Here is a 115,343-nt window from a genome sequence, read left to right on the forward strand (position 1 = left end):
AGCATTTCTGTCACATATGTCCCATGATATGAGAACACCGATGAATGCAATCATGGGATTTACCGGTATTGCAATGAAAAAAAATCCTTCAGACGAAGTGAAAAATTGTCTGGAAAAGATTGATGAAAGTTCAGAGTATTTACTGTCGCTGATCAATGATGTATTAGATCTGACTCGCGTGGAAAGTGGAAAAGTGAAATACAATCCGGTACCGGCAGATTTGAAAAGTATCACAGATTCTGCACTGGATATTACAAAAGGTTTTCTTACGAACAGGGATATCAGCTTTAAGATCCAGCGTGAAGAAGCAAAGATCCCAAATGTACTTGTGGATCCTGTACGTCTGCGAGATGTGCTGGTTAATATTCTGAGCAATGCCGTGAAGTTCACTCCGGATGGAGGGACGATTACATTTGAAACCCGGTGTCAGGAAAAGGGCGGGGATGGATATATAAATATGCATTACCGCATTTCGGATACTGGTATTGGCATGAGTGAGGAATTTACAAAAGAAGTTTTTGAGGAATTTGCACAGGAAGATTCCGATGTGAGAACGCAGTACCATGGAGCTGGACTGGGGATGGCTATCGTAAAGAAGTATGTAGATATGATGGGTGGAACCATTTCCGTGCGGAGTAAAAAGCATGAGGGAACTACTTTTACTGTGGATATTCCTCTGGAAATTACAGATAAGGAATGTAATAAGTCAGACACAGGTTTTTCTGAAAAGGTAAATCTTACAGGTGTGAATGTTCTTATTGCAGAGGATAATGAACTGAATGCAGAGATTGCTGCCGTGCAGTTGGAAGAGTTCGGGATGAATGTAGAAAGAGCTGTGGATGGAAAGAATGCTGTTGAGATTTTCAGAAATCATCCGAAAGGCACATTTGATGTAATCCTGATGGATATCATGATGCCTGAAATGAATGGTTATGAAGCGGCAAAAGCAATCAGGGCGATGAATGACAGACCGGATGGAAAAAACATTCCTATTATAGCAATGACAGCCAATTCATTTGCAGAAGATGTTCAGGCATCACTGGATGCAGGAATGAACGCACATTTGTCAAAGCCGATTGTGATTGAGGAAGTTATAAAAACGATTTTAAGGTATGTTCATAATGATTAGCAGAGGTTCATGAATTAGTGGAATACAATTGACAGGAGGGCTAAAAGATGACAATGCAGGAGTGCTATAAAGCTATCGGAGGAAATTATGAGGCTGTTTTGGGACGCCTTCACAGCGAAGCACTGATTCAGAGATTTACATTAAAGTTCCTTGAAGACCAGAGTTATCTACAGTTAAAACAGGCATTGGAAAATAAAAATTATGAAGATGCTTTCCGCAGTGCGCACACATTGAAAGGGGTGTGTCAGAATCTTTCCTTTGACCGTCTGTTAGTAAATTGACACAAGTTGGCTGTAGAGTATAATTATAGTAAAAGTACAGCAGAAGCTGTCGCAAAGATATTTATAAAAATGTTGTGGGGGTATTGAACATTAATGAATGTAAAATTAAAATCTGGAAGCAAGCAAGCAAGCAAGCAAGCAAGCAAGCAAGCAAGCAAGCAAGCAACTGTAGCCCGGAGGGTGGGAGAAAGATGAAGAAGTGCAAATTAGTACAGAATATAAGAAATTTCAAATCTTGTTATTTTATATTTTGCACAATGATATGTTTAGTTGTTTTTCCTGTTTCCACATCTGCCCAAGAAAGATCCAGAGCGGATCTTTATCACAGGAAATACAGGAATTGATGCTTTGCACTATACGGTGCGAAGTGATTTTTATCATCCGGAAACAGAATGGGCAAAAGGCAGCAGACTGATTGCTGTAACAGCACACAGAAGGGAGAATCTGGGAGAGCCCATGCGTGATATGTTCCGGGCTATACGCAGGATCGTGGAAGAATTTACAGATGTGAAGGTTATTTATCCTGTACATTTGAATCCGCAGGTCAGGAAGATCGCAGATGAGGAATTTGGTGGATGCGAGAGAATACACCTGATCGAACCACTGGATGTGGTGGAATTCCATAACCTGATGAAAGCCAGTTATCTGATCATGACAGACAGCGGCGGAATTCAGGAAGAAGCTCCTGCACTGGGAAAACCGGTACTGGTCATGCGGGATACAACAGAGCGTCCGGAAGGTGTGGAAGCAGGAACCTTAAAGCTTGTAGGCACGAAGATGGAGGATATTTACAGAGAATGCAGGCGGCTTCTTACAGAGCCGGAGACATACAGAAAAATGAGTGAGGCTAGAAACCCTTATGGTGATGGGACTGCAAGTATCAAAATCAGAAAAATCCTGGAGGATATAGATGCATAAGCATAAACAGAGCCAATGCAAAAGAAAAGTGAAACATCGAAAGAACGTGATGGGACTTATTATATTTTGCATAACTGTGTGCATTGTGTTTATGTTTGCTTATTATCAGAACCTGAGAAAAGAAATATCTGTCCGGCAGGAATGGCTGGAAACCGTCCTGACCAGAGAAAAAAAGTGGATCCTTGAGAATCAGGGCCCTGAAGGCGAAATCTATATGAATGGAAGTAAAGCCGGAGATGTTAATCCATACTTTGCATGTATGGCTGCACTGGGGCTTCTGGCAGAAACAAAGAATTGCCCCATGACTGAAACAGAGCAAAAAGCTGTTGGCAGGTATCTGGACTGGCATACTGGGGTTTTGCTGGAAACAGATGGAAAAATGGGAATCTACAGGAAAGAGGGTGGGGAACTTATTTATAAAGAAAAGGCTGATTCCGAAGACGGATATCTTGGTATGTACCTTTTTCTTATGGGAAAATATCTGGAAAAGACAGAAAGTACAGACCTGCCGGAATCCTGGAAAAATGGAATCAGCCTTGCATTAAAAAAGATTCAAAGCCTGATGCAGGATGGAATTACACAGGTTTCAGAAGAAAACACAACAGTTTATCTGATGGATAATCTGGAAGTGTGGAAAGGCCTGTATGAATTGGAACTTGCAGGACTGGAAGATACGCAGGCGATCAGTGAAATTCGTAAAAAGATACAGAAACAGATAGAAAAGATATTCTGGGATGATGCGAATCAAAGATGGAGAATTATCGGAAACAGTGATCGGTATCATCAGACAGAATTTTATCCGGATGGTGTTGCTCAGATTTATCCGCTGATTTATGAATTTCCGGTAAAAGAGAAGAAAAAGCAAAAGGTATTATATGATCAGTTTACGGAAAGATTTCAGTGGCAGAAACTGAATAAAAAAAGAACTGGCTTTTTGTGGGCAATGACAGGAATGGCTGCTGCGCAGATGAGGGATATCAATAACCTTGTGGAATTAGTAGGAAATTATGAAACAGAATATTGTAAGAAACGAAAATATCCGCTATATACAGGCGAAGCAGGATGGATATGCATGGAATGCGAGAAATTGTATGGATTATATGAAAGAAAAATAAAAACAGCATTTATACCATGTATATGATCTTGTGCAGAGTGAATAAACGAATACTATCGCAATTTTCAAAAATAGTGCCTGTCAAAACAGCATATTTGCAATATGCAGTTTGCGGATGTTGATGAAGCCCAAAGAACCCGAATCTGATTGTAATCAAGTAAAACGCCGGTTGTGTGAATTTCTGAAAAAACGTGAGGAAGAATTAAGCTCCACGCATGAAAACCTCCAGTTTATTGCCGTGAACCAGGAAGGATACTATTATTCCGATGAGGGTCTGCAGGGCGTGTGGTACAGATCTAAAGATCTGCAGGATGCGGATATCAAAAGCTTTCTGACATCGGACTGGATCACCAATGAAAACCAGATGGTATTTGCCAGAAAACTGCAGAGCCAGCTGGTGGTCGACGGCAGTATCATCACACACTTTATTCTGATCCGTTCGATGGAGGAGATGGCACCGTATTTCAGAAGCAGTGCATTCAGCAACCAGAGCACGACGTATGTGGTGGACAGCAACGGAACGAAGATGTTCGAGGATACCGCTGTCGAGGAGCTGAGGATTCTGGCAGTAATTCTGCTTCTGATCCTGGCATCGGTTCTCTTTGTGACGAAATTCCGGAACAGCAGCCACCCGCTGGCAAAGAAAATCCCGATTCTTGCGATGACAGCCAACGCATTTTCAGAAGATGTGCAGAATGCCTTCAATGCGGGCATGAACGCACACATAGTAAAACCGGTGGATATGAAGGTACTGATAAAAACAGTGCGGAATCTTCAGACGGGCGCCGGAGCGGCAGGAACTTTAAATTGAAAAAATCCGGCAGAGTGTTTATAATGGATGGGAAAAACAAAACAGAAAGGCAATGCCGTTATGCGTAAAATTACAGAATTAAAAGAAAAACAGGAGATTGCGCTTGGAATATTACTGTATCTGGATGAAGTCTGCCGGAAACATCACCTGATCTATTTTGCAGCAGATGGAACGCTGCTCGGGCTGATCCGGCATCAGGGGTTCATTCCGTGGGATGATGATGTGGATGTCTGGATGCCGAGAGCGGATTATGAAAAACTGGAACAGATTGTAAACAGCGAAACGGATACACCGTACCGCGTCATGAATTTTCATAATACAAAGGGTTTCACACTGGCATACGGAAAGCTGGTACACACCGGAACGAGTCTTGTGGAGCACGTGGCAGGAGCTGTGGATACCGGTCTTTTCGTCGACATTTTCCCGTTTGACGGACTGCCGGAAAAAGATACACCGGAGTACGACCGTCACTGGAAAAAGCTGCTGTTTCTGGAAAGCCAGCGGATGAATGCATTCCGCACCTACCGCCAAACCTTAAAAGGAAACAAAGGAAGCTTCGCAAAATGGTGCAAATGGGCGATCCGGAAATGCTATGGAAAAGAGCGGATTCTGCGCGAGATGGAAAAAGAGTGCAGAAAGTACCGCGCGGAGGACTCAAAGTGGGTGGCCTGCCAGTGCGGCGGTTACCGCAAGTCGGACGCGATTCCAAAAACAGCGATCGAAGAGATCGTGCGCCTTCCGTTTGAAGGCCATCTGATCAATGCCCCGGCGGGATATGAGACGTATCTTCACACCCTGTACGGCGATTACCATCAGCTTCCGCCGGAGGATCAGCGTCATCCTGCGCATGTGGGAGATGCCTACTGGCGTTAGAACAGAGAAAAAAGCAGATGAGAGGTAAGCAATGAGTAAAATACTGGTGCTGGGACGTACCATGGACATGGGCGGAACGGAAGTTGCCATGGCAGCGCTGCTGCAGAAACTGGTGGAGAAAAAAGAAGATGTAACGCTTCTTCTGGTCGAAAAAAGAGGCGTTCTGCTGGAGCGGATTCCGAAGGAAGTGGAAGTGCGCCAGATGATCTGGAACAAAAAACCGCATCCGGCTTTGGAACGGATTGTGGGAAAACGGGAGACACCGGCAGAACGGTCTTTCTATGCCAGAGGAATGGGCGTATTTCTGATGCGCGTCGTGTATGGAAAGAAACGGTATGGAAAACTGTATGAACGGATTCTGGAGTGTGTGGAGCCGGAAACAAAACAATACGATCTTGTTTTCGACTTTTTCGGATTCGGTGCGTTCACAACCGCATTCGGAGCCAGAAAGACGAATGCGCGGAAAAAAGCGGTCTGGTTCCACGGAGAAAATCTCTGGTGGCTGTTCCGGACCAGGGACTTTATTCCGGAGTATGATAAAATTTACTGTGTTTCCGAGCCTGTCCGAAAACAGGTCATTGCCCGTTTTCCGGAACTCGCGGACCGGACAGAGGTTCTGCTGAATTTCATTGACATCAAACAGGTGCAGAGACGGAGTGAGGAGCCGCTTAGCGATCCGCAGTACACAGGAGAGCTGAAATTTCTGACGGTGGGAAGAGCTTCGGAAGAAAAAGGATATGATATTGCGGTGCAGATTACGGCGGAGCTGAAAAAACGGGGACTTCGCTTCAAATGGTTCATCATCGGTGATGGAAGAGATCTGAACAAGCTGCGGACCATGGCAAAGGAATATCAGGTGGAGCAGGAAATTATTTTTCTCGGAATGCGCGAAAATCCTGCGCCGTACGTAAAATCCTGCGACCTGTATCTCCAGCCGTCCCGTCACGAAGGCTATCCGATTACGATTGTAGAGGCGAGAAGCCTGCAGAAGGTCATCATCGCTTCCGATATTCCGTCCATGCGCGAGCAGATCCGGGATGGGGAAAACGGATATCTCTGTCCGCTGGATGTGATGCAGTTTGCCGATAAAATCCAGAAAGTGCTGGCAGATCAGGAAGGACGCGATGCGGTCAGAAAGAAGCTGCGGGAGGAACCCATTGATTTTTCAGCGGGATATGCGCAGATAGAAGCGTTTGCAAAAAAATAAAAGAGAAACAGCAAGAAAAAACGCCAGAACCGGCGATAAGATATTTCCGGTTCCGGCGTTTCTTTAGTCTTGGCGTCCCTGCTTGCTCTGCTGCTTGTTTTCATACATATATTTATCTGCTTTGTCAAACAGCGTGCGGAGCGTACATTCGTTGTAATCGGTGGAAAGTGCCCAGCCGTGGGAATAGCTGATGCGGAACTGGGTTCCGTAGCTGTTGAACTGTTCGACTTCGTTCTGAAGCTCTGTGAGGATTTCTGTGATGCTTTCGCGGGTTGCATCATAGATGACCGCCATAATTCATTGCCGCCGTATCTTCCTACAAAATGCTTCGCGGGAATCGAGTTTCGCAGCAGCCGGGCAAAGTTCAGAATCAGCTGGTCGCCGATGGAGTGACCGAGGCTGTCGTTGACGCGTTTCAGGTTGTTCATGTCAAAGACGATACAGGCGGTAGGAGTTTTGATGAATTCCACATTGTGGAACAGCTCTTCGCACTTGCTCTTGTTCGGCAGTCCCGTGTGAAGGTCGATGTAGGCTTTCTGTTCCAGCTGGCGGTTGGCACGGGAAACTTTGACTGCGGCAACCGTTTCATCTGCCATCTGGAAATACGTCTCGCTCATGTCTACCAGATCCGCCGTTCCGTTTTCTCCGGATCTGACCTTCTGAATTTCATTTTTCAGTTTATCCCAGCAGGCAATCTGGACATCCAGTTTTTTCTGATAATCCTTGTCGGAAAGACTCACGAGATCGTAGTGGCCGTCCTCGTATTTCAGTCCGCTTAAGATATCGTCCAGGTAAGGTCTATCTCAAATCCGGAAAGATCCCAGACTTCAATACTCTTTTTTCCCTTCCTGAAGCTCCTTTTTCTCCCCTCGTCCCGCTGAAACATGCTTTCCGCATCCTGAAACAGAAGCCTTCTTTCATCTTTCAGACGGATTACCGTTTCTAAACCGCATTCTTTCAAAGTATTGATAAACGGGGCATTCAGGTACAGTGCATCCGCCACAATCACATCTGCGAAATGACCATGCCTTTTCTTTAAACGCCGGATGAGCCTTTTCGCTCCTGTCAGTCCCCCTTCATCTTTTTCTGAACCATCTCTGGGTTTCAGCATTTCCTGCCCAAAGATCACATGCGGCGATTTTCCTACCGTCATACATACCACACTTCGATGAAAGTATTTTGTCTTCCCCGTCCCGTTCTTCCGGCTCAGGCAGTCTGGACAGGACTTTTTTGTACTGCTGAATAATTCCATCCCATCAATACCTGCCGCAACATATCCGCCTATGGTTCCCTCCCGAAATACGCGGTTGCGTTTCAGAACATCAATCGTCTGCGCGTGAATTTCCTCGATTTCTTTTGGATCAATCCGGGAAAGAAGATCCCTGACTGCATCAACTTTTGGGATTTTTCCACGGATACAGTTTTTCAGTCGTTTCTCCATGCTTTCCGGCGCTGAAAAAATGGTGTGAAAACTTTCATACTGAAGCATCAGGAAAATCAGCACTGGCATAACGATATTAAACAACGGGATGGATTTTCTTTTTCTTTCATCGGATAAACCCTTGATTTTTTGTGGAATTTTGTATACACTTTTCATATAAGTTAGCAGTTTCTTCAATGCTAATTTTTCATTAAGGACACCTTCTTTCGTATGTTTGTGGGGTAACATAATTATACAATAAAAGGTGTCCTTTTTGAGTGTTTATCCGGACTGCGGCACAGATGGCCCGGGCATTTGGTGCTAATTTTACAGCACTGTATGTGCAGACCGCGGAACCGGCAGAGAAAACGCCGGAGGATTAGGCAAGGCTGCAGAAGCATATCCACCTGGCAGAACAGAGCGGGGCGGAGATTGTAACGACGCACAGCGAGGACATTGCCCTGCAGATTGCAGAATATGCGAGAATTTCCGAAGTAACGCGGATTGTCATTGGAAAAAGCATGATGGATCAGGGATTTTTTCGAAAGAGAAGGGGATGGACCGAACGGCTGACCGATCTGGTGCCGGATTTGGAAATCCATATCATTCCGGATTCCAATATCATTACCATATATCTGGTCGGCGTTATGATGACGTCAATTCTGACCAGCGGTTATACCTGCAGCGTAATCAGTTCTGTGATCAGTGTAGTGCTGTTTAACTACTTCCTGACAGAACCTTCTTTTCAATACCAGCCAGCTTCTGCAGAAGGCAGAGGATGCGTCGGAGATTTTTGATATTACAGCGACAAAGCTTGTAAAACTGCTGGGAAGGGATCTGACGGCCGCACCGGCAGGGGCACAGGAGAGCAGAATTGTCCGCGGAACACTTTACAGCGCGCAGACAGGAGGAAAGACGGAAAAAATCTTTGACCCAAGGGAACAGGAAATCATTCAGTGGGTTCTCGACAGCCAGAAAAGAGGAGAAAAATGTCTGGATCGCGGTGGAGGACAACGGCCCCGGGATTCCAAAAGAGTCCAGAGAGCATGTGTTTGAGATGTTCTATTCCGGGAAAAATAAAGTAAGCGACAGCCGCAGAAGCCTTGGCCTTGGACTGGCACTCTGCCGTTCGATTGTAAATGCGCACGGCGGGGAGATAGCACTTTATGACTGCGATCCACAGGGCTGCTGCTTTCGGTTTACCCTGCCGCTCAGTGAGGTGAATTTGAATGAATAAGACATTAATTCTGGTTGTGGAAGATGATACGCCGGTTCACAACCTGATTACTACGACGTTAAAAACACACGATTATAAGTATATTTCTGCAAAGAACGGTGCGGGTGCCATTATGGAGGCATCCACACATAATCCCGACATTGTTCTGCTCGACCTTGGCCTGCCGGATATTGATGGCGTAGAGGTGATTGAAAAGATTCGAAGCTGGTCGAATATGCCGATTATCGTAATCAGTGCAAGAAGTGAGGACAGCGATAAAATCGAGGCATTGGACGCAGGAGCGGATGATTATCTGACGAAACCGTTTTCTGTGGAGGAACTGCTGGCCCGCCTTCGAGTCACACAGCGCCGTCTGTCCCAGATGCAGGCAGAAAATGGAGTCCAGTCGGCTGTCTTTGAAAACGGCGCACTGCGGATCGAGTACGCAGCGGGGTGCGCATATCTTGACGGAGAGGAACTTCATCTGACACCAATCGAATACAAGCTGCTCTGCCTGCTGTCGCAGAATGCAGGGAAGGTGCTGACGCATACGTTTATTACACAGAAAATCTGGGGAAGCAGCTGGGAGAACGATATCGCTTCCCTCCGTGTTTTCATGGCGACGCTTCGGAAAAAGCTGGAAAAGAACGGAGAGCAGACGCAGTATATCCAGACGCATATCGGGGTTGGCTACCGGATGCTGAAGGTAGAGTAAAAGAAGAAAAAATTTGACTTTACAGGCCTAAAATGATAGCATAAAGGACAGAGAACGCAGTTTTGGGAGGACGAAAAAACGGATGATGAAAAACCTCGAAGTACTGGAGGAAATTAGAAAACAGGGAAAAAATCTGATCGAGACAAAACGGGATGAGTTTGTAAAGCAGAATCTTTTATCGGACGAGTTTATTCAGATGATGCAGAAGAACAAAAAGCCGTTCGAGCTTCTGATGTCGTATTATCAGTGCGCCATTATGGAAATCGAGACAAAGTTCCGGGTGCTGAATCAGGAATACTCGCTTTCCTATGACCAGAACCCGATTGAAGGAATCAAAACAAGGGTCAAATCGTATGAGAGCATTATGCGGAAAATCCGCGTGAAAGACATCCCGGTCACACTGGAGTCTATCGAGGAAAATATCCGCGATATCGCCGGTGTGCGTGTGATCTGTTCTTTTCCAAGCGATATTTATAAGCTGGCAGACAGTTTTCTGAAACAGGATGACATTACGCTGATTGAGCGGAAGGACTATATTCAGCATCCGAAGGAGAGCGGCTACCGCAGTCTTCATCTGATCGTTCAGGTGCCGATCTTTTTACAGGATACAAAGAAACTGGTTTACGTGGAAGTACAGTTCCGTACGATCGCGATGGATTTCTGGGCGAGTCTGGAGCACAAGATGCGCTACAAGAAAAATATTCCCGAAAATCATGTCAAATATCTGCAGGATGAACTCTACGACTGCGCAAGACAGAGCGCGGAGCTGGATAACCGTATGCAGAATATCCGGAATCTGATTGCAGAGGAAGCAGAAGAGGAAGAGTGCGATACGCTTGCAATGCTGCCGATGAAATAGAGAACGGATTTGGGAGTTGGAGAAAAAGAGCATAAAAATACGCCGCAGGTCTAGTGATCAGATCTGCGGCGTATTTTTGCTCATGCTTCTTTCGAATAATGAATATGCTGCAATTTCCATTTCTCGTCCTCTTTGACGGCGACCTGTGTCTCGAGTCCGCGGATGCCGTACGAAGTGCCATCCTCACGGCGGATGCATTCGGTGTGGTAAGAGAAAAGGATGAGAGCTGTGTTTTCGTTGATCAGACGCGGTTCAATTTTATCTGTGCGGAACAGGATGGAAAAATCAAGCGAAGGTTCATAAGCGGCTTGCGCGGCTCGATTCGGTTAAAAAATCAGCTCCTGTTCCCGAAAGAGCGAATCAACGGCCTCTTCATACTCGGCAAGGCGATTTGCTTTTTTGATCTTTTTCAGATACTTCTGGGGATTCGTAAACGATGTTCCGAGGTAAATCCACAGTGCCTTTAATTTAAACAGCACATTTTTATCCCCGGAAATAACGCGCGCATAGCCGGCACAGAGATCTTCGCAGAATGCGCGCAGCAGCTCCTTATCTGCCGGAGCTAAATTTTCACTGCTGGCAGGATCTGTACTGCGCAGCATCCCGATCAACCAGGGGTTCTGCAGCACCCCGCGGCCGAGCATGACCTTTTCCGTCAAGGGAAAATCATGGCAGAGCTTCTGAAAATCAGCGGTTGAGAAAAGATCCCCATTGTAGCACAGCGAGTGGCGGCTCGTCTCATATGCTGTCCGATAACACTCCATGCGCGGCGTATATTTGTAGAAATCTTTCTGAATCCGCGGATGAATAATCAGCTCTTCCAGCGGATATTTGTCATAAATCGCAAGCAGCGTCTCCCACTCATCGGTGTCGGTTGTGCCAAGTCTTGTCTTGATGGAGATCCGGCAGTCGCAGGACGAAAAGATTTCATCGAGAAATGCATCGAGTGTATGCGGCCACGCAAGCAGTCCGGAGCCGCGCCGCTTGGCGACAACCGTGCCGGACGGACAGCCAAGGTTCAGATTGACGGTATCGTAGCCGTACTCCTTCAGTTCTTTTGTCAGAGAAAGAAAGTCCTCCGCCTGGTTTGTGAGAATCTGCGGGAGCACCGTCATCCCTTCGTTATGCTCCGGGAGAATGTCATTGCGCTCGCGGGAGCTCATCTTTTTATTTGTAATAAATGGCGTGAAATAACGGTCAGCCGCCGGAAAATATTTGTGGTAGGCGCTCCGGTACACATATCCGGTCAGCCCTTCCATCGGGGCGAGATAAAATTGCATGATGATAAAATCCTTTCAAAAAAATCGGTTTTCCAATACGAAAAGTGTATCATAAAACTGCCGGAAGGGACAGAAAAAAATGAAAGTAAAATAATATCTACTAAACAAGTAAGAGGTTAAAAGAAGAAGCCGGTGCGACGTCTGTTTTACAATGTGTGATGAGATGTAGAAAAAATCCGATACAGAATCTTTTTTGAGGGGTCCTCAAAGATTTCTGTACCGGATTTTTCTAATTCTGCATATGAATCTGCTCGCCCGTCACCGGCGCAAAGCAGCGAAGCGTTTCGCCATCAAGATTCTCGCGGTGCATATCAACCGCAGAAATCTGATGATTGTCATACGTCGTATAATAGTAAATTCCCTGCGTCGCATTGCAGCAGGAAGTATAGAGCGTGATCTCATACTTTCCGTCCGCCACCTCGCAGCATCCTCTCTGCTGGTCAACAGAATTTAAAATATGGAAAAACTGGCTGACACTCTCCGTTTCGCTGTTTCCCGAGATCGAGTTCTGCTTTACAAACGCCACGCGTGCAAAGCGGGAAGCAGACGAGAGGTCGCCCGGCAGTCCAAGACCGCCCATGCCACGGCTGTACGTAGAAAGATCGAGCTGGTTGGAAAACGTGTTGGCCGGCTGTTTCGGTGACAGATGCAGGTAATTGTTCAGTGAGAACATCTGCATTGGAAACGGCGGATTGTTTGTCAGAACGCCGACCGGATTGTCGTAGACATGCAGACCGTCCGCCGTGGATTCCACGGTGATGGCACCCGATGCATCTGCGATGATCCAGTGAAGCTGTGCGAGCGGAAGATTCTTTTTAAAAGGTGTGCTGATGAGATTGATACGGGAGAGGGATTCTTTTGCTTCCGCAAGCGAAGCACATGTACCGAGAATCCACGGGATCAGCTCGAACTGCGCGATATTGTCTTTCTCCGGTTTCGGATCGAAATAAACGGCATTTCCTACAAAATTAAGGCCGGCGATACCAAGCCCCTTTTCATTGAACGCCTCATAATAGAGCGGGTAATCATCCATCACACACGCCATGCCGATCATTGCATAGTGATGGGAAAGGGACGGCATATGAAGAAAGGAAAACGGATAATTGCGAGGTGTAACGGTGATCTGGTCGCCATAGGAAAATTCATAATCGAGTGTGCGACCCATATAAAAGTCGCGTGTTTGATAGGTTGCTGCTGTACACATAGAAAAACTCCTTTCGATGGACGGGTTGTCATTGCTGTAAGGTATCATAGCACAGAAGCGGAGGAACGAACAGGAGAAAAATATGAAAAAAGTATAAAAAAGTATAAAAAAGGATCCTGTCAGGCAGGATCCTTCAGAGTGGAGACAAAACCCTGCTTTTGCAGGGTTTGCTATGGGTGTTTTTTGAGGGATGATTGCTCAGATACGCTCCGGGTCGCTGACCGGTATCTGTTTCGAAGCAGCAGATCAGACATAGATGCTGTGATTTGAAAGGACGCTGCAGGAAGAGGTGGAATTACGCAAGATGCTTCCGGAAGCGTTCTATGACAGCAACGGATTCTGCACTGACAGGTTTCGGAACAGCGGACGGTTTTGCAAGAAAATAGCCCTGCAGGAGATCAACATCCAGTTCCAGTACCTTCAAAAGTTCAGCTGGAGTTTCCAGACCCTCGGCAATGATTTTCATGCCTCTTTGATGTGCATAGGAAACAATATTTTCTACGATCTGCTGCTTGTCCGGATCGGAGTCGATATCGCGGATGATGGAAAGATCTAGCTTGATATACGCCGGTGCAAGCTCCAGAAGCGTTTTTTCATTGCTGTAGCCGCTGCCGTAGTCATCCAGGGCAAATACACCGGAAAATCCCGGCATCTCACGTTTTTTCAGCAGAGCTGTAAGATCCGGTGAATCCTCCTCTGTGATCTCAATGACAATCCGATCCTGAAGAAAGCTGTATTGTTCGACGTAAGCCACTGCCTCGTCGTGATTCATGTATTGGCTTGCAATCGAATTGACAAAGAGAAGCTCATCACCGCGTATCTGATGGGTGGAGAGGAATGTGGCATAGGATTTTGCAGAGAGAAACATAGTCAGACGTTCTATTTCATGCAGGCACTCTTCCTCGTGAGCCAGCTGCAGGATCTGATCCGGACGAGTAAGTGCCGGGAGATTTCCGCGCATCAGCGCCTCGTAGGCGTAGATACTGCCGTCCGTGGCGGAAACAATTGGCTGGAAGTAATACGTAAACAGCTCTTCATTCAACATTTTATGGAACAGGCGGCGCATCTCGGTTTCCTTTGCATTTTTTGTAAAAAGCTCCAGATCGAATTCGGTAATGTACCCTTTTTCTGCTTTCTTTACCTGGTACATTGCGAAATCCGCATATTTTTTCAGCGTAGACAGATCTGTACTGTTTTCCGGATACCAGGAAACTCCGCCGGAAAGGCGAAGGGGCAGTTTACGACCACTTGGCAGCTCCAGGGCTGTATTTGAAACCGCAAGGGAAAGATTCTGCAGAAGTGCTCGAATTTCTTCCTGCGATTGGTAGCCGTAGAACAGAAGATTAAATTCATCGCCGGAAATACGGGCACAGAGCGTTTTAGCCGGCACAGAGGAGATAAAACACTGTCCTGCCTGCCGGATATAGGCATCGCCCCAGTCGTGGCCGAAGGTGTCGTTGGTGCGTTTTAGATTGTCAAGGTCGATCATCAGAAGGGCAGCGTGACCGAGAACTTCCGAATGCTCAAAAAGAGCTTCACTTTCCCGCTGAAACGCGCGTCGATTGTAGAGACCGGTCAATGCATCGTAATCACGCTCGTGCTCCATGCGCTGCCGTTCCAGCATAACGGAGGTAAAATCTTCGACAAGTCCGATCTGCGCATAGCCCTCGCGGGAGGTCTCCATACGGATGTAGCGGATTGTTCCGTCAGAAAATGAAATTTCATACACCTTAGAATGTCCGACCCATACGGTATGAGAATGTGTCTGGTCAAATTCACGCAGCATCTGCTGGAAATACCGGGTGGAAAGCCCGGAGACATCTTCAGATGGAAGGTTGAGCATGGGAAAAAGTTCTTTGTGACATAGACCGTGTTGAGATCAAAACGCATCTCATAGCCACCCAGTTCAATACTTGCCATTTCCATGATACGCAGGAATTTTGTGGAGGTTGTCAGAATAATATGGATACTGCCGTCATCGGAAAAGTCACCTTCTTCCAGGTAATTGGGAAGATAGGCAGCCTTTTCTTTCTCTGTAAGATAAGGGGAAAGATCAACGACCTGTCCCATCTGCTCAAGCGTATAGGCGGTATCGGCGTAGGCGGAAAAAATATTTGGCATGGCAAGGGCACCAACCCTTCCTTTGGCGGCATCGAGAACATTTTTTTCCAGGTCATTGATGCTGCCCTGACTGGAGGCTTCGACCGTAATATGCTCTTTTTTTCCGATCGTTGTATTGAATTCCTCAACAAGACGTTCAAAGGAAGCTAACTGATCTCCGTTGTAATACGTCCATACGGTCAGCGTAACGGGTTTGTCGGAGGCGCGGCATCCGCCAAGAAGCGATACAGCGAGAACAGAACTCAAAAGAACGGTTGTGGCTTGATTTAAAAAAATTATAACATAAAGGAACAGGAGCCGCAATCGAAATTAAGCCGTGGAACAGAAAAGTTGTTACAGTTCACTGGTTCCCAGCGAACTGTAACATTCGCAGCCCTCATTTAAAGTTTTGCTTCGCAAAAGGAGGGCTGCTCACGCCTGAATCACTTTCTTACGCAGCGAAACAGCAAGTGTTTCACTGCTGAGTGAACTGTAACGAAAAGTTACCTGTTGTTTGCCGGGTACCGGTAAAGTGTAATGCAGCAGGAAAGAATCCGGTAAAGGAAAAAAGCTCCGCCGGAAAAAAAAGGTGGTATTTCCGGTGGAGCTCTGTGAAAAAAGTGATCAGAATTTTACTGATGATAATAAGAGAGGAAGTCGGTGATCTTTCCAACTGCATCCTTTAAAACTTCAATTCTCGGCAGGTAAACAACGCGGAAGTGATCCGGCTGTCCCCAGTTGAAGCCGCCGCCGTGGACGATCAGAAGTTTTTTGTCGCGCAGCAGATCGAGAGCAAATTTTTCGTCGTTTGTGATATTGAACTTTTTCGTGTCAATTTTCGGGAACATGTAGAACGCAGCTTTTGGTTTGACTGCGGTGATACCCGGAATATCGCAGAATGCTTTGTAAACGTATTCACGCTGCTCGTAAATTCGTCCGCCCGGAATGATGTAGTCGTTGACACTCTGGTGGCCGCCAAGAGCGGTCTGGACAACGGACTGTGCCGGAACATTGGAGCAGAGACGCATGTTGGAGAGCATTTTGAGCCCTTCAATATAGTCCTTTGCGATAGCTTTATTTCCACTTAAGATCATCCAGCCGATACGGAAGCCTGCGATCATGTGTGATTTGGAAAGACCACTGAAGGTGACACAGAACAGATCCGGTGCGAGGGATGCAATGGAAACATGCTCAAGACCGTCCATGACGAGCCGGTCATAAATTTCATCGGAAAAGATGATCAGCTGATGTTCTCTGGCAAGCTCGACAATCTGCTGCAGTACCTCTTTCGGATAGAGTGCACCGGTCGGGTTATTCGGATTGATGATAACAATCGCTTTTGTGCGGTCGGTGATCTTCTTTCGCATATCATCAATGTCCGGATACCATTCGGACTGTTCGTCGCAGATGTAGTGGACGGCTTTTCCGCCGGCCAGCGTTGCGCAGGCAGTCCAGAGAGGGTAATCCGGGGATGGGATGAGGATTTCATCCCCGTCATCCAGAAGAGCGGACATACAGAGGTTGATCAGCTCACTGACGCCGTTTCCGGTGTAGATATCATCGATAGAAACATTTGGCAGTTTCTTTAACTGCGCATACTGCATGATCGCTTTTCGTGCAGAGAAGAGACCCTGGGAAGGAGAGTAACCCTCGCAGTCGGTAAGCTGATGGCTCATGTCGTAGATGACCTCATCAGGAGTACGGAAGCCAAATGGAGCCGGATTTCCAATGTTCAGTTTCAGAACCTGTGTGCCGCACGCTTCCATACGGTTTGCTTCTTCTACGACAGGTCCGCGGACATCATATAAGACATTGTCGAGTTTTGATGATTTTTTAAATTCTCGCATAGGGGAACCTCCTGTTTTTGTCTGGGAAAGAGAAGCAGCAGATGGATCAGAACAAGATTCTGTCGAATCAGAAACCGTATCTGCCGTATAGTTTACTGTGGAATCTTTTGCAAGCAGCCAGTCGGGATCGACCTGGAGCACATCGGCCAGAAAGTGAAGAATGTCGGAGCGCGGAACCGTTTTTCCGCTGACATACTGGCTGACATGGCTTTTCCCAAGCTTCACACCGCGCCGCTGGGCCGCTCGGATCAAATCGACCTGCTTGAACTGTTTCGCCTGCATGGCTAGTTTCAGACGGTCGGAAAAGGTTTCGTTTGTCATAGAAAATCTCCTTAAGATAGAATACAAAATAAAAAAAAGTTCAAAACTGTGCTTATTGTAGCATGGACAAGAAAAAAGTTCAATAGAAAAACTGAAAATTGTAAAAATGTTGAAAAGTTCAAAATTAAAGCGAAACAAGTTCAATTATAATATTGTCTATTCTGTACAGGTAAAGCGTTAAACCTTGCGCATTTTGCAAATTGACAAACGATGAGATTTCGGTAGAATAAAAAAATAGGATGCTATGCGTTTCTGTTGGGATCCGCCAATAGAAACGGGAGAGAAAGGAAGGAAAATGTATGGGGGAAGGTCATAAAAAACTGAATTTTTCCGATTGTATGGGACTTGCGATCGGACAGATCATCGGTTCGGGCATCATGGTACTGACGGGAATCGTCATCGGTCTGACAGGACACGGCATTGCCGCAGCGTTTATTTTAGGTGCCGTGCTTGCCATTATCACCTGTGTACCGTTCATCATCCTGACGTCCGCAATCCCGTCATCAGGCGCCGGCTTTACTTACATCCGACGATTGATGGGTGAAAAAGCCGGCTTTATGTACATTGCGATGTTTGTCTTAAGCCAGGTTCTGATCGCAACGTACGCGAAAGGCTTTGCGAGCTATTTCTGCTCGATTTTTCCACAGTTTGGCGAGTCGGCTGTCGCAATGGCAGCACTTGTAATCTGTACCGCCGTCAATCTCATCGGACTGAAATCGAGCGCACTGGTGCAAAAGGGCATGGTTGTGCTGTTGCTTTTGAGCCTGTTCTTATTTATTGTATTCGGTCTGCCCAAGGTGAGCTGGGATGCCCTGACACCGACGGTATCCAACCTGATGCCGAACGGTCCGAAGAACTTTTTCACAGGCGTAGCGCTTTTAAGTTTTGCGTGCGGAGGCGCAAAATTCGTTGCGGAGAACGGAGATGATATCGTGGAGCCGTCCCGCACGATTCCAAAGGTTATCGTGCTTTCCACGAGTATCGTTGCTGTATTCTACGTGCTGATCGGTATCGTGGCAGGCGGCGTGCTTCCGGTCGAAACGGTCGCATTTCAGAATCTGACGCTTGTCGCACAGGAGATTTTTCCAACCTGGCTGTACCTGTTTTTCGTGTTCGGTGGTGCCGTATTTGCGCTGCTTACCACCCTGAACGGAACCTTGAGCTGGGTGACAAGAGGACTGCAGGCTGCCGCAAAACAGGGCTGGCTGCCGGAAAAAACCGCGGAGGAGAATAGAAACGGTGTTCCGGCGATCCTTCTGATGGTCTTTTTCCTGATGGGCGCCATTCCGATCCTTACGGGAATGGATCTGACATTGATTTCCAACATGGGTGTCGGAACCGATATGGTGACGGAATTTATGGTACTCCTGGCCTGCTGGCGTCTGCCGGATATCTTCCCGGAAGAGTATCAGAAATCTGCGTTTTGTATGAAAAAGCGGACACTTCACATTCTGCTGTTTTTCATCGGCATTCTGATGGTCGGAACCTCGTATGTCAATCTGTCGGATCTTACGGTTCCCGCGGCGATCGCATGCGGCATCTATATTCTGGTGATGTTTGTTTACACGCAGGTCCGATACCCGTATGTGAAGGCAAAACAGGAAAAGAAAGAAGACAAATAAAGAAGAGAAATGGAGAAGAAACATGAGGGCAACAACAAAAGAGCAGGGCTTTTACAGCCAGATTTTTAAGCTGGTTCTGCCGATTGTGATTCAGAATCTTTTAAGCGCGGCAGTCAACTCTGCCGATGTCGTGATGCTGAACTACGTGGGACAGTCCGCTATTTCCGCGGTATCCCTGGCATCCAACTATGCAAATGTATTATTTATGGTTTATTACGGACTGGGAACAGGAGCAACACTTCTGTGTGCCCAGTACTTTGGAAAAGGCAATATGCGAGCAATTCAGACTGTCGAGGGAATCGCACTTCGATTCTCCGTCATCATCTCCGTCGTTGTGGCAGGAATTGCTTTTACCATGCCACAGATGATGATGCGTCTGTTTACAGATAATGCGGAACTGATCCGGATCGGTGCTTCGTATCTGCGCGTCATGGGTGTGACCTACCTGTGCTGGGGCATTACGGAGATCTATCTTGCGGTGCTTCGAAGCCTCGGCCGTGTGACGATCAGCATGGCGATGAATATGATGGCATTCGCACTGAACGTATTTTTCAACGCATGCTTCATTTTTGGCCTCTTCGGATTTCCGAAGCTTGGAGCAACCGGTGTTGCAATCGCAACGGCGATGTCGCGTGTCATTGAACTGATCGGCTGCGTGATTGTGTCGATTATGAGTAAGGATATCAAGCTCGATCTGCGGTACATGTTCATCCGCAACAAGCTGCTGTTTTCCGATTTTGTGAAGCTTTCACTTCCGGCACTTGGAAATGATCTTTCCTGGGGCGTTGCATTTTCGATGTATTCTGTGATCCTGGGCCATCTGGGAAGCGATGCGGTAGCGGCAAACTCGCTCGTTGTCGTTGTAAGAAATATCGGAACCGTGCTGTGCTTTGGTGTGGCAAGTGCAGGCGGTATTCTGCTTGGAAATGTTATGGGAGAAGGAAATCTGGAAAAGGCGAAGGAATATGCATCGAAACTGCTGAAGCTGACGGTTGTTGCCGGAGCTGTGGGTGGACTGGTTGTGCTGGGTATCACGCCGTTTGTATTGAAATTTGCTTCTTTAAATGAGACCGCGATGCATTATCTGAAATATATGCTGCTGATCAATACCTATTATATTATGGGGGCGGCCGTCAATACGACGCTGATTGCCGGAGTATTCCGTGCCGGAGGTGACACAAAGTTCGGACTGGTCTGTGATACGATTGATATGTGGTGCTACGCGGTGCCGCTTGGATTTATTGCAGCGTTTGTCTTCAAGCTTCCTGTCCTTGTGGTTTATTTCCTGCTGTGTACAGACGAGTTTGTAAAATGGCCGTGGGTTCTGAAACGGTATAAGAGCGGACTGTGGGCAAAAAACATTACGCGGGATCACCTGTTTGAGGATGAAGAAAAAGAATAGATGATATAGAAAAAAGACATCTGCAGGGGTGAAAAATCACTTCGCCAGATGTCTTTTTTCGTGTTTTTCAAACATGCTCTAGAGAACGGTATATCCCTTGCTCTTTAAGCTTGCTTCTGTCTCGTATACATCCGGTACATGAAACACCATGATCGGGCAGCCGGACTCGCGGTTGAAAGAGAGATAGATATAGTCGATGTCGATATTTGTCTCAAGCAGTGTTTTCAGAAGGGAATTTAAGTTACCCGGCTGATCAACTACCTCGACACCGAGTACATCCGTCTGGCGTGTCATGTAACCGGCAGCCTGAAGCGCCTGCTCTGCTTTATCCGGATCGGAAACGACCATGCGGACAATGCCGTACTCTGCGCTGTCGTTGTTGACGGAACCTAAAATATTGACGTCGTTTTCAAACAGAATCTGTGTGATCTGCTGCATCGTGCCTTTTTTATTTTCTGCGAAAATAGAAAGTTGTTTTAACATAATGGGGGCCTCCTAAAATTGATCTCTGATTCCATTATACTGCCAAAATCAAACGCGTCAACGAATTTTGTAAAAGAAGACGAAAAAAAAGGTAAAAAAGCGTATCGTTTACAGAAAATTAATAGAATAAAAGCATCAATATAAAAAATAAAAAAAGAAATCAATGAGCGAAAAAAAGACAGAAAAGTCGGATAATAAGAGAAAATGCACAAAATACAAATAAAATATGAGAAAACAGGTGAAAAAACTTTTGCATAATGACGAAAAATGCGTTACAATATAAGCGCTATATGTGAATTTATTATTGGGAGGTATTAGAATTATGGCAACATTTTATGCATCAAAAACAGGAGAAGTATCTGCAAGAGAAAAAGAACATTCCGCGCTGGTACGTGAACTGGCCGGTGAGTGCATGACACTTCTTGAAAACGACGGAACCCTGCCGCTTGCCGGTGCAGGAAAAGTCGCAGTTTATGGTAACGGCGTCCGCCACACGGTAAAAGGGGGTACCGGTTCCGGAGACGTTAACACAAGAACGGTTGTTACGATCGAACAGGGCTTAAAAGAGGCCGGCTTTGAAATTCTGACTGGTAAATGGCTCGATGAATATGACAAAGTGCTTGCAGATGCGCAGGCTGCATATCAGGCAGAGCTGGCAAAAAAAGCAGAGGAGCTTCACGTTCCGATTTTTGCTGTTATGTTCTCGGAAGTATTTGCACAGCCTGACGTGCCGGTAATTACCGAAAAAGAGGACACCGATACCGCTATCTATGTTCTGTCAAGAAACTCCGGTGAAGGTGCAGACCGCTATAACAGAGCATGCGATTATCTGCTCGGCGAAAACGAGCTCGCTGACATTGCCTATCTGGCAGAGCATTATGAGAAAACAGTTTTAATTTTGAATATTGCGAACCTTGTAGACACCACAGAGTTAAAGAAAATCAAAGGACTGAATGCAATTCTTCTTGCAGGACAGGCCGGAAATGCAACCGGAAACATCGTTGCAGACGTTGTTCTCGGAAAGAGCATCCCATCCGGAAAGCTGACTGATACATGGGCTGCTTCCTATGAAGACTATCCGTCCTCAAAAAATTTCAGCCACAACAACGGTGACACCAACGATGAGTATTACAGCGACGGCATTTATGTCGGCTACCGTTATTTTGACACCTTCAACGTAACCCCGAACTACTGCTTCGGCTATGGCAAAGGTTATACTGATTTTGAGACGGAAGTAAGGGACGTGGAGGCAGATGCCAAGAACGTTACCGTTACCGCATCCGTAAAGAATATTGGTGATACATTCGCCGGAAAAGAAGTCGTACAGGTTTACTATTCCGCACCGGATGGCACGATTGAGAAACCGTATCAGGAGCTTGGCGGCTTCGGAAAATCCGATCTGCTCTCGCCGGGTGAGTCCCAGACGATTACCATTTCCTTCCCGACGAGATCTATGGCTTCCTACGATGAGAAAAAAGCAGCATGGGTACTCGAGGCAGGAACGTATTACATCCGTGTCGGCAACAGCTCCAGAACAACGAAAGTAGCAGCAGCCCTGAATCTCAAAGAGACCGTTGTTACGGTTCAGGGAAAGAATCTCTTCCCGGCAGATGACGCTCCACAGGAACTCTCCAAAGCAGGCGTAACACCGTACAGCTATGAAGGTGAGGCAGAAGAAAAAGCAGCTGCAAAACAGATCGATATCTGCAGCAAATGCATCAAGACGGAGACTGTTGTCTACAGTGAGACACCGGAAGCATTCCCGGCTTATGAGGGAGAGAAGCTGACAGCGGCAGATGTAAAGAGCGGAAAAGCGACGTTAAAAGATCTCGTATCGCAGCTGACCGTAGAGGAGATGGCTGCCGTCTGCAATGGTACTGCAGACGGACTTGGCCAGGAAGGATTTATCGGATCTTCTTCCGATATGGCGCCTGGAGCAGCGGGAGATACAACTTCCATTCTTCTTGAGGACAGAGGTATTTACAATACGATTCTTGCAGACGGTCCGGCCGGTCTTCGTCTGATTCCGCACTTTGTCGTTGATGCAGACGGAAAGATGGTATCCTCCGGAAATCCTCTGGAAGATGCGTTTAACAAAAATGAAATCGAAGTTCCGGAAGGCGGCACGGAGTATTTCCAGTACTGCACCGCAATCCCGGTAGCAGCGCTTCTTGCGCAATCGTGGAACATGGATCTGATCCGGAAATGCGGTGATATCGTCGGAAAAGAGATGGAAGAATTCCACATTTCCGTATGGCTGGCGCCTGGCATGAATATTCACAGAAATCCGCTTTGCGGAAGAAATTTCGAGTACTACTCGGAAGATCCGCTGGTGGCAGGTATGTGTGCCGCAGCCGATACCAGAGGAATCCAGTCCCATGCCGGAATCGGAACCAGTATCAAGCACTTTGCAGCCAACAACCAGGAAGATAACCGTATGTACGTCAATGAGCACATCAGCGAGCGCGCAATGCGTGAAATCTATCTGAAGGGCTTTGAAATCGCAGTCAAGACAGCACAGCCGATGACGATCATGTCTTCCTACAACCTGGTAAACGGTGTGCATACTGCCAACAGCCACGACCTTCTGACCGCAGCAGCAAGAGATGAGTGGGGCTTCGCAGGCTATGTCATGACCGACTGGGGAACCTCAGAGGACATGAGCGGATTGTTCGCTTACAAATATAACCTGAAATATGGACATTCCACTTCAAGAGAGTGTGTTCTTGCAGGAAACGATCTGCAGATGCCTGGCCAGCAAGGAAACCGTCAGGAAATTGTAGCATCTGTTGCAGACGGAACTCTGCCGATTGGACAGCTTCAGACCTGTGCATACCGCATTCTGAATGTTGTTCTGCAGTCCCTCGCATATGATGACTGCAAACCATACGGTGATCAGTTCGAACTCGAAGAGGCAGTTACCGTTACAAAAGCATAAAAAATCAAAAAAACATAGAAGCAGCCCCGCAGACCTTTACCATAAGGCTTTGCGGGGCTGCTTTTTGTACGGTCAAAGGAGCAAGGCTGTGACTGCAAGAGATAAGCGATTTCCGCAATCTGCAAGCCCAGCTTGGTGGCATAAAATGTAAAAAGCTCACGAAAGAACTGTAAAACTGGAGAAAAATACAGAATAAAATCGGTAAAAAAATAAAAAATAGTGAAAAATGCACAAAAAGATTGTCCATAGAGCAAATAGTGTGTTATAATGAATGCATCTATTAAAACAGGGGGATAGATTATGGCAAAAGAAATGATAGCAATGCTTCTTGCCGGAGGTCAGGGATCTCGCCTTTATGCGCTGACCGAGAAGCTTGCAAAACCGGCAGTTCCATTTGGCGGAAAATATAGAATCATCGATTTCCCACTTTCTAACTGCGTAAATTCCGGAATTGATACCGTAGGTATTCTGACACAGTATCAGCCAATGGTGTTAAATGAGTACATAGGAAACGGCCAGCCGTGGGATCTGGACCGCCTCCATGGAGGTGTTCACGTGCTGCCTCCTTATCAGAAAGCCTCAGGTTCTGACTGGTATAAAGGAACTGCAAATGCCATCTACCAGAACATTCCATTCATCGAGAGCTACGATCCGGAGTACGTCATCATCCTTTCCGGAGACCAGATCTGCAAACAGGACTACAGCGATTTCCTCCGCTTCCATAAGGAAAAGGGCGCAGAATTCAGCGTTGCGGTTATGGAAGTGCCGTGGGAGGAGGCATCCCGTTTCGGACTTATGGTAGCAGATGAAAATGACAAAATCACCGAGTTCCAGGAAAAACCAAAACAGCCGAAATCCAATCTGGCATCCATGGGTATCTACATTTTCAACTGGGATATCCTGAAAAAATATCTGATTGAGGACGAGGCAGACCCGAATTCTTCGAACGATTTCGGAAACAACATCATCCCGAATCTTTTAAAAGACGGACGCAATATGTACGCTTATCATTTCAGCGGATACTGGAAAGATGTAGGAACCATCTCCTCTTTGTGGGAGGCAAATATGGAAATCCTCGATCCGGAACACAGCGGAATCAACCTGTTTGACAATGATTGGAAGATTTACAGCCGAAACAGCGGAAAAACAGGCCATAAGATCACCGAAACCGCTGTTGTGGAAAACTGTATGATCACCGATGGCTGCCGTATTGCAGGTCATGTCAAACGTTCGATTCTGTTCTCTGGTGTAAAGGTTGCAGAGGGCGCAGAAGTAGAAGATGCCGTTATCATGGGAGGAACCGTGATCGAATCCGGAGCAGTCGTGAAACACTGTATCGTTGCGGAAAACGTTGTGATTGGCCAGAATGCCGTGGTAGGAGAAATGCCGCATGACGGTGAAAAAGGTGTTGCCACCATCGGATCCGGAATCCATATCGGTGAGCGTGCCAAAGTAGGACCAAATGCAATGGTAAATGCAAATGTAAAGGATGGTGAAGAAGAATGGTAAACGCAAATGCAGATGCACTGGGCATCATTTTCCCAAACAGCTATGATGAGCAGGTACCGGATCTGGTAAACGAGCGTCTGATGGCCTCCATTCCTTTTGCCAGCCGTTACCGCATGGTGGACTTTATTTTATCCAGCATGGTAAACTGCGGAATCGGAAATGTATCCATTATCGTCCGCAAAAATTACCATTCGCTGATGGATCATCTCGGCTCCGGACGTGAGTGGGATCTTGCCAGAAAAAAAGGCGGCTTAAACATTGTTCCGCCTTATTCCGAGAAGAAAATTCAGGTGTACTCCGGAAGAGTGGAAGCACTGGCAAATGTTCTCGATTTCCTGAAATGGCAGAAAGAAAAATACGTTGTTATGGCAGATACCAACATTGCCTGCAATTTTGATTTCAAAGAGATGCTGAATCAGCATATCGAAAGCGGCGCAGATGTTACTGCAGCTTATACCAAGCAGCCGATTCCGGAAGGCGTCAGAAGCTCTTACGAGAAAACCAATTATCTGCACTACACCTTCTCCATGGCAGGACAGAAGATCAGCAAGATTTTTGTAAACTCAGAGGAACACGGAGTACAAAATGTATCGATGAATATCTACGTGATGGAGCGTAAGCTTCTGATCGACGAAATCAAAAAAGGCTTTGTCCTTGGAAATAAATTCTTTGAGCGTGATGTCCTGGCACCGCAAACGGAGAAACTGAACATTCAGGGATATGAGTTTACCGGTTATCAGGCAAGAATCGACGATATGAAGAGCTATTTCGATGAGAACATGAAGCTCTTAAAAGATGAGAATCTCGATAGTCTCTTCTCCGGCAACCCGATCTATACCAAAGTCCGCGACGACAATCCGACCCGTTATATCAACGGATCAAAAGCGAAAAACGTGATGGTAGCAGACGGCTGTGTGATCGAAGGCGAAATCGAAAACAGCATTTTGTTCCGTGGTGTCAAGGTAGCCAAGGGAGCAAAAGTAAAGAACTGCATTCTGATGCAGGATACTGTGATTGAAGCAGGCGCTGAGATTGAGTACGTTGTTTCTGATAAATACGTTACGGTATCTGAAGGAAAACAGCTCAAAGGAACCGATTCCTTCCCGGTATTTATTGCGAAGGATCAGGTTGTATAAAGAAAAGAATAGAATGAAATAGAAATACCGACTGCCAATGTAGAATATATCAATATTGATGGGCAGTCGGTATTTTTGGGAAAAATTCAGAGAAAAATAGTAGATTGAGTAATGCATCTGTGATATGGTAATAAAACAAAACAGTGATAGCCTAAGGAAGGGAAGATTCTTACCATAAAAATTCCCGGTTGTACAGCTTATGGTTACAGTACAGTCTGTTTTTAGGCTTTCAGCGTTGGCAGCTGATACTGTTTTTTCAGCTCTTTATATTCTGTCTCAAATTCTTCTTCTTTCTTTAATGCATGCAGATACTCATGTGTATCAAAGGATCCGCTGTGGATCTGGCTGACGCAGACGGCAATGTTGGAGCAGTGGTCGGAAATCCGTTCGAAGTCGGTCATCACATCGGAAAGGATAAAACCAAGCTCGATCGTGCATTTTCCACTCTGGAGCCGTTCGATGTGGTGGTTCTTCAGGCTGGAATTCAGGCTGTCAATCACCTGCTCGAGTGGTTCCACTTCATTTGCTTTTTTTACATCCTCATTGTTGAAAACGGAGAAGGTCAGGCTGACAATATCTTTGACTGCTTTTCCATAAACAGCAAGCTCTGCGGCTCCGTCAGAAGAGAACTGCAGGTTCTTGTCATGCATCTCTCTTGCAGCTTTCATGATGTTGACGGTGTGATCGGAAATTCGTTCGAAATCGCCGATGCAGTGCAGAATCATGGAAAGTGTCTGGCTGTCCTTCGGGGAAAGCTTTTCGCTGGAAAGCTTCACCAGATATGTGCCGAGGGCATCTTCAAAATGATCCACCTTTTTCTCAAGAATATCTACATTTTCCGCATCCGCCTCGTTGTAGGAGGCCATCAGGTCAACAGAAGTAACAAGGCCGGTTTCGGTCAGTTCTGCCATTTTTGCGGCTGCAACTTTACACTGCTGCAGAGCAAAAGCCGGGCTGTCGAGGAAACGGGTATCGAGCATCTGAACAGCTTCGTCTGCTTTTTCTTCCGGTCCGTCCGGAATGGTCAGTTTCGCAAGTTTGACCAGTCCGTCTGCAAACGGGAACAGGATTAGTGTTGCAAAAATATTGAAGCCGGAGTGAACGATTGCGATGCCGGCTGCATTTGCGGAGGTTTCCAGGAATGGAAAATGCACAAAGGCATTGATTCCATAGAAGAGAACCAGGAAAAGAACAGTACCGATGATGTTAAAATAAAGGTGAACCATTGCGGTACGGCGTGCATTGCGGCTTGTACCGATGGAGGAGAGCAGTGCGGTAATACATGTACCGATATTCTGTCCCATAATGATCGGAATGGCTACGGCGTAGCTGACGGAACCGGTTGCGCAGAGTGCCTGGAGAATACCGACAGAAGCAGAGGAACTCTGGATCACGGCGGTCAGAATGGTTCCGGCAAGAACACCTAGAACCGGCATGGAGAATTTTACGAGAAGTCCCGTGAATTCCGGTACATCTGCGAGCGGTGATACAGCGCTGCTCATGGTGTGCATACCAAACATCAGAATGGAAAAACCGGTTAACAGGGTACCGACATTTTTCTTTTTATCGCTCTTTGCCAGCATCAGCATAAAAACGCCGATGATTGCAAGAATGGGGGAAAAGGACGACGGGTTCAGCATTTTAATGAATACATTGTCGCCCTGAATGCCGGTAAGACTTAAGATCCAGGAAGTGATGGTGGTACCGATATTGGCGCCCATGATGATGCCGACTGCCTGGTTCAGCTTCATGATGCCGGAGTTTACGAATCCGACAACCATAACAGTAGTTGCAGAAGAGGACTGGATAACTGCGGTAACACCGGCACCTAAAAGAACTGCCATAATCCGCTTTGATGTCAGCTTTTCCAGCAGGTATTCCAGTTTACCGCCGGAAAGTTTGGTCAGTCCATCGCCCATGGTGCTCATGCCGTATAAGAACATGGCAAGGCCACCGACAAAGGATAACACTCCAAAAATGTCCATAATTTCTCCCTTTACGTAATTTTCTTTTTCTTTTCGTGGTTTTAACAATAGATACACGTTTTGCAGGTCTTACTCGAGAAAAAACCTACATTTAGAAGATAACACATCTAAAAACAGTTTTGTGTTAAATGTATGTAAAGTTTGTAAAACGGTCAAAACAACTCAAAATCCGGTGCGGCACTGTTTTGTGCCGGTACCGGATCGTTTCTCGATTCCTTTGCATCTAAAAGAAGCTGCTACTAGAGCGTGTCTGCAGATGCGGGTAGTTTGGCTGAATATGATTTTCATAAGAAATCTTTTAACTTTTCCATGTTGTATTCTTCAAATTTTCGCAGCTTATCCATCAGATCCCGGATTTTGGGATCCGCGTCCTCATACTGGCGGTACTTCTGGATTGCCTCGACGATGCCCATGCTGCTTCCGGTAATCAGCATGCTGGCAATGTGTGAGACGGACGGATCCGTCATAGTCTGCAGGTTTATCATAAAATACGTGCGTGCTTTTTCCATTATGCCAAGGCCTTTTTCATCGTAGCCGTGTTCATTCAGCAGCTCCTTTGCCGCTTGATGAAATTCCTCATAGCCCTGAAACTGGGTTTTCAGATGTTCTTTTAAGTCTTTGTCCTCAACGACTCCAATGAGCTGCCGGATCGTGTCGACACCCATCTGGGAGTTCTGGTAAATAAAGTTTAAAAGCTCTGCATCTCCACTCATCGTGCATCTTCCTTTCTTACTTTCTTTGGTGGTTTCATGAAAAAGTATTGCCGGAAATCGGGGCAAATATACCTGATTTGAATTGTAATTTTACCTGGAATCCATATTTCGGCAGCGACAGGAAAGGAGGCTGGCATTTGCTGACCACAAAAGATATGGTGCATTACGGGCCGGAGTCGGCGATTGGGATTCTGGGAGAAACGGGATCTGTCATCTGGGCAGATGGTCTCTTTTGAGAGAGTTATTCATTTGGGAACTTTTGCTTGCAGTTTTGCCGGAGTGTGGTAAAGTAGTAGAGGAGTTATATGAATTTCAGCGGGAGACAGAAAATCGGATCTGTCGTTCCGCGTTCAGAAAGAGGATAGAACATTATGCTGAAAAAAATTGGAAGAAATGATCCCTGCTGGTGCGGCAGCGGGAAGAAGTACAAAGACTGCCATCTGGCGCTGGATGAGAAAATCAATTCTTATAAATTAAAGGGATGGAAAATTCCGCCGAAGAAAATTATCAAAAGACCTGATCAGATCGATGGAATTCGTGAAAGCGGTCTTGTCAATATTGCAGTTCTGGATTATGTGGCCGAAAACATTCATGCAGGCATGAGTACGGAAGATATCGACCGTCTGGTCGCAGAAAAGACAAAAGAACTCGGCGGAATTGCAGCACCGCTGAATTATGAAGGATTTCCGAAGAGCGTGTGTACCTCCATCAACGATGCAGTATGCCATGGAATTCCGAATGAGGAGGAAATTCTGCAGGACGGAGACATCATCAACGTCGATGTTTCTACTATTTATAAGGGATATTTTTCTGATTCTTCCCGTATGTTTTGCATCGGTGAGGTAGACGAGGTTTCAAAGAAGCTGGTGGAAGATACGTTAAAAGCCGTACAGCTTGGACTCTCCGAAGTACGTCCGTTTAACCGGCTTGGCAATGTCGGCGCGGTGATCAATGAATTTGCCCAGAGCCAGGGCTATAAAGTTGTCCGTGACATCGGTGGTCATGGCGTCGGTCTGGAGTTCCACGAGGATCCGTTCGTCAGCTATGTCACAAGACGCGATACCGGAATGCTGCTCGTACCGGGCATGGTATTCACCATTGAGCCGATGATCAATCTCGGAACGGATGAGATCTTCATCGACTCCGACAACGACTGGACTGTCTACACTGAGGACGGCGCACCGTCAGCCCAGTGGGAGGTTACGGTTGCGGTAACAGAAGATGGATATGAAATTTTGGCATATTAATTGACGCATAGAAATACAAAAGCTGTGTCTGTGGAAGAACTATTTTCCGGAGACACGGCTTTTTTCTAAAGAGAAAAGGGAGAAATATTATGCTGGATTTGGAACAGGAGATGAGCCGGTGCCGGGTTTGTCCGCGGAAGTGCGGAGCGGACCGGGAGCATGGAAAGACGGGATATTGTAAGGCGCCCTCCGGGGTTGCGGCGGCGCGGGCTGCACTGCATTTCTGGGAGGAGCCGTGTATTTCCGGGACGACGGGGTCGGGGACGGTTTTCTTTTCCGGATGTAATCTGCGGTGTGTTTACTGTCAGAACCATCATATTGCGGAGATGGAGAGCGGAAAAGTGATTTCGATCGGGCGGCTTTCGGACATTTTTCTGGAGCTGCAGGCACAGAATGCAAACAATATCAATCTTGTGACACCAAGCCACTACGTGCTGCAGATCCGGGAGGCACTTTTTCAGGCAAAGAAAAAGGGACTTACCGTGCCGGTTGTGTATAACTGCGGCGGGTATGAGAGCGTGGAAGCCCTGCAGGCCCTGGATGGGCTGATCGATATTTATCTGACAGATTTTAAGTATATGGACTCCTCCCTTGCAAAAGTGTACTCGCGGGCAGAAGATTACCCGGAAACAGCAAAACGGGCGCTGGCGGAAATGGTGCGTCAGACAGGAGAGGCTGTATTCGATGAGAATGGTCTGATGAAAAAAGGTGTGATTGTGCGCCATTTATTGCTGCCTGGTGCTGTAAAAAATGCAAAAGCTGTGGTAAAATACGTCTATGAGACGTACGGCGATACCGTCTGGCTGAGCCTCATGAGCCAGTACACGCCGCTTCCGCAGGTGGAAAACATAAGTCCGCTGAACCGGAAAACGACAAAGCGGGAGTATGAGCGTCTGCTGGACTATACGTTTTCCCTCGGCGTCACCAACGCCTTTTTACAGGAAGGCCCGGTGGCTGAGGAGAGTTTCATTCCGGAGTTTGACGGAAGAGGAATCTGACGTTATAGTTCACTCGTGCAAAAAGGAGCTGTGCAGCAGCAAAAAGCGCTGGAAGCGCGGTTTTGAGAATGCAAGCAAAACACATTTGTCTATGATTAGATATGACTAACTATATTGTTTTAAGGAGGAAAAACTTTTGAGCAACGCAGTTGTAACACTGAAAAAAGGAGAGGGCCGCGCCTTAAAGCAGGGCGGAGCCTGGATTTTTGATAATGAGATCGCTTCGATTTTAGGAGCATATGAAAACGGAGATATCGTGCTGGTGCGCGACTTTGACGGATACCCGATGGGACGAGGTTTCATCAATGAGCATTCCAAAATCCGCATCCGTATGATGACAAGAAATATCGACCAGGAAATCGATGAAGCATTTTTGAGAAAAAGAGTGCAGGATGCCTGGGAGTACCGCAAAAAAGTGACGGACACATCGAGTTGTCGCCTGATCTTTGGCGAGGCAGACTTCCTGCCGGGACTCGTAGTGGATAAATTCTCCGATGTGCTGGTCGTTCAGTCGCTGGCACTTGGTATCGACAAAATGAAAATGACGATTATCCGCCTGTTGGAGGAGGTTCTGGCAGCTGACGGGGTTAAGATCCGCGGCGTGTTTGAGCGAAGTGATGCAAAAGTGCGTGAGCAGGAGGGCATGGAGCGTGTGAAAGGATTTCTCTCCGAGCCGTTTGACACCAGCGTGGAAATCGTCGAGAATGGTGTCCACTATCTCGTCGATGTCAAGGACGGCCAGAAAACCGGTTTCTTCCTGGATCAGAAATACAACCGTCTGGCTGTGCAGAAGCTCTGCAAGGACGCGAGAGTGCTCGACTGCTTTACCCATACCGGATCGTTTGCACTGAATGCGGCATATGCAGGAGCAAAGGAAGTTATCGGCGTTGATGCATCAGAGCTCGGCGTAGAGCAGGCACGGAAAAACGCATCCTTAAATGGTCTGGAAAACGTAGCATCTTTCGTGTGCGAGGATGTCTTTGAACTGTTGCCACGTCTTGAAAAAGAGGGAGAAAAATTCGACGTCGTTATCCTTGATCCGCCGGCCTTCACAAAATCAAGAAACTCTATCAAAAACGCAATCAAGGGATATCGTGAAATCAATTTGCGCGGCATGAAACTGGTCAAAGACGGCGGCTATCTGTGCACCTGTTCGTGTTCCCACTTTATGGACTACGAACTCTTCACGAAAACCATCAACCAGGCGGCTCACAACGTCCACAAACGCCTTCGTCAGGTAGAATACCGCACCCAGGCCCCGGATCATCCAATTTTGTGGGCGGCGGATGAGTCCTATTACCTGAAATTCTATATCTTCCAGGTGGTGGATGAAAAATAGAAATTCTTCCTCTGCCGGAAGCGCCGAAACGGAAAAGCGAAGTGTAAGAAATGGGAGGAATTGCCATATGATAGAACCAACACCCCACACACAAAAGAAAAAGCACTCCCGCCAGATGGCCACAAGCTGTGAGTCGTGCGGCAATTTTGTGTATGATGAGGAGTATGAATGCTACACCTGCGAGGTGGATCTCGATGAGGATGAGATGGCACGTTTTCTGCAGGATAAATTTTACGACTGTCCGTACTACCAGCTCGGCGATGAATATCGGATTGTGCGGAAACAGATGTAGGCAGGCAATGCGTCCGGTATACAAGGCTGCGGCGTTTGCGATAAAAACAAAAAAAGAACAGGAGGATTTTTACCATGAACAACGAAGTATTAAATGCAATCAAAACAAGAAGAAGCATCCGCAAATACAAAGCGGAGCAGATTACCGATGAGCAGCTCGATGCAATTCTGGAGGCTGGAACGTATGCGGCAACCGGCATGGGAAAACAGTCGCCGGTGATTGTTGTGGTACAGAAACCGGAGCTGATTGCAAAGCTTTCGAAAATGAATGCGGCTGTTATGGGTACAACATCCGATCCGTTCTACGGCGCTCCGACCGTTCTGATTGTGCTTGCTGACCCGGAGCGCGGAACTTATGTGGAGGACGGCTCTCTTGTCATGGGAAATCTGATGCTGGCAGCACATGCCGTTGGTGTGGATTCCTGCTGGATCCATCGTGCAAAAGAAGAGTTCGCGAGCCCGGAGGGAAAAGCCCTCTTAAAAGAGTGGGGACTTTCCGAAAATTATGTTGGCATCGGCCACTGCATCCTCGGCTATCGCGACTGTGAGTACCCGGAGGCAAAAGAAAGAAAAGCAGATTATATTGTAAGAGTATAATCATCTGCGAAAACGGCTCCGGGAGCGGCTGTGCGTTGAAAACACCCGCCCGGAGTCTATATTTTTAACCGAATCAAGCAAGTAGCGAAGCGGATTGCGAATATCCGCTTTGCTAGAGACAACAGAGGAACAGCCATGTATCGAATTATGATTGTAGAAGATGATGAAGTCATCGCCTGCGCCGTGCAGCAGAGCCTGGTTTCCTGGGGCATGGATGCGTTCTGCGTACAGGATTTTTCCAGTGTTCTCGCTGAATTTGCCGTGAAAAATCCGCAATTAGTGCTGATGGACATTCATCTTCCCTTTTTTAACGGATTTCACTGGTGCCAGGAGATTCGAAAGGTCTCGAAAGTGCCGGTAATTTTTCTTTCTTCTGCATCGGACAACATGAACATTATTATGGCCGTTAATATGGGCGGCGATGACTTTATCGCGAAGCCGTTTGATTTAAGTGTCCTGACCGCCAAAGTCCAGGCGATGCTCCGTCGCACCTACGAATTTGCCGGAGAAACGAATTTCCTCGAGCACCGCGGTGCCATGCTCGATACGGGAAGTGGTGTGCTGAATTACCGGGGAAAGCGAATTGAGCTGACAAAAAATGAGTGGCGCATTCTGCAGTCCCTTCTCGAAAATAAAGGAAAAGCCGTCAGCCGCGATATGCTGATGATGCATCTGTGGGAGTCGGACAGCTTTATAGATGACAACACGTTGACCGTCAACGTCACGCGCTTGCGGAAAAAACTGGAGGAGGCAGGACTTACAGACTTTATCCAGACGAAAAAGGGTGTCGGCTACCTGATCGCATGACGGAAGCAGAACAGGAGAAAGAGGATGGAACAACAGAAAGAGGGAATCCGGCAGGAGTTTATGCTTCTTAACTGGTATTTGAAAGAGCATCTTGCATCGGCCGTGCGGATTGCCGCTTTTATAGGAGTATTTTCACTCCTCTGTTTTCTGCGCAATGTGCCGCAGGATGTCACCGTTTATATGATCGTGCTGATGGCTGCTGTCGGAGCCACAGGTTTTTGCTTTCATTATGGGAAGTACCGGAAACATCATCTGGTCTTAGCACTCCTTGCCGCCGAACCGCAGGGCAAAACAGAAGCGCTTCCGGAGGCGGACGGGCTTCTGGCGCGGGATTACCAGCAGATCATCGCATCCTATGAGCGGCAGTTTCAGGAAGAACAGATTAAGATGGAGCAGAAATACCGCGATATGATGGAGTATTACACGATGTGGACCCATCAGATCAAAACGCCGATTGCGGCGATGCGGCTGCTTCTGCAGGAGGAGGATACGCCGTTTTCGCGTGAAATGCAGAGCGAACTTTTCCAGACGGAGCAGTATGTGCAGATGGCGCTGCAGTACCTGCGCATGGAAAAAATGACATCGGATCTTGTCTTTGCAAGGTACGATTTGGATGCGCTGATCCGCCAGGCTGTGCGGAAATATGCTCCGCTTTTTATCCGCCGGAAGATTATCCTTTCCTACGAGCCGGTGCACTGCGAGGTGCTGACAGATGAAAAATGGCTCGTCTTTGTGCTGGAGCAGATTCTGTCAAATGCGCTGAAATACACGAAAAGTGGAAGCATTCACATCTATCTGTCACCGGATGCACCAAAAACGCTGGTGATTGAGGACACCGGCATCGGCATTGCGCCGGAGGATCTGCCGCGGATTTTCGAAAAAGGCTACACGGGCTGCAACGGCCGCGCAGACAAGCGGTCAACGGGCATCGGACTGTATCTGTGCCGCCAGATCATGGAGAAACTTTCGCATACCATCCGCATCGAGTCGGAGATGGGAGTGGGAACGAAGGTGTATCTTGGGCTGGATACCGTATCCCTGTAGTACATAGAGAGCTTCGCCGGGAATCTTACAGAAATGTAAGGTTGCCGGTCTTTTTGTAAGATGATCCTAAGGCAGAAGAGGGCGCGGACGGGTATAATAAGCCTTGTCAATTAAGAAAACAGTTCAGACAGAAAGGAAAATGTGACATGGCAATTCTGGAAGTAGAACATCTGAAAAAAACATATACCACGCGCCTTGGCAGCAACCGGGTGGAAGCGTTGAAAGACGTTAATTTTACAGTGGAACGGGGCGAATTTGTTGCAATCATGGGCGAATCGGGAAGCGGAAAAACGACGCTTCTGAACCTGCTCGCAGCACTCGACAAGCCAACCGGCGGACAGGTGCGGTTAAATGGAAAGAATCTCGGCGAATTAAAGGAGAAGGAGATTGCCGGATTCCGCCGCGAAAATTTAGGTTTCGTGTTCCAGGACTTCAACCTGCTCGATACCTTTTCCCTGCGTGACAACATTTATTTGCCGCTCGTGCTGGAAGGAAAAAATACGAGGAGATGAGTCTTCGGGCAGAGCCGATTGCGAAAAAACTCGGCATCACCCAGATCCTCAATAAATACCCATATGAGGTGTCCGGCGGACAGAAGCAGCGTGCAGCCGTTGCGCGTGCGCTGATTACCAATCCGGAGCTGGTTCTTGCGGATGAGCCTTCCGGCGCGCTCGATTCCCATGCAGCGGATGGCCTCATGAAACTGTTCGGGGAGATCAACGAGGAGGGCCAGACGATTGTTATGGTAACGCACAGTGTGAAGGCGGCCTGCTCGGCGAAGCGTGTGCTGTTCATCAAGGATGGCGAGGTCTTCCACCAGCTGTATCGCGGTTCTTTAGGGCGCGATGAGATGTATCAGAAGATCTCCGATACGCTGACAATTCTTGCGACGGGTGGTGAACGGGATGAATAATCTGCTGTATGCCAGACTGGCAAAAACAAATTTGAGCAAAAACCGTCAGAATATTCTTCCGTATCTGCTGTCATGCATCGGCACGGTGGTGATGTTTTTTATCATGGATACACTGGCGCAGGGAAGTGGCTTTGATTCCATGATCGGAAAAGATACGATCCTGACAGTGATGGGGATGGGAACCTATATCATTGGCCTGTTCGCGGTGATTTTTCTGATTTACAGCAACAGTTTTCTGGCAAAAAGAAGAAAAAAAGAGTTCGGTCTGTTCCAGATTCTCGGCATGGAGAAAAAGCATCTGGCGAAGATCCTCTTTTTTGAGAGTCTGTATCTGTGGGCGGCATCGCTTGGAATCGGTATTCTGCTCGGTGTGTTGCTGTACCGCCTGCTGTTTCTGGTGCTGATGAAGCTGACCGGACTGAACGGAACAATTGGTTTTGCGTTCAGCGCAAAAGCCGTGGGAAGTACGATGCTGCTGTTCGGCCTGACTTTTGTGATCAATTTTCTCTTAAGCCTTCGCCAGATCCACGTCTCACAGCCGGTCGAACTGCTGCACGGCGGCGCGCAGGGTGAGCGGGAACCGAAAACGAAGCTTTTGACGGCGGTTCTTGGATTCATGCTGCTTGGTGTTGGTTATTATCTGGCTCTGACCTGCCAATCCTCGATGGACGCACTTGATAAGTTTTTTAATGCAATCGCTTTGGTTATGGTGGGAACGTACTGCCTGTTTTCTGCTGGAAGTATTGCATTTTTGAAAATTCTGAAGAAAAACAAGAATTATTATTACCAGACACGCCATTTTACAAGCATTTCAGGTATGCTGTACCGCATGAAGCAAAATGCGGTCGGTCTTGCGAATATCTGTATTCTGTCAACGGGTGTGCTTCTGGTTATCTCCATCAGCACATGTTTGTGGACGGGAATTGAGGAGGTTACCTATACGCGGTTTCCACATCAGATTTCGATCGAAGCAAATACTGGCGTGAGCGGCATTATGAAGACGGTGAAACCGGTCAGTCAGAAGATGATAGAGGAAGTGAAAACTGGGATTGATCAGCATCTGGAAGAAAAGCAGCTCAGAAAAAAGTATGAAAGTGATCAGAGATACTATGTTATGCTTGCTGCTGTAGATAGAAACAAAGTAGAAAAAACACAGTCAGATGATGCTGCGGCGAGCACACTGATAAAAATCATGGAAGAGTCGGAGTACAATCAGGTAACCGGCGAACAGGTAGAGCTGGAACCAGGGCAGGCTCTGGTTTTTCAGGCAAAACAGAAAAATTATGGATATGACACGATTGAACTGGGAAATCAGACGTATGAAGTAAAAAAATGGAATACCGATAAGAAATCGTACATTCTGGATGAGAAGACGCAGGTGTATGAGACAATGACGGTGGTGACGCGGAATAAGGAAGCAAAGGAAGCGTATGCAGCTGTGCAGGGAAAGGAGCCAGAAGGATACAGTTGGGAATATGCTCTGGATCTTATCGGGGATGCTGGCGAACAGATCACAGTTGGAGATGAGATTGAGACGATACTGACGGAGTCATCTTTTAACGGATGGGTGGAAGTGCGCGAAAAAGAGCGCAATACGGTTTACAGTCTGTATGGTTCACTTCTGTTTTTAGGTGTTTTCGTCGGTGCGCTATTTTTGATGGGTGCCGTTATGATTATCTATTACAAGCAGGTTTCAGAAGGCTTCGATGACCGAAAACGGTTCCAGATTATGCAGAAGGTCGGCATGAGCCGCAAAGAAATCCGTCAGACGATTCAGTCACAGGTGGTAACGGTCTTTTTCCTGCCGCTCGCGGTGGCCGTGGTGCATACAATGGTAGCGTTTCCATTGACCAGGCGTATCATGGCAATGCTGAATTTCCCGGACAGCAATCTGTTCCTGGCTGCAACAGCGATTACGATTGCGGCGTTTGCCGTGGTTTACCTGATCGTCTATGTGCTGACGGCGCGGGCGTATTACAAAATTGTGGAATAAAAAGATGTACTTTTTTCAAAACATCAGCGCGGCTTTGAAAAAAACTTAACAAAAAACGATGAGAAAAAGACATCCGGCGCAGACGGAAAATCTGTGGAGGATGTCTTTTTTGCTGTTCTATTTATAAATGCCGTTGACGGTAACTTTGAAAAGAGCTTCTTTTCCGTTGAGTTCGTCTTTTCCATAGTCTTCCGGGAAAGTGACGGTTACATCTACGCTGTCGCCCGGGTGATGACCGATGAGCTGTTCTTCAAAGTCATCGATGTAAGTATGAGAACCGATCACAAGATCAGCGCCGTTTCCTTTTGTGTTTCCACCTTCAAATTCCACGCCGTCAATGGAGCCGACATAGTCGATATTGACGGTATCACCGTCCTCGATGGTAAGGGAAGTGTCGGTCTGCAAAGAGGCAGAAGCCGAAGTGGAGGCTGATGAGGCGGATGCGGTCGATGAGGCTGTGGAGGTATCCTCCGAGGCACTTTTGGTAGAGAGTCGTTTGGAATCGAGTACGCTGGCAATAATAAGGCCGACGATCACAACGACAATCAGAGCCGGTCCGGCCCAGCTCCAGATCTTTTTGTAATGCGCTACTTTCGCTTCGTGCTCCCGCTCTTTGGCACGCCGTTCCTTGGCAGCTTTTCTGTTTTCTTTGTTCATAAAAAGGATCTCCTTTGCACTTTTACGACTGCAATCGTATTTTATAATATCAAGTATATCATAAAAATATGGTAAAAGTGTGAAAAAAATAACACGATCCAACATTGTCAATGCTCAAAAATGACGATATAATGAGTGCAAGTGAGTCAAATGAAAATTTATTTTCAGTTGACGAACGACGAATGTTGCTTACGCGGCAGCGTAAGATTGAGTGCAAGTGAGTCAAATGAAAATTTATTTTCAATTGACGAACGACGAATGCCGCTTACGCGGCAGCGTAAGATTGAGTGCAAGTGAGAAAACGCGGCGAGTAAGGGAGTGAATAAAATGGATGACTGGAGTAGTTTCAGAACGACGACATCCGAACAGCAGCGCCTCCGGGCTGCACTTTCCAGCTTTTGTGAATCGCAGGATCTTCCGGAAGAACAGCGAGCCGCATATACTGCATACCTGCGGAAACGCATTCGTCCCGCTGTCGAAATGCTGATTCGTGAGGATGATTTTTCAAAGCTGGAACGTATTCTGCAGACCGGATGGCTGTCCGATGCAGACCGAAAACGTTTTCTCAACCTTGCTGCCGACCAGCAGAAATGGCAGGCTTTCCGTATTCTCCTGAACCGGAGCTCACAGGATCCGATGCAGGAGAATACGGAAAGCAGAAAAACAGAAGCTGCGTTTCAAAAAGAAAAGCCCACAAAAGAAAAAGAAGCGCTGGCGCTCCGGCTTTTCGAAGAAGCCCGCAAAAACCTCTGCTGGTTGTACCCGGAACTTGGTGAAGCGATTCTTTTCTTTCAGCATCAGCCATCCGACAGGACAAAAGCCATCACATCCGACGGTCATACGATATATTTTAACTCCGATTTTGTACTCTGCATGTGTGCCGAAAATTCATCGTTCCTCAAGGAAGGCTATCAGCACCTGCTGCTGGAATGCATCCGCCGGTTTGGGAAAGAAACACCGGAGCCGGAAAAAAAAGAACAGCCCCCGGTTTCATGGCTGATGCCGGAAAAAGAAAAACAGTCTCCGGTTTCATGGCTGGTGCCGGGAAAAGAACCGGAACTTATCGAGTCTTTTCAATCAGTCTGGAAACGTGCTTCCCGCAAGTTGGCGGAAAACTACGGCACCGGCGGCCTGCTGCGAGGCCAGAACCGTGGTGGAAAAAAAGAAACCCTGTCCGGGATCGAAAAAAGAGCGTACGATTACCGCCGCTTCCTGAAACGCTTTACCGTTACCCGCGAGGAAATGGAGCTGGATCTCGACAGCTTCGATCCAGTCGCTTACCATTATGGGCTTATGTATTACGGAAATTTCCCTTTCATCGAGCCGCCGGAGACGCGCGAGGGAAACCGTCTCGAAGAGCTGGTTATCGCGATCGACACATCCGGTTCGTGCAAAAAAGAAATTGTAGCAAAGTTCCTTGGTGAGACGCGCAGCATTCTTGAAGAAAAAGAAAACTTCTTTTCCCGATGGAACGTCTGCCTGATCCAGTGCGACAGCTTCGTGCAGGATGTCACGATGATCCATTCACCGAAAGAATGGGAAGCTTACCGTGAAACAATTATCATCAAGGGCCGAGGCGGAACCGATTTCCGTCCTGTCTTTCAGAAAGTGGAAGAGTTGCGGAAACAGCATGTATTCCGAAACTTAAAAGCGTTGATCTATTTTACCGACGGAGACGGAATTTATCCCGAACAAAAGCCCGATTACGAGACGGCATTCGTCTTTGTCAGACAGACCGAAAAAATGAATCTTGTCCCAAAATGGGCAAAAAAACTGCTGACAGAAGAATGTACTCTTTGAACAAAACTGACAAAAAAGCATCTCGCAAAATCAAACACAGAAAGATTTCGAGAGTACATAAAGAGTGCATAAGATAAGAGAGATCATATGAACATACAAGAAGCAAAAGAGACAATTGAAAAAGCCCTGCGCGCATACTTTGCAAGAGATGAAATTGGTTTTCCGCTGGTTCCGCTCCGGCAGCAGCGTCCCATTCTCCTGATCGGCCCGCCGGGCATCGGAAAAACGGCAATTATGGAGCAGATCGCAGAAGAGTGCGGTGTGGGGCTTGTCGCCTACACGATGACACACCATACGCGTCAGAGTGCCATGGGCCTTCCGGAGATCTGCACACGTGGAATCGAAGGGAAAATGGTACATACAACGGAATACACGATGAGCGAGATCATCGCCTCGATCTATGACTGCATGGAGCAGACCGGAAAGAAGCGGGGTATCCTCTTTCTCGATGAAATTAACTGCGTCTCCGAGACCCTCGCTCCGGTAATGCTGCAGCTTTTGCAGGACAAAAAATTCGGCAATCAGCACATCCCGGATGACTGGCTGATCGTGGCCGCCGGAAATCCGCCGGAATATAATAAATCTGTGCGGGAATTTGATGTGGCAACGCTTGACCGTGTGCGGAAGATCGAGGTGCTTCCCGAGCTTTCCGTGTGGCTTTCCTATGCAGAGAAAAATCAGATCCACAGCGCCGTGACAACGTACCTTATGGCACACAGTGACCATTTTTATTCTGTTTCGCATGAAGCGGATGAGAAGCGTTTTGTGACAGCACGCGGCTGGGAGGATTTGTCGGCAGTGCTGAAAAGTTATGAAATCCTGCATTTTCCGGTCGACGAAGCACTGATCGGACAATATTTGCAGGAAGAAAAGACGGCGGAGGAATTCAGCTCATACTACAGGATTTACGAAAAATATGGACAGGATTACGGTGTAGAGGAGATTCTGACCGGTGCATTTTCCGGAAAAATCATGGCAGAAAAACAGAAGATGGCGGCAAATGGTTCCGCAGAAGAGCGATCTGTACTGCTGTCTCTGTTTCATGCGGCACTTCAGAAAGAGGCATCCGGCTGCCAGAAGCAGGAGCACACGGCAAAGGAGCTCTCCGAGTGCTTTCGCCAGTTTACCGGGCTTTGCAGGCAGAAAAAAGATGAGACATACGCATCCTGGCTACAACAGAAAGAGCAGGGATTTGCAGTGTGCAAACAGCAGGGACTGCTGAAAAAGGGCGAGGAAGAAACGAATGCGCGGGTCTTGAAAAAGTTAAAAAAACTCGAGGAGACCGCTAAAAAATGTCGCAAAACCGATTCAGATCAGATGAAAGAGCTTTTTGAAACGGTATGTGAACTGGAACAGGAAAAAGTGGAGAAGGAAGTAAAGGATGTGAAACTGCAGATCCGCCGTGCCGCTGAATTTTTACAGAACAGCTTTCCGGGCGGAGCAGAAGTGGTGCTGTTTGAAGCAAATCTGGCGCGAAGTCCTGCGCTGCGAAGCTTTTTGATTGAGAAAAGCATGGATGCCGAAGGATAAGCTGCCACTTTGGAAAGAAGAAAATGGTTCTGAAAAGCCCATTTCTGGAGAAAAATGATTTGAAAGGAAGAGGAAGAACAGGACAGAGGAAGGAAGAAAAAGATGAATTATAAAATGATCCTGCAGTACGATGGCACGCGCTATAACGGCTGGCAGAAGCAGGGAAATACGGACAACACGATTCAGGGCAAGCTCGAAACGCTGTTGTCCAGGATCGCAGGAGAGCCGGTGGAGATCCACGGCGCGGGCAGAACCGATGCCGGCGTCCATGCGGCGGGACAGGTCGCAAATGCAAAGTTCCATACGGATCTATCCGATGAAGAACTTCTGCAGACAATCAACCATTATCTGCCGGAAGACATCGAAGTCACCAGCCTCGCGCGGATGCCGGAGCGCTTCCACAGCCGTCTGAATGCGGTGGACAAAACATACGAATACCGTATCGTGATCGATGGCAGAAAGCATGTTTTCGAGCGGAAATACGTGTATTTTCCGGAAGCACCGCTCGATGTGGAAAAAATGAAAGAAGCATCGAAAGCGTTTATCGGAACGTATGATTTCAGGAGCTTCTGTGCCAACAAACGTATGAAAAAATCGACAGTACGGACGATTACCGGAATTGATTTCTGCGAGAAAGACGGGATTCTTATCATTTCCTATACCGGAACCGGTTTTCTGTACCACATGGTGCGGATCCTGACCGGAACACTTGTGGAGGCCGGGATGGGAAAACGGGATATCGCATCAATGACGGAGCTTCTCAAAGCAAAAAATCGCGAAAGTGCGGGTTTTCTTGCACCGGCATGCGGACTCCTGTTAAAAGAAGTCCGATATGAATAACCGAAATAATCAGGGCAATGCACCAGCCTTTTTTGTATAAAAAACCGAAAAAAGGCTGTGAATTGATAAATGCAGCATAGAAAAGAGAAAGGATGAGGTGAAAAGCATGTTTCAGAAGAAAAGAAATACTTTTCATGGCGGCGTTCACCCGTACGAGGGAAAAGAGCTCTCCAAGGACAAACCGATTGTCAAAGCGCAGCCGGGCAACTTATTGTATTACGCAGTGTCACAGCACATCGGAGCGCCTGCTGTGCCGATCGTACAAAAAGGCGATCATGTAAAAGCGGGACAGAAAATCGCAGAAGCGGGAGGGTTTGTTTCGGCTCCTGTTTACGCATCGGTTTCCGGCACGGTAAAAGGAATTGAGAAAAAAGTTTCCGCAGCCGGTTCCCCGGTAGACTGTATCGTTGTGGAGAACGACGGGTTGTATGAAAAAGAAACATTTGAGGAGTGCCCGCACTGGGAAAAACTCGACGCAGATACGATTCGGAACAAGATCAAAGAGGCCGGAATCGTGGGAATGGGAGGTGCAGGCTTCCCGACACACGTCAAAGTATCCCCGAAAGATCCGTCAGCGATCGACCACATTCTCGTCAATGGAGCAGAGTGTGAGCCGTATCTGACGAGCGACTATCGCAGAATGCTCGAGGAGCCGGAAAAGGTGATCGGAGGCTTAAAAATCATGCTGCATATGTTCCCGAAAGCAAAGGGAATCATCTGCATTGAGGACAACAAACCGGACTGTATCGCGAAGTTCCGTGAGCTGGTGCTTCCGGAGGATAACATTGAGGTTCTGGAGCTTAAAACGAAATACCCGCAGGGTGCCGAGCGTATGCTGATCTATGCAGCAACGGGACGAAAGGTAAATTCCTCCATGCTGCCGGCGGACGCGGGCTGTATCGTGGACAACATCGACACCGTAACCGCTATTTACCAGGCAGTCCGCTTCGGCGAACCGCTGATGAGCCGTATCGTTACCGTGACAGGAGATGCCGTACAGAATCCGTGCAACTTTGAAGTGCCGGTCGGCATGCTCTTATCCGAACTTTTAGAGCAGGCAGGTGGTCTGAAAAACGAGGCATCCAAGATCATCTGCGGCGGTCCGATGATGGGAAAAGCCCTGTTTACAATGGAGGTTCCTGTAACCAAGACAACATCTGCACTGACCTGCCTCACCGAGGATGAAGTATCTGCGCTGGCACCATCTGCCTGCATCAACTGCGGACGCTGCGTTTCCGTCTGTCCGGGTCAGATTCTTCCGGCCCGCCTTTCCGTTTTTGCGGAGCACGGAGAGGAAGAGAAGTTCCTGAAATACGGCGGAATGGAGTGCTGTGAATGTGGCTGTTGTTCCTTTATCTGCCCGGCAAGACGTCCGCTGACGCAGGAAATCAGCTCAATGCGTAAAGTGCTTCTGGCAAAGAGAAAGAAGAAATAGGGGGATCTTACATATGAATGGATTATTACACGTATCATCTTCCCCACACGCGCGGTCCAAGGTGACGACAGACAAAATCATGTTTGCCGTCCTGCTTGCCCTTGCCCCGGCAGCCTGCGTGGGAGTCTGGAATTTCGGCCTTCGGGCACTGCTTTTGATTGCGATTTCGATGGCAGTCTGTCCCCTGACGGAATATCTGTATGAAAAAGGAATGAAGAAACCGGTGACGATTGCCGACGGCAGTGCACTGGTAACCGGCCTTCTGCTGGCCATGAACATGCCGGTGCAGGCACCTCTTTGGATGCCGGTGATCGGCGGTGTGTTTGCAATTCTCGTCGTAAAACAGCTTTTCGGCGGTCTTGGCCAGAACATTATGAACCCGGCGCTTGCAGGAAGATGCTTCCTTTTGATTTCCTTCCCGGGTCATATGACCAACTTCGCTGCCCCGGCAGCCGCACATCTTGTGGATACCGTATCCGGTGCGACACCGCTTGCCGCAGCAAAAGCAGGAGAGCAGGTGAATCTGCTGTCCATGTTCCTTGGGAATACGGCCGGAACGATCGGTGAGACTTCCGCACTGGCCCTTCTGATTGGCGGCATTTTCCTTGTCTGCATTCATGTGATTGACCTCAATATTCCGCTCATCTACATCGGAACAGAGCTTTTATTTGCCCTGATTTTCGGCGGCCACGGTTTTGATATCAACTTCCTTGGCGCGCATCTTTTTGGCGGTGGTCTGATGCTCGGCGCATGGTTCATGGCAACCGATTACGTTACCCGTCCGATCACAAAGAAGGGACAGTATATCTACGCGGTCATTTTAGGACTTCTGACCGGTGTATTCCGTATCTTTGGAAATTCGGCAGAGGGCGTTTCCTATGCCATCATCTTTACCAACCTTCTGGTTCCGCTTATTGAGCGCGTGACCGTGCCGGTTGGATTCGGAAGAGGAGGCAAGAAAAAAGCATGAACAAAATCATAAAAAACGCACTGATTCTTGCGGCGATCACGCTGATTGCCGGATTGCTTCTCGGGGCGGCACATCAGGTAACCCTGGAGCCGATCCAGAAACAGCAGGAGAAAGAAAAACAGGAATCCTGTCAGAACGTATTCCCGGAGGCAGCTTCCTTTGAAGAAGTAACAATGAGCGATGCACAACAGGCAGAGCTTACGGCAGCACTGATCGGCCACGGTTTTGAAGCACAGACGATTGACGAACTGCTGCTTGCAAAAGACGCATCCGGCGCGACGATCGGCCTGGTTGAGATCATCTCCACAACCGAAGGCTATGGCGGCGGCATGCAGTTCTCGATGGGAATTGCATCGGACGGAACGACAAAAGGAATCTCTTTCCTGTCACTTTCCGAGACGGCCGGCCTTGGTATGCGTGCCGACACAGACGATTTCAAGAATCAGTTCAAGGATAAAAACGTAGAAGCATTCTCCTACACAAAATCCGGCGCATCCGCGGATGATGAAATCGATGCGCTGAGCGGAGCAACTCTGACAACGAACGCTGTAACAAACGGTGTCAATGCAGGAATCTGCTGTTTTAACTACTGCAGTGAATCCGGTCTGCTTTCCGGAGAGGGAGGGAACTCATGAGAAAAGATACGCCGCTGGAACGGCTTTATAATGGTATCATAAAAGAAAACCCGACCTTCGTCATGATGCTGGGTATGTGTCCGACGCTTGCGGTTACCACTTCTGCAAAGAACGGTATCGGCATGGGCCTTGCGACGATGGTCATCCTGACCGCCTCCAACCTGATGATTTCCCTGCTTCGGAAAATCATCCCGGACGGCGTGCGTATGCCAGCATACATCGTTGTTGTGGCATCGTTTGTAACCATCGTGGAATTTTTGATGGAAGGTTTTATTCCGGCACTCTATTCCGCCCTTGGCATCTACATCCCGCTGATCGTTGTAAACTGTATCATCCTGGGACGCGCCGAGGCATATGCTGGAAAACATGGTCCGATCCCGTCTTTATTTGATGGTATCGGCATGGGCCTTGGATTTACCGTCGGCCTGACCCTGATCGGTATGTTTCGTGAGCTGATCGGAGCCGGAACCCTGTTCGGTATCCAGGTAATGCCGAGTGCTTACGAGCCGGTCAACATCTTCATCATGGCGCCGGGTGCATTCCTTGTGCTGGCAATGCTCGTTGCGGTGCAGAACCGCATCAAACGCCAGAAGTCAGAGAAAACCGGAAAACCGGCAGTCCCGGCAGAAGAGACCGGCTGTATGGCATGCGCCAATAAGGCATACTGCCAGGCTGTGAAAGGAAAGGAGGAAGCGAAATGAAAGAACTGATTTTAATTGCGATCGGTGCGGCGCTGGTGAACAACGTTGTCTTAAGCCAGTTCCTCGGCATCTGTGCTTTCCTCGGTGTTTCCAAAAAGATGGATACGGCGGCCGGCATGGGCGGAGCGGTTATTTTTGTCCTCACGATTTCTTCATTTGTGACAAGTCTGATTTACAAATTTATCCTGGCACCGGCAGAACTTGATTATCTGAAAACGATCGTTTTCATTCTTGTCATCGCGGCGCTGGTACAGCTCGTTGAGATGTTCCTGAAAAAGACGATTCCGTCTCTGTATCGAGCGCTCGGCGTTTACCTTCCGCTGATTACAACAAACTGCGCGGTACTCGGTGTGGCACTCATCAACGTACAGAAGGATTACACGATTCTGCAGGGTACGGTTTACGGTCTGGCAACCGCAATCGGCTTTACGATTGCCATGGTGCTGATGGCCGGCCTGCGGGAAAAGATGGAGTACAACGATATCCCGGAGTCATTCAAAGGAATGCCGATCGTTCTTCTTACGGCTATGCTGATGTCAATGGCATTTATGGGATTTTCCGGAATGATCTAGGAGGGATGAAGAGATGAATGGTATTTTAGCAGCCACCCTGATGGTGGGTGGAACCGGCCTTTTGATTGGTATTCTCCTTGGAATTGCCGGAAAGAAGTTTTATGTGGAAGTGGACGAGCGCGAGACGAAGGTCCGTGAAGCGCTGCCGGGCAACAACTGCGGCGGCTGCGGTTACCCGGGCTGTGACGGAGCGGCGGCTGCAGTGGTAAAGGGTGAAGCCCCGATTTCGGTCTGTCCGGTCGGCGGTTCGCCGGTTGCGGCAGCGATCGGTGCCATTATGGGACAGGAAGCCGGAGCACAGGAGCGCAGAAAAGCAGTGGTACGGTGCGCCGGTACGTGTGACGTGGCAAAGAACAAGTATGAATACACGGGTGCAAGGGACTGCTCCTACGCCGTTTTTGTACCGGGCGGCGGTCCGAAGAGCTGCGGAAACGGATGTCTTGGTTTTGGAAACTGCGTGAAGGCATGTAAGTTTGATGCGATCCATATTGAAAACGGCATTGCCGTTGTGGACGGCGAAGCGTGCAAGGCATGCGGTGCCTGCGTGAGGGCCTGTCCGAGAAATCTGATCGACCTGATTCCGTATGAGCAGAAGATCACGGTGAAATGCCGCTCAACCGAGAAGGGCAAGGCGGTGATGGCAGCGTGTGAGATCGGCTGTATCGGATGTAAGAAGTGCGAGAAGAACTGCCCGTCGGATGCAATTCACGTTGTGGATCAGCGCGCGGAGATCGACCCGGCAAAATGTACGGGCTGCGGCCTCTGCGCGGAGAACTGCCCGCGGAAGTGTATTATGGTAGAAAAATAAAAATGAGAAATTCCATGCTGTGGGAGGGAACTTCTGCGGCGTGGAATTTTTGCTTTTCGGTGATATCGTGTTAGCCAATGCCGGTGGTGGCTGGCTTGACTTGAATTTGGGAAAATGATAAACTGAAAGTCAGAAAACGATGGGCAAAAAGCTAAAAAAATATAAAATGGCAGAAAGGACGGGGCAAAAGTATGACAATGACAATGGATGAACTGATGAAAGTGCTCGATATGCAGGAGGATATTCTGCAGTTTACGCATTTTACAAATGCAGACGCATGGGAACTGGGAACGATGATCCTGATGGAGGCAAGACGGCGCGGAGCACAGGTTGGCATCATGATCCGCAGAAGCAACGGGGAAGTTGTATTCCAGTATTGTGATAACGGCATTACGCCGCACAATGTGGAGCTGATGAGACGGAAGAGCAATTCGGTGCTTCTGACGGAGCGGAGTTCGCTGCAGCTCTACATGGCAGCGACGAATGCGCCGGAGAGCGTAAAACAGATGGTACTGGACCCGAAGGAATACGCAATGCTGGGCGGAGGTTTTCCGATCTGCGTGGAAGAAGTCGGCGTTGTGGCGACCGTAGCAGTGTCCGGCATGGGACAGGTTTCGGATCATGATGTGATTGTGAAATGCATCAGCAAATATTTGCATATCGATGAAGTACCAAGAATCAGAACTGTATGAAAATGATGATTGAAACTAAATTTTGTGTATGATACAATGTCACCGGCAAAAAGACATGACAGTTCCATCAGGGACAACAAAACCCCCGTGAGCGGCAACTCACGGGGGTTGGTTTATGTCAGCAGGTTTTGCATATCTTCCGGCAGTGGTGCGTGGAAGTTTAAGGGTTCTCCGGTGATCGGATGGACGAAGGAGAGCGATGCAGAGTGAAGTGCCTGGCGGGGGAAAGTGCCGGGAGTTTTGTTGTAGAGGGTATCGCCGAGCAGCGGATGGCCGATGTAAGCCATGTGGACGCGGATCTGGTGGGTGCGGCCGGTTTCGAGGTTGAGTTCGAGGTGGGAGAAAACGGAGCAGTGCGCGAGGGTGCGGTAATGGGTTACGGAGCGCTCGCCGGAGGCAAAGTCGACGGTGCGCTGGATGAGGGAGCCGTCGAGGCGGGCGATCGGGGCGTCGATGGTGCCGGATGCAGCGGTTTCGCCGAGGGCGAAGGCCTGATACGTGCGGTGGATTTCGCGGGAGCGCATGGCCTGGGAGAGGACGGCGGCGCTTAAGGCGTGCTTGGCGAGTACGATAAGGCCGGTGGTGTCGCGGTCGAGGCGGTTGATGCAGCGGTAGACGAAGGGTTCACCTTTCTGTTCAAAATACCATGCAATGCCGTTTGCCAGCGTATTTTCATAATTTCCAATCGACGGATGAATCGGCGTATCAGCGGGTTTATCCACAACGAGGATGTCGTCATCCTCATACACAACCGAAAACGGAACCGGCCGCGGCAGAATTCCGTCGGAGGGTTCTGTTTCGACAAGGTGCGTTTCGATCACATCCCCGGCGTGCACGGCCTGGCTCGTCCAGGCGCGGACGCCGTTTCGGAAAATGCCGTCCTCTGTGCGTTTTAAGCCCGTAATAATATGGCGCGAATATCCATGCCGGCGGAGAAACCATTCCACAGTCAGATTTTCCCGTTCCTCCTCCGGCGAAACCACATATGTAAACCTGTGTCCCATACACAAAACCTCCGTTTCTATAGCTTTTTTATCGAATGAACCCCGTCATTTCGGGGCAAAATTTCAAAAAGAGACTTTCCCAGTCTTTCGCAAGTATAGCCGAAAACAGATGGAAAAGCAAGAAACTTACTTTTCTATAGCGAAAATATAAAAAAGTATAAAAGTTTCATGAAATGTCAGAATTTGATTGATTTTAGCGAAAGAAAAGTTTATGCTACTAAAAAAGAAAGAAAATCAAGAAACAGGAGGGGATACAGATGAAGCAGGTGCAAAAACCGAAAAAACCCATAATTTTTTATTATGTAATTGCGCTGATCGTCATTCTGCTGTTAAATCTTCTGCTTTTCCCGAGACTTCTCGAGCCCAAAGTAACAGAAGTTGATTACGGAAAATTTTTGCAGATGGTAGATAACAACGAAATCAGCGAAGTCCAGATCCAGTCAAATGAGATTATTTTCAGCGACAAATCAAGCCCGGCGAATTATTATAAGACGGGTATGATGAATGATTACAAGCTGGTAGATCGTTTATATGAGGCAGGTATTACCGAATTCGGAACGCCGATCATAGAGCAGATGTCGCCACTCATGGAATTTCTTTTAACATGGGTAATACCGATCGTTGTGATGGTTGCGCTCGGACAGTGGCTGATGAAACGCATGACGAGCAAGATGATGGGCGGCATGGGAAATGCGATGAGCTTTGGAAAGAGCAACGCCAAGGTTTATGTACAGTCCGAAACCGGCATTAAATTTGCAGATGTTGCCGGAGAGGATGAGGCAAAAGAAATTTTACAGGAGATTGTTGACTTCCTGCATAATCCCAAAAAATATGAAGAAATTGGTGCAAAAATGCCGAAAGGAGCACTGCTTGTCGGCCCTCCAGGAACCGGTAAAACGCTGCTTGCAAAGGCAGTAGCCGGAGAGGCAAATGTTCCGTTCTTCTCCATTTCCGGTTCTGAGTTTGTCGAGATGTTCGTCGGCATGGGAGCTGCGAAGGTGCGTGACCTGTTCCAGCAGGCAAATGAGAAAGCACCGTGTATCGTCTTTATCGATGAGATCGATACCGTCGGCAAAAAACGTGACGGCGGCGGATTCTCCGGAAACGACGAGCGTGAGCAGACCCTGAACCAGCTGCTTGCCGAGATGGATGGATTCGATGGAAAGAAAGGCGTTGTCATTCTGGCAGCGACGAACCGTCCGGATTCCCTGGACCCGGCACTTCTTCGTCCGGGCCGTTTCGACCGCCGTGTGCCGGTTGAACTGCCTGACTTAAAAGGCCGTGAGGAAATCCTGAAAGTCCATGCGAAAAACATCCGCGTGGGCGACAATGTCGATTACAATGCGATCGCACGTATGGCATCCGGTGCTTCTGGTGCAGAACTTGCCAATATGATCAACGAGGCAGCACTCCGTGCCGTCCGTGATGGAAGAAAATTCGTCACCCAGGCGGATCTGGAGGAGAGCGTTGAGGTTGTCATCGCCGGATACCAGAAGAAGAATAAGATCATGACCGACAAAGAGAAACTGATCGTTTCCTACCACGAGGTCGGCCATGCACTCGTCGCAGCACTGCAGAGCCATTCCGCTCCGGTTACGAAGATCACCATTATCCCGCGTACGTCCGGCGCCCTCGGCTATACGATGCAGGTGGATGAAGATGAGCACAACCTGATGAGCCGCGAAGAGCTGGAAAATAAAATTGCAACGCTGACCGGCGGCCGTGTGGCAGAGGATCTGGTGTTCCATTCCATCACGACAGGTGCTTCGAACGATATCGAGCAGGCAACGAAGGTGGCAAGATCCATGATCACCCGCTTCGGTATGAACGAGGAATTTGGTATGGTTGCATTTGAGACGGTAACGAACCAGTACCTCGGCGGTGACACTTCCCTGGCATGCTCCGAATCGACAGCAGCACAGATTGATGAGAAGGTTGTTGCAGCAGTCAGAAAACAGTACGACAAAGCAGAGCAGCTCTTAAAAGATAACATGCCGAAACTCCACGAGCTGGCAAAATATCTGTATGAGAAAGAGACGATCACAGGTGATGAGTTTATGGAAATCCTGAATTTATCCCCGGATCAGCTCACGACAACGAGAATGGAAACAAACTAAAAAGCGATAAAAGCAGATGAGAATCCCGCGTTACTGTTCACCCAGCAGTGAAACACTTGCTGTTTCACTGCGTAAGAAAGTGATTCACGAATCCCGCGTTTCAAGGCGACTTCAGCCTTGCGCGGGATTCTTTCTTGTGCTATAATGCTGTAATGCGAAATTATGACACAAAAAGACAGATTTTTTTAGGATAGACCAAGAGAACATAAGGAGAAACGCAATGAAGAAAAAACAGGCATGGAAAGTGATGGGTGCTGTCCTTGCGGGCACACTGGTATTTTCCGATGCAGTTCCGCTCCGTGCCAGCGCATCGGCAGGAACGGAAAAAAGCGTAGTACAGAACGAAACTGTCTCCGGAACGGAGAACGGTACAGAGACAAAACGGGCAGCCGTTTATGTGAATCTGAAAACCGGCGATGATACGGCAGACGGTACAACGGCAGAGACAGCAGTAAAAACCGTGGAAAAAGCACAGGAGCTTCTTGCAGTTGCAGCGGCAGAACTGCAGGCGGACGGGAAAACAACCGAAAAAAACACTGCTGCAGATACCAGCAAAACGGCAGCGGAGGAAGCAGCAGAAAAATATCTGGTATTCGTCGGAATGGATGAAAAAGAGCTGGAAACGTATCGAAAGAAACAGCAGAAAACAGACTTCTGGGGAAGAGTAACAGATACCGTTTTTGCGGCAGATGAAATCGTGGTGACAGAAGCCGGATATGAGGCTGTTCTGGCAGCAGAAAAAGCAAAAGAAACGGTTTCGGAAACACCAACGCTTGCGCCAGGCGAGTCTCCGGCACCGGATGCGGCAGAAGATACCGTAACACCAACTCCGGGTCCGACGGAAACGCCGGATGCAGAGCCGACCGCAGAACCAACGGTGACCCCGGACGCAGAACCGACGGAAACGCCGGACGCAGAGCCGACCGTAACGCCGGCGGAGGAACCAACGGCAACTCCGACACCGGATGCGGACAACGGAGAAGATACAGGGGATACACCAACGGCAGCGCCGACACCGGATGCGGAACCGACCGTAACGCCGGAAGTAACTCCGACGACAGCACCGGGCGAGAATACCGATGACAGTGAAAATCCGGAGAATCCGGAAACTCCGGCAGAAGATCCAACCGTGACACCTGCCCCGGATGATACAGCAAAAGACGATCTTGCAGCAGATGATACAAACCAGGACGATACAAACCAGGATAACCAGAACGGAACGGGAAATGATGCATCATCGGACCAGTGGAAACAGGATGAAAATCTGGATGACCTTGTAAAAGATGAAATTCAGAAAGAAAACGAAACCGTAAAAAATTTCGATGAAATTTCCAATCCATCCGGTACGGACAGCACAGAAGACGGCTATCTGATCTCCAATGTCTCTCTTTTGATCCAGCCGGTGGCAGTAAGTCTGTCCAGAAGCCTTGTATCAGAGGAGCAGACGGAAACAGCAGAAGCTGAGACGGCGGACGAAGGCGAGCATGAACTGCTTGCAGCTGCAGAGCAGAAATCCAACCTGAGTGCAGGTGAAATGACAGCAAGTGCAGCCGATGACGTAAGTACGCTGCGTGCCGCAGGAACGATCCTTGTAGGACCGGACAACTACGGAACGAATAAGACATCCACTCCGACTCCGACAGCCACACCGTCGAAGAGCAGCAGTAACAACAGCTCTTCCAATTCCAATACCGGAAGCACAAAGATTCCGCAGAAGAAGACACAGACCACTGTAAGCATCCGCAGCATCCCGGTCAACACCGGCGATGAGACGATGGTGCTTCCGCTGGCGATCAGCTCCGCACTTTCTGCAGCCGTTATGTTCTGCATGGCATTCCTTCAGATGCAGGCAAAACGCGCAAAGAGCATGGCCGCATGGCTGGAATTCAAAAAGAATCATCCGTTTGACGAAGAATAAAGAAACAGGCATATCCGGAAAAGCCATTCCATACATTTACAGTATGGGAGGGCTTTTTCTTATGGAAGAAAAGAAAACATGGGCGGTGGGTGCGGGCAGCGGGATCGGCTGGCTGAAGGCTCTTCTCGTTTCCTATCTGATCTCGGTGCTTCTTCTTTTGCTGTTGTCTTTCCTGCTCTGGAAATTTTCCTGGAAGGAAAGCTGGGTGCAGGCGGGCATTGTGGTGATCTATCTGGCATCAAGCTTTTCCGGCGGAAGAATGGCAGGAAACATGGCGGGAAAACGGCGGTTTCTCTGGGGCATCTGCTTTGGAATCGTGTATTTTGCCATTCTGATCATCGTCTCCGCAGTCTTCCTGCCGGGCGGATTTGCCGGAGCCGGAAGACTTCTGTGGGCGGCAGCAGTCTGTGCCGTCGGCGGAATGGCAGGCGGAATGACGGCACACGGCAGATAAAAGCGGACAAAACAGAACATTTTTTCAAAAAACAGACTTTTAAATTTGAAAAACCTATGCTATAATGGGAAGAGCTAATGGCCGAAGACTATAAAAAAGTCGCGCGTCAACTACAATGAAGGAGGAATGTGCCATGAAACACATCAAAACTTTAAATACAAAAAGCTTACAGAACACTGTAAAAAAAGGTGGATGCGGTGAGTGCCAGACATCCTGCCAGTCCGCATGTAAGACTTCTTGCACCGTAGGCAACCAGAGCTGCGAGCATAAGTAAAAGTAATCCATAAGGACGAGTAAAAGGTGTTCCCAGAACCGGTTTCGCCGGATTTGGGAACATTCTTTTTGCCAGGCACATCAAAAAAAGAGAGAGTTATAGAAAGGAATACCACAGTGATACATTTATATAAAAGCAATGGCTTCAACATGGTGCTGGACGTCAACAGCGGCTCCGTCCATGTTGTGGATGACTGCGTATACGATGTCCTTTCCTGCATGAACGAAGGAAAAAATGCAGAAGAGGCAGCAGAGGCGCTTAGCAGTAAATATGCCGAGCAGGACATCACCGAAGCCAGAGAAGAAATTCAGGAACTTACAGATAACGGCATGCTCTTTACAAAAGACATTTACGAAAACGCAATTGATCAGTTTTCCAACCGTCCGACCGTCGTAAAAGCACTCTGCCTCCACATTGCACACGACTGCAACCTTGCCTGTCGTTACTGCTTCGCAGAAGAGGGCGAGTATCACGGAAGACGTGCACTGATGTCCCTGGAAGTCGGCAAAAAAGCGCTTGATTTCCTGATCGCAAACTCCGGCAGCAGAAGAAACCTCGAGGTAGATTTCTTCGGCGGTGAACCGCTGATGAACTGGGATGTTGTAAAACAGCTCGTAGCCTACGGAAGAGAACAGGAGAAGTTACATAACAAGAACTTCCGTTTCACCCTGACCACCAACGGTGTTCTCTTAAACGACGAGGTCATGGAGTTCTGCAATAAAGAGATGGGCAACGTCGTATTAAGTATCGACGGAAGAAAAGAAGTTCACGATCACATGCGTCCGTTCCGCAAAGGTGCCGGAAGCTACGATCTGATCGTGCCGAAATTCCAAAAATTCGCTGAGCTTCGTCATCAGGATAAATACTATGTGCGCGGAACCTTCACGCATTACAACACAGACTTTGCAGCTGATGTTCTCCATCTGGCAGACCTCGGCTTCAAGCAGATCTCGGTTGAGCCTGTTGTAGCGCCTCCGACCGAGGACTATGCGATCCGTGAGGAAGACCTTCCGGTGATCTTCGAACAGTACGACATTCTGGCAAGAGAGATGATCAAGAGAGAAAAAGAGGGAAGAGGCTTCAATTTCTTCCACTTTATGATCGATCTGACCGGCGGACCATGTGTTTATAAACGTCTTTCCGGCTGCGGTTCCGGAACCGAGTACCTTGCGGTAACACCGTGGGGCGATTTCTATCCGTGCCACCAGTTCGTAGGACAGGAAGATTTCTGCCTCGGAAATGTTTACGAAGGCGTGAAAAAGACAGAAACTGTCAACGAATTCAAAAAATGCAACGTTTATTCCAAGAAGGAGTGCAGCCAGTGCTTTGCACGGTTCTACTGCAGCGGCGGATGCGCGGCAAACTCCTACAATTTCACAGGTAAGATCAACGATGTTTACGAGATCGGATGCAAGATGCAGCAGAAACGGATCGAGTGTGCATTGATGATAAAGGCAGCTCTGGCCGAAGATTAAAGAAAAGAGGAAAATCGCGACATGATGAAGAAGAAACAGAGTATCATCGCACTCGTCCTGGCAGCCATTGTAACAGTGCTTCTTGGATGGACGATGATCAAAGGATGGGGTCCTACCGGAACCGGTTCGATGAAGAACATCAACCTGGGTCTGGATCTGTCCGGCGGTGTCAGCATTACCTATCAGGCCGTAAAGGACAACCCGACAGACGAAGAAATGTCAGATACCCGCTACAAGCTGGAACAGCGTGCGCAGCAGTACAGCGAAGAGGCACAGGTATATCTGCAGGGCGACAACCGTATCACCATTGAAATCCCGGGTGCAACCGATGCAACCACCATTCTGGAAGAGATGGGTAAACCGGGAAGCCTGTATTTCATCAAACAGACCAACGATGACGGAACAGAAAACTACACCTACGACAGCTCGACCGGCGAGTACGTTCTGAACGGAAAAACTATCGAAGAGCTCGATGAGGACGGCTCCGTCGTTCTGACCGGTAAAGATGTGGAGAGCGCAGAAGCCATGCATCAGCAGAACTCCACCACAAAAGCAACCGAGAGCGTCGTTCAGCTGAAAATGACCGACGAAGGAAAACAGAAATTTGCAGACGCAACCCAGGAAGCCTACAGCGCAGGAAAGAGCATCGGTATCTACTATGATGAAAAATTCGTCAGTGTACCGAGTGTAAACGCTGTGATTTCCGATGGTACTGCAGTCATCTCCGGCGGAAACATGGACTGGGATGAAGCAACCAGCCTGGCATCCACCCTCCGTATCGGTTCCCTTTCCCTGAAACTTGAGGAGATCAACTCCAGCGTCGTTGGAGCACAGCTTGGATCTGCAGCTGTTTCCACCAGCGTAAAAGCGGGAGCGATCGGCATTGTACTGATTATCCTTTTCCTTGCAATCGTATATCGCCTGCCTGGTATTGCTGCCGGATGTGCACTGCTCATCTATGTTGAGCTGAATCTGATTGCTTTAAATGCATTTGACCTGACATTGACCCTGCCTGGTATCGCAGGTGTTATCCTGTCGATCGGTATGGCGGTCGATGCGAACGTTATCATTTATGCCCGTATCGAGGAGGAGATCGGTGCCGGAAAGACGGTTCATGCGGCAATCCGCGACGGATTCAAGAAGGCAGCTTCTGCCATCCTGGACGGAAACGTGACGACCCTGATTGCAGCAGCTGTTCTGTATGCGCTTGCGAGCGGAAGTGTCCGCGGATTCGCCATGACACTTGCTCTTGGTATTGTTCTTTCCATGTTCAGCGCCATGGTTGTTTCCAGACTGCTGGTCAACAGCCTGTACGGTATGGGACTGAAGGATGCGAAATACTACGGAACCAAGAAAGAGCGCAAGGGATTTCCATTTGTGGAAAAGAGAAAGATCTTCTTCACGATCTCCTGCATTCTGCTGCTTGCCGTTCCGGCCAGCATGATTTTCATGCATCAGACAAAGGGAAGCGCACTGAACTTCGGCCTTGACTTCAAGGGCGGTACTTCCATCAACGTTCCGTTCAACGAGGATTACTCCATCGAAGAGCTGGACAAAGAGGTAGAGCCGGTTGTGGAAGGCGTGACAAAAGATTCCAATATTCAGATGACAAAGGTTGTCGGAGGCAACAATGTCATCATCAAAACACGTTCTCTGACTCTGGAAGAGCGTGAGCAGGTTTACCAGGCAATGGCAGACAATTTCGGTGTCGATACTTCTGAAATCACTTTCGACAACATTTCTTCTACTGTAAGTAAAGAAATGAGCCAGAATGCGATGAAAGCAGTTATCATCGCTGTAGTCTGCATGCTGCTGTACATCTGGATCCGTTTCCGCGACATCCGTTTCGCATCGAGTGCCATCCTTGCACTGATGCACGATATCGCCATTGTATTCGGATTCTATGTGGTATCCCGTATTTCGGTCGGCAGCACCTTTATCGCGTGTATGCTGACGATCCTCGGCTATTCCATCAACAGTACGATCGTCATCTTCGACCGTATCCGTGAGAATCTGCCGGAGTTAAAGAGAGAGCCGATCGAGTCCCTGGTTGACCGCTGCATCACGGACACCCTGACCCGAAGCATTTACAGTTCCCTCACCACCTTTATCACCATCTTTGTTCTGTTCGTGATGGGAGTTTCTTCCATCCGCGACTTTGCAGCACCTCTGATGGTTGGTATCGTATGCGGAGCTTACACTTCTGTCTGCATCACAGGTGCCCTGTGGTATGTGATGAAGCACGTTGGAAAAAACAAATATGTGCCGTCCAAAGCAGTACAGAATAAGACAAAAAATAAATAAAAGCAGCAAAAACCATAAAAAGAGAAACGCCGGACCGGAAAAGTCCGGCGTTTCCTGCTAACAGGAAAGAGGAGAACATATGAAGAAAGAACGCTGGGTAGTTTCGGCAAAACGCGCCGATTTCCAGGCAATTGCGGACCGGTTCGGCATCGATCCCGTCATCGCCCGCCTGATCCGGAACCGGGATGTGACCGGGGAGAAAGAGATCGAAGAGTATCTCTTCGGTGATCTGGAGCAGCTCCACGATCCGCTGCTGATGAAGGATATGGAGCGCGCGGCAGATCTGATCGCTGAAAAAATTCGGGAGAAAAAGCCGATCCGCATCATCGGGGACTACGACATCGACGGTGTTACGGCAACGTATATTCTGCTGACCGGATTAAAAGATCTCGGTGCCGATGCGGATGTGCGTATCCCGGACCGGATTGCAGACGGATACGGCTTAAATGAGCATCTTGTGCAGTTTGCCGCGGATGAGGGGCGGGACACGATCGTCACCTGTGACAACGGCATCGCGGCGGGCAGTCAGATCCGTCTGGCAAAAGAACTTGGCATGACGGTTGTTGTGACGGACCACCACGAGGTTCCGTTTGAGGAGGATGAAAACGGAGAACGCCGCTACATCCTGCCGCCAGCGGACGCGGTTGTCAATCCGAAACAGAAAGACTGTTCCTATCCGTTTCCGGGCCTCTGCGGTGCGGCCGTCGCATGGAAACTGATCCAGACGATGGAGGCAAAAGCAGGTATTCCAAAGGAGCACAGCTTCCGCTTTCTGGAATTTGTCGCCATTGCGACGATCGGTGATGTGATGGATCTGCAGGGAGAAAACCGGATTTTTGTAAAAGCCGGCCTTCGGGCGCTCCATAAAACGCAGAACCTCGGCCTGCAGGAGCTGATCCGTGTGCAGGGCATCGAGGCGGAAAACGTGACACCGTATCACATCGGCTTCGTTCTCGGCCCGTGCATCAACGCATCGGGACGGCTTGACACGGCGGAGCATTCGTTAAAACTGCTCTGCGCAAAGACACGTGAGGAGGCCGCAAAGCTTGCCGGGGACTTGAAAGACCTGAATGAAAGCCGCAAAGAGCTGACGCGCCAGGGTGAGGCGAAAGCAATCGAGCTCGTGGAAACCTCCCCGCTGCAGAACGACAAAGTCCTCGTCGTCTATCTGCCGGACTGCCACGAGAGCCTTGCCGGAATCATCGCAGGTCGCCTGCGGGAGCACTTCCACAAACCATCCTTCGTACTCACCAGAAGTGAGGAGGGCGTCAAGGGCTCCGGCCGCTCGATCGAAGCGTATTCGATGTATGAGGAGCTCTGCAAATGCAAAGAACTGATGACGAAATTCGGCGGCCACCCGATGGCTGCGGGCCTTTCCCTCGCAGGAGAGGAGATGATCGAACCGTTCCGCCGGGCACTGAACGATAATTCCATGCTGACGGAAGAGGATTTCGTCGAAAAAGTTGTGATCGATGTGCCGATGCCGATCACCTACATCACCAAAAATCTGATCCGCCAGTTAAGTCTCTTGGAGCCGTTCGGAAAAGGCAACACGAAACCGCTGTTCGCACAGAAAGGACTGACTGTATTAAATTACCGCATTTTTGGAAAGAATAGAAACGTGGTGAAAGTACAGCTTGCCGATGCGGGCGGATACCAGATGGATGGTGTCTATTTCGGTGAGGGAGAAGCGTTCGCCGCATACGTGGATGCACATCCAACCCTCTCGGTAGCGTACTATCCGTCGATCGATACGTGGAACGGACGCGACAAATTACAGATCAATATCCAGAGTTATTTTTAAAGATGCAGAAAAGCCGCAAATACCTGATTTTTCTGCCCTGTTTTCTATCGGAAACAAAATTGACGCAGAAGAATATTGATGCTATACTGTAAGGTGAATTGTCAAACCTTGACGAAACGGAGGAATATTTTATGAAAAAAGTAGAGGATTACGTAAGAAGTATTCCGGATTTCCCGGAACCGGGTATTATTTTCAGAGATGTAACGAGTATCCTGCAGGACGCAGACGGACTGCAGCTTGCCATAGATGAGATGCAGCATTTTGTAGAAGAAGTAGACTGTGATGTAATCTGCGGAACCGAGTCCCGCGGCTTCATTTTCGGTATGCCGATTGCTTACAATCTGCACAAACCGTTCGTGCCGATCCGTAAAAAAGGAAAACTTCCTCTGGAGACCGTCGAGGAGAGCTATGACCTGGAGTACGGCAGCGCAACGATCGAGATGCACAAAGACTCCATCAAACCGGGCCAGAAGGTAGTCATCATCGACGACCTGATTGCAACCGGCGGTACCGTGGAGGCTTGTGCAAAAATGATCGAGCGCCTCGGCGGCGAAGTAACCAGAATCGTGTTCCTGATGGAGCTTGCCGGCTTAAAAGGACGCGAAAAACTGGCAAAATATGATGTAAAATCTGTCATCCGTTACGATGGCAAATAACGTATCCAACGAAACGCAGGGGTTAATCATGAGAGCGGAGGATACATATGGAAGAAGAGAAAAGAATCAGTGAAGAAGAATTAAAGAAGGATGTGGCGGCGGCAGAAGCCAGAATCCGCAAGACGGACGATTTTACAAGTCCGGAGGAATTATACGGGGAATTGATCGCTTCTGTGAAAAAATATCATCCATCGGACGATATTTCCCTGATCGAAAAAGCATACCGCGTGGCAGCGGATGCACATAAGGACCAGAAAAGAAAGAGCGGGGAACCGTACATCATCCATCCGCTCTGTGTGGCAATTATCCTGGCAGATCTGGAGCTCGACAAGGAGTCGATCGCGGCAGGCCTTCTGCACGACGTTGTCGAAGATACCGTCATGACCGAAGAAGAGCTGACCGAGGAGTTCGGCCCGGAGGTGTCCCTGATTGTAAGCGGTGTCACGAAGCTGGCACAGCTGAAATATTCTGCGGATAAGGTCGAGGAGCAGGCAGAAAACCTGAGAAAGATGTTCCTTGCGATGGCAAAGGATATCCGTGTTATTCTGGTAAAACTGGCGGACCGTCTGCACAACATGCGGACTGCACAGTACTGGTCGCCGGAGACGCAGAAGAAAAAAGCGCGTGAGACGATGGATATTTATGCCCCGATCGCACAGCGCCTCGGTATTTCCAAGATCAAGGTCGAACTCGATGACCTTTCTCTGAAATATCTGGAGCCGGATGCGTACTATGAACTGGTGCAGAAGGTCAGCATGAAGCGGGAGCAGCGGCAGGAGTTTGTCGATGCGATCGTAAAAGAGGTGACCCGTCATATCCACCAGGCCGGCATTGAGGCAGATGTCAACGGACGAATCAAGCACTTTTTCAGCATCTACAAAAAGATGGTCAACCAGCACAAGACGCTGGATCAGATCTATGACCTCTTTGCGGTCCGCATCATCGTGGAATCCGTCAAAGACTGCTATGCAGCGCTCGGTGTCATCCATGAAATGTACACGCCGATCCCGGGCCGTTTCAAAGATTACATTGCGATGCCGAAGCCAAACCGTTACCAGTCCCTGCATACAACCCTGATCGGACCGAACGGACAGCCGTTTGAGATTCAGATCCGTACTTATGAGATGCACCGGATTGCAGAATACGGTATCGCTGCACACTGGAAATACAAAGAGGCCTCCGACGGCAAGAAACCGGGACCGGAGCAGGAAGAGGAAAAACTGACCTGGCTGCGCCAGATTCTGGAGTGGCAGCAGGACATGGCGGACAACCATGAGTTCATGAACCTCTTAAAGAGCGATCTCGACCTGTTTGCTGACAATGTTTACTGTTTCAGCCCGGCGGGCGATGTCAAAACGCTTCCGGTCGGCTCCTGTGCCATCGACTTTGCTTACTCCGTCCATAGTGCGGTCGGCAACAAGATGGTCGGAGCGAGGGTCAACGGAAAACTCGTGCCGATCGAGACGGAACTTCACAACGGAGACCGCGTCGAGATCATCACCTCGCAGAACTCCAAGGGACCGAGCCGCGACTGGCTGAAAATTGCGAAGAGTTCCCAGGCAAAGAGCCGCATCAACCAGTGGTTCCGCCAGCAGAACAAGACGGACAACATCGTCAAAGGCAAGGAAATGCTCACCAACTATGCAAAGCTGAAGGGCAAAAATCTTGGAATCTATACGAAACCGATGTACGAAGAGGCTGTCATGAGAAAGTACGGCTTCCGCGACTGGGATTCCGTTCTTGCGGCCATCGGCCACGGCGGCTTAAAAGAGGGCCAGGTCCTCAACAAGCTGATTGAGACGTACGAAAAGCAGCATAAAAAAGAGATCACCGACGAGCAGGTGCTCGAGGCGGCATCCGGAGAGAAAGTTCTGCCGGTTGGAAAGAGCAAGGGCGGCATCGTCGTGCGCGGTATCCACGATGTGGCAGTTCGCTTCTCCAAATGCTGCAATCCGATCCCGGGCGATGAGATCGTGGGCTTTGTCACAAGAGGACGCGGCGTGACCATTCACCGCACCGACTGTGTCAATGTCCTGAATCTGCCGGAATCTGAGCGGGCGCGCCTCATTGATGCTGAATGGCAGGCAGAGGACAACGGCGGCTCTCTCTATACCGTGGAGATCAGCGTTTACGCAAACAACCGTACCGGTCTTCTGGTGGATATCTCCAAGATCTTTACCGAGCGGAAGATCGACCTTGCGGCGATGAACGTGAGAACGAGCAAGCAGGGAACGGCTTCCATCGATGTGACGTTCGACGTGCACAACAACGAAGAGCTGAACAGCATCATCGAGAAGGTGCGCCAGGTGGAGAGCGTGATCGATATTCAGAGATCGAGAGGATAAAAAGGAGAAAAGCGTATGATAAAGGTAAATTACCGGGCACTTGGAATGCTCTCGACAAACTGCTACGTTGTGGAAAATCCGGACAGCCAGAAGGTGCTGATCGTGGACCCGGGCGATTCGCCGCTGGAGATTGAACGCCAGATCGATGAGATCGACGGCGACCCGGAGGCCATTCTGCTGACCCATGGCCATTTCGACCATATGCTGGCAGCGGATGCGCTGCGGAAAAAATACCATATCCCGGTCTATGTCCATGAAAAAGAGCAGCACCTGCTGGGGGATCCAAAGGAAAATCTTTCCGGGCTCTGGAGCAAACCGTACACAATGCAGGCGGACAAAACCGTAAAAGAGGGCGATGTGCTTCATCTCGCAGATTTTGAAATCCACGTTCTTGCGACACCGGGGCACACGGCAGGCGGTGTCTGCTACTATATTCCGGCAGAGAAAGCACTTTTTTCCGGTGATACGCTGTTCTGCGAGTCCTACGGAAGATACGACTTCCCGACATCCTCCGGCAGAGAGCTGATCGCGTCGGTCAAGCGCCTGTTAAAAGAGCTTCCCGGGGATGTGACCGTGTATCCGGGCCACAACGATGAAACTACGATTGAACATGAAAAGAGGTACAATCCCCTTGCTTAATATCAGCCTTTGTTTTAATAGAAAAGATTTTGAATACGATGTGTATTCCCTGATCAAGGCATTCTATCCGGGCTGTGAGATTACCTCATGGTACGAAGAGGATGGGGCGCCGGACGGGGAATTTGCATATTATGATACGATCACATACGAGGCGGATCAGATCTGTTTTTCGATTGCAGACGAGAAACATGAGACGCTCGCTTCGCAGTGTGAGGCGGTGGAATATGAAAAAGACCGCCATGAAACGAAAAATGTCCTGAAACGGATGGTATACCGCACGCTTTCCGAAGTGAGCGGCAAAGAACTTCCATGGGGCGATCTCACCGGCATCCGTCCGACGAAAATTCCGATGAAGATGCTTGAAGAGGGTAAAAAAAATGTAGAGATTGCGAAATACATGCGCGAAACTTACTACACCAGCCCGGAAAAGACGGCACTTGCGATCACGATTGCCAACCGGGAAAAGGACATTTTAAAGACGATCGACTACGAACACGGTTACAGCCTGTACATCGGCATCCCGTTCTGTCCGAGCATCTGCCTGTACTGTTCCTTCGGCTCCCATGTGTTAAGCCGCTGGGAGCATATGGTAGATCCGTATCTCGATGCACTGATCAAAGAACTGATCTTTATCAGTGAGAACATGAAGGATTACACCCTTGATACGATCTACATCGGAGGCGGTACGCCGACCACACTGAATGCGGCACAGATGGAGCGCCTGCTCACGAAAGTGACAGAGCTCTTCCCGATGGAGCAGGTGCAGGAGTTCACCGTGGAGGCAGGACGGCCGGATACGATCAATGAGGAGGTCTTAAAAGCCATCCGCAAATTCCCGGTCACCCGTATTTCGATCAATCCACAGACCATGAACCAGGAAACGCTGGATCTGATCGGACGCCACCATACCGTGGAGGAGATCGAGGAGAAGTTCCGCATGGCGCGTTCCCTTGGATTTGACAACATCAACATGGATCTGATCGTCGGTCTGCCGGGTGAGGACAAGGAAAAAGTGGCGCATACGTTGGAAAAAGTGGAAGCGCTGAATCCGGATTCCCTGACCGTCCATTCCCTTGCGTTAAAGCGTGCAACGAGACTCAACCTGTTCAAAGACAAATATCAGGAGATCTCGTTTGAAAACTCTGCCGAGATCATGAAAATGACGATGGACAGCGCACACCGCATGGAGATGGGACCGTATTACATGTACCGCCAGAAAAATATGGCGGGTAACTTTGAGAATGTCGGCTACTCCCGCGAAGGAAAAGCAGGCATCTACAACATCCTCATTATGGAGGAAAAACAGTCCATTCTGGCCGCGGGAGCCGGAGCGTCCACGAAATTCGTGTTTGAACACGGAGAGCGCATTGAGCGGGTGGAGAACGTGAAGGATCTGAAAAACTACGTGGAGCGTATCGATGAAATGATCGAGAGAAAGCGTATCGGAATGGAGAAGTATCTGCCAAAATGAAAGAAAATTCCAGTCAGCAGCTTCACATGCTGCGCTATACCCTGACCGAGCAGCTCATCCATGGCATGGAAGTGAGCAATTTAGCTTACGATCTTGCGCGGGAACTGGGGTATGAGAAAGAAATCTGCTATGAGCTTGCAAAAGCGGGCGTTCTCCACGATATCGGAAAGATTGTACTGGAGAATTACGTAGAAGAACAGGATACGCTCGTCGTCGAGGAGATGCGCTTTGTGCGGACCCATTCCACACTGGGCTATGAACTCCTGCAGGGACGCGGCTACTCCGATTTTGTGCTGGAGAGTATTCTGTATCACCATGAAAATTATGACGGAACCGGGTATCCGGCCAATCTGGCGGGAGAAAAGATTCCGTTTGGGGCGCGTATCTTACGCATCTGTGATGTGTACTGCGCGCTGACCTCCGACCGCCCGTACCGGAGTGCGTTTCCGCGGGAACAGGCGATGGAGCTTATGACAGAAGAAGTCAAAAATTTCGATCTGAAAATGTTCCTGGCATTTCAGAGAGTGATCCACAGCGGCAGCCGGAAAGCAATCGAGCTTTCTGATGTTGATGAATTGATCCAGGAAATCATAAAGGAGAAAACAGAAAATGGCATTAAAGAAGAAACCGGTTACCGGAATGAAAGATATTTTACCGAAAGAAATGGCAATCCGTGACTACGTGATCCGTCTGATCAAGGAAACTTACGGAACCTTCGGCTTTACCTCCATGGAGACCCCATGCGTGGAGCACATCGAAAACCTGAACAGCAAACAGGGCGGCGAGAATGAGAAACTGATTTTCAAGATCTTAAAAAGAGGAGAGAAGCTGAAACTCGAGACCGCTGAGAAAGAAAACGATCTCGTAGACAGCGGCCTGCGTTATGACCTGACCGTTCCGCTCTGCCGTTACTATTCCAACAACGCAAACGAGCTTCCGTCCCCGTTCAAAGCACTTCAGATGGGAAATGTATGGCGTGCAGACCGTCCGCAGAGAGGAAGATACCGCCAGTTCATGCAGTGCGATATCGATATCCTCGGCGAGCCGACCAACCTCGCAGAGATTGAGCTGATCCTTGCTACCACCACACTGCTTGGAAAACTGGACTTCAAGAACTTTACGATCCGTATCAATGACCGCCGTATCTTAAAAGCAATGGCAGCCTACAGCGGATTCCCGGAGGAGTCCTATGACACCGTATTTATTATCCTCGATAAGATGGATAAAATCGGTTTTGAGGGCGTTGCCAAAGAGCTCGAGGAAGCCGGCTTTGCAAAAGAGTCCGTAGAGAAATACCTGAAAATGTTCGAGGAGATCACCCCGGATACCGCAGGCGTAGAGTACTGCCGTGAGAAACTCGAGGGATTCCTTGACAAAGAGTACGCAGACGGCCTGAAGACCATCATCGACAGTGTCAATGCCGTGAAGACCGCAGAATTCAAGATCGCTTTCGATCCGACTCTGGTGCGCGGAATGTCCTACTACACCGGACCGATCTTCGAGATCGCTATGGATGAGTACGGCGGATCTGTCGGAGGCGGCGGACGCTACGATGAAATGATCGGAAAATTCACCGGAAACCAGACCTGCGCATGCGGATTCTCCATCGGATTTGAGCGTATCGTTATGCTTCTGCTTGAGAGAGATTACCAGATCCCGGGCGCACAGAAGAAAAAAGCGTACCTGATCGAGAAAAACATGCCGGCAGAGGGAATGCAGAAGATCATTCAGCAGGCGACAAAAGAGAGAAGTGAAGGCACGGCCATCAACATTGCCGTGATGAAGAAGAACAAGAAATTCCAGAAAGAGCAGCTTGCCAGCGAGGGCTACACTGAGATCGAAGAATTTTTTGTTGACAAAATGTAAGGAATATCCAATAATAGTAATCGCATGAAAAAACGATGTGCTGCGGATGCAGATTCTTTGTGTCCGCAGTTCCAAATAGGAGGAACAAGAAAATGGCTGAATCCATGAAAGGCCTGAAGAGAACCTGCCGCTGTGCGGAAGTCACAAAAGCAGATATCGGAAAAAAAGTAACCCTGATGGGCTGGGTACAGAAGAGCCGTAATAAAGGCGGAATTATTTTCGTCGATCTGCGTGACAGAAGCGGTATTATGCAGATTATCTTTGAGAACGGCCCGATCAGTGAGGAAGGTTTTGAGAAAGCAGCAAAACTGCGCAGCGAGTTCGTCATCGCCGTAGAAGGTGAAGTTATGGCCCGCTCCGGTGCTGTCAATGAAAATCTGGCAACAGGAGAGCTCGAAGTAAAGGCTGAGTCCTTACGCATTCTTTCCGAGGCAGAAACCCCGCCGTTCCCGATCGAGGAGGATTCCAAGACGAGAGAAGAGCTCCGTCTGAAATACCGTTACCTGGATCTGCGCCGCCCGGACATCCAGAGAAACCTGATCATGAGAAGCAAAGTGGCAATGCTCACCCGTGAGTTCATGTCCAAAGAAGGCTTCCTTGAGATCGAAACCCCGATGCTGACGAAATCCACACCGGAAGGCGCCAGAGATTACCTGGTACCGAGCCGTGTTCATCCAGGCAGCTTCTACGCACTGCCGCAGTCTCCGCAGCTGTTCAAACAGCTTCTGATGTGCTCCGGCTATGACCGTTATATCCAGATCGTAAAATGTTTCCGTGACGAGGACCTGCGTGCCGACCGTCAGCCGGAGTTCACCCAGATCGATATGGAGCTTGCTTTCGTTGATGTAGATGATGTTATCGATGTCAATGAGAGACTGCTGGCACACCTGTTTAAAGAGGTGCTCGGCGTTGAGGTACAGCTCCCGATCCAGAGAATGACCTGGAAAGAGGCTATGAACCGTTTCGGTTCCGACAAACCGGACCTGCGTTTCGGTATGGAGCTGGTTGATGTTTCCGAGACCGTAAAAGATACCGAGTTCGTTGTATTTAAGGGCGCACTTGAAAACGGCGGTTCTGTCCGCGGTATTAACGCAAAGGGACAGGGCGCAATGCCGAGAAAGAAAATCGACAAGCTCGTTGAGTTTGCGAAAGGTTACGGTGCAAAAGGTCTTGCATACATTGCAATCCATGAGGATGGAAGCTGGAAATCTTCCTTCTCCAAATTTATGACAGAGGAGCAGATGGAAGCCCTCATCAAAGCCATGGACGGACAGGCTGGAGACCTTCTTCTCTTCGCAGCAGACCGCAACAAGATTGTTTGGAACGTTCTTGGCGCACTTCGTCTGGAACTGGCAGAGCAGATGGGACTGCTCGACAAGAACGAGTACCGTTTCGTATGGATTACCGAGTTCCCGCTTCTGGAGTGGTCCGATGAGGAGAACCGTTTCACCGCAATGCATCACCCGTTCACCATGCCGATGGACGAGGATCTGCCGCTTCTGGACACCGATCCGGGCGCAGTTCGTGCGAAAGCTTACGATATCGTCCTGAACGGTACCGAGATCGGCGGAGGAAGTGTTCGTATCCACCAGAACGATGTGCAGGAGAAGATGTTTGAGATGCTTGGCTTCACAAAAGCACAGGCACATGAGCGTTTCGGATTCCTTCTGGATGCATTCAAATACGGAGTTCCGCCTCACGCCGGACTGGCTTACGGACTGGACCGTCTCGTTATGCTGATGGCAAAAGAGGACAGCATCCGCGACGTCATCGCATTCCCGAAAGTAAAAGATGCTTCCTGTCTGATGACCGAGGCTCCGTCACCGGTTGACGCAGCACAGCTGGAAGAGCTTGGTCTTGAGGTTGAGCCGCAGGCTGAGGAAGAGACAACAGAAGAGTAAAGAAAATTTTGTAATTTACAGGACAGACAATTTTGCAGAAGTGCAGCGTTGTCTGTCCTTTTTTAGGTTTCACTCGATCAGTGTAAAGAAAAACTTAAGAAATTCTTCCACGTCTTCCCCGTTGTTTTGCTGGAAAAAAGTGCTACAATATGGTTTGTAAGAAAGATACGGAAACATCCATAGCAAGTGGAACACATAGAGAAAAAGACAAGGAGGAATCACGATGTTAGTTACATTAGTCATGCTGGCAACCTGTTTTGGTCTGCTCTGCGGAATTGGAATTTTATTTGGGATCGTCGGACTGCTGCTGAAATTTGGAGGAAAAGTCCTCGGCGCATGCGCCACTATTCTTCTCCCGATCGGCGTGATCTGGCTTGGATTTAAAATCGTGTTCGCCGTCGTTCCGCTTCTGTTCAAACTGGTCTGTGCAGCGCTGATCTGTTATCTCGTATACCGCATTCTGCGGGAGATGAAACTTGTAGCATAAAAAATAAAATCTAACAGATTCGAAAGAAAACCTGCTTTCCGTCATAAACACGGAGGCAGGTTTTTAATGACAAAAACAAAAATCTATTTTCAGAAAAAAGCCAGTATTTGCTTAAAAAAGAGTAAGGAAAAAGTAAGAAAACAAAAAACAAAATGTGATACGATAGAGCTAACTTGGAAAAACTGAAAAATTCTTTGCAAAAATAGAAAAGTGGGAGGAAGCGTATGAAGAAAAAAGTAATCGCGATTGTGTGTGCAGTCGCAGTGCTGGCGGCAGCCGGAGGGGGAGTGACATGGCATTTCCTTGGAAACAGTACAAAAGAGGACGATAACGTCGTCTATGTCAATACTGTAAAAGCCCTGACCAATCTGGGAACTGGAAATGGAATGGAAAACCGCTATGCCGGTGTTGTGGAGTCGGAAAATACCTGGAAGGTAGAGAAAAACAGCGAGAAAAAGGTAAAGGAAGTTTATGTGGAAGTCGGTCAGGAGGTTCAGGTCGGAACACCGCTGTTCTCCTACGATACCGAGAAATTCCAGAGTGACCTCGAGCAGGCGCAGCTGGATCTGGAACGCATAAACAATGAACTTTCAAGTATGAATACCAATATCGACCAGCTTTACAAAGATAAAAAGCAGGCATCAAAAGACCAGCAGGCAAGCATCACACTGGAAATTCAGGAAGCGGAGCTGGATTTAAAGAAAAAAGAATATGAAGGAAAATCAAAACAGGCGGAGATTGATAAATTAAACGATAACATCACCAATGCGACCGTGATCAGCGAAATCGCCGGTGTTGTAAAATCAATCAACAACGATGACAGCAGCGCCGGCGCTTACTCCGGTGACAACTCCGACAATTCCTTCCTGACCGTTCTTGCAACGGGAGATTTCCGTGTAAAAGGCCAGATCAATGAACAGAATATGAGCGACGGTTCGATTACCGAAGGAAGCCAGGTGATCGTGCATTCTCGTGTAGATGAGAATCAGACCTGGACTGGAACTGTGACAAAGATTGATCGGGAAAATGCACGGACAGGAAGCAATAACGTTTACAGCAGTTCGGGAGACGGTATGACGCAGTCAAGCAACTATCCGTTTTATGTACAGCTCAATGGAACAAATGGCCTGATGCTCGGCCAGCACGTTTACGTAGAGCCGGATGTCGGCCAGCAGGAAGTCAAAACAGGAATCTGGCTGTCTGACTCCTTTATCAACGATGTCGACAGCAATCCTTACGTCTGGGCCGATAATGGAAAAGGCAAACTGGAAAAACGAAGCGTAACCCTTGGAACACACGATGAAAATATGATGGAATATCAGATCACCGACGGCCTTGCAGAAGATGATGCAATCACCTTCCCGGAGGACGGTCTGGAAGAAGGGATGAAGACCGTAGTCAGCACCGACGGATCACTGGGACAGAGCAATCCGGCCGGCGGCGAGGATGACGGAATGGTGGATGACGGTATGCTTGACAACGACGATGGAATGGTCGACGACGGTATGACGCAGGATGAAAACGGCATGGTTGACAATACCATGGACGGCGCAGAGTACAGCGGTGAGGAAGATACAACGAACGTGATCGGCGGCGCCGACAATGGTAAGGCAGAACCGGCAGACACACAGGAAGCCGGATCAGCAGATGACGGGGAGGTGCAGCCGTGATTCTGGAATTAGAGAATATCTGTAAAGAATATATGCAGGGCAAAATCCCGGTTCCGGTTCTGAAAAACATCAACTTCTCCATGGAAGAAGGCGAGTACGTTGCGATCATGGGTCCTTCCGGTTCCGGAAAAACAACACTGATGAATATTGTCGGCTGTCTCGACCAGGCGACGAGCGGACGGCTGATCCTCGACGGACAGGACATCAGCAAATGCAGTGACAATCAGATGTCGGACATCCGCCTGCAGAAAATCGGCTTTGTCTTCCAGAACTTCCAACTCCTTGCAAGACAGAGCGCAATGGAAAATGTATGCCTCCCGTTGACGTACGCGGGCGTGCCGAAAAAAGAGAGAAGAGAGCGGGCAGCGATTGCCCTCGAGCGGGTGGGGCTCGGCGACCGTATGAGTTTCAAACCGACCCAGCTCTCCGGCGGACAGAAACAGCGTGTGGCGATTGCAAGAGCGATTGTCAACCATCCGAAAATTCTGCTGGCTGATGAGCCGACCGGAGCACTCGACTCCCATTCCGGCGAGCAGGTCATGGAGCTGTTCCAGAGCCTGAACGACGAGGGCGTCAGCATCTTGATGATTACACATGACGCGGAGATCGCATCGATGGCACAGCGCACCGTGGAGATCCGCGACGGAATGATGAAATCGAAGGAGGTGGCTGAAACATGAAAAAAGGAAAAGCAGCAAAGAAAGCCGCGATTGCAGTTGTGACCGCAGTTGCCGTGGGCGGTGTCAGTGTCGGCGGTTATTACGGCATCCGCCAGGCGCAGAAGACGACCGTAAAAGTGTATCCGGTCAGTGACTTTACGAGTGGTTACTGGGGAGACAGCATGAACATGGAAGGCCAGATCACCTCGACGGCTTCCCAGAACATCTATCTTTCCGACAGCCAGACCATTTCCCAGGTTCTCGTCAAAGAGGGCGATGTGGTAAATGCCGGAGACACGCTGATGACATACGATACCAGCATGATCAAGCTGGATCTGGAAACGCAGCAGTTACAGCTTGCACAGACAAAGCTGAAAATCCAGCAGAGTGAAAAAGAACTGGAAAAGCTGAAAAAGACAAAACCGGTATCGGATACGCCGCTGAATCCGGTGGAGCCGGATTTCCCGGATTTCCCGGATTTTCCAGATGAACCCATCGATCCGGATTTCCCGGACGAACCGATTCCGACCCCAGAACCGGAGCCGACGTACGAGGATGCTGTTCTGTACAGCAGTACGAATAAGCTTGTATTTGGTTCCAAACCATACAAAGGAGAAGGAACGCAGGAAGACCCATACACCTATCTCTGCGCACCGGGAACAGTCCTAACAGGCGGATTCCTGAATCAGATGGCAGGATACGCGGATGAAAAGGGAACGAAAAAAGAAGAGGACAGCGAAGGATACTGGTTTCGCCTGGAGATTCATGAGGAAAACAAAGCCGCAGAGGCGCTGGAAACCGTGTGGGAGCAGGATGGAACGAAGATTGCGAAAGCATACGAGACTTCGTATGAAGCAGTCCTGAGTCTGAAAGAATCCGAATCGGCGGATGCACCGGAAATAAAAATCACCACGCCGCTTGCCAACACAGAGGTGGCAGAGGGCGGCGAGCTGAAGCTGAAAATCGGAATCAATGAGAAGAAAGATACCGAAGAGAAGCCGGATGAGAAAGCCGACGATAAAACGGATGATAGAACCGAGAGTCCGTCCGAGGACGATGTGACACAGCCGGGTGAAGCCGGAAATGGAAGCGGTGAGGCAGACGATTCCACGGAAAACACCGAAACGGATGTCACTTACACATACGTCTGGAAACACAACGGAAAGACAATCGACGGAGATTTTAAGGATACTTACACAAAAGAAAACATCACAAAAGAGGATGCCGGAATCTATACAGTAGAAGTGACAGCGAAAAATGACAAGGGTACTTCCATGGCAGTCAGCACTGCAAATGTGGCGGTAAAAGAAGGAACGATTACCCCGACACCAAGTGTAACTCCGACCCCGAGCGTTACGCCGGGACCGAGTGTAACTCCAGAGCCGACCGTCAGCCCGGAACCAAGTACAACACCGATTCCGACCACAGAGCCGGTTCCAACAGAAACTCCGGTGCCGAGCGAGACCCCAGTTCCGACGGAAACGCCGACGCCGACCGAAGCCCCGGCAGAACCGGAAGCGGAACCGCAGAGCGAAGATGCGCCGGAAGCAGTGCAGACGACAGCAAAAACCGTATTCTACGGTGAAAAAGCATCGGTACAGTCCCTCTTTACATCATCCACAGGAAGCAGCGCAAATAACAATACTTCTTCCGGTGATGATACCCAGATGACCTACACAAAAGATGAATTGAAAAAAGCCATCAGCGAAAAAGAAAGCCAGATCCGTAATCTGAAGCTGGATCAGAAGGAAGAGGAACTCAAAGTCAAAAATACGCAGAAATCCCTGGATTCCCAGACCGTAAAAGCGACGATCAGTGGTGTGGTAAAGAAGGTTGGAAATGCAGAAAACCCGTCCAACGACGGAAGCGCCTTTATCCAGGTCAGTGGAAACGAAGGTCTGTACGTGCGCGGCTACTTAAGCGAGACGTATCTCGATCAGGTAAAAGTCGGCGATGAACTCAACGTGACTTCTTGGTCTTCGGGTGCTTTTGCAGCGGCAACCGTAACCGAGATTTCTCCGTACCCGACAACAAGCTACATGTCGTACAGCGAGACACCAGCCTCCTTCTATCCGTTCACAGCCGTTATCCCGGAAGGCGGAGAAGGTTTTGAAAACGGTGACTGGATCGAGATTGCAATCACTGTCGGAAACGATGTAGAAAACGGCAACGGCCTGTACGTCAGCAAAGAATTCATCCGCGAGGAAAACGGACAGAAATTCGTTTATATCCGGGATGAAAATGATAAATTAAAGAAACAGAATGTGGTAACCGGAAAACTTCTGTGGGGCAGTTATTACGAAGTGAAGAGCGGTCTTTCCGAAGAGGATTACATTGCATTTCCGTACGGCAAAACCGTGGTGGAAGGCGCAGACACGAAGGAATCCAGTTCATCGGATTATTACAACAGTTAAGGAGGCGCATTATGTTAGAAAATGTAAGACTTTCCTTTCAGGGAATCTGGTCACACAAAATGCGTTCCTTCCTGACGATGCTGGGTATTATCATCGGAATTGCGTCGATCATCTCAATTGTCTCCACGATCAAGGGAACGAATGAGCAGATCAAACAGAACCTGATCGGAGCTGGAAACAACAACGTGACCGTCAGCTTAAAGCAGGGCGACGGTGATTACTGGATGGACAACGGACTGCCAAGCGGCGTGTCGAAACTGTCCGGTGATCAGAAAAAGCGGATCCGCGAGCAGGATCAGGTGGAAAATGCATCGTTTTACACCGAAAGAACGTATGTGAGCGGCATCGCAAAAGGAAACACAACACTGGACAGTGCGAAGGCGCTTGGAGTGGATGAAAATTATCTGTCGACGTGCGGATATCAGATTTATCAGGGACGCGGCTTTGTGGAGAGCGATTTCTCGAAGACCCACAAAGTTGTCCTCCTCGACGATACCGCAGTGCTGACACTCTTCCCGGATGAGTCGCCGGTCGGCAAAACGATCGAGATCATGGGAGAGCCGTTCACGGTGATCGGCGTGATCAAAAAAGCCGATTCGTTCCAGCCGGTCATCAATTCCAGAGATGACTACTATACGTACAATCAGGAATCCTATCCGCTGGTGCTGATGCCGGATGTCTGCTGGCCGATCGTATTCCAGTATGATGAACCGGAAAATGCCGTTGTGATGGCAAAAACGACCGAGGATATGAGCACGGTGGGAAAGACAACAGCGGATATCATGAACGAATCCGTGACCAATACAACTGATTCTCTTTCCTATCAGGCAGAGGATCTGCTGGAGAAAGCAAAGAGTCTGCAGGAGTTAGGCCAGAGCACGAACCAGCAGCTGATCTGGATCGCGAGCATTTCGCTTCTGGTCGGCGGTATCGGTGTTATGAATATTATGCTGGTATCTGTAACGGAACGTACAAGCGAGATCGGCCTGAAAAAGGCGATCGGAGCAAGAAAACGCAGAATTCTGTTCCAGTTCCTGACCGAGGCGGCGGTGCTCACCAGCATCGGCGGACTGCTCGGCGTGCTGGGCGGCATTATCATGGCACAGGTGATTTCGAGGGTATCGCAGACGCCTGTGGCGATCAGTATTCCGGCGATCATTTTCTCCGTGGTCTTCTCCATGGTGATCGGTATCGTATTCGGACTGCTGCCGTCGGTAAAAGCAGCGAACCTGAATCCGATCGATGCGCTGCGAAGAGAATAGAACAAAAAAGAGTTGAAAAATCCGTGCGGGTACAGCGTAGGTGCTGGATCCGTGCGGATTTTTTGTGCGGCGTGTGCGGATGAAACTTAAGATCTTTACTTTTTGCGGAAAGTCGGTTATACTGGAAAATAAGCGCAATTTGCGGCGCAGCAAAGAGGCATTCGAGTTTCGGATTCGGTATGTTTATGAAAATATAAGAAAGATTCAAAGACATTTCACATTCGTTTATGGTATAATCAAACAAGAGTATGACCAACGAAAAGGAGTATACGCGAATGAATATTTTGTTTTTTATCACACCGAAAAGTGAAACGGCTTATCTGTATGACGACTGCTCACTTCGGCAGGCCATCGAGAAGATCGAATATCATAAATACACGGCGGTTCCGGTACTGAACAAAAAGGGCTGCTACGTGGGAACACTGACGGAAGGAGATCTGCTCCGCATCATAAAAGAACGGTATCTGCTGAATTACCATGAAGCAGAGGATATCCCGCTCTGGCAGGTTCCAAAACGGTGGAATTATGAGTCCGTCAACATCAACAGCAACATCGAGGACCTGATCGAGATGTCCATGCGGCAGAATTTCGTTCCAGTTGTGGATGACGAGGGAATCTTCATCGGCATCATCCGAAGAAGAGATATCATCCAGTACTGTTATCAGAAAAGCGGCATCAAAGAAGAGGAAGAAGCCCGGCGCAGCGCGCGGAAACAAAACGCAGAACAGATGATTCTGCAGTAAAGAAGAAAATGAGGGAAACATTATGAAAAAACTGATCGATCTTATCCAGGAAGAGCTGGTAAAAGCCTTTACCGCTGCGGAGATGGACCCGTCCTATGCAAGGGTTTCCGTTTCCAACCGCCCGGATCTGTGCGAATACCAGTGCAACGGCGCAATGGCAGCTGCAAAAGCATACCACAAAGCACCGATCCAGCTGGCTGAAGCAGTTGTAGAAAAAGTGACCGATCACAGCGTGATCGGTGAAATTGAAGCCGTAAAACCGGGATTCATCAACCTGAAAATCAACCCGGAATTTCTGGCAGATTATCTTTCCAAAATGCAGAACGACGAAGATCTTTCTGTAGAGAAAGCAAAAAATCCGAAAACCATCATCGTAGATTACGGCGGAGCAAACGTGGCAAAACCGCTTCACGTCGGCCATCTCCGTTCCGCGATCATCGGGGAAAGCATTAAGCGTATGGGACGCTTCATGGGCCACAACATGATCGGTGACGTTCATCTTGGAGACTGGGGTCTGCAGATGGGACTGATCATCACCGAGCTGCAGGAGCGCCATCCGGAGCTTGTTTATTTTGATGAGTCCTTTACGGGAGAGTACCCGGAGGAAGCACCGTTTACGATCAGCGAGCTCGAGGAGATTTATCCTTGCGCAAGCGGCAAATCGAAAGAGGACGAGGACTATAAGAAACGTGCACTCGAGGCAACGAGAGAGCTGCAGCAGGGCAGAAGAGGATATCGTGCGATCTGGAAACACATTATGAACGTTTCTGTTGCCGATCTGAAAAAGAACTATGGAAACCTCGACGTTCATTTCGATCTGTGGATGGGTGAGTCCGATGCACAGGAGTACATTCCAGACATGGTAGATTACCTGAAAGACAATGGTTATGCACATTATGACCAGGGCGCACTCGTTGTTGATGTCAAAGAAGAGACAGACACAAAAGAGATCCCGCCGTGCATGATCTTAAAATCCGATGGGGCAGCTCTGTATGATACGACAGACCTGGCAACCATCATCCAGCGTATGAAACTGTACAAGCCGGACGAGATCTGCTATCTGGCAGACAAACGTCAGGAGCTTCACTTCGTACAGTGTTTCCGCTGTGCAAGAAAAGCAAAACTGGTGAATGATGATACCGTTCTTTCCTTTATCGGCTTTGGTACCATGAACGGAAAAGACGGAAAACCGTTCAAGACCCGTGAGGGCGGCGTTATGCGTCTGGAGCGTCTGATCGGCGAGATCAACGATGAGATGTATCAGAAGATCGTGGAGAACCGCAGCGTAAAAGATACGGATGCAAGAGGAACGGCACAGATTGTCGGACTGTCTGCTATTAAATACGGTGACCTGTCCAACCAGGCATCGAAAGATTATGTATTCGATGTTGAGAGATTTACTTCCTTCGAGGGAAACACCGGTCCGTACATCCTGTACACGATCGTTCGTACAAAATCCATCCTCGGAAAATATAAAGAAGAGGGAAATGAACTGAAGAAAGGCGCACTTCTGGCACCGAAGAGCGACAGCGAGAAAGCTCTGATGCTTTCCGTATCCCGTTTCAACGGCGTTGTGGAGAACGCATTCGAGGAGAAAGCACCGCATAAGATCTGTGCTTATATCTACGAGCTTGCAAACGAGTTCAACCATTTCTACCACGAGACCAAGATCTTAAGTGAGCAGGATGAGGCAAGAAAAGCATCTTACCTGGCACTGCTGGATCTTGTCCGCGAGGTACTTGAGACCTGCATCGACCTGCTGGGATTCTCGGCACCGGAACGGATGTAAGATTCGTCAAGAGGGAAAAAATAGATAAAAAACAGGCGATTTTTTTGGCAGCCGTCGGCTTCTGTAGTTCTTGCGGAAACGGCGGCTGTTGTGTTATACTTACATCACGATTTTTCATCCGCTTGGACATTCGTCCTGAAAAATCGATTCTATATTACTCTATCGAAGAGCCATTCGGCTCAATTTATATCCATGTACAAAAACAGAATATCGGACTGACAAACACTTTGACGTAAAAAGAGGAGGCGGGATCATTGGAAAAGTAGAACTTCCGGGAGGGAAGTATCGCCTGCTGTCAGTGCTCGGAAGAGGGGCAACGTCTGTCGTTTATCTTGCAGAGAAAACTGGATCCGGAAAGCGGTATGCAGTCAAGGTAAGTATATGTGACAGGGAAAAACTGCGCCGGGAAGCGTTTCTTTTACAGAAGTTTTCATATCCCGGGATTCCCTGTGCGGTGGAACTTCTGGAAAGTGGGACAAAAAGCTTTCTGGTGATGGAAGCTGTAAACGGAAAATCTATCGGACAGCGTATGCGTAAGGGAGAACGGTTTTCCAGCCGGGAAATTCTGAAAACGGGAATTGCCCTGAGCGGGATTCTCTGTTATCTCCATGCACAGAACCCGCCGGTTTTCTACCGGGATCTGAAGCCGGACAACGTGATGATAACAGAGCGTGGTGAAATATACCTTGTGGATTTCGGTGCAGCCGGAACAGAAGAAACGGGTGTGGAAGTCCGTTATGGAACCCGCGGTTATGCAGCGCCGGAGCAGTATGACGGGAAGTGTGACGCCCGTTCTGATCTTTATGCACTCGGCGCACTGCTTGCGGCAATGGCGAAGCATGCGAAAAAGCGGCAGAAAAGAGGACTCTGGCGGGTGATGGAAAAGTGTATGCAGAAAAAGCCGGAGGAGCGGTATGCGTCTGCCGGAGAAGTCAAAAAGGCACTGCGGCGGCTGGAAAGAAAGCAAAAAGGCAGGAAGACTCTGCGGATCTTTGCAGTTTTTGCTTTTCTGACAGGAGGAGCGGCTGCGGTTGCCAGCAGGATGCCATGGGGGCAGTTTCCGGCGGCAGACGAATGGGAGGAGCAGGGAGATCTCTGGTTCTGCGGAAATCCGGTGGAAGAAGGCAGTCTGCCGAACTACCAGAAAGCGCGGGAAGCGTTCTTAAAGGCAGACCATCTCAGTCAGGCGGGGCGTGTGGAGCAGGAACTTGTGGAATACTGTCTGGCGGATGATGCGGCAAGGGAAAAAATGCAGATGGAGCCATTGCTGGCTGAATTTTATGATGACACGCAGCAGGAGCCGGAAAAGGAAAAACGCTGCCGCAGATATCTTGCTGTTGCAGGAATGTATTTCAGTTTTTCCGAAGAACTGGCGCGTGAAAATGACACAGACGCCATGCGGAAAGGAATCGAAGTGCTGGAAAAGGCCGCAGGCGAGAATATGGAGGGGCAGTGGGAGGCGGTTATCTGGCAGAGACTGGCGGATGCGTGCTATCTTGGCGGAAAATCCGGGGATGGGGAAAGAGAACAGGACTGGTGCCAGGAGAGTTTTCTCTATTACGAACGGCTTCTGTGCAGCAGACAGGATGGAAACCGGCGGAAAAATCTGCTCAGGGCCGCAGAGCTGGCACTTCAGTTCGACATGCAGGAAAAAGCAGAACAGTACCTCAACGAGGCCGCAGAAATTCCGGGAATGGAGGAGGATATTTTTTATCAGCAGATCAGAAAAAGATGGGAGGAAGCAGGATGAGAAAAAAGACCATATGCGCAATGATGACAGGATTCCTGGCAGTCCAGGGAATCGAAGTCCACGCGGAGACACAGCAGACGACAGGCGAGGCCGCAAGTGCGGTGGAAAGCGTGGAATTAGAAGCTGAAATCATCGAGAACAGTGATGTGACAGATGCAGACGGGAAAGCCGGACCGGAGGAACTGCTGCCGGACGAAAAGTCAGAAGAAGAACCGCCTATAGAAGAGAAACCAGAGCAGGAACCAGAGCCGCCGGAAGAGAAAACAGATCCGGCAGAGACCGGAAAGAAAGAGAAAGAAGGAGAAGAAAAAATGCTTCCCCCGACGGTAATTCCGGATCCGGAGAAAGAACCAGCGGAAAGGTGGGAAGAAGAGGAGAAAGAAATTTCGGAAGATTCAGAATCGGGGAAGCCAGGAGAATTGCCGGAGGCAGGAGATATGGGTTCCGGGGAATCGGAATCAGAGGAAGGATGTGAAGAAACAGATACAAAAGAATCAGAGACAGAAGAGTCAGATTCGGAGAGAACGGATTTTGGAGAAATGGACACAGAAAAACCAGATTATGAAGATACAGGTTCAGAAAAATCCGGAACGGAAAATTTGATGCCAGAAGATCCGGAACCGGAAAAGCCTGATATGGAAGAAACGAAGCAGGAATCTCCGTCAACCGAAAAAGAGTCAGAAAATCAAACCTCGGAAACAAAAGCACCAGAAAAAGAGGAGCCTACCGTAATGCCAGATGCCGGAAAGTCAAACACAGAAAAGCAGGAACAAACGGGGCCCGGGCAATCGTCTCCGGAGAAAGAAGAACTCAAAACAGACGAACAGCTGCCCGTTGCTGCAGCCACGCCCGAGGAGGTGACCCAAGATCCAGATGATATTCCGCTACAAACAGAAGAAAGCAGTCCTCCGCCTGCCGAAACTCCATCTAAGAGTGCCGGGGAGGAGCCATCTCAAATACGGCCGCAGATCATCGCCGATTTCGTATTATCACAGATAGCAGACGAAGATTTCGAAGCGCCGAACCCCCTGATTATCCGCCCGGCCGACACCAGCGTCGAAATAGATCCCGGTTATACCCCGGAAATTCTGCTCGAGGGAGCCGCCGACACGGCTGAAATTCTTTCCTGCATGGTAAATGGCTCCGAAGCCGAATATGAATGGAAAGAAAACAAAATCTGTCTGAAAGCCGAGAGCCTTTCCGAAGGCTACAACCGCATCACTGTAAAAGTGCGTGGCGCAGACGGCATTGTACGAACCATGAAACCGTGGGAAGTCAACGTGAAACCAAAAACTTCCACACTTGTCAGCCAAAGAACCAGCCAGAAACCAAAAGGAACCCGCCTCTTGCAGTCCTTAAGGCGCCTCTGGAACCTGATTCGTGCCATTGCCGAAATTCAGAATCAGACCACCCGCTATCTGCGTGCACTCTGCAGAAAATAGCCTGATCCGGTTTTGTTTGTATTTCTAATTTCGATATGCTAGAATAAAAGACATGTCATACGATAAAAAAGTAAAAGAGGAAATAAGAGTATGTCAGATATGATATTATTTGATCTGGACGGAACCCTGACCGATTCCGGTCCTGGAATTACAAGATGCGTACAGTATGCGCTGGCATCCTTTGGCATCGAAGAGCCGGATCTGGAAAAACTGAACTGTTACGTGGGACCGCCGCTTCTGGAATCTTTCATGAATTTTGCAGGCCTTGGCTGCGAAGAAGCACAGCAGGCCATCACAAAATACCGGGAGCGGTACGAGGCAGAGGGCATTTTTGAAAATGAAGTATACGAGGGAATCCCGGAGGTTCTGGCGTATCTGAAAGAGAAGGGAAAAATTCTGGCGGTAGCATCGTCCAAACCGGAAAAATACGTGGAGCAGATCCTGGAGCATTTCGAAATCAGAAAGTATTTTACCGTAGTAACCGGTTCAGAAATGAACGAAACCAGAACCGACAAAGGAGAAGTCATCGCAGAGACGCTGCGCCGACTCGGAGCAGAAGACAGCCGTTCCGACGTGGTGATGGTTGGTGACAGAAGCTATGACGTAATCGGGGCAAGAGAAAACGGACTGCTCTGTGTCGGCGTATCGTATGGGTACGGCGGAAGAGAAGAACTCGAGGCAGCAGGTGCCGCAAAGGTATGTGATACACCGGAAGAACTGAAACTGCTGGCGGAGGATCCGAAAGAAGAGAAGAAAAGACGCGACCGCATCAAAAAAATGAAGCCGGAGCGTATCCCGTGGCTGACAAGAGGAGAAAGTGGAACAGGAATCTTTGCGCAGAAAGAGAAAAAAGCAGAGAATATAAAAGAAAAAAGGACAGCGAAAACAGAGCCAAAAACGGAGGAAATCGTAATTCCTATCCAGCGGAAGCTATGGCGTCTTTTAAAACCGCTTCTGACGTACGAACTGTTTCTGATCGGAGCAACCGTACTTCTGGCGCTGATCCTGATGACGTTTACGACCGGCGGTTATCTGGAAGAGCGTATGCACGCGACATCCGTTCTTGCATCAGCAATCGGCAGTCTGGCGGCGATCCCGGTTCTCTGGAAACAGTACAAAAAAGATGAAGGCATGTTCCCGAAACCGGAAAAACGGTGGAGTGCGGCAGAGGCAGCCGCCTGTATTCTGCTGGTTATGACCTTCGGCCATCTCCTGAATACTGTAATGAACGTGACCGGCTTTACCAGAATCTTTTCCGGCTATCAGGACATGGCATCAAAGATTTATGAAGGACAGAACCCGCTGCTTCTGATCCTGTCCGTCGGTGTGCTGAGCGCGGCCGCAGAGGAAATTGTTTTCCGCGGCATGATTTACCGCAGGGCAAAAGATTTCTGGGGAACCGGCTGGGGCATCGCAGCATCATGTCTGCTGTTCGGTGCATATCACGGCAATGTGACGCAGTTTGTCTATGCAGCCGTGGTAAGTGTGCTTCTGATCCTTATTTATGAGCGGTGCGGAACACTCCTTGCCCCGGTTCTTGCGCACATGGCAGAAAATATCTGGGGACTTTACCGGAGCCAGTTCGTATCCTGGATGACCCAAAAAGCACCGGCAGGTGCATGGATGTTCATCTTTTTGGAAGCGGTAATCTGCGCCGGAACGTTCTGGTATCTGTTTTTAAAGGATAAACAGGGAAAAACACAAAAATAACAGAAAAAAACCGCAGAATCCGCGAAAAAAATGCTTGTCATGAAAAAAACTCTGTGATACAATCTTACTGTTGCACAATAAGCACCCATGCGGTACCAAGGATGGTGCCTGTTTTTTGAAAAACAGGTTCCAAGGTGAAAAAACATGGGGAAGAATAAAACCATAAGGAGATAAAACAATGAGCGTAATTTCAATGAAACAGTTACTGGAAGCCGGTGTTCATTTCGGACATCAGACAAGAAGATGGAATCCTAAAATGGCTCCGTACATCTACACAGAGCGTAATGGTATCTACATCATCGACCTGCAGAAATCTGTAGGAATGGTAGATGACGCATACAAAGCTGTTGCAGACATCGCAGCAGACGGCGGCACAATCCTTTTCGTAGGAACCAAAAAACAGGCTCAGGACGCTATCGCTGTTGAGGCAGAGCGCTGCGGAATGTACTATGTAAACGAGAGATGGCTCGGCGGTATGCTGACCAACTTCAAAACCATCCAGAGCCGTATTGCAAGACTGAAAGCAATCGAGACCATGGAGCAGGATGGCACCTTCGAAGTTCTTCCGAAAAAAGAAGTCATTGAGTTAAAGAAAGAGCTTGCAAAACTGCAGAAAAACCTTGGCGGTATCAAAGAAATGAAGAGACTGCCGGACGCTATCTTCGTAGTAGATCCGAAAAAAGAGAGAATCTGCGTACAGGAAGCTCATACACTGGGAATTCCGCTGATCGGTATCTGCGATACCAACTGCGATCCGGAAGAGCTTGACTATGTAATTCCGGGTAATGACGACGCTATCCGTGCCGTAAAACTGATCGTTTCCAAAATGGCAGACGCAGTTATCGAGGCAAAACAGGGCGAGGCTGAGGAAGCTGCATACGAAGAAGCAGCAGAGACAGACGCTGAATAATTTACGCGAAGTAATGAACTGGGGGGAACTTGAAATTCAGGTTCCCTTCGGCGAATCTCACAATAGCAGACCGGCATGAAGATGCAGTCTGCTGAATCACGTATACGGAGGAATAAAACAATGGCTATTACAGCAGCAATGGTAAAAGAGTTAAGAGAAGTAAGCGGTGCTGGTATGATGGACTGCAAGAAAGCTCTTACAGCTACCGAAGGTGATATGGACAAAGCAATGGAGTTCCTGAGAGAAAAAGGACTTGCTACTGCTCAGAAAAAAGCTGGCAGAATCGCAGCTGAGGGTATCGTTATGCTGAACGTATCCGAGGATGGAAAGAAAGCTGTCGCTGTAGAAGTAAACGCTGAGACAGACTTCGTTGCAAAGAACGAGAAATTCCGTGGCTATGTAGCACAGGTTGCAGAGCAGGCTATGGATACAACTGCAGCAGACGTAGAAGGATTCCTGGCAGAGCCTTGGAAATTCGATACCAACGAGACCGTTGGCGAAGAGCTGGCTCATCAGATCGCTACCATCGGCGAGAACATGAACATCCGTCGTTTCCAGCAGGTAAAAGAGGAGAACGGTTTCGTTGCTTCTTATACTCATATGGGCGGTAAAATCGGTGTTCTGGTTGACGTTGAGACAGATGTTGTAAACGATGACCTCAAAGAGATGGCTAAAAACGTTGCAATGCAGATTGCAGCTCTTCGTCCGCAGTACACAAACCGCGACGAAGTAAGCGCTGATTACATCGCACATGAGAAAGAAATCCTCATGGCTCAGATTCAGAACGACCCGAAAGAGTCTCAGAAACCGGAAAAAGTTATCCAGGGAATGATCCAGGGCCGTATCAACAAAGAGCTCAAAGAGATCTGCCTGCTTGACCAGGTATACGTAAAAGCAGAAGACGGAAAACAGTCCGTAGCTCAGTACGTAGCACAGGTTGCTAAAGCAAACAACGCAACCGTAGCAGTAAAAGGTTTCGTTCGTTTCGAGACCGGTGAAGGAATCGAGAAGAAAGAAGAGAACTTTGCTGAGGAAGTTGCTAAACAGATGAACGCATAATTCAACTGTGAATTTGTAAAAATAACGCAAAAATATAAAACCCTCATAAATGTGCAGAAAATACACGATTTATGAGGGTTTTTTACTGTCACAGGCAGTATCCATCGGAAATGCAGTAAGTGCCCTGAAGGATACCGTCCCCGGAGATTTCCCGGCAATGAATCTTTCGGAGATTTGTGAATTAATCCAGGAACATAAATCGAATGGTCCGGTAATGGAGATGAAACGTTAAACATAAGAAAAGAGGAACAAATTTGAAAAAACAAGACAAAAGAAACTGGCCGAAAGCAGTGATTCAGATCCTTTCTTTCCTGCTGATCCCGGGCTTGTTTGAGGCGCAGTTTTCTGCGGTTGGGACGATTATTTCCGCAGTTTATCAGGGGACGGTTTCGTGGGAACGGATCAGGTATTCGGTATGGATGGTGCTGGCGACGGTTCCGGCGGTGATTATTGTGGGACGGTTTTTCTGCGGATATTTCTGCAGCTTCGGGGCTGTGCAGGATTTTCTGTGGTTTGCAGGAAATAAGCTGAAAAAGCGGTTTCGAAAAGCAGGTGCGAAAAACCTGCATTCAAATTCAAAGAAGAGTGGAAGAAATGTTCCAACAGGCTGGATCAAATATGGTGTGCTCCTGTTCTGGGCAGTCTTCGTATGGAGCGGTATGATAAAATGGAACATCGCAGGGCCGTGGCAGGTGTTTGGACAGTACAGTTCCATCGGACACTGGCCGGGTGTGAAGCCGATGTTTTCGATTGGCGGTGCGCTGATTCTGGTGATTTTCGTCGGATCCGTCTTAATCCAGCGCTTTTTCTGCCGGTATCTCTGTCCCATGGGAGCCATCTACAGCCTGATTTCCAGATGTACGCTGTTAAAAATTGTAAAACCGCGGAGCAAATGCGGAAGCTGCCGTCTCTGTACTGCAAAATGTACCATGGGAATTGATCTGACAGAAAAAGAGCAGACGGCAGGCGGCGAGTGTATTGGATGCGGGGTATGTATAAACGGATGTCTGAAGAACAATGCACACTGGAAGTACCGATACAGCGTGTGGATCGGTGTCGGGGTGACCTGCCTTACGATTGCAGCGTCACAGTTCCTGATCCGGAGCGAGAGCGGTTCCGTTGGTAAGACAGCAGGTGATGCGGCCATTGATACGGCAGAACAGAATCTGGACAGCAGATTCCAGGACGGCACTTATTCCGGAAGTGGAGAAGGCTACCGCGGAACCGTGACCGTTTCCGTAAAAGTGGAACAGGGAACGATAACCGGACTGACGATAGAGAACGCCGAGGATGATCAGACATATCTGGACAGAGCAAAGTCAGGAATCTTTTCGGAAATCATGAAAAAACAGAGTGCCGAGGAGATAGATACCGTTTCCGGCGCCACCTACAGCAGTAAAGGGTTGATTGAGGCCACTCAAAATGCGTTAAAAGAAGCCGCCGGAGATGAGAATACTGTACAGGAAAATACAGCATCTGAATCGACGGATACAACGGAAGAAAAACAGGCATTCCTGGACGCCGGCCGTTTCCACGACCTGAAAGACGGCATCTGCACGGGTACCGCCGATGCCTTCCGCGGGGATGTCGAAGTGCAGGTAACGGTAGAAAACCAGAAAGTGACCGACATCTCCATCCTTTCCTACTGCGACACCGAGGAATACTTTTTCCGTGCAGCGCCTTACGTGATAGGGCAGATGAAAGAAGAACAGAGCCTTAACATCGACGCCTTGAGCGGTGCCACCTACAGCAGCAACGGTATCATTCACGCCACCGCCAATGCACTCGAAATCCCGGAAGACGAATATGCACCGCGTCCTGGCCGGGATCTGGCACATAAGCAGAAAGAGCACGGTCATATTGTAAAACATACGATCGAGAGCCAGGAGCAGTATGAAGAAAAAGTAAAAGAATACGAAGACGCACAGAATTAAAAAACAAAAATAATCTCAAAATAAGCACTGTAAATACATTCATCTGTATTTGCAGTGCTTTTCTGCTGTAACAGAACCCCGCCCGACTGCATCAAAAATATAAAAAATTTAACAATCATTTGATATAGACCTTATAGGAACAGGATAGCAGTTAAAATACAAATGTGCTACGATCGTGATTGTAGTAAAAAATATTCTGAAAGAAATGGCAGGAACAGTAAAAATACAGCGGTTAGGCTGGAGTCTGGAATGGATGCAGCGCATATCTGAAAAAGGAAACGAAAACCTGGGACAGCTGGGATATACGGATCATTCGCAGAAACACTGTATGCAGGTTGCCCATCATGCAGAGTACGGTACACTTCTTGCAAATGAACTTTTAAAAGAAACGGATATGACGTTGGAAGACAGAGTAACCATCGTTCCTCGGTTCTGCAGTTATTGCAGCTGTAAAACTGGCAGGCGGAACGATCAACGTGGCGGTTGCATGCCTGGCGATTTTATTTGCACTGGGATTTGTTTTCCTGAAAATTGCAGATCGGCAGCCGATGGCGGGGGAGAGATAAAACAGAACATAGCATAAAAAATCTCAAAGCAGGAGAGAAATCCGCTTTGAGATTTTTTGCGTTTCACTCCGGGGTTCCGCAATGAGAGGTTTTGTGGTACAATAAGCAGTGAGTCGGGCCGCAGGGGATGAGGGGGCCTGAAAAATATGAATCATACAGACAGGATGAAACAAAATGGAAAAAACCAAAAAACTGGCGGTAGGCATTTTAGCGCATGTCGATGCGGGAAAGACGACGCTGGCAGAGGGAATTTTATATAAAACAGGCCAGATCCGGAAAGCCGGAAGAGTGGATCACAAGGACGCCTTTCTGGACACGGAGGAACTGGAAAAAGCAAGGGGTATCACGATCTTTTCCAAACAGGCCGTGCTGAAGCTGAACGAGACGGAGGTCACACTCCTTGACACGCCGGGCCATGTGGATTTCTCGGCGGAGATGGAGCGCACTTTACAGGTCATGGACTATGCGGTTCTTCTGATCAGCGGTGCGAACGGCGTGCAGGGTCATGTGGAAACCCTGTGGCGGCTGCTCGCGCGGTATGAGATCCCGGTCTTTCTCTTTATCAACAAGATGGATCAGCCGGGCACGGATGCGGAAAAACTGCTGGAAGAACTGCAGAGCCGTCTCTCAGAGCACTGCCTGAATTTCTCGCAGGATCTCCAGAACGCAGAATTGCTGGAAGAACTCGCCATGTGTGATGAGGACGTGCTGGAGCAGTATCTGGAAACGGGAAGCGTGGAAGAAGACCAGATCCGCACGATGATCGCAGAGCGGAAGGTTTTTCCGTGCTGCTTTGGCTCTGCACTCAAGATGGAGGGCGTGACGGAATTTCTGAAAATTCTGGACCGGTTTACAAAAACGCCGGAGTACGGCGGGGATTTTGGCGCGCGCGTTTTTAAGATTTCAAGGGACACGGCAGGAAACCGTCTGACGCATCTGAAAATCACGGGCGGCGTGCTGAAGGTGAAGCAGATGCTCGGCGAAGAAAAGGCAGACCAGATCCGTATTTATTCCGGTGCGGGCTATACGATGGTACAGGAAGCACCGGCGGGGACGATCTGTGCCGTAACGGGACTGAACAGCACTTTCTCCGGTCAGGGCATCGGCAACGAAACCGAGGCGGAAAAACCGGTGCTGGAGCCGGTGCTGACGTACCGCATCGAGCTTCCGCCGGACTGCGATGTCCATCAGATGCTTGGAAAACTGCGCCAGTTAGAAGAAGAAATCCCGGAGCTCCACATTGTCTGGAATGAGCGCCTCGCGGAAATCCATGCGCAGGTCATGGGTGAGGTGCAGATCGAGATCTTAAAGAGTCTGATCCACGAGCGTTTCGGCGAATGGGTGGAATTCGGAGCCGGAAATATTGTATACAAAGAGACGATCCGCAGTACCGTGGAGGGTGTCGGCCATTTCGAGCCGCTGCGCCATTATGCGGAAGTTCATTTGCTGCTGGAGCCGGCAGAACCGGGCAGCGGACTGCAGATTGGAACCGTCTGCAGCGAGGACACCCTGGACCGCAACTGGCAGCGTCTGATCCTCACACATCTGCTGGAGCGGAAGCATCCCGGCGTGCTGACCGGGTCGGAGATTACCGATATGAAAATCACGCTGGTCAAGGGCCGTGCGCACATTAAGCACACCGAGGGCGGCGACTTCCGCCAGGCGACGTACCGTGCGGTGCGGCAGGGGCTGAAAAAAGCAGAATCCGTTCTACTGGAGCCGGTCTATGCGTTCCGTCTGGAAATTCCGTCGGAATCGACGGGACGGGCGCTGAACGATATCCAGCGGATGTACGGCAGCTTTGAACCGCCGGAAATGGAAGGCGATATGACAGTGATCACCGGAACCGCACCGGTTGTGACGATGCGGGATTATCAGAAAGAAGTGACTGCTTACAGCCGGGGACGCGGAAGAGTGTTCTGTACCTTAAAAGGATATGAGCCGTGTCACAACGCGGAGGAAGTGATTGCCTCCATCGGCTACGATTCCGAGGCGGATGTGGAAAATCCGACGGGTTCTGTGTTCTGTGCCCACGGGGCAGGCTTTGTCGTTCCATGGAATGAAGTGGAAGACCATATGCATCTGGAATACACGCTGGAAAATCCGGAAGAAGAAAGCGATTCAGCCGAATCTGCGGCAGACCGGAGCGGCGGAGCATCCTCTGTGCAGAAAGCAAAAAAAGCATCCGACCGCGTGCCGATGGCAGCTTCCCTGCAGGAGGCAGAGGAGCTGGAAGAAATCTTTACGAGGACATACGGCAAAGTGGAGCGGAAGCGCGCCGGTTTCGAGCGGCGGACACATCCGGTCACCTCGTCATCCGGCATCGGGGATCCCAAATATGCAAAATCAAACCGCCCGAAGGAGCCGCAGGAGGAATATCTGCTGGTGGACGGCTATAACATTATTTTTGCATGGGATGATTTAAATGAGCTGGCGAAGTATAATATTGAGAGCGCCAGAGGAAAGCTGATGGACATCCTGTCAAATTATCAGGGATATAAAAAAATAACGCTGATTCTTGTCTTTGATGCCTACAAAGTAAAAGGCAACCAGGGTGAGGTCGGCATGTACCATAATATTCATGTCGTTTATACGAAAGAGGCGGAGACGGCTGACCAGTACATCGAGAAAACGGTTCACAGGATCGGCCACAACGGCAACGTAACGGTGGCTTCCTCGGACGGTCTCGAGCAGATCATCATTATGGGAGCGGGCGCGCATCGTCTCTCCGCACGGGATCTGCGCACCGAGATTGAACATACAAACGGCCAGATCCGGGAAAACTATCTGGAGAAAGAACAGAAAACGAAGTCGTACCTGCTGGAGAACGCCTCCGGAGAACTGGGAGACTTTTTAAAAGAGCTGGAAGAAGAGCGAAAAAAAGAGAGTAAAAAGAGCAAAGGAAAGGCTTAAGATGAATTACGCAATCATACTATCGGGGGGAATCGGAACGAGAATGCAGATGGGGGATTTTCCGAAGCAGTATCTGGAAGTGGAAAAGAAACCGATTCTGCTGTATACGCTGGAGCAGTTTCAGAAAAGCAGTGCCGTTGAGAAAATCGTCATCGTGGCGGCAGATGCCTGGAGAGAGAAGATCCGCGGATGGATGGAAGAAGACGGGATTACGAAATTTCTCGCCTTTGCGGATGCCGGGGATACGCGGCAGGAATCCATTCATAATGGCCTTACCGTCTGCATGGAGGATTCCGTATCGGAGAACGACGGTGTGATCATCCACGACGGCGTGCGGCCTCTGGTGAGCGAACAGCTGATTGGCGACTGCCTTGCGGCGCTTGCCGATCATGAGGGCTGTATGCCGGTGCTGCCGATGAAGGACACGATCTATCAGAGCAGCGACGGAACGAAAATTGACCATCTGCTGGAGCGCAGCACGCTGTTTGCCGGTCAGGCGCCGGAAGCTTTCCGGCTGCATCCGTACGCGAAGATCAACCGGGAAGCATCGGAAGAGGAGCTGTCCCTCACAAGGGGAACAAGTGAAATTGCCTACCGCCATGGAATGGATGTGGCGATGATCCCAGGGGATGAGCGGAACTTTAAGATTACAACAAGGAGCGACCTGGAGCGTTTCTGTACGATTGTGGAAGGAGAAACGAAATGAGAGCATACGAGCTGCATGGAGTCAATGATTTAAGAAGGGAAGACATCGAAAAACCGGAAATCCCATCCGGCTGGGTTCTGGTGCAGGTAAAGGCATCAGGAATCTGCAGCTCCGATATTCCGCGGATTTTCACAAACGGAACATACCATTTTCCAACGATTCCGGGTCACGAGTTTTCAGGCGTGGTTGCCGCATACGGCGAGGGTGTGCCGGAAGAGCGAGTTGGAAAACGGGTCGGCATTTTCCCGCTGATCCCATGCCGCACCTGCCCGCAGTGCCGGCAGAAAAAATATGAGATGTGCGAACACTACGATTACCTCGGCTCGCGCCGGGACGGCGGCTTTGCGGAATACGTAGCCGTGCCGGACTGGAACCTGATGGAGCTGCCGGAAAACGTCAGCTTCCGCGAGGCAGCAATGCTGGAGCCGCTCTCTGTGGCGCTTCATGCGGTGAAACGAAGCGGTGTGAAGCCGGGCGATACCGCAGCAGTGATCGGAACGGGCATGATCGGTTTTGCAGCGGCAGCGTGGGCGAAAGCGCTCGGCGCCGAAACCGTTTTTGTGATTGGACGGGGCGAAGCAAAACGTGCGATCGCAGAACAGATCCCGGGCATCTCATATGTGATGGAAGAGGAGAGTAAAGCGATTCAGGCGGATGTTGTAGTAGAAGCGGTCGGAACGCCGCAGGCCGTTTCCAGTGCAGTTCTTCTTGCGAGACCAGGCGGAAGCATCGTGCTGATGGGAAATCCATCGGGCGATCTTGCGATGGAAAAGAACGTGTACTGGCGCATCCTGCGCAAACAGCTGAACCTGATGGGAACGTGGAATTCTTCTTATGAAAAAGATGAAGCCTGCGACTGGACGGAGGTACTCGATGCGCTTTCGAAGAAGAAAATCCCGGCACAGGCGCTGATCACGCACTGTTTCCCGTCCGAAAAGCTGATGGACGGACTGGAACTGATGAAAAATCATAAAGAGCCATACTGCAAAGTAATGGTTTCATGGGAGTAGAAAAATATGAGAAAAAGTCAGATATCGGCATCCATGATGTGCTCAAACCTTGTGGATCTGCAGGCGACGATCGATGTATTTGAAAAAGAAAAAGTCGAATATCTCCATATCGATGTGATGGACGGCGAGTTCGTTCCGAACTTCGGCCTTGGCGTCGACTACATCCGCGGACTGCGGGAACTGACGAGTATTCCGCTTGATCTTCATCTGATGATTAAAGACCCGGAGTACAAGCTGCCGTGGATCGGCATTCACAAAGAGGACATCGTGACGATTCATTATGAGAGCACTTTCCAGGTGCAGCGCGCGCTCGATTACCTCGTGCCGTACGGCTGCAAGCGGTTCCTCGCGATCAACCCGGCGACACCGATCGGGCAGATCGAGGAAGTGCTTGATTATATCGACGGCGTCAATCTTCTGATGGTGAATCCGGGCTTTGCCGGACAGAAAATTGTGCCGAGTACGCTGCGCAAGGCGGAAAAGCTGCAGAAATTTCTGCAGGAGATGCACCGGGAGGACATCATTTTAGAAGTGGACGGAAACATTACGAAGGAGCACGGCGCGACGCTGCGTTCCTGTGGAGCCAGCATTTTTGTGGCGGGAACTTCGAGCATTTTCTGCACCGATGTATCGCACTTCGGAGAAAAAATCCGGGAATTCCGGAAAGCAGTGGAATAAGAAAAAGAACTGCCTTCCCGGGATGCACGGTTTGAAAAACAGACGAATACTGTAAAGTGAGAAATGACGGAGTGTGTCATATGGTAGAATTGCTTCTGCTTGCTGCGGCGCTCTCAGCCGATAACTTTGCAGTAAGCATCGGATATGGAAGCAGCAATACGAGAATTTCACCCGGCATGACGGCGCTGCTGAATCTGTTTTGCAGTGCTGCCCTGGTTGCTTCCGCGCAGTTTGGAAAAAGATTTCTGCAGTCCGCAGGACCGGAATGGGGAACCAGAGTGGGTGCGGGCTGCTTTTTTCTTATGGGAACGCTGAAAATTTTTGAAGAACTGAGAAAACGCAGAAGAAAAAAGCAGGGAAAACCAGAAACAAGACTGGAACATCTGGAAAAACAGCTCCACCCACTGGAATTTGGCCTGCTGGCGGTTTCGATGTCGGTGGATGGAATTGTCTCCGGCGTCTTTGCCGCGGATCTTCCGGTGACAGGAGGACAGATCTTTTTTGCCTCCTTCGCGGTCGGAATGGCGGCGATGTATGCCGGAACTGCCATCGGAAAAAAGACGGGGCAGAAAAACGGCGGAAACGGAGCACTGTTCGGAGGAATTCTGTTCTATTTACTGGCGTTTTTAAAGCTCACATAGAATTACATGTAAGAAAGAAAAACCAGCAGATCCCGGCGTAAAATTGACAAGCCCGTGCAGATATGCTATAAAAGTAGGAGGTTTGCTGCTGGAAAATTTAAAAAACAGATGCAGCAGACAAAGTAAGAGAGGAAAATACATGATTTCAGTAGTAATCCCTTCGTACAACGGTGCAGAAACACTGTTTCAGGCAATCGACTCAGTCCTTTGCCAGACAACAAAAACCCCGCTGGAAATCCTGGTGATCGACGACCATTCCACGGACGATACGCTGGAAAAGATGGGGCGTTACGGAGAAAATGACCGGGTACGGTATATCCGGAATGAGACAAACAAAGGAGCATCCGCATCCAGAAACCACGGTGTACAGCTCGCAAAGGGCGATTACATTGCCTTTCTGGACGCGGATGATTACTGGGATCCCGAAAAACTGGAAAAGCAGGAAAAAGCCCTTGCAAAGACCGGTGATGTGCTCTGCTGTACGGGTCGGGAGCTGATTTACGATCAGGAACCGGAAAAGCAGAAGATTTTTTCTGTCCCGGAGCGGATCACCTACAAAATGCTGCTGCGCGGCAACGTGATCGGCTGCTCGTCGGTACTGGCCAAAAGAAGCGTTCTGCTGGAATTCCCGATGGAAAAGGACGAGTGCCACGAGGATTATCTGGACTGGCTGCGGATCCTGAAAAAATACGGGACAGCCTGCGGTGTGGATGAGCCTTTGCTGAAATACCGGCTGTCCAGCACGGGAAAATCGGGGAATAAACTGCATTCTGCAGGAATGACGTACCGTGTTTACCGCGAGCTGGGAATGGGAACGTTCCGCTCCCTGTACTGTTTTGCGTGCTATGCCGTAAACGGTGTGCGGAAGTATTACGGTAAGGGCAAAAAGAGAGGAAGAGATTGATGAACTATAAAAACAGGGAACAGTACAAACATCTGATGCGTGTCCTGGCGGTCGCGGCGATTGTGCTTCTGGAATGCGCTGTTTTTTCTGTGTTCTGGGACAGATACTATGCGAGCCACCTGTGGCTGGAGCCGTTCTGGGATAAGGGAAATCAGATTATCGTCGTGATCTACGGCATTTTTCTTCTGGTTTTCATGTACATTTACGGCGGCATGAAGATCGGCTACATGAAGGGAAGCAGCATCATCTATTCCCAGATGATGACGGCATTCTGTGCCAATGCGCTGATGTATCTGCAGATTATCCTGCTGTGGCGCCACCTGCCGTACATTCTGCCGATGGTCGGCATGACACTCGTGGACTTTGCGCTGGCAGGCATTGTATCCTGGCTTTTTGAGAAGACGTTTGCGCGTCTCTTTCCGCCAAGAGAGGTGCTTCTGATTTACGGTGAATACCCGATGGAAAGCCTGGAGCTGAAGATGAACCAGCGGCCGGACAAGTATATTGTAGCACATAAGGTGAGCACGGAAGTGGGAGAGAAAGAGCTCTGCCGCCAGATTGACGCATACGGTCAGGAGGGTGTGATCCTGGGCGATCTTCATTCGGAGCTGCGCAACCGTCTGCTGAAATATTGCTATGCGAAAGAAATCCGTGTCTATCTGACGCCGAAGCTGTCGGATATTATGGTACGGAAAGCGGAAGCGCTCCATATTTTCGATACACCGCTTCTGCTCGCGCGAAACAGTGGTCTTTCGTTTGATCAGAGATTCTGCAAGCGCCTGCTGGATCTGCTCGTATCGACGATTCTTCTTGTGATCACGTCGCCGATTATGCTGATCGCAGCGCTCTGCATCAAGCTGTATGACCATGGCCCGGTGTTCTTTAAACAGAAACGTCTCACGATCGGCGGAAAAGAATTCTATGTCTACAAATTCCGAAGCATGATCGTGGATGCCGAAAAAGACGGCGTAGCCCGCCTGGCAACGAAGAACGACAGCCGCATTACGCCGGTCGGAAAGGTGATCCGCGCGACGAGAATTGATGAGCTGCCGCAGCTTCTGAACATTTTCAAGGGCGATATGAGCGTCGTCGGACCGCGCCCGGAGCGGCCGGAGATTGCAAAGGAATATGAGGAATCGATTCCGGAGTTTGCTTACCGTCTGAAAGTAAAGGCAGGCCTTACCGGCTACGCCCAGATTTACGGAAAGTACAACACGACCGCATACGACAAGTTGAAGCTGGATCTGATGTACATAGAGAGCTATTCGATTTTAGAGGATCTGAAGCTGATTCTTGCAACCTTTAAGATTGTCTTCACAAAGGAGAGCACAGAAGGGCTCGAGGAAGGACAGACGATCAGCCTGAACGCGAAGGAAGAGGAGAAAAAAGATGTTTAATACCGAGGACGAAATTCTGCGCCGGCTGCAGGAAAAAAATCTGGAAATGGCCGTTATGTTTTACCACTGGTGCCAGAGAAATCATCTGACCTGTTATCTCTGCGGCGGCGGCTGTATCGGTGCAATCCGCCACGGCGGCTTTATTCCGTGGGACGATGATCTCGACTTTTTCATGCCGCGGAAAGATTACGAGAAGTTCCTGAAAATCTGGGATACGCAGGAGGAGAGTAAAATCTACAAGCTCGAGTACCCGAAAGAGGGCTTCTGCAATGCTCACACGTTTGCGAACATCCGCGACAGCCGCACCACGCAGGTGAAAAAGGAGCAGGTCGATATGGATCTCTGCCACGGCGTTGCACTTGATATTCTCCCGATCGAGGGCTATGCACCGGGAAACCTTGCGCGGAAATGGCAGGTGATCGAGGGAAAGATTTTCCAGCTCTTCTGCACGCAGGTTATTCCGACCAAAGAACGCCACGGCGCGTTTATGCATTACCTGGGAACGATTCTGCTGGCGCTGGCTCCGACGCAGAAGATGCGGTACCGGATCTGGAAGCAGGCAGAGAACTATATTACAAAATTTGATATCGACAGCCCGCGGGTGGACGGCATCACCGAGATGTGCGCACCGCAGGCGATTCTCCGGAAATATCCGAAAAAGATTTTTGCATCGGCGATTGAGGTTCCGTTCGAGAACGAGCGCCTGCCGATTCCGGTCGGATATGACACATATCTGCGCATGGCGTTCGGCGATTATATGAAACTGCCGCCGAAAGAACAGCAGAAAGGCCACCACGATGCGGCGTTTCTGGATCTCGATCATCCGTATGAGCAGTATAAGGGGATACACTACTGCTGTAAGAAATAAAGAAAGAGGATAAAACAATGCCGGAAATTTCAATCATTACCCCGGTGTATCAGGCAGAAAAATTTTTAAAAAAATGTGTGGATTCCATTCTCTCCCAGTCTTTTACGGACTGGGAGCTGCTTCTTGTAGATGATGGAAGCACCGACAAGAGCAGTGAAATCTGCCGGACATACGCAGAACAGGATGCGCGGATCCGTTATCACCAAAAAGAGAACGGCGGCGTCAGTTCGGCGCGGAATGCGGGCGTTGCGCTTGCAGAGGGGCGTTATATCACGTTTGTGGACAGCGACGATTTCGCAGCGGAGGATCTTCTGGAAACACTGTATCGTCTGGCGGAAAAATATGATGCCGAAATGAGTATCTGCCGCGGATACGATCTCTATGAAGGAAGGCCGGTGCCGGATCTGAAACAGGAGGGAATCGAATCTGTGACCGACAGCGAGGAGGGACTGCGCCAGGTGATGAAGGCGCGCGTGTTCGGCGTGATGCCGTGGGGCAAGCTGTATCGGAGAGAGATTTTCGAGGGCGTTGTCTATCCGGAGAAAACAATCGCCGAGGATGCATACGTCATCGTTCCGTTAATGGAGCACTGCCGGAAGGTGGCCTTTTCCACAGCACAGAAATACTATTATGTGCACCGGCGCGAAAGCCTCACGACAAGCGGTTTTCGCTGGTCAGATCTGGGTTCGGTGGAAGTATGGGATCATAATCAGAATGTCGTGGAAGAACGCCACCCGGCGCTGAAAAAAGAAGCAGGTGTGCGCTGCTGCTGGGCGCGGTTTTTCGTGCTGGACAAGCTGATGCTGTTGGAAACCATGGACGCGGAGAAAAAGGCGCTTGCGAAGAGGCTGGCAAAAGAGCTTAAAAAGCATCCGCTTCTGGTACTGGAAGGCGATCACTTCACGAATGGGCGGAAAATCGCCTATCTGACCCTGTTTCTGGGAACCGGAATTTACCGGCAGTGCGTTCGTGCACTGTTCCGGAAAAGAAATTTATAAAAAATGCGGCAGAAACGAATGAGATTTTCGTTTCTGCCGCATTTTTATATGGATTTTTCTAGCTTTCTTTTTCGGAAAGCAGAACACCGTTTTTATCAAACACATACGTTGTTCCGTCAATTTTTTTCGTCCCGGTGACGCATCCGCCCCAGCTCTGGAAATAATATGTTTTTCCGTCAATTTCTGCCCAGCCGGTCTGCATGGAAGCATCATCGTTGAAGTAATACCAGTTGTTTTTATAATAGAACCACTGCGATTTTCTCGCACCGCCCCAGCTGTAGGTAAAGTACCAGACACCGTCCCGGATCACCCATTGGTTTGCCGGCATGACGCCGTTTTCATCAACAAAATAAAGATTGTTATCATACGTAAAGGCTTCATCCGTTTTCCGTGTACAGTCCTCATTAATATAATAGTATTTATTCTGAAGCAGCAGCCAGCCTTCGTGTGCGGCACCGCCCCAGCTTCTGAGATAATAATAGTTTCCATCCCATTTCAGCCACTGGTTCTGATACATTTTTCCGCTCTTATTTACAAAGTAGAGATTGTTGTCATACAGGAAACTTTCGTTCTGCTTCAGGGAACCGTCCGCATTCATAAAATACCAGGCGCCATCGATCTGATACCAGCCATTGGTTACGCAGGAATATTTCTGTACATAATACCAGGCACCGTCATGGTACAGCCAGGTGCTGCCGGAAATACCGCCCCAGGAAAGAAATTTGACGCGGTAACCGTTTAAGGTAAGTGTCGTATTGCGTGCGGCACCTCCCCATGTGTAAAAATAGTACATCGTTTTGGTCTCCGGATCAGCGTGCCATCCGGACGAATACATAATACCGGTATCCTTGGCGAGATAGTACCAGTTGTTGCTGATAAACTGCCATCCGGTCTGCATCTCACCGCTGCCGGAAAAATAATAGTAATCTCCATCAAGCAGAAGCCAGCCTGTTGCCATAACGCCGTCCGCGCCGAGGTAATACGTTTTGTGGTCGAGGGTGAGCCAGCCGGTATACGGTGTTTCATCATCGTTGTAGTAATACCATTTTCCATCCCGTTTTACCCAGCCGATGACGTGGCGTTCGTTTGTGATCACGCCGTTTTCATCGGAGGTATATTCGATGCCCGTTTCTGTGTCGCGCCAGGAAGTGGAGCATACGAGAAGATGGCTGCTGTCTGCATAATATTTCTGTCCGCCGCGGGTGAAAAATCCGCTGTACGGGATGCCGTCATGATAAGCAACGAGCTTGGAAGAACGGCCGCGGTAAATTTCATAGGTATCATCCACGTTGGAAGTGACCGCGGAACCGGAAAAGTCAGCAATGACTGCCGGAAGATCGCCGGAATATTCTGTCGTGGAAAATACGCGCAGCCCCAGAGAGGTCAGGGTCTCGACGGTATCGTTATCCATAATATGGAAGTCACCGGTCTGGATAAAATATTCCGGGTTGACGGCAGCAAGATAGTCTGCATCGACAGCATTCGGATATCCGTGATGATTGGAAGTCATCAGATCAATGCTGTACAGCCCGTAGTTCGAAACAATCCGGCTGGCATCGCCCTCGACGTCGTCGATATCGCTCGTCAGAAAAGCGCGGTGGTCGTTTGCGGAGGCAATTACACCAAGACAGAACTGGTTGGCGTCCTCTTTTGGACTTGTGAGATAATCTTCCTCGTAGTTGACAATCTGGATCTGGAAATTTCCAAAAGCAAAATCAGGAGATCCTTCTTCTGCGGAGGCGGCACCGGGATTCAGATGCTGGATCAGGGTCACACCTTCAGTCTCTTCTACAGCAGTAAGAAGCTGGTCGTAGACATAAAGATTGTCCCAGAGACGCGCAGTATTATAGATATAACTGTCATCATACGGGAGCAGATAAACCCGGTCGGGGGAATACAGCCGCACGATGGTATCGCCGGTTCCAATATGGTCGCTGTGCGGATGTGTTGCAACATAAAACTGCAGATTATCGGAGGTGACACCGAGGGAGTCCAGGTAGGAGAGTACCTCATCGTCGTAGCCGGTCGACGTTGTGATGCCGCTGCGCAGCGGATAACGCGGATCAGATCCGTCAGGGTAATCCCAGTCCTCGCCGGAGTCTACCATGCCGAAAATTTTCTGGCCATTATCGTCTACACTTTCCAGAACGATGGCATTGGAGCCGCTGCCGAGTGTCAGAATGTGAATTTTTGCTGTAGTATCAGCCGCATGTGTGTTTTCCGGGGTGAGAAAAAGAAAAGCAGCGGCAAGGGATGCCGCGCCGATGGAAAACACGGATCTGCGGGTATGCCGGGAAAAAGGCATATCAATGGCTCCTTTCGTAACATATATCATTAAAACAAAAAGTAAAACAGCCGGGTGGAAAATAAGCGCTCAACATCACAATTATACAAAATTTCAGGGAAAAGTCAATGTTTATTAGAATTTCGATTACTTGACGCAGACAGGGCATCATGTTAGAATGAGTGGGATTGGGAATGTAAGGAAAAGAAAGGAACCAAACATGATTACCTTATTAAAAATGCCGGCACTGTTTCTGGGAATGCTCGCAGTGTTCTGCTGCCTGGGTTCTTTTTTTATCAGAGAAAACAGGTATGAGAGCGGACATCTGGGTGAAACTGTGCTGTTTGGCTTTATTGCATATTACTTCTTATTTGAACTGATTTCTGTGCCGATGATGGTGCTCGGTGCAAAGCTGCATCTGCTCGCATGGGTATGGGCTGCTGTTGTGGCTGTCCTTGTAATTGCTTCCATCTGTCTTCATCTGGGAATGTGGAGAGAGTGGGGAAAAAGAAGCGGCGGTTTCTGGAGAGGAAAGACGGCGGCTTTTTATGTGATGCTGGTGCTGATTGGAATCCAGCTGTATTTTGTTGCTGCACTGCAGGAAAACGGCAGTGCGGATGCAGCGTATTATGTGGGAAGTGTGACAACGAACCTTGCGACAGATTCCATCAGCAGCTTTGACCCATATACAGGAAAAGCACTGGATTTTTTTAACATCCGTTATGTGTTCAGCATGTATCCGGCAGCAAATGCAGTACTGTGCCGTTTAACGGGCCTTCATCCGCTCGTAGTGACGAAGGTGATTCTCTGTATGATGACGGTAGTTTTAAGTTATCTCGTCTATGCACAGATCGGAAAGGCGCTGTTAAAAGAAAAACAGATGGTATGGGTGCTCCTGTGCTTTATTAGTGTTGTGAATCTGAATTTTCATACGATCTTTTCGAATGCGTCGTTCCTGCTGACGAGGGGATACGAGGGAAAGGCCGTATTGTGCAATATCATCCTCCCGTTTCTGTTTTATCTTGGCCTGCGCATGTATCAGGAGAAAAACGGAAAGAGAGTCTGGCTGCTGTTTTTCATGACAGGCGTCGCTGCGATTGACCTTACGATGTCATCCATGATGACTGTACCGGTGGCCATGAGTGCTGTGATTCTGCCGAATCTTGTGCGGAAAAAACGCTGGGGACAGAGCGGGCTCTATCTGCTTGCTGTGCTGCCGTGTGTGCTGGTGCTTGGGGTCTATCTCCTTGGTGTGCGCGGTATCCTGCAGATTCCGGTTGTGCGGTAGAAAGGAGAAAATGTGGGCGGAATAAATCTGAATGAGAGCGGCCTCGATTTTGTGAGACAGGTCTTTGTGACGTTTGGAGGAAACACAACCGTACTGACGCTGTTTCTGCTGTCGGTGCTGTATCTCGCTTTAAAAGGAAAAAAGGAAGAGCGGTATGTGTTCGTAACAACCGCTGTTTTTCTGGCCTTTACGGTATACAATCCATTTGCGGTGAAATATATCCTGGGAAAACTTGGAATGGTCAATGTCTATTACCGGTTTTTCTGGATTCTGCCGATGGTACTGACCATCGGATATGCCTGCACGAAAGTTGTGGGCGGGCAGAAAAAAGGCTGGAGACGGTATCTGACCGCGGCTGCGCTGGCAGCGGTCATCTGTTTTGGCGGAAATTCCGTACTGGCTGGCGGACTGCCGAAGCTGCCGGATAACCAGTACAAGATGCCAGATGATCTTCTGGCCGTCTGTACGGTGCTGCACGAAGAAGCGGGAGAGGGAACCGTAAGAGTTGTCTTTGAACCGGATTTCAACCTGATCGTGCGGCAGTATGATGCTTCGTTTGAACTGGTTCTGGACCGCGATATGGTTCTGACCTATCAGGGCTCCAATACGGTATCAACCGATGCACTGACCGAGCAGGAAATTGAAGACGAAACAAAGATCCTTCAGATTATCACACAGATGGATCTGTCGCTGGATCAGAAAGAATTTTACAGAAGTCTTAGGGAAATGAATGCAGAGTATATTGTACTTTCGAGCAGTTCAGCGGCAGTATCCTATGTGGAAACAGCGGGGTGCATCCCGGTAAGAGAAGTAGAAGGGCATATCATTTTCCGCGTGGAAGAAAAGTAAGAAGGAGGACTTGTTTTTGAATAAGGCAAAAGATTATATTCAGCTGCACCTGAATATCCTGCTGTTTTCTCTGACGAGTGTGTTCTCGAAAGCAGCGTCGGTTCAGCTGAACCGGGGAGGAATCAAAAATCCTCTATTATATGTATTTTTATTTCTGATGGTTGCAAACTGTGGCATTTACGCTATTGCATGGCAGAAGGTAATCAAAAAATTCTCTTTGTCAACCGCATATGCAAACCGCAGCGTCTATCTGATCTGGTCCCAGATCTGGGCCGTGATCATTTTCCATGAAAATCTGACGGTAAAAAATATCATCGGCCTTCTGATTGTGCTGGTGGGAGTTATGGTGGTGCAGCGATATGAATAAATATATGATTTTAATGCTGATCTGTACAATGTTTTCAGCAGTATCACAGATTCTGCTGAAACAGAGCGCCAACGAGGAGCATGCATCTGCACTTCGCGAGTATCTGAACTGGCGCGTTATTACAGCGTATGTGATTTTCGGCAGTGTACTTCTTTTAAATACATACGCTTACACACAGGTGGATCTGAAATACGGTCCGGTTCTGGACACCTTCACATACGTGTTCGTACTGCTGCTGTCGTTCGGCATTTTAAAAGAAAAAGTATCAAAAGGAAAACTGATCGGAAATCTGATTATTATTTTAGGCGTGCTGGTATACACATTGCCATAAGGAAATTTGGATTGTACCATGGAAAAGAATGTGCTATAATCATAGAATGTTCTTGACTATGACATAAGGTCATCCTTTAGAATAAAAACAGAAACCCCAAAAAGTTCATAAGAAGAGTTTGAAAAAAAAGAAAGAGAGGAACAAAAAATGGGAAAAATTAACGTAGAAACATGTGAAATTGAAGGATTAAAAGTAATTACTCCAACCGTATTCGGGGATGAGCGCGGTTATTTTATGGAAACCTACAATTACAATGACTATAAAGCAGCAGGAATTGATCAGGAGTTTGTACAGGACAACCAGTCCAGTTCCAAAAAAGGTGTTTTAAGAGGACTTCATTTCCAGATCAACTATCCGCAGGATAAACTGGTTCGCGTAGTAAGCGGCGAAGTGTTCGACGTAGCCGTAGACCTTCGTCCGGGTTCCGAGACATACGGAAAATGGTTTGGAGTTCTGCTTTCTGCTGAGAATAAAAAACAGTTCTTTATTCCGAAAAACTTTGCGCACGGCTTTATCGTACTGTCCAATTCCGCAGAGTTTGCTTACAAATGCACCGATTTCTATCATCCAAACGACGAGGGCGGTCTTGCATGGAACGACCCGGAGATTGGCGTAGAATGGCCGATGCCGGAAGGAATGACCGTAGAAGATCTGACCATCTCAGAGAAGGATCAGAAGTGGGGCGGAATCAAAGAGTTAAAGAAGTAAAACAGGAGAAATGACGAATGTCGAAGAAAAAAACAATACTGCTGGCAGTGTGTGCCATTCTGGTTGTGCTGCTGAATGTAGTAATACTGACGCACAAAGCTCCGAAGGATGGACCGGTGGAACTTCAGATGAAGGTTCAGTCGGATCTTACCGATCAGATTAAGATATATTTCAGCCCGAACGAGTATTACAACGAGGAAATGACGGACGATTACACGTACGTGAACCAGTATCCGATCGGTACGATGGATGAAGAAAGAGAGGTTTCCTTTACCATCGACAGCTCAGCGAAAAAGCTCCGTATGGATTTCGGCGTGCAGCCGGGAACCTTTGTGATCCGCGATGTGAAGCTGAAATACCGCAGTACCGAGATGGAGATCCCGCTGGAAACTCTGATACAGACAGAAAACCATGATATGGTTTCCATGAAAATCGAGAAGGATGCGAACGGGAATGAGTGTCTGGTGATGAAAACCGAAAACACGGACCCTTATCTCGATATGGATCTCGATCAGAGTGTGATTCATGACAGCTATGCTGCGCATGCGGCAAAAATGAATTGGATCAAAATCCTGACAGCAGTCATTCTTCTGGATGGGGCATGCCTTGTTCTGTTCCGGCACAGAGAGAAGGTGCTGGCGCTTCCGCTTGAGCTCTTTCAGAACAGAAACCTGATCTTTGCGCTTGCCAAAAATGATTTTAAGACAAAATATGCAGGCTCTTACCTTGGTATTGTATGGGCGTTTATTCAGCCGATCGTCACCGTTCTGGTTTACTGGTTTGTATTCCAGGTGGGATTAAAAAGCCCGGGAGCAAATGGTTTTCCGTTCGTTCTCTGGATGATTGCAGGTCTGGTTCCGTGGTTTTTCTTCTCGGATGTACTGAATGCAGGCACGAATGCACTGCTGGAATACAGCTATCTGGTAAAGAAGGTTGTATTTAAAATCAGTATTCTGCCGATGGTAAAAGAGATTTCGGCACTGTTTGTCCATTTATTTTTTGTGGCTTTCATGATTTTCCTGTACAGCTGCTATGGATACTTCCCGGATCTCTACTTCCTGCAGCTTTTGTATTATTCATTCTGCGTATTTGTATTCTCACTGGGAATCTGTTATGCGACATGCGCGATTGTCATTTTCTTCCGCGACCTGTCGCAGATCATCAGTATTGTCCTGCAGGTCGGTGTCTGGGTTACCCCGATTATGTGGAATATTGACCAGGTAAGTATGCCGTCCTATTTGTTAAAACTGCTGAAGCTGAATCCGTTCTATTATATTGTACAGGGTTACCGTGACAGTCTGATCAACAAGGTGTGGTTTTTTGAGCATTTCGATCTGACAATCTATTTCTGGATCGTCACTCTTGCACTGTTCGGAATCGGCACCATTATCTTCAAACGTCTGAAAGTACATTTTGCAGATGTCCTTTAAAGAAAACAGGAAAAGCGTGCCGGAAGTTTTTGAATTTCTCGCACATTTTGGGAAAAAAGAAATAAGAGGTACAAAAAAAGAATGAACGATAACGCAATTACCGTGGATCATGTAAGCAAGCTGTATAAGCTGTATGATAAACCGTCTGACCGCTTCAAAGAAGCGATGGGACTGACCAAAAAGAAGCTGTATCGCGAACATTATGCACTGCGGGATGTCAGCTTCCATGTAAGACGTGGAGAATCCATCGGCATTATCGGTACGAATGGTTCTGGAAAATCCACGATGCTGAAAATTATTACCGGTGTTCTGAATCCGACAGAAGGCCAGGTGAATGTAAACGGAAGAATTTCCGCACTGCTGGAATTGGGAGCCGGTTTCAATGGAGAGTACTCCGGAATTGAGAATGTTTATCTGAATGGAACCATGAATGGATTTTCCAGAGAGGAAATCGATGCCAGAATGGATGATATCCTGCGCTTTGCAGATATCGGTGAATTCGTGAATCAGCCGGTAAAGACGTATTCCAGCGGTATGTTCGTCCGTCTGGCTTTTGCCGTTGCCATCAATATCGAGCCGGAAATTCTCATTGTCGATGAGGCTCTTTCTGTCGGAGACGTTTTCTTCCAGGCAAAATGCTTTCGTAAATTTGAAGAGTTTCGTGAAATGGGAAAAACACTGCTGATGGTAAGTCATGATTTAAGCAGTATCAGCAAATATTCCGATAAAGTAATTCTGCTGAATCAGGGTACCATGGTCGATGAGGGCGAGCCAAAATACATTGTTGATTTGTATAAACGCTTCCTCGTCCATCAGGAGGAAAACCCGGAGGAGGAGAAAAAGCAGAAGGAAGAAGCAGCCGCGACAACACCGGAGGAGCAGGAGGCAGCAAAAAAAGCAGCCGAAGAGCAGAAAGAACAGGAAGTTGCGGGACTCGCCTTAGAGGCCGGAAGTGGATTCCGGATGAATCCGAATGTACTGGAGTACGGAGAAAAACGGGCAGAAATTACCGGTGTTGCGATTTATGATGAAAAAGGATTGTGCACCAATACACTGGAAAAAGGAACGCGTTTCCGGATCGCCATGCAGGTGAAATTCCATGCGGAGGTACAGGAACCGATCTGCGCGTACACCATCAAGGATGCCCGGGGAACAGAAATCACCGGTACAAATACCATGTATGAGCAAAGTGACATCAAACCGAAAAAACCAGGTGATGTGATTACAGTTACCTTTGAACAGGAACTGAACCTGCAGGGAGGCGAATATCTGCTGTCCTTTGGCTGTACCGGATACCGGGATGCGGATTTTCACGTATACCACAGGCTGTACGATGCATGCAGTCTGACCGTAGTTTCCACAAAGAATACAGTTGGATTTTTTGATATGAATTCGAAAGTAACGATAGAAGAGTGAGAGGGTACTTATGCAGGAGAGAATCGGTAACATTGAACTGGATTACACCTATTACCCGGGAGAGGACATTTACAGCGACGGACCCATTGAAGACGAACTCCTGGAAATTGCAAAAAGCTGTACAGAATCGGAACTGAACGCCGAAATTGCCAGAAGAAAAAGCTGGCCGGTGCTGTATCATTTTTCCCATATCCGCCAGAATATTCTGGAGTGGGTGCCGTTCCGGAAAACAGACAGAGTTCTGGAGATTGGTTCGGGCTGCGGCGCCATCACGGGTGCCATCGCACAGAAGGCCGGATCCGTTACCTGTATAGATCTTTCCAAAAAGAGAAGCTATATCAATGCTTACAGAAACCGTGCATATGACAATATCAATATCCTGGTGGGAAACTTCCAGGATATTGAGGAAAATATGGACGAATGCTACGACTATATCACCCTGATCGGGGTGTTTGAATATTCAAAAGGATATATTGGTACGGATGATCCTTATGTGGAGATGATCCGCAGAATCAAAAGACATCTGAAGCCGGGCGGACAGATACTGATTGCAATTGAAAACAGGCTGGGACTGAAATATTTTGCGGGCTGCACGGAGGATCATACAGGTGTCTTTTTTGACGGTATCGAGGATTATCCGAACCTGCAGGGGGTGCGGACCTTTTCCAAAAAAGAGTTGCAGGAAATCATTGACCGGGCAGGTGAGTTTGAAACAAAATTTTACTATCCATACCCGGATTATAAGTTTCCGCTGACAATCTATTCCGATGAATATCTGCCAAAGTGCGGGGAGCTGAAGGTGACTGCCTACAATTATGATCGGGCAAGAATGGAACTGTTTGATGAGACGAGAGTGGAAGACACGCTGATTTCCAACGGACTGTTTCCGGAGTTCTCCAATTCCTTTTTCGTACGGGTGAAATGGGGGGAGGCGTAACATGAACCATACGACAGAAGAAATTCTTTATATCAAATATGCCAATGAAAGAAACCGGGAGTTTGCTGTACGGACGGAGATTTTAGAGAACATCGACGGAAAGCGCAGTGTGAAAAAAACGCCGCTGTACCCGGAGGGAAAGGCACATGTGGCAGGTCTTATGGAAAAGTACCGCAGACTGGAACCGGACTATGAAAAAGTGGGACTGTTCTGCAACCGGGCGGAAGCAGACGGCGAGTCGGTACGGCTGGAATACCTGATGGGTGAATCCATGGAAGAATATCTCGATGCGCTTCTGAACCGCAAAAAGAAGGAAGAGGCAGAAAAGCTGCTGAAACAGTACATCGAAAAGATCCAGGCACTGCCGGGACAGGAAAGCTTCTGTATGACAGAGGATTTTAAAGAAGTATTCGGGGATGCCAAAGGCCTGGAAACCATGGCATCTGTTTCCAATGCCAATATCGATATGGTCTGCCAGAATGTGATGATGGATGAGAACCGCTGGACGATGATTGACTACGAGTGGACCTTTTTCTTTCCGGTTCCGACGGCATTTCTCGTATATCGTGTACTGCATTACTATCTGGAGACACATGGAAAGCGCAGTGTCTTTAACAAGGAAGCAATGTATACCTGGGCTGGCATTACGAAGGAAGAGCGGGAAGTGTTTCATGAAATGGAGCAACATTTTCAGCGCCATCTGACCTCGGAGCATGTTCCGATGCGTGAAATGTACGGGGCGATCAGCCCGGGAACGTATCCGGTGCACCATCTGGTCACAAAGGAGCAGATTCGCAGAGGACAGGAACGGATGCAGGTTTTCTTTTCGGATGAAAAAGGATTCCGGGAGGAGAGAAGCGTTTATTATCGTCTGGAAAACGGAGAATTTCACGGAACGATCGAAATTCCGGAGCACACCGATGAGATTCGTCTGGATCCGTGCGACGGAATGGGGCTCTGCCAGATTGAGGAGCTTTCCTTTGATACGGGAACGATGGGAGAAATTGTGGTATCGGATGGAATCACAGGGGACGGAGAAGCGTATCTGATGAATGCACCGGATCCGCAGTTTTATCTCGGAAAAGTTCCAAAAGGGGCGAAAAAGCTGACGATTCATCTGCGTGTGGTGGTGACAGAGGCAGATTCTGTGAAAATTAATGAATTTGCTGGAAAACTGCTTGCGAATGGGGAAGAAAGGCTGAAAAAACAGAAAGAAAAACAGCAGCAGAAAGAGGCCAGATTGAAACAGGAAGCAGAAGAAAATTTCTCACGGCAGGCAGAAGAAATTGCCAGACTTCAGATGGAACTGGCACGGAAAACAGAAAAAATAGAACAGATGGAACAGACAAAGGTTTGGAAGTTGTACAGAAAGTATCGCACGATACGCGAAAGGAATTAATAGATTAATGGGAGTTATTTATTCATCGGTTGACGCAGAAGGATATACACCGGAAAAAAATGGTACTTTGACCTTAAGCGGATGGAGAGGTTCTGAGGATGTCGGAACGATTGAGATGATTTGCTTGGCAGACGAAACGGAAATTTCTACCGTGGAAATTTCAAACCACAAAAGAGAAGATGTATTTCAGATCTGCAAGACACTTTCGAAGGAAGACAGCAAGGTCGGATTTGAACTGACGATGACAGAGCTCAATCCGCTGATCGAGCAGCATCAGAATATCCGTGTCGTTTGCCGTCAGGGAAAGAAGGAAAAGACGGTATGGGAAAAGACGACAGCGGAGCTGAAAAAAGAAGTCGGAGAACGTACTCTGATTCGAAAGATCGATGATATTCGAAGACGGGGAAGCCAGATGGTAGTATCCGGCTGGATCATCGACTATCTGCAGGAAAACCGGATCAAAGTGCAGGATTGTCATGGAAAACCGATGCCGTACGAGATAAAACAGATGGCAAGACCAGATGTCTGCAAAGCGTATAATTTAACAGATATCAAGGCGTTTGGATTTGAAGTGGCTGTTGCACGCAAGGATCTTAAAAATCAGATGTTTACCGTTTGTTTTGAAAATGAAATCACGGTAAAAGAGACAACCATTGACGTGAAAAAATACGACTTTGAGAATTCTCCGAGAGGCCGTATGATGCAGACCTTAAGTCTGTCCCGAAGAAAAGAAAATAGGAAGATCATACGTGAAAAAGGATTTTCTTATTTTGTAAAATTTGTGCAGAATCAGATGGACGTGGAGCAGGATGACTACGAAACGTGGTTAAAGATGCATCAGCCAAATGCAAAAGAGCTGAAAAAACAGCGTAAAACAAAATTTGTGTATGAGCCAAAAATCAGCATCGTTATTCCGCTTTTTAATACGCCGATTCGTTATCTGGACGAACTGCTGGTATCTATCACATCCCAGACGTATGCAAACTGGGAACTCTGTCTGGCAGACGGAAGCACGAAAAAAGAGGTCGGTGACTTTATCCGCCAGAAATACGGAAAAGAAAAACGAATCCGTTACCAGAAGCTGGAAGAGAATAATGGAATTGCCGGAAATACAAATGCGGCGGTTGCTATGGCTACCGGTGACTATGTGATGCTGTGCGACCACGACGACCTGGTTGCAGTCGATGCACTGTACGAGATGGTATCCGTCCTGAACGAGGATTCATCTACCGATATCATTTACACCGACGAGGATAAGGTAAACAGCGACACGACTATGTATTTTTCTCCGAATTTTAAACCTGACTTTAACTTCGACTTCCTTCGTTCGATTAACTATATCTGCCATATATTCACGGTGCGTAAGACGATTCTCGACGAGGTTGGAGGATTCCGCGAAAACTTCGACGGAGCGCAGGATTTCGATTTTATTCTGCGGTGCTGTGAGAAGACAACAAAGATCGCGCATATTCCGAAGATTCTCTATCACTGGAGAAGCCATGAAAACTCCACAGCCGGAAATCCGGACAGCAAGCAGTATGCGATCGATGCCGGAAAGCGTGCGCTCGAAGAGCATTACGCCCGTCTCGGTATTGATGCCGAGGTACGCTATACGGGTATTTTCATCATGTTTGAGTCTGTGTTAAAGGTGAAAGACAATCCGAAGGTATCGATCCTGATCCCGAGCAAGGATCACGTTGAGGATCTGGACAAATGCATTACATCGATCGAGGAGAAATCAACCTGGAAGAATTTTGAGATCATTGTCATTGAAAACAACAGTACCGAACAGGATACCTTCGCCTATTATGACCAGATCCAGCTCCGCTATCCGAATGTACAGGTGGTTTACTGGAAGAAGGGCTTCAACTATTCTGCGATCAATAATTACGGTGCATCGTTTGCAACCGGCGATTACTATGTTCTGATGAACAACGATATCGAAGTGATCACACCGCAGTGGATGGAATATATGCTGGGCTATTGCCAGAGAGAGAATACCGGAATTGTCGGCGCAAAATTGTATTACCCGGACGACACGGTACAACACTGCGGTGTTGTTATCGGTATGGGCGGCTTTGCCGGTCATATCCTGACGAGAACGGAAAGAAAAGACAGCGAGCATTCCGGAAGACTGAAAGCGATCCAGGATATCAGCGCTGTGACGGCTGCCTGCCTGATGATCAAGAAAACTACGTTCGATGCAATTGGAGGACTCGATGAGGAGTTTCAGGTAGCGCTGAACGACGTAGATCTCTGCCTGAAGGTACGAGCACACGGAGAACTGGTGGTAGAGAATCCGATGGTGGAAATGTATCATTACGAGTCAAAATCTCGCGGAATGGAAGACAGCAAAGAGAAACACGAGCGCTTTAAACGGGAGATTGCGAGATTCCGCACAAAATGGGCAGATATTCTGGAAAAAGGAGACCCTTATTATAACCCGAACCTGACCCTGATGTACGATGACTGCAGAGTCCGTGGAAAACACGAGCACTTTGATATTATCGATGAGATTGAAGGAGGACACTGATGGCCGAGGATATTTTTGAGGTAAAAAGAGAACGGTTTGATCTGCTGCGTCCGGAGATTTATTTATTACAGGGAACGTGGCCGGAGGGCTACCGTGTGGAAGCATATCTGAAAAAACAGCAGATCTCCGGTGAGGTAATGCCGTGGGATTATGTGAGTGTACTTGAACGTGCTGTGGCGCATGAGCATGAGGGAACAAAAAGGGTAACGGTAAGCCTTACCATGCCGAAAAAAATCGAGCCGTCCGGAAAACTGGTCATCTATGCAACACGCGGCGGCAAGAAGATCAAGTGGTTTGAGATCGGGGCGAAAGAACTGGCCCGTCGTCAGAACAGCCCGTATTTTTACATCGATGAGCAGAAAACACTCCGGGATGAAGAAATCTGCAGAGTCCGCGGCTGGGTGGTATCGGATCAGCCAGTCAAAATCGCAGTTTACGATGAAAAGAAGAAGAGAATCTTCTGTGAGATCCAGCGGAACAAGCGAATGGATGTTGCGGAGATGATTACGGAGACTGAGGTAGATCCGAAATGTGGTTTCTATATGGAGGTTCCGATCAAGGGGAAAAATGTGATTAATCTTGTGTTCCGTGCCGGTCAAAAACAGGCCGTTTATTCGATTGGTCAGCGACCGGAGATGATCGCAGCCGAGAAGGTGAAAAAATATGTTAAAACAGGCCGCCGTTATCTGCAGAACCATGGCTCGGAGGAGCTGATGGAAAAGGTGCTTCATAAAATTAAGAGCCTGCGTCATGCACCGATCGATTACGCAAAATGGCTTCCGAAGCACCTGCCGGACAAAGTGGAACTGGAACACCAGAGAAAGACAAAATTCGCAAGAGAACCGAAATTCAGCATCATTGTGCCGCTGTACAAGACCCCGGTGAAATATCTGGAGCAGATGGTACAGTCGGTAAAACAGCAGACGTATCCGAACTGGGAGCTGGTGCTCTCGGACGGAAGCGGAAAGGATTCTCCGTTAAAAGGAGTGCTGGCGCGCATAGCAGCTGAGGAGCCGCGTATCCGTGTGGTGGAAAATGAAAAAGCGTTGCAGATTTCCGAGAATACAAATGCAGCGATGAAACAGGCAGCCGGTGATTACTTTGTCTTTATGGATCATGACGATATGCTGACAGAGCATGCACTCTTTGAGTGTGCCGCCGTTATCAATGAGACACCGGAGACGGAGGTGATCTATTCCGATGAGGATAAGATGTCGATGGATGGACATAAGTTCTTCCAGCCGCATTTCAAACCGGATTTCAATCAGGATCTGCTCTGCACAGTCAATTATATCTGCCACCTTTTCGTGGCAAAAAGAGAGCTGGTGGAAAAGGTCGGTATGCTTCGCAGCGAATTTGACGGAGCACAGGATTATGATTTTATCTTCCGATGTACAGAAGAAGCAGAAAAGATCTGTCATATTCCAAAGATTTTATATCACTGGAGATGCCACGAGGATTCCACAGCAGAAAATCCGGAGAGCAAGCAGTATGCGTTTGAAGCCGGAAGAAGAGCGATTGAGGCGCATTATCAGAGAAAAGGAATCCATGCAACGGTGGAGAACGGCGAGTTTCTCGGCCTGTATCGGACGAAATATATTCTCGATGAAAAGCCGCTGATCTCGATTATCATTCCGAACAAAGACCACATCGATGATCTGGACCGCTGCGTACAGTCGATTTTGAAAAAATCCAGTTATCCGAATCTGGAGTTTATTATTGTGGAGAACAACAGTACGGAAGAGAAGACTTTTGCCTATTATGAAAAACTGCAGAAAGAGTGCAGCAAGGTTCAGGTATACTATTACAAAGGAGACTTCAATTATTCCAAAATCAACAATTTCGGTGTCCGGCACGCAAACGGAACGTATCTGCTGCTGTTGAATAATGACACAGAGATGATCAACGATGACTGCATCGAAGAAATGCTCGGCTACTGCAGCCGCAGTGATGTCGGAATTGTCGGTGCGAGACTGTACTACGAGGACGATACGATCCAGCATGCCGGTGTTGTCATCGGCTTTGGTGGAATTGCCGGTCACTGTTTTGTGCAGCAGCCAAGAGGAAACACAGGATACTGCCACCGGATTATCTGTGCACAGGATTACAGCGCGGTAACAGCAGCGTGCATGATGGTAAAACGGAGCGTCTTTGAAGAGGTCGGCGGACTGACCGAGGAGTTGGCGGTAGCATTTAATGATATTGACTTCTGCATGAAGGTACGGCAGAAGGGATATCTTGTTGTGTACAATCCTTATGCAGAGCTGTACCACTATGAATCAAAGTCAAGAGGTCTTGAGGATACACCGGAAAAACAGGAACGTTTCCATAAAGAAATCCGAACTTTTGAGACAAGATGGCCGGAGATTTTGAAAAACGGAGATCCGTATTACAATCCGAATTTATCTCTGGAGACGCAGAATTTCTCTCTGAAACGCCTGTAATACCCGAAAAGGAAAGAAATAGAATGAAACAAAATACAAAGAAACAGGAAAAACGGTTGGAAGCCATTTTCCTTCTGGCGGTTTTCCTTACTATCCTGATGTGGGCGCTGGTGCAGCCCTTTAATGTATCGCCGGATGAAGCCATGCGATATCAGATTGTGGATTACATTATGCGCCACGGAAAACTCCCGGTAGGCTATGATGCGGAGATACGAGATCCGAACTGGGGATTTTCCTATGCTTTTTATCCGATTACGACGTATATTGCAGGAGCGGTCTTTGGAAAAATTGCAATACTGTTTTCAAGTTCCGGAATGGCACCGATTTACGGTGCGCGGCTGGTTAATGTGATTTTCGGAACGATCACCGCAGGGCTGAACCTCAGGATCGGAAAAATGCTGTTCGAGAAACGAATGGCATGGTTTTACACGATTCTGATCTGCTTTCTGCCCGGCACGATTTTCTTTAACTCCTACGTCAATATGGATGCGCTGGGACTGTGCGCTTCCTCATGGATCGTTCTTTGCTGGTGTAAAGTGGTCAAAAACGGCTGGAGCGTGAAGCTTTGTGTGGAGCTGGGAGCAGCGATTTCTCTCTGCGCGCTGTCGTACTTTAATGCCTACGGCTATATTCTGTGCAGTATCCTGTTTTTTGGCGCAACGATTTTGCTTTGCGGAAGAAAAAAATGGGATGTAAAACGGATGATTCAGCTTGGACTTGTCGTGACAGCCGTTGTTGCCGTGCTGGCCGGCTGGTGGTTTATCCGGAATGCGATTCTGTATGACGGAGATTTTATCGGACGGAGCGCCTGCGCAAAATACGGTGCAATGTATGCGGCGCCGGGCTTCACGGAGGATACCAAGATTCTTCCCAAAAATATGGACATGACGATCTGGGATATGTACATGTGGATTCCGGGAAAATGGCAATACAACTGGCTAGTTACGGTACTGGTCAGCTTTATCGGTGTTTTCGGTTATATGAATGTATTCCTGGCCAAAATCTGGTACAAGATCTATATTCTTGGATTCGGAATCGGCATCCTGGCCTCTGTTCCTCTCTGGAAAAAAATGCTGTGGATCAGAAAGAAAGAAGAAACCGTGGTTCGTACAGAGGAAACAGAAGAGGAAACCATCACATATCTGGTGGTGAAAAAAGAAAAACGGTGGAGCCGGGAAGCAATGTTCCATCTTTCCATGGCAATCGCAATGGTGATTCCGTTTATTCTGCTGACCATTTATGCCTATTCTTCTGACTTTCAGGCGCAGGGACGCTACATTTTGCCGATGATTCTTCCGTTTATGTATCTGATTACAAAGGGAATGGATGCACTGCTGAAATGTCTGATCAGGAAAGAAATGATACGGAAATGGATCGTGCGGATCGTGGAAGGACTTTATATTGCCTCCGCATATGCCGTTTATTTCTTTGTTTTCCTGCCATTATATCATTAGAAGAAACGAAAAAAGACAGACTTTTGGAAATGATTTCCGGGGTCTGTCTTTTTTTTGTTAAAGAAAAGCCTGGAAAATGTAAGAAAAATGTAAAAAAATATTGCAATGCAGGGGAAATCTGTGCTATCGTAGAAAAGAACGTGTAAATCGAACAGAAAAACAGAAAGGAAGCGTGAGAATAAGGCAACATGGAAACACAAGAAGAAAAGAAAC

General features: G+C 48.5%; 96 protein-coding genes and 3 pseudogenes (2 of these 99 only partly in view). 85 read left to right on the forward strand and 14 right to left on the reverse strand.

Annotated elements, in window-relative coordinates; genetic code table 11:
- The 7 genes and pseudogenes from DW743_RS05280 to DW743_RS05315 form a co-directional block, all read left to right on the forward strand.
- Positions 1-1,129 carry the end of a transporter substrate-binding domain-containing protein gene (locus DW743_RS05280; protein ID WP_117760755.1) on the forward strand. Its footprint begins 1,703 nt before the window's first position, so only the last 1,129 of its 2,832 coding nucleotides appear in the window; its start codon lies beyond the left edge, outside the window; it ends in the stop codon at positions 1,127-1,129.
- 47 nt (positions 1,130-1,176) lie between these two features.
- A complete protein-coding gene (locus tag DW743_RS05285; RefSeq protein ID WP_238061014.1) occupies positions 1,177-1,410 on the forward strand; it encodes an Hpt domain-containing protein in 234 nt (77 codons plus the stop codon).
- Positions 1,411-1,710: 300 nt separating this feature from the next.
- A pseudogene (gene wecB, locus DW743_RS05295) lies at positions 1,711-2,328 on the forward strand (non-hydrolyzing UDP-N-acetylglucosamine 2-epimerase); the annotation flags it as partial.
- Positions 2,329-2,542: 214 nt separating this feature from the next.
- Positions 2,543-3,469, forward strand: a complete 927-nt coding sequence (locus tag DW743_RS05300; RefSeq protein ID WP_147343060.1) for a hypothetical protein — start codon at positions 2,543-2,545, stop codon at positions 3,467-3,469.
- Positions 3,470-3,563: 94 nt separating this feature from the next.
- The gene (locus DW743_RS19015) at positions 3,564-4,253 is read left to right on the forward strand and encodes a response regulator (RefSeq protein ID WP_173815309.1); all 690 of its coding nucleotides are present in this window, start codon (positions 3,564-3,566) and stop codon (positions 4,251-4,253) included.
- A gap of 60 nt (positions 4,254-4,313) precedes the next feature.
- The gene (locus DW743_RS05310; protein ID WP_158579613.1) at positions 4,314-5,126 is read left to right on the forward strand and encodes a LicD family protein; all 813 of its coding nucleotides are present in this window, start codon (positions 4,314-4,316) and stop codon (positions 5,124-5,126) included.
- Positions 5,127-5,157: 31 nt separating this feature from the next.
- Positions 5,158-6,333, forward strand: a complete 1,176-nt coding sequence (locus tag DW743_RS05315; protein ID WP_117760761.1) for a glycosyltransferase — start codon at positions 5,158-5,160, stop codon at positions 6,331-6,333.
- 63 nt (positions 6,334-6,396) lie between these two features.
- Here the strand turns inward: DW743_RS05315 and DW743_RS18340 are convergent, their stop codons facing one another.
- The 3 genes and pseudogenes from DW743_RS18340 to DW743_RS05325 form a co-directional block, all read right to left on the reverse strand.
- On the reverse strand, positions 6,397-6,618 hold the full coding sequence (locus tag DW743_RS18340; RefSeq protein ID WP_369123060.1) for a diguanylate cyclase domain-containing protein: 222 nt from the start codon (positions 6,616-6,618) through the stop codon (positions 6,397-6,399).
- A gap of 2 nt (positions 6,619-6,620) precedes the next feature.
- Positions 6,621-6,950 (reverse strand): annotated as a pseudogene (locus tag DW743_RS18880) (GGDEF domain-containing protein); the annotation flags it as partial.
- Positions 6,951-7,108: 158 nt separating this feature from the next.
- A complete protein-coding gene (locus tag DW743_RS05325; protein WP_226906367.1) occupies positions 7,109-7,930 on the reverse strand; it encodes a transposase in 822 nt (273 codons plus the stop codon).
- Positions 7,931-8,277: 347 nt separating this feature from the next.
- Between DW743_RS05325 and DW743_RS05330 the strand changes: the two genes are divergently transcribed.
- The 4 genes from DW743_RS05330 (at position 8,278) to DW743_RS05345 (ending at position 10,543) form a co-directional block, all read left to right on the forward strand.
- Positions 8,278-8,550 (forward strand): DUF4118 domain-containing protein, encoded by a 273-nt coding sequence (locus DW743_RS05330; RefSeq protein ID WP_158565829.1) that lies wholly within the window; start codon positions 8,278-8,280, stop codon positions 8,548-8,550.
- Positions 8,551-8,681: 131 nt separating this feature from the next.
- Positions 8,682-8,990, forward strand: a complete 309-nt coding sequence (locus DW743_RS05335; protein WP_227797315.1) for a sensor histidine kinase — start codon at positions 8,682-8,684, stop codon at positions 8,988-8,990.
- A complete protein-coding gene (locus tag DW743_RS05340; protein WP_022461465.1) occupies positions 8,983-9,684 on the forward strand; it encodes a response regulator in 702 nt (233 codons plus the stop codon). Before DW743_RS05335 ends, DW743_RS05340 begins: the two co-directional genes overlap by 8 nt.
- Positions 9,685-9,766: 82 nt before the next feature.
- A complete protein-coding gene (locus tag DW743_RS05345) occupies positions 9,767-10,543 on the forward strand; it encodes a GTP pyrophosphokinase (protein ID WP_117760767.1) in 777 nt (258 codons plus the stop codon).
- A gap of 326 nt (positions 10,544-10,869) precedes the next feature.
- On the opposite strand, the gene DW743_RS05350 is transcribed toward DW743_RS05345, so the two are convergent.
- The 5 genes from DW743_RS05350 to DW743_RS05370 form a co-directional block, all read right to left on the reverse strand.
- Positions 10,870-11,823, reverse strand: coding sequence for a tRNA dihydrouridine synthase (locus DW743_RS05350; protein ID WP_117760769.1), 954 nt, complete (start codon positions 11,821-11,823; stop codon positions 10,870-10,872).
- Between the two features lie 229 nt (positions 11,824-12,052).
- Positions 12,053-13,027 carry a choloylglycine hydrolase gene (bsh, locus tag DW743_RS05355; RefSeq protein WP_055219508.1) on the reverse strand — a complete coding sequence of 325 codons (975 nt, stop codon included), beginning with the start codon at positions 13,025-13,027 and terminating at the stop codon, positions 12,053-12,055.
- Between the two features lie 295 nt (positions 13,028-13,322).
- Positions 13,323-14,711, reverse strand: a complete 1,389-nt coding sequence (locus DW743_RS05360; protein WP_330415319.1) for a bifunctional diguanylate cyclase/phosphodiesterase — start codon at positions 14,709-14,711, stop codon at positions 13,323-13,325.
- Positions 14,603-15,394 carry a hypothetical protein gene (locus DW743_RS18350; RefSeq protein ID WP_242856420.1) on the reverse strand — a complete coding sequence of 264 codons (792 nt, stop codon included), beginning with the start codon at positions 15,392-15,394 and terminating at the stop codon, positions 14,603-14,605. Before DW743_RS18350 ends, DW743_RS05360 begins: the two co-directional genes overlap by 109 nt.
- 365 nt (positions 15,395-15,759) lie before the next feature.
- Complete coding sequence (locus tag DW743_RS05370; protein WP_117760771.1) at positions 15,760-17,295, reverse strand: aminotransferase class I/II-fold pyridoxal phosphate-dependent enzyme; 1,536 nt, start codon at positions 17,293-17,295, stop codon at positions 15,760-15,762.
- Positions 17,296-17,594: 299 nt separating this feature from the next.
- Between DW743_RS05370 and DW743_RS05375 the strand changes: the two genes are divergently transcribed.
- Positions 17,595-18,917 (forward strand): APC family permease, encoded by a 1,323-nt coding sequence (locus tag DW743_RS05375; protein ID WP_117760773.1) that lies wholly within the window; start codon positions 17,595-17,597, stop codon positions 18,915-18,917.
- 22 nt (positions 18,918-18,939) lie between these two features.
- On the forward strand, positions 18,940-20,319 hold the full coding sequence (locus tag DW743_RS05380; RefSeq protein WP_055219500.1) for an MATE family efflux transporter: 1,380 nt from the start codon (positions 18,940-18,942) through the stop codon (positions 20,317-20,319).
- Positions 20,320-20,397: 78 nt separating this feature from the next.
- On the opposite strand, the gene DW743_RS05385 is transcribed toward DW743_RS05380, so the two are convergent.
- Positions 20,398-20,802, reverse strand: a complete 405-nt coding sequence (locus DW743_RS05385) for an ACT domain-containing protein (RefSeq protein WP_022461391.1) — start codon at positions 20,800-20,802, stop codon at positions 20,398-20,400.
- Positions 20,803-21,124: 322 nt separating this feature from the next.
- Here DW743_RS05385 and DW743_RS05390 point away from each other — a divergent pair, with 322 nt between their 5' ends.
- The 3 genes from DW743_RS05390 (at position 21,125) to glgD (ending at position 26,385) form a co-directional block, all read left to right on the forward strand.
- On the forward strand, positions 21,125-23,740 hold the full coding sequence (locus DW743_RS05390; RefSeq protein ID WP_082424913.1) for a glycoside hydrolase family 3 protein: 2,616 nt from the start codon (positions 21,125-21,127) through the stop codon (positions 23,738-23,740).
- A gap of 300 nt (positions 23,741-24,040) precedes the next feature.
- On the forward strand, positions 24,041-25,249 hold the full coding sequence (locus DW743_RS05395; protein WP_022461389.1) for a glucose-1-phosphate adenylyltransferase: 1,209 nt from the start codon (positions 24,041-24,043) through the stop codon (positions 25,247-25,249).
- The gene (gene glgD / locus DW743_RS05400; protein ID WP_022461388.1) at positions 25,243-26,385 is read left to right on the forward strand and encodes a glucose-1-phosphate adenylyltransferase subunit GlgD; all 1,143 of its coding nucleotides are present in this window, start codon (positions 25,243-25,245) and stop codon (positions 26,383-26,385) included. The genes DW743_RS05395 and glgD overlap by 7 nt, the downstream gene beginning before the upstream one ends.
- A gap of 221 nt (positions 26,386-26,606) precedes the next feature.
- Here glgD and DW743_RS05405 read toward each other — a convergent pair whose 3' ends face one another.
- Together DW743_RS05405 and DW743_RS05410 are read right to left on the reverse strand one after the other, a co-directional pair.
- Positions 26,607-28,370: a Na/Pi cotransporter family protein gene (locus DW743_RS05405; protein ID WP_117760776.1), complete on the reverse strand. Its 1,764-nt coding sequence runs from the start codon at positions 28,368-28,370 to the stop codon at positions 26,607-26,609.
- Positions 28,371-28,654: 284 nt separating this feature from the next.
- Complete coding sequence (locus DW743_RS05410; RefSeq protein ID WP_022461386.1) at positions 28,655-29,083, reverse strand: hypothetical protein; 429 nt, start codon at positions 29,081-29,083, stop codon at positions 28,655-28,657.
- 371 nt (positions 29,084-29,454) lie between these two features.
- On the opposite strand from DW743_RS05410, the gene DW743_RS05415 reads away from it, so the two are divergent.
- From DW743_RS05415 to DW743_RS05455, 9 genes and pseudogenes are all read left to right on the forward strand, one after another.
- On the forward strand, positions 29,455-30,330 hold the full coding sequence (locus tag DW743_RS05415) for a methionyl aminopeptidase (protein WP_117760778.1): 876 nt from the start codon (positions 29,455-29,457) through the stop codon (positions 30,328-30,330).
- A gap of 89 nt (positions 30,331-30,419) precedes the next feature.
- Positions 30,420-31,328, forward strand: coding sequence for a radical SAM protein (locus DW743_RS05420; RefSeq protein ID WP_226906368.1), 909 nt, complete (start codon positions 30,420-30,422; stop codon positions 31,326-31,328).
- A gap of 136 nt (positions 31,329-31,464) precedes the next feature.
- Complete coding sequence (locus DW743_RS05425) at positions 31,465-32,667, forward strand: class I SAM-dependent rRNA methyltransferase (RefSeq protein WP_117760780.1); 1,203 nt, start codon at positions 31,465-31,467, stop codon at positions 32,665-32,667.
- 67 nt (positions 32,668-32,734) lie between these two features.
- The gene (locus DW743_RS05430; protein ID WP_117760782.1) at positions 32,735-32,959 is read left to right on the forward strand and encodes a DUF6472 family protein; all 225 of its coding nucleotides are present in this window, start codon (positions 32,735-32,737) and stop codon (positions 32,957-32,959) included.
- 74 nt (positions 32,960-33,033) lie between these two features.
- Positions 33,034-33,555, forward strand: coding sequence for a nitroreductase family protein (locus tag DW743_RS05435; protein WP_022461381.1), 522 nt, complete (start codon positions 33,034-33,036; stop codon positions 33,553-33,555).
- 135 nt (positions 33,556-33,690) lie between these two features.
- A complete protein-coding gene (locus DW743_RS05440) occupies positions 33,691-34,362 on the forward strand; it encodes a response regulator transcription factor (protein ID WP_117760784.1) in 672 nt (223 codons plus the stop codon).
- Between the two features lie 24 nt (positions 34,363-34,386).
- A complete protein-coding gene (locus DW743_RS05445) occupies positions 34,387-35,406 on the forward strand; it encodes a sensor histidine kinase (protein WP_199607195.1) in 1,020 nt (339 codons plus the stop codon).
- A gap of 146 nt (positions 35,407-35,552) precedes the next feature.
- Positions 35,553-36,319: pseudogene (locus DW743_RS05450) on the forward strand (ABC transporter ATP-binding protein).
- Complete coding sequence (locus DW743_RS05455) at positions 36,312-38,312, forward strand: ABC transporter permease (RefSeq protein WP_117760786.1); 2,001 nt, start codon at positions 36,312-36,314, stop codon at positions 38,310-38,312. The pseudogene DW743_RS05450 and the gene DW743_RS05455 overlap by 8 nt, the downstream one beginning before the upstream one ends.
- Before the next feature lie 117 nt (positions 38,313-38,429).
- On the opposite strand, the gene DW743_RS18745 is transcribed toward DW743_RS05455, so the two are convergent.
- Positions 38,430-38,969: an FKBP-type peptidyl-prolyl cis-trans isomerase gene (locus DW743_RS18745; RefSeq protein ID WP_330418077.1), complete on the reverse strand. Its 540-nt coding sequence runs from the start codon at positions 38,967-38,969 to the stop codon at positions 38,430-38,432.
- A 327-nt stretch (positions 38,970-39,296) separates the two neighbouring features.
- Between DW743_RS18745 and DW743_RS05465 the strand changes: the two genes are divergently transcribed.
- The 10 genes from DW743_RS05465 to DW743_RS05510 all read left to right on the forward strand — a co-directional run bounded on the left by DW743_RS05465 (position 39,297) and on the right by DW743_RS05510 (position 48,952).
- Positions 39,297-40,769, forward strand: a complete 1,473-nt coding sequence (locus tag DW743_RS05465; RefSeq protein WP_117760790.1) for a vWA domain-containing protein — start codon at positions 39,297-39,299, stop codon at positions 40,767-40,769.
- A gap of 87 nt (positions 40,770-40,856) precedes the next feature.
- Positions 40,857-42,299 (forward strand): ATP-binding protein, encoded by a 1,443-nt coding sequence (locus DW743_RS05470; RefSeq protein WP_117760792.1) that lies wholly within the window; start codon positions 40,857-40,859, stop codon positions 42,297-42,299.
- 102 nt (positions 42,300-42,401) lie between these two features.
- Positions 42,402-43,139: a tRNA pseudouridine(38-40) synthase TruA gene (gene truA, locus DW743_RS05475; RefSeq protein WP_117760794.1), complete on the forward strand. Its 738-nt coding sequence runs from the start codon at positions 42,402-42,404 to the stop codon at positions 43,137-43,139.
- Positions 43,140-43,245: 106 nt separating this feature from the next.
- Positions 43,246-44,574, forward strand: a complete 1,329-nt coding sequence (gene rsxC, locus DW743_RS05480; protein ID WP_117760796.1) for an electron transport complex subunit RsxC — start codon at positions 43,246-43,248, stop codon at positions 44,572-44,574.
- A 13-nt stretch (positions 44,575-44,587) separates the two neighbouring features.
- Positions 44,588-45,544 (forward strand): RnfABCDGE type electron transport complex subunit D, encoded by a 957-nt coding sequence (locus DW743_RS05485; RefSeq protein ID WP_117509260.1) that lies wholly within the window; start codon positions 44,588-44,590, stop codon positions 45,542-45,544.
- Complete coding sequence (locus tag DW743_RS05490) at positions 45,541-46,179, forward strand: FMN-binding protein (RefSeq protein WP_117760798.1); 639 nt, start codon at positions 45,541-45,543, stop codon at positions 46,177-46,179. Before DW743_RS05485 ends, DW743_RS05490 begins: the two co-directional genes overlap by 4 nt.
- Positions 46,176-46,880 carry an electron transport complex subunit RsxE gene (gene rsxE, locus DW743_RS05495; RefSeq protein WP_022461369.1) on the forward strand — a complete coding sequence of 235 codons (705 nt, stop codon included), beginning with the start codon at positions 46,176-46,178 and terminating at the stop codon, positions 46,878-46,880. The genes DW743_RS05490 and rsxE overlap by 4 nt, the downstream gene beginning before the upstream one ends.
- Complete coding sequence (gene rsxA / locus DW743_RS05500) at positions 46,877-47,452, forward strand: electron transport complex subunit RsxA (protein ID WP_022461368.1); 576 nt, start codon at positions 46,877-46,879, stop codon at positions 47,450-47,452. The genes rsxE and rsxA overlap by 4 nt, the downstream gene beginning before the upstream one ends.
- A 13-nt stretch (positions 47,453-47,465) precedes the next feature.
- On the forward strand, positions 47,466-48,260 hold the full coding sequence (locus tag DW743_RS05505) for an RnfABCDGE type electron transport complex subunit B (RefSeq protein WP_117760799.1): 795 nt from the start codon (positions 47,466-47,468) through the stop codon (positions 48,258-48,260).
- Positions 48,261-48,451: 191 nt separating this feature from the next.
- Positions 48,452-48,952 (forward strand): heme-degrading domain-containing protein, encoded by a 501-nt coding sequence (locus DW743_RS05510; protein ID WP_022461366.1) that lies wholly within the window; start codon positions 48,452-48,454, stop codon positions 48,950-48,952.
- A 113-nt stretch (positions 48,953-49,065) separates the two neighbouring features.
- Here the strand turns inward: DW743_RS05510 and DW743_RS05515 are convergent, their stop codons facing one another.
- Positions 49,066-49,956 (reverse strand): RluA family pseudouridine synthase, encoded by an 891-nt coding sequence (locus tag DW743_RS05515; protein WP_117760801.1) that lies wholly within the window; start codon positions 49,954-49,956, stop codon positions 49,066-49,068.
- Positions 49,957-50,213: 257 nt separating this feature from the next.
- Between DW743_RS05515 and ftsH the strand changes: the two genes are divergently transcribed.
- The 37 genes from ftsH to DW743_RS05705 all read left to right on the forward strand — a co-directional run bounded on the left by ftsH (position 50,214) and on the right by DW743_RS05705 (position 97,690).
- A complete protein-coding gene (gene ftsH / locus DW743_RS05520; RefSeq protein ID WP_117760802.1) occupies positions 50,214-52,073 on the forward strand; it encodes an ATP-dependent zinc metalloprotease FtsH in 1,860 nt (619 codons plus the stop codon).
- 220 nt (positions 52,074-52,293) lie between these two features.
- Positions 52,294-53,991, forward strand: a complete 1,698-nt coding sequence (locus DW743_RS17930; protein WP_158568538.1) for a hypothetical protein — start codon at positions 52,294-52,296, stop codon at positions 53,989-53,991.
- A gap of 61 nt (positions 53,992-54,052) precedes the next feature.
- Complete coding sequence (locus DW743_RS17935) at positions 54,053-54,445, forward strand: TIGR04086 family membrane protein (protein WP_022461130.1); 393 nt, start codon at positions 54,053-54,055, stop codon at positions 54,443-54,445.
- 133 nt (positions 54,446-54,578) lie between these two features.
- Complete coding sequence (scfA, locus tag DW743_RS05530; RefSeq protein WP_022461131.1) at positions 54,579-54,719, forward strand: six-cysteine ranthipeptide SCIFF; 141 nt, start codon at positions 54,579-54,581, stop codon at positions 54,717-54,719.
- Between the two features lie 116 nt (positions 54,720-54,835).
- Positions 54,836-56,194, forward strand: coding sequence for a thioether cross-link-forming SCIFF peptide maturase (gene scfB, locus DW743_RS05535; protein ID WP_117509255.1), 1,359 nt, complete (start codon positions 54,836-54,838; stop codon positions 56,192-56,194).
- Positions 56,195-56,218: 24 nt separating this feature from the next.
- Positions 56,219-58,498, forward strand: a complete 2,280-nt coding sequence (gene secD, locus DW743_RS05540; protein ID WP_117760926.1) for a protein translocase subunit SecD — start codon at positions 56,219-56,221, stop codon at positions 58,496-58,498.
- A gap of 79 nt (positions 58,499-58,577) precedes the next feature.
- Entirely contained in the window at positions 58,578-60,302 is a 1,725-nt protein-coding gene (gene recJ, locus DW743_RS05545) for a single-stranded-DNA-specific exonuclease RecJ (protein ID WP_117760806.1), read from the forward strand.
- 131 nt (positions 60,303-60,433) lie between these two features.
- Complete coding sequence (locus tag DW743_RS05550; RefSeq protein WP_022461135.1) at positions 60,434-60,958, forward strand: adenine phosphoribosyltransferase; 525 nt, start codon at positions 60,434-60,436, stop codon at positions 60,956-60,958.
- Positions 60,959-61,005: 47 nt separating this feature from the next.
- The gene (locus DW743_RS05555) at positions 61,006-63,303 is read left to right on the forward strand and encodes a RelA/SpoT family protein (protein WP_055265315.1); all 2,298 of its coding nucleotides are present in this window, start codon (positions 61,006-61,008) and stop codon (positions 63,301-63,303) included.
- A 15-nt stretch (positions 63,304-63,318) separates the two neighbouring features.
- Positions 63,319-63,942, forward strand: coding sequence for an MBL fold metallo-hydrolase (locus DW743_RS05560; protein WP_022461137.1), 624 nt, complete (start codon positions 63,319-63,321; stop codon positions 63,940-63,942).
- Positions 63,914-65,413, forward strand: a complete 1,500-nt coding sequence (hemZ, locus tag DW743_RS05565) for a coproporphyrinogen dehydrogenase HemZ (protein ID WP_055265317.1) — start codon at positions 63,914-63,916, stop codon at positions 65,411-65,413. Before DW743_RS05560 ends, hemZ begins: the two co-directional genes overlap by 29 nt.
- The gene (locus tag DW743_RS05570; RefSeq protein ID WP_117760808.1) at positions 65,410-66,090 is read left to right on the forward strand and encodes an HD-GYP domain-containing protein; all 681 of its coding nucleotides are present in this window, start codon (positions 65,410-65,412) and stop codon (positions 66,088-66,090) included. Before hemZ ends, DW743_RS05570 begins: the two co-directional genes overlap by 4 nt.
- Positions 66,023-67,279: a histidine--tRNA ligase gene (gene hisS, locus DW743_RS05575; protein WP_055227609.1), complete on the forward strand. Its 1,257-nt coding sequence runs from the start codon at positions 66,023-66,025 to the stop codon at positions 67,277-67,279. Before DW743_RS05570 ends, hisS begins: the two co-directional genes overlap by 68 nt.
- Before the next feature lie 92 nt (positions 67,280-67,371).
- Positions 67,372-69,180: an aspartate--tRNA ligase gene (gene aspS / locus DW743_RS05580; protein ID WP_055219456.1), complete on the forward strand. Its 1,809-nt coding sequence runs from the start codon at positions 67,372-67,374 to the stop codon at positions 69,178-69,180.
- A 223-nt stretch (positions 69,181-69,403) separates the two neighbouring features.
- Positions 69,404-69,667 carry a hypothetical protein gene (locus DW743_RS05585; protein ID WP_022461142.1) on the forward strand — a complete coding sequence of 88 codons (264 nt, stop codon included), beginning with the start codon at positions 69,404-69,406 and terminating at the stop codon, positions 69,665-69,667.
- A gap of 224 nt (positions 69,668-69,891) precedes the next feature.
- Positions 69,892-71,337 carry an efflux RND transporter periplasmic adaptor subunit gene (locus DW743_RS05590; protein WP_117760810.1) on the forward strand — a complete coding sequence of 482 codons (1,446 nt, stop codon included), beginning with the start codon at positions 69,892-69,894 and terminating at the stop codon, positions 71,335-71,337.
- Positions 71,334-72,017, forward strand: coding sequence for an ABC transporter ATP-binding protein (locus DW743_RS05595; protein ID WP_022461144.1), 684 nt, complete (start codon positions 71,334-71,336; stop codon positions 72,015-72,017). Before DW743_RS05590 ends, DW743_RS05595 begins: the two co-directional genes overlap by 4 nt.
- The gene (locus DW743_RS05600; RefSeq protein ID WP_117760812.1) at positions 72,014-74,410 is read left to right on the forward strand and encodes an efflux RND transporter periplasmic adaptor subunit; all 2,397 of its coding nucleotides are present in this window, start codon (positions 72,014-72,016) and stop codon (positions 74,408-74,410) included. Before DW743_RS05595 ends, DW743_RS05600 begins: the two co-directional genes overlap by 4 nt.
- An 11-nt stretch (positions 74,411-74,421) precedes the next feature.
- Positions 74,422-75,672: an ABC transporter permease gene (locus tag DW743_RS05605; RefSeq protein ID WP_117760814.1), complete on the forward strand. Its 1,251-nt coding sequence runs from the start codon at positions 74,422-74,424 to the stop codon at positions 75,670-75,672.
- Positions 75,673-75,947: 275 nt separating this feature from the next.
- Positions 75,948-76,415 carry a CBS domain-containing protein gene (locus DW743_RS05610; RefSeq protein WP_022461147.1) on the forward strand — a complete coding sequence of 156 codons (468 nt, stop codon included), beginning with the start codon at positions 75,948-75,950 and terminating at the stop codon, positions 76,413-76,415.
- 22 nt (positions 76,416-76,437) lie between these two features.
- On the forward strand, positions 76,438-78,204 hold the full coding sequence (gene argS, locus DW743_RS05615) for an arginine--tRNA ligase (RefSeq protein WP_022461148.1): 1,767 nt from the start codon (positions 76,438-76,440) through the stop codon (positions 78,202-78,204).
- A 292-nt stretch (positions 78,205-78,496) separates the two neighbouring features.
- The gene (locus DW743_RS05620; RefSeq protein WP_243856003.1) at positions 78,497-79,954 is read left to right on the forward strand and encodes a serine/threonine-protein kinase; all 1,458 of its coding nucleotides are present in this window, start codon (positions 78,497-78,499) and stop codon (positions 79,952-79,954) included.
- Positions 79,951-81,396, forward strand: a complete 1,446-nt coding sequence (locus DW743_RS05625) for a hypothetical protein (RefSeq protein ID WP_022461150.1) — start codon at positions 79,951-79,953, stop codon at positions 81,394-81,396. The genes DW743_RS05620 and DW743_RS05625 overlap by 4 nt, the downstream gene beginning before the upstream one ends.
- Positions 81,397-81,486: 90 nt before the next feature.
- Complete coding sequence (locus DW743_RS18750; protein WP_022461151.1) at positions 81,487-83,106, forward strand: HAD hydrolase-like protein; 1,620 nt, start codon at positions 81,487-81,489, stop codon at positions 83,104-83,106.
- Positions 83,107-83,284: 178 nt separating this feature from the next.
- Entirely contained in the window at positions 83,285-84,016 is a 732-nt protein-coding gene (rpsB, locus tag DW743_RS05635) for a 30S ribosomal protein S2 (RefSeq protein WP_022461152.1), read from the forward strand.
- Between the two features lie 120 nt (positions 84,017-84,136).
- On the forward strand, positions 84,137-85,075 hold the full coding sequence (gene tsf / locus DW743_RS05640) for a translation elongation factor Ts (protein ID WP_022461153.1): 939 nt from the start codon (positions 84,137-84,139) through the stop codon (positions 85,073-85,075).
- A gap of 254 nt (positions 85,076-85,329) precedes the next feature.
- Complete coding sequence (locus tag DW743_RS05650; protein ID WP_022461155.1) at positions 85,330-87,009, forward strand: FMN-binding protein; 1,680 nt, start codon at positions 85,330-85,332, stop codon at positions 87,007-87,009.
- Between the two features lie 175 nt (positions 87,010-87,184).
- Positions 87,185-87,592 carry a hypothetical protein gene (locus DW743_RS18370; RefSeq protein WP_226906371.1) on the forward strand — a complete coding sequence of 136 codons (408 nt, stop codon included), beginning with the start codon at positions 87,185-87,187 and terminating at the stop codon, positions 87,590-87,592.
- Between the two features lie 157 nt (positions 87,593-87,749).
- A complete protein-coding gene (locus DW743_RS05665) occupies positions 87,750-90,488 on the forward strand; it encodes a translation factor GTPase family protein (protein WP_117760816.1) in 2,739 nt (912 codons plus the stop codon).
- Between the two features lies 1 nt (position 90,489).
- Entirely contained in the window at positions 90,490-91,194 is a 705-nt protein-coding gene (locus tag DW743_RS05670) for an IspD/TarI family cytidylyltransferase (protein ID WP_117760818.1), read from the forward strand.
- Positions 91,191-92,204: a galactitol-1-phosphate 5-dehydrogenase gene (locus tag DW743_RS05675; protein WP_117760820.1), complete on the forward strand. Its 1,014-nt coding sequence runs from the start codon at positions 91,191-91,193 to the stop codon at positions 92,202-92,204. The genes DW743_RS05670 and DW743_RS05675 overlap by 4 nt, the downstream gene beginning before the upstream one ends.
- Positions 92,205-92,210: 6 nt before the next feature.
- Positions 92,211-92,882 (forward strand): ribulose-phosphate 3-epimerase, encoded by a 672-nt coding sequence (locus DW743_RS05680; protein WP_022462993.1) that lies wholly within the window; start codon positions 92,211-92,213, stop codon positions 92,880-92,882.
- An 80-nt stretch (positions 92,883-92,962) separates the two neighbouring features.
- Positions 92,963-93,523 (forward strand): manganese efflux pump, encoded by a 561-nt coding sequence (locus DW743_RS05685; protein WP_022462992.1) that lies wholly within the window; start codon positions 92,963-92,965, stop codon positions 93,521-93,523.
- Positions 93,524-93,662: 139 nt separating this feature from the next.
- The gene (locus tag DW743_RS05690; protein WP_117760928.1) at positions 93,663-94,427 is read left to right on the forward strand and encodes a glycosyltransferase family 2 protein; all 765 of its coding nucleotides are present in this window, start codon (positions 93,663-93,665) and stop codon (positions 94,425-94,427) included.
- Positions 94,427-95,824 carry a sugar transferase gene (locus tag DW743_RS05695; RefSeq protein WP_117760822.1) on the forward strand — a complete coding sequence of 466 codons (1,398 nt, stop codon included), beginning with the start codon at positions 94,427-94,429 and terminating at the stop codon, positions 95,822-95,824. Before DW743_RS05690 ends, DW743_RS05695 begins: the two co-directional genes overlap by 1 nt.
- Complete coding sequence (locus DW743_RS05700; RefSeq protein WP_055219421.1) at positions 95,817-96,692, forward strand: LicD family protein; 876 nt, start codon at positions 95,817-95,819, stop codon at positions 96,690-96,692. Before DW743_RS05695 ends, DW743_RS05700 begins: the two co-directional genes overlap by 8 nt.
- Positions 96,693-96,709: 17 nt before the next feature.
- Positions 96,710-97,690 carry a glycosyltransferase family 2 protein gene (locus tag DW743_RS05705; protein WP_055219419.1) on the forward strand — a complete coding sequence of 327 codons (981 nt, stop codon included), beginning with the start codon at positions 96,710-96,712 and terminating at the stop codon, positions 97,688-97,690.
- A gap of 58 nt (positions 97,691-97,748) precedes the next feature.
- Here the strand turns inward: DW743_RS05705 and DW743_RS05710 are convergent, their stop codons facing one another.
- Positions 97,749-99,995: a hypothetical protein gene (locus DW743_RS05710; protein ID WP_158568539.1), complete on the reverse strand. Its 2,247-nt coding sequence runs from the start codon at positions 99,993-99,995 to the stop codon at positions 97,749-97,751.
- A gap of 199 nt (positions 99,996-100,194) precedes the next feature.
- Here DW743_RS05710 and DW743_RS05715 point away from each other — a divergent pair, with 199 nt between their 5' ends.
- From DW743_RS05715 to DW743_RS05780, 13 genes are all read left to right on the forward strand, one after another.
- On the forward strand, positions 100,195-101,262 hold the full coding sequence (locus tag DW743_RS05715; protein WP_022462986.1) for a DUF6077 domain-containing protein: 1,068 nt from the start codon (positions 100,195-100,197) through the stop codon (positions 101,260-101,262).
- A gap of 12 nt (positions 101,263-101,274) precedes the next feature.
- Complete coding sequence (locus DW743_RS05720; protein ID WP_055227571.1) at positions 101,275-102,111, forward strand: hypothetical protein; 837 nt, start codon at positions 101,275-101,277, stop codon at positions 102,109-102,111.
- Between the two features lie 16 nt (positions 102,112-102,127).
- Positions 102,128-102,478 (forward strand): EamA family transporter, encoded by a 351-nt coding sequence (locus DW743_RS05725; protein ID WP_022462984.1) that lies wholly within the window; start codon positions 102,128-102,130, stop codon positions 102,476-102,478.
- Positions 102,471-102,809: an EamA family transporter gene (locus DW743_RS05730; RefSeq protein ID WP_117760826.1), complete on the forward strand. Its 339-nt coding sequence runs from the start codon at positions 102,471-102,473 to the stop codon at positions 102,807-102,809. The genes DW743_RS05725 and DW743_RS05730 overlap by 8 nt, the downstream gene beginning before the upstream one ends.
- Before the next feature lie 147 nt (positions 102,810-102,956).
- Complete coding sequence (gene rfbC, locus DW743_RS05735; protein ID WP_117760828.1) at positions 102,957-103,517, forward strand: dTDP-4-dehydrorhamnose 3,5-epimerase; 561 nt, start codon at positions 102,957-102,959, stop codon at positions 103,515-103,517.
- 17 nt (positions 103,518-103,534) lie between these two features.
- Positions 103,535-104,947 (forward strand): ABC transporter permease, encoded by a 1,413-nt coding sequence (locus DW743_RS18375; protein ID WP_243004548.1) that lies wholly within the window; start codon positions 103,535-103,537, stop codon positions 104,945-104,947.
- An 81-nt stretch (positions 104,948-105,028) separates the two neighbouring features.
- On the forward strand, positions 105,029-106,363 hold the full coding sequence (locus tag DW743_RS05745) for an ABC transporter ATP-binding protein (protein WP_117760830.1): 1,335 nt from the start codon (positions 105,029-105,031) through the stop codon (positions 106,361-106,363).
- Between the two features lie 10 nt (positions 106,364-106,373).
- Positions 106,374-107,300 carry a class I SAM-dependent methyltransferase gene (locus DW743_RS05750; protein WP_117760832.1) on the forward strand — a complete coding sequence of 309 codons (927 nt, stop codon included), beginning with the start codon at positions 106,374-106,376 and terminating at the stop codon, positions 107,298-107,300.
- Between the two features lies 1 nt (position 107,301).
- Positions 107,302-108,699, forward strand: a complete 1,398-nt coding sequence (locus DW743_RS05755; protein WP_117760834.1) for a hypothetical protein — start codon at positions 107,302-107,304, stop codon at positions 108,697-108,699.
- Between the two features lie 7 nt (positions 108,700-108,706).
- A complete protein-coding gene (locus DW743_RS05760) occupies positions 108,707-111,232 on the forward strand; it encodes a glycosyltransferase family 2 protein (RefSeq protein ID WP_117760836.1) in 2,526 nt (841 codons plus the stop codon).
- Entirely contained in the window at positions 111,232-113,676 is a 2,445-nt protein-coding gene (locus DW743_RS05765) for a glycosyltransferase family 2 protein (protein ID WP_117760838.1), read from the forward strand. Before DW743_RS05760 ends, DW743_RS05765 begins: the two co-directional genes overlap by 1 nt.
- Positions 113,677-113,699: 23 nt before the next feature.
- Positions 113,700-115,130 (forward strand): glycosyltransferase family 39 protein, encoded by a 1,431-nt coding sequence (locus tag DW743_RS05770; RefSeq protein WP_158568540.1) that lies wholly within the window; start codon positions 113,700-113,702, stop codon positions 115,128-115,130.
- Between the two features lie 188 nt (positions 115,131-115,318).
- Positions 115,319-115,343, forward strand: partial view of a GBS Bsp-like repeat-containing protein gene (locus DW743_RS05780; RefSeq protein WP_117760842.1) — the beginning only. Its footprint extends 1,862 nt past the window's final position; 25 of the gene's 1,887 nt are visible here — the first part of the coding sequence; its start codon is at positions 115,319-115,321; its stop codon lies beyond the right edge, outside the window.

Source organism: Blautia sp. AM28-27, from assembly GCF_003480905.1.
Classification (GTDB): domain Bacteria; phylum Bacillota; class Clostridia; order Lachnospirales; family Lachnospiraceae; genus Fusicatenibacter; species Fusicatenibacter saccharivorans.

Coding starts and splice junctions, on each gene's coding strand:
- DW743_RS05510 (WP_022461366.1), top strand. CDS start 48,452: ATGACAATGACAATGGATGAACTGATGAAAGTGCTCGATATGCAGGAG.
- rsxE (WP_022461369.1), top strand. CDS start 46,176: ATGAGAAAAGATACGCCGCTGGAACGGCTTTATAATGGTATCATAAAA.
- DW743_RS05315 (WP_117760761.1), top strand. CDS start 5,158: ATGAGTAAAATACTGGTGCTGGGACGTACCATGGACATGGGCGGAACG.
- DW743_RS05765 (WP_117760838.1), top strand. CDS start 111,232: ATGGCCGAGGATATTTTTGAGGTAAAAAGAGAACGGTTTGATCTGCTG.
- DW743_RS05755 (WP_117760834.1), top strand. CDS start 107,302: ATGAACCATACGACAGAAGAAATTCTTTATATCAAATATGCCAATGAA.
- DW743_RS05490 (WP_117760798.1), top strand. CDS start 45,541: ATGAACAAAATCATAAAAAACGCACTGATTCTTGCGGCGATCACGCTG.
- bsh (WP_055219508.1), bottom strand. CDS start 13,027: ATGTGTACAGCAGCAACCTATCAAACACGCGACTTTTATATGGGTCGC.
- DW743_RS05680 (WP_022462993.1), top strand. CDS start 92,211: ATGAGAAAAAGTCAGATATCGGCATCCATGATGTGCTCAAACCTTGTG.
- DW743_RS05750 (WP_117760832.1), top strand. CDS start 106,374: ATGCAGGAGAGAATCGGTAACATTGAACTGGATTACACCTATTACCCG.
- argS (WP_022461148.1), top strand. CDS start 76,438: ATGAAAAAACTGATCGATCTTATCCAGGAAGAGCTGGTAAAAGCCTTT.
- hemZ (WP_055265317.1), top strand. CDS start 63,914: ATGAAAAGAGGTACAATCCCCTTGCTTAATATCAGCCTTTGTTTTAAT.
- DW743_RS05405 (WP_117760776.1), bottom strand. CDS start 28,370: ATGGACATTTTTGGAGTGTTATCCTTTGTCGGTGGCCTTGCCATGTTC.
- DW743_RS05590 (WP_117760810.1), top strand. CDS start 69,892: ATGAAGAAAAAAGTAATCGCGATTGTGTGTGCAGTCGCAGTGCTGGCG.
- DW743_RS05605 (WP_117760814.1), top strand. CDS start 74,422: ATGTTAGAAAATGTAAGACTTTCCTTTCAGGGAATCTGGTCACACAAA.
- DW743_RS05325 (WP_226906367.1), bottom strand. CDS start 7,930: ATGAAAAGTGTATACAAAATTCCACAAAAAATCAAGGGTTTATCCGAT.
- DW743_RS05470 (WP_117760792.1), top strand. CDS start 40,857: ATGAACATACAAGAAGCAAAAGAGACAATTGAAAAAGCCCTGCGCGCA.
- DW743_RS05715 (WP_022462986.1), top strand. CDS start 100,195: ATGATTACCTTATTAAAAATGCCGGCACTGTTTCTGGGAATGCTCGCA.
- DW743_RS05515 (WP_117760801.1), bottom strand. CDS start 49,956: ATGGGACACAGGTTTACATATGTGGTTTCGCCGGAGGAGGAACGGGAA.
- DW743_RS05675 (WP_117760820.1), top strand. CDS start 91,191: ATGAGAGCATACGAGCTGCATGGAGTCAATGATTTAAGAAGGGAAGAC.
- DW743_RS05340 (WP_022461465.1), top strand. CDS start 8,983: ATGAATAAGACATTAATTCTGGTTGTGGAAGATGATACGCCGGTTCAC.
- recJ (WP_117760806.1), top strand. CDS start 58,578: ATGAAGAAAGAACGCTGGGTAGTTTCGGCAAAACGCGCCGATTTCCAG.
- DW743_RS18375 (WP_243004548.1), top strand. CDS start 103,535: ATGTCGAAGAAAAAAACAATACTGCTGGCAGTGTGTGCCATTCTGGTT.
- DW743_RS05670 (WP_117760818.1), top strand. CDS start 90,490: ATGAATTACGCAATCATACTATCGGGGGGAATCGGAACGAGAATGCAG.
- hisS (WP_055227609.1), top strand. CDS start 66,023: ATGGCATTAAAGAAGAAACCGGTTACCGGAATGAAAGATATTTTACCG.
- scfA (WP_022461131.1), top strand. CDS start 54,579: ATGAAACACATCAAAACTTTAAATACAAAAAGCTTACAGAACACTGTA.
- DW743_RS05685 (WP_022462992.1), top strand. CDS start 92,963: ATGGTAGAATTGCTTCTGCTTGCTGCGGCGCTCTCAGCCGATAACTTT.
- DW743_RS05380 (WP_055219500.1), top strand. CDS start 18,940: ATGAGGGCAACAACAAAAGAGCAGGGCTTTTACAGCCAGATTTTTAAG.
- DW743_RS18750 (WP_022461151.1), top strand. CDS start 81,487: ATGTCAGATATGATATTATTTGATCTGGACGGAACCCTGACCGATTCC.
- DW743_RS05445 (WP_199607195.1), top strand. CDS start 34,387: ATGGAACAACAGAAAGAGGGAATCCGGCAGGAGTTTATGCTTCTTAAC.
- DW743_RS05570 (WP_117760808.1), top strand. CDS start 65,410: ATGAAAGAAAATTCCAGTCAGCAGCTTCACATGCTGCGCTATACCCTG.
- DW743_RS19015 (WP_173815309.1), top strand. CDS start 3,564: ATGAAGCCCAAAGAACCCGAATCTGATTGTAATCAAGTAAAACGCCGG.
- truA (WP_117760794.1), top strand. CDS start 42,402: ATGAATTATAAAATGATCCTGCAGTACGATGGCACGCGCTATAACGGC.
- DW743_RS05430 (WP_117760782.1), top strand. CDS start 32,735: ATGATAGAACCAACACCCCACACACAAAAGAAAAAGCACTCCCGCCAG.
- DW743_RS05440 (WP_117760784.1), top strand. CDS start 33,691: ATGTATCGAATTATGATTGTAGAAGATGATGAAGTCATCGCCTGCGCC.
- DW743_RS05695 (WP_117760822.1), top strand. CDS start 94,427: ATGAACTATAAAAACAGGGAACAGTACAAACATCTGATGCGTGTCCTG.
- DW743_RS05420 (WP_226906368.1), top strand. CDS start 30,420: ATGCTGGATTTGGAACAGGAGATGAGCCGGTGCCGGGTTTGTCCGCGG.
- secD (WP_117760926.1), top strand. CDS start 56,219: ATGAAGAAGAAACAGAGTATCATCGCACTCGTCCTGGCAGCCATTGTA.
- rfbC (WP_117760828.1), top strand. CDS start 102,957: ATGGGAAAAATTAACGTAGAAACATGTGAAATTGAAGGATTAAAAGTA.
- DW743_RS05705 (WP_055219419.1), top strand. CDS start 96,710: ATGCCGGAAATTTCAATCATTACCCCGGTGTATCAGGCAGAAAAATTT.
- DW743_RS05625 (WP_022461150.1), top strand. CDS start 79,951: ATGAGAAAAAAGACCATATGCGCAATGATGACAGGATTCCTGGCAGTC.
- glgD (WP_022461388.1), top strand. CDS start 25,243: ATGGTAAACGCAAATGCAGATGCACTGGGCATCATTTTCCCAAACAGC.
- DW743_RS05505 (WP_117760799.1), top strand. CDS start 47,466: ATGAATGGTATTTTAGCAGCCACCCTGATGGTGGGTGGAACCGGCCTT.
- DW743_RS05455 (WP_117760786.1), top strand. CDS start 36,312: ATGAATAATCTGCTGTATGCCAGACTGGCAAAAACAAATTTGAGCAAA.
- ftsH (WP_117760802.1), top strand. CDS start 50,214: ATGAAGCAGGTGCAAAAACCGAAAAAACCCATAATTTTTTATTATGTA.
- DW743_RS05395 (WP_022461389.1), top strand. CDS start 24,041: ATGGCAAAAGAAATGATAGCAATGCTTCTTGCCGGAGGTCAGGGATCT.
- DW743_RS05730 (WP_117760826.1), top strand. CDS start 102,471: ATGAATAAATATATGATTTTAATGCTGATCTGTACAATGTTTTCAGCA.
- DW743_RS05550 (WP_022461135.1), top strand. CDS start 60,434: ATGAAAAAAGTAGAGGATTACGTAAGAAGTATTCCGGATTTCCCGGAA.
- DW743_RS05385 (WP_022461391.1), bottom strand. CDS start 20,802: ATGTTAAAACAACTTTCTATTTTCGCAGAAAATAAAAAAGGCACGATG.
- DW743_RS05330 (WP_158565829.1), top strand. CDS start 8,278: ATGGATCAGGGATTTTTTCGAAAGAGAAGGGGATGGACCGAACGGCTG.
- rpsB (WP_022461152.1), top strand. CDS start 83,285: ATGAGCGTAATTTCAATGAAACAGTTACTGGAAGCCGGTGTTCATTTC.
- DW743_RS05585 (WP_022461142.1), top strand. CDS start 69,404: ATGTTAGTTACATTAGTCATGCTGGCAACCTGTTTTGGTCTGCTCTGC.
- DW743_RS05370 (WP_117760771.1), bottom strand. CDS start 17,295: ATGACAAACGAAACCTTTTCCGACCGTCTGAAACTAGCCATGCAGGCG.
- DW743_RS05310 (WP_158579613.1), top strand. CDS start 4,314: ATGCGTAAAATTACAGAATTAAAAGAAAAACAGGAGATTGCGCTTGGA.
- aspS (WP_055219456.1), top strand. CDS start 67,372: ATGGCTGAATCCATGAAAGGCCTGAAGAGAACCTGCCGCTGTGCGGAA.
- DW743_RS05435 (WP_022461381.1), top strand. CDS start 33,034: ATGAACAACGAAGTATTAAATGCAATCAAAACAAGAAGAAGCATCCGC.
- rsxA (WP_022461368.1), top strand. CDS start 46,877: ATGAAAGAACTGATTTTAATTGCGATCGGTGCGGCGCTGGTGAACAAC.
- DW743_RS05375 (WP_117760773.1), top strand. CDS start 17,595: ATGGGGGAAGGTCATAAAAAACTGAATTTTTCCGATTGTATGGGACTT.
- DW743_RS05700 (WP_055219421.1), top strand. CDS start 95,817: ATGTTTAATACCGAGGACGAAATTCTGCGCCGGCTGCAGGAAAAAAAT.
- DW743_RS05345 (WP_117760767.1), top strand. CDS start 9,767: ATGATGAAAAACCTCGAAGTACTGGAGGAAATTAGAAAACAGGGAAAA.
- DW743_RS05760 (WP_117760836.1), top strand. CDS start 108,707: ATGGGAGTTATTTATTCATCGGTTGACGCAGAAGGATATACACCGGAA.
- DW743_RS05555 (WP_055265315.1), top strand. CDS start 61,006: ATGGAAGAAGAGAAAAGAATCAGTGAAGAAGAATTAAAGAAGGATGTG.
- DW743_RS05465 (WP_117760790.1), top strand. CDS start 39,297: ATGGATGACTGGAGTAGTTTCAGAACGACGACATCCGAACAGCAGCGC.
- DW743_RS18745 (WP_330418077.1), bottom strand. CDS start 38,969: ATGAACAAAGAAAACAGAAAAGCTGCCAAGGAACGGCGTGCCAAAGAG.
- DW743_RS05710 (WP_158568539.1), bottom strand. CDS start 99,995: ATGCCTTTTTCCCGGCATACCCGCAGATCCGTGTTTTCCATCGGCGCG.
- DW743_RS05350 (WP_117760769.1), bottom strand. CDS start 11,823: ATGCAATTTTATCTCGCCCCGATGGAAGGGCTGACCGGATATGTGTAC.
- DW743_RS05410 (WP_022461386.1), bottom strand. CDS start 29,083: ATGAGTGGAGATGCAGAGCTTTTAAACTTTATTTACCAGAACTCCCAG.
- DW743_RS05390 (WP_082424913.1), top strand. CDS start 21,125: ATGGCAACATTTTATGCATCAAAAACAGGAGAAGTATCTGCAAGAGAA.
- DW743_RS05770 (WP_158568540.1), top strand. CDS start 113,700: ATGAAACAAAATACAAAGAAACAGGAAAAACGGTTGGAAGCCATTTTC.
- DW743_RS05610 (WP_022461147.1), top strand. CDS start 75,948: ATGAATATTTTGTTTTTTATCACACCGAAAAGTGAAACGGCTTATCTG.
- DW743_RS05285 (WP_238061014.1), top strand. CDS start 1,177: ATGACAATGCAGGAGTGCTATAAAGCTATCGGAGGAAATTATGAGGCT.
- DW743_RS05560 (WP_022461137.1), top strand. CDS start 63,319: ATGATAAAGGTAAATTACCGGGCACTTGGAATGCTCTCGACAAACTGC.
- DW743_RS05600 (WP_117760812.1), top strand. CDS start 72,014: ATGAAAAAAGGAAAAGCAGCAAAGAAAGCCGCGATTGCAGTTGTGACC.
- DW743_RS05415 (WP_117760778.1), top strand. CDS start 29,455: ATGCTGAAAAAAATTGGAAGAAATGATCCCTGCTGGTGCGGCAGCGGG.
- tsf (WP_022461153.1), top strand. CDS start 84,137: ATGGCTATTACAGCAGCAATGGTAAAAGAGTTAAGAGAAGTAAGCGGT.
- DW743_RS17930 (WP_158568538.1), top strand. CDS start 52,294: ATGAAGAAAAAACAGGCATGGAAAGTGATGGGTGCTGTCCTTGCGGGC.
- DW743_RS05665 (WP_117760816.1), top strand. CDS start 87,750: ATGGAAAAAACCAAAAAACTGGCGGTAGGCATTTTAGCGCATGTCGAT.
- DW743_RS05745 (WP_117760830.1), top strand. CDS start 105,029: ATGAACGATAACGCAATTACCGTGGATCATGTAAGCAAGCTGTATAAG.
- DW743_RS17935 (WP_022461130.1), top strand. CDS start 54,053: ATGGAAGAAAAGAAAACATGGGCGGTGGGTGCGGGCAGCGGGATCGGC.
- DW743_RS05360 (WP_330415319.1), bottom strand. CDS start 14,711: ATGGAGACCTCCCGCGAGGGCTATGCGCAGATCGGACTTGTCGAAGAT.
- DW743_RS05300 (WP_147343060.1), top strand. CDS start 2,543: ATGAATGGAAGTAAAGCCGGAGATGTTAATCCATACTTTGCATGTATG.
- DW743_RS05485 (WP_117509260.1), top strand. CDS start 44,588: ATGAATGGATTATTACACGTATCATCTTCCCCACACGCGCGGTCCAAG.
- rsxC (WP_117760796.1), top strand. CDS start 43,246: ATGTTTCAGAAGAAAAGAAATACTTTTCATGGCGGCGTTCACCCGTAC.
- DW743_RS05690 (WP_117760928.1), top strand. CDS start 93,663: ATGATTTCAGTAGTAATCCCTTCGTACAACGGTGCAGAAACACTGTTT.